The organism is Paraburkholderia sp. BL25I1N1 (genome assembly GCF_003002025.1).
Taxonomy (GTDB): Bacteria; Pseudomonadota; Gammaproteobacteria; order Burkholderiales; family Burkholderiaceae; genus Paraburkholderia.
Window position 1 is genome coordinate 55,261 of the sequence record NZ_PVZB01000019.1, and the last position, 111,556, is coordinate 166,816.

The 111,556-nt window shown below is 63.2% G+C and carries 113 protein-coding genes, 1 tRNA gene and 1 riboswitch (1 of these 115 cut by a window edge); of the genes, 66 read left to right on the forward strand and 48 right to left on the reverse strand.

The window, feature by feature from the left end; translation table 11 throughout:
* The 4 genes from pilQ to B0G73_RS26545 all read left to right on the forward strand — a co-directional run.
* Window positions 1-625, forward strand: partial view of a type IV pilus secretin PilQ gene (gene pilQ, locus B0G73_RS26530; protein ID WP_106284161.1) — the 3' end only. The gene continues 1,148 nt to the left of window position 1, outside the view; the window shows 625 of its 1,773 coding nt (coding positions 1,149-1,773); the start codon falls outside the window, past its left edge; its stop codon occupies window positions 623-625.
* A 193-nt stretch (window positions 626-818) separates the two neighbouring features.
* Window positions 819-1,370, forward strand: a complete 552-nt coding sequence (locus B0G73_RS26535) for a shikimate kinase (RefSeq protein WP_106284162.1) — start codon at window positions 819-821, stop codon at window positions 1,368-1,370.
* Window positions 1,370-2,455: a 3-dehydroquinate synthase gene (gene aroB / locus B0G73_RS26540; RefSeq protein WP_181196647.1), complete on the forward strand. Its 1,086-nt coding sequence runs from the start codon at window positions 1,370-1,372 to the stop codon at window positions 2,453-2,455. Before B0G73_RS26535 ends, aroB begins: the two co-directional genes overlap by 1 nt.
* Before the next feature lie 71 nt (window positions 2,456-2,526).
* A complete protein-coding gene (locus tag B0G73_RS26545; protein WP_106284163.1) occupies window positions 2,527-3,732 on the forward strand; it encodes a deoxyguanosinetriphosphate triphosphohydrolase in 1,206 nt (401 codons plus the stop codon).
* Window positions 3,733-3,900: 168 nt separating this feature from the next.
* Here B0G73_RS26545 and B0G73_RS26550 read toward each other — a convergent pair whose 3' ends face one another.
* Window positions 3,901-4,281 (reverse strand): YqjD family protein, encoded by a 381-nt coding sequence (locus B0G73_RS26550; protein WP_012434543.1) that lies wholly within the window; start codon window positions 4,279-4,281, stop codon window positions 3,901-3,903.
* Window positions 4,282-4,629: 348 nt separating this feature from the next.
* On the reverse strand, window positions 4,630-5,355 hold the full coding sequence (locus tag B0G73_RS26555; protein ID WP_106284164.1) for an OmpW family protein: 726 nt from the start codon (window positions 5,353-5,355) through the stop codon (window positions 4,630-4,632).
* A gap of 187 nt (window positions 5,356-5,542) precedes the next feature.
* Here B0G73_RS26555 and B0G73_RS26560 point away from each other — a divergent pair, with 187 nt between their 5' ends.
* The 3 genes from B0G73_RS26560 (at window position 5,543) to B0G73_RS26570 (ending at window position 12,839) form a co-directional block, all read left to right on the forward strand.
* A complete protein-coding gene (locus B0G73_RS26560) occupies window positions 5,543-6,250 on the forward strand; it encodes a transposase (protein ID WP_012434540.1) in 708 nt (235 codons plus the stop codon).
* A 294-nt stretch (window positions 6,251-6,544) separates the two neighbouring features.
* Window positions 6,545-11,248, forward strand: coding sequence for a glutamate synthase-related protein (locus B0G73_RS26565; protein ID WP_106284165.1), 4,704 nt, complete (start codon window positions 6,545-6,547; stop codon window positions 11,246-11,248).
* 121 nt (window positions 11,249-11,369) lie between these two features.
* Complete coding sequence (locus tag B0G73_RS26570; RefSeq protein WP_106284166.1) at window positions 11,370-12,839, forward strand: glutamate synthase subunit beta; 1,470 nt, start codon at window positions 11,370-11,372, stop codon at window positions 12,837-12,839.
* 165 nt (window positions 12,840-13,004) lie between these two features.
* Here the strand turns inward: B0G73_RS26570 and B0G73_RS26575 are convergent, their stop codons facing one another.
* Both B0G73_RS26575 and B0G73_RS26580 read right to left on the reverse strand, forming a co-directional pair.
* Complete coding sequence (locus B0G73_RS26575) at window positions 13,005-14,279, reverse strand: D-amino acid dehydrogenase (RefSeq protein WP_106284167.1); 1,275 nt, start codon at window positions 14,277-14,279, stop codon at window positions 13,005-13,007.
* 16 nt (window positions 14,280-14,295) lie between these two features.
* Window positions 14,296-15,555 carry an MFS transporter gene (locus tag B0G73_RS26580; RefSeq protein ID WP_106284168.1) on the reverse strand — a complete coding sequence of 420 codons (1,260 nt, stop codon included), beginning with the start codon at window positions 15,553-15,555 and terminating at the stop codon, window positions 14,296-14,298.
* Between the two features lie 336 nt (window positions 15,556-15,891).
* On the opposite strand from B0G73_RS26580, the gene B0G73_RS26585 reads away from it, so the two are divergent.
* Window positions 15,892-16,842: a tyrosine-protein phosphatase gene (locus B0G73_RS26585; RefSeq protein WP_106284169.1), complete on the forward strand. Its 951-nt coding sequence runs from the start codon at window positions 15,892-15,894 to the stop codon at window positions 16,840-16,842.
* A gap of 177 nt (window positions 16,843-17,019) precedes the next feature.
* On the opposite strand, the gene B0G73_RS26590 is transcribed toward B0G73_RS26585, so the two are convergent.
* Window positions 17,020-18,291, reverse strand: a complete 1,272-nt coding sequence (locus tag B0G73_RS26590; RefSeq protein ID WP_106284170.1) for an ATP-binding protein — start codon at window positions 18,289-18,291, stop codon at window positions 17,020-17,022.
* Window positions 18,288-19,028 (reverse strand): response regulator, encoded by a 741-nt coding sequence (locus B0G73_RS26595; protein ID WP_106284171.1) that lies wholly within the window; start codon window positions 19,026-19,028, stop codon window positions 18,288-18,290. The genes B0G73_RS26590 and B0G73_RS26595 overlap by 4 nt, the downstream gene beginning before the upstream one ends.
* A 647-nt stretch (window positions 19,029-19,675) precedes the next feature.
* Between B0G73_RS26595 and B0G73_RS40155 the strand changes: the two genes are divergently transcribed.
* From B0G73_RS40155 to B0G73_RS26615, 3 genes are read left to right on the forward strand one after another with little or no spacing between them, the layout of a single operon-like run.
* Window positions 19,676-19,843, forward strand: coding sequence for a DUF6726 family protein (locus B0G73_RS40155; RefSeq protein ID WP_308706150.1), 168 nt, complete (start codon window positions 19,676-19,678; stop codon window positions 19,841-19,843).
* A gap of 3 nt (window positions 19,844-19,846) precedes the next feature.
* On the forward strand, window positions 19,847-20,560 hold the full coding sequence (locus B0G73_RS26610; RefSeq protein ID WP_106284174.1) for a hypothetical protein: 714 nt from the start codon (window positions 19,847-19,849) through the stop codon (window positions 20,558-20,560).
* 50 nt (window positions 20,561-20,610) lie between these two features.
* Window positions 20,611-21,282, forward strand: a complete 672-nt coding sequence (locus B0G73_RS26615) for a flagellar basal body L-ring protein FlgH (protein WP_106284175.1) — start codon at window positions 20,611-20,613, stop codon at window positions 21,280-21,282.
* Window positions 21,283-21,355: 73 nt separating this feature from the next.
* Here the strand turns inward: B0G73_RS26615 and B0G73_RS26620 are convergent, their stop codons facing one another.
* The 5 genes from B0G73_RS26620 to B0G73_RS26640 form a co-directional block, all read right to left on the reverse strand.
* Entirely contained in the window at window positions 21,356-22,084 is a 729-nt protein-coding gene (locus B0G73_RS26620) for a response regulator (RefSeq protein ID WP_106284176.1), read from the reverse strand.
* 91 nt (window positions 22,085-22,175) lie between these two features.
* A complete protein-coding gene (locus tag B0G73_RS26625) occupies window positions 22,176-22,817 on the reverse strand; it encodes a hypothetical protein (RefSeq protein WP_106284177.1) in 642 nt (213 codons plus the stop codon).
* Window positions 22,818-22,895: 78 nt separating this feature from the next.
* The gene (locus tag B0G73_RS26630) at window positions 22,896-23,357 is read right to left on the reverse strand and encodes a hypothetical protein (protein WP_106284178.1); all 462 of its coding nucleotides are present in this window, start codon (window positions 23,355-23,357) and stop codon (window positions 22,896-22,898) included.
* Window positions 23,358-23,592: 235 nt separating this feature from the next.
* Window positions 23,593-24,402 (reverse strand): SDR family NAD(P)-dependent oxidoreductase, encoded by an 810-nt coding sequence (locus tag B0G73_RS26635; protein ID WP_106284179.1) that lies wholly within the window; start codon window positions 24,400-24,402, stop codon window positions 23,593-23,595.
* Window positions 24,399-26,150, reverse strand: a complete 1,752-nt coding sequence (locus B0G73_RS26640) for an ABC transporter ATP-binding protein/permease (protein WP_106284251.1) — start codon at window positions 26,148-26,150, stop codon at window positions 24,399-24,401. Before B0G73_RS26640 ends, B0G73_RS26635 begins: the two co-directional genes overlap by 4 nt.
* Before the next feature lie 392 nt (window positions 26,151-26,542).
* Window positions 26,543-26,666, forward strand: a riboswitch (TPP riboswitch).
* Between the two features lie 216 nt (window positions 26,667-26,882).
* Here B0G73_RS26640 and B0G73_RS26645 point away from each other — a divergent pair.
* From B0G73_RS26645 to tatC, 29 genes are all read left to right on the forward strand, one after another.
* Window positions 26,883-28,013: an FAD-dependent oxidoreductase gene (locus tag B0G73_RS26645; RefSeq protein ID WP_106284180.1), complete on the forward strand. Its 1,131-nt coding sequence runs from the start codon at window positions 26,883-26,885 to the stop codon at window positions 28,011-28,013.
* Between the two features lie 81 nt (window positions 28,014-28,094).
* Window positions 28,095-28,292: a sulfur carrier protein ThiS gene (gene thiS / locus B0G73_RS26650; RefSeq protein WP_106284181.1), complete on the forward strand. Its 198-nt coding sequence runs from the start codon at window positions 28,095-28,097 to the stop codon at window positions 28,290-28,292.
* Window positions 28,293-28,348: 56 nt separating this feature from the next.
* Window positions 28,349-29,164 carry a thiazole synthase gene (locus B0G73_RS26655; RefSeq protein ID WP_106284252.1) on the forward strand — a complete coding sequence of 272 codons (816 nt, stop codon included), beginning with the start codon at window positions 28,349-28,351 and terminating at the stop codon, window positions 29,162-29,164.
* Window positions 29,161-30,264, forward strand: a complete 1,104-nt coding sequence (gene thiE, locus B0G73_RS26660) for a thiamine phosphate synthase (protein ID WP_106284182.1) — start codon at window positions 29,161-29,163, stop codon at window positions 30,262-30,264. The genes B0G73_RS26655 and thiE overlap by 4 nt, the downstream gene beginning before the upstream one ends.
* Window positions 30,265-30,358: 94 nt before the next feature.
* Window positions 30,359-31,180: an ABC transporter ATP-binding protein gene (locus B0G73_RS26665; RefSeq protein WP_106284183.1), complete on the forward strand. Its 822-nt coding sequence runs from the start codon at window positions 30,359-30,361 to the stop codon at window positions 31,178-31,180.
* Entirely contained in the window at window positions 31,177-31,944 is a 768-nt protein-coding gene (gene mlaE, locus B0G73_RS26670; protein ID WP_106284184.1) for a lipid asymmetry maintenance ABC transporter permease subunit MlaE, read from the forward strand. The genes B0G73_RS26665 and mlaE overlap by 4 nt, the downstream gene beginning before the upstream one ends.
* A gap of 91 nt (window positions 31,945-32,035) precedes the next feature.
* Complete coding sequence (gene mlaD, locus B0G73_RS26675) at window positions 32,036-32,596, forward strand: outer membrane lipid asymmetry maintenance protein MlaD (protein WP_106284253.1); 561 nt, start codon at window positions 32,036-32,038, stop codon at window positions 32,594-32,596.
* A gap of 11 nt (window positions 32,597-32,607) precedes the next feature.
* Complete coding sequence (locus tag B0G73_RS26680) at window positions 32,608-33,642, forward strand: VacJ family lipoprotein (protein ID WP_106284185.1); 1,035 nt, start codon at window positions 32,608-32,610, stop codon at window positions 33,640-33,642.
* 115 nt (window positions 33,643-33,757) lie between these two features.
* A complete protein-coding gene (locus tag B0G73_RS26685; RefSeq protein WP_106284186.1) occupies window positions 33,758-34,390 on the forward strand; it encodes a phospholipid-binding protein MlaC in 633 nt (210 codons plus the stop codon).
* Window positions 34,387-34,680, forward strand: a complete 294-nt coding sequence (locus B0G73_RS26690) for a lipid asymmetry maintenance protein MlaB (RefSeq protein ID WP_106284187.1) — start codon at window positions 34,387-34,389, stop codon at window positions 34,678-34,680. The genes B0G73_RS26685 and B0G73_RS26690 overlap by 4 nt, the downstream gene beginning before the upstream one ends.
* 171 nt (window positions 34,681-34,851) lie before the next feature.
* Window positions 34,852-35,784: an ABC transporter ATP-binding protein gene (locus B0G73_RS26695; RefSeq protein ID WP_106284188.1), complete on the forward strand. Its 933-nt coding sequence runs from the start codon at window positions 34,852-34,854 to the stop codon at window positions 35,782-35,784.
* Window positions 35,781-36,536, forward strand: coding sequence for an ABC transporter permease (locus B0G73_RS26700; protein ID WP_106284189.1), 756 nt, complete (start codon window positions 35,781-35,783; stop codon window positions 36,534-36,536). The genes B0G73_RS26695 and B0G73_RS26700 overlap by 4 nt, the downstream gene beginning before the upstream one ends.
* Before the next feature lie 15 nt (window positions 36,537-36,551).
* The gene (locus B0G73_RS26705; RefSeq protein ID WP_006052280.1) at window positions 36,552-36,791 is read left to right on the forward strand and encodes a BolA family protein; all 240 of its coding nucleotides are present in this window, start codon (window positions 36,552-36,554) and stop codon (window positions 36,789-36,791) included.
* A 111-nt stretch (window positions 36,792-36,902) separates the two neighbouring features.
* The gene (gene murA, locus B0G73_RS26710) at window positions 36,903-38,165 is read left to right on the forward strand and encodes a UDP-N-acetylglucosamine 1-carboxyvinyltransferase (protein ID WP_106284190.1); all 1,263 of its coding nucleotides are present in this window, start codon (window positions 36,903-36,905) and stop codon (window positions 38,163-38,165) included.
* Window positions 38,162-38,860 (forward strand): ATP phosphoribosyltransferase, encoded by a 699-nt coding sequence (gene hisG / locus B0G73_RS26715; protein ID WP_106284191.1) that lies wholly within the window; start codon window positions 38,162-38,164, stop codon window positions 38,858-38,860. The genes murA and hisG overlap by 4 nt, the downstream gene beginning before the upstream one ends.
* A gap of 53 nt (window positions 38,861-38,913) precedes the next feature.
* Entirely contained in the window at window positions 38,914-40,236 is a 1,323-nt protein-coding gene (gene hisD, locus B0G73_RS26720) for a histidinol dehydrogenase (RefSeq protein WP_106284192.1), read from the forward strand.
* 167 nt (window positions 40,237-40,403) lie between these two features.
* Window positions 40,404-41,474 carry a histidinol-phosphate transaminase gene (gene hisC / locus B0G73_RS26725; protein WP_106284193.1) on the forward strand — a complete coding sequence of 357 codons (1,071 nt, stop codon included), beginning with the start codon at window positions 40,404-40,406 and terminating at the stop codon, window positions 41,472-41,474.
* A gap of 102 nt (window positions 41,475-41,576) precedes the next feature.
* On the forward strand, window positions 41,577-42,164 hold the full coding sequence (hisB, locus tag B0G73_RS26730) for an imidazoleglycerol-phosphate dehydratase HisB (RefSeq protein ID WP_064267519.1): 588 nt from the start codon (window positions 41,577-41,579) through the stop codon (window positions 42,162-42,164).
* Window positions 42,165-42,243: 79 nt separating this feature from the next.
* Window positions 42,244-42,864 carry a MarC family protein gene (locus tag B0G73_RS26735; RefSeq protein ID WP_106284194.1) on the forward strand — a complete coding sequence of 207 codons (621 nt, stop codon included), beginning with the start codon at window positions 42,244-42,246 and terminating at the stop codon, window positions 42,862-42,864.
* Window positions 42,861-43,502 (forward strand): imidazole glycerol phosphate synthase subunit HisH, encoded by a 642-nt coding sequence (hisH, locus tag B0G73_RS26740; RefSeq protein ID WP_106284195.1) that lies wholly within the window; start codon window positions 42,861-42,863, stop codon window positions 43,500-43,502. The genes B0G73_RS26735 and hisH overlap by 4 nt, the downstream gene beginning before the upstream one ends.
* A gap of 214 nt (window positions 43,503-43,716) precedes the next feature.
* Complete coding sequence (gene hisA, locus B0G73_RS26745; protein ID WP_106284196.1) at window positions 43,717-44,469, forward strand: 1-(5-phosphoribosyl)-5-[(5-phosphoribosylamino)methylideneamino]imidazole-4-carboxamide isomerase; 753 nt, start codon at window positions 43,717-43,719, stop codon at window positions 44,467-44,469.
* A 237-nt stretch (window positions 44,470-44,706) separates the two neighbouring features.
* The gene (hisF, locus tag B0G73_RS26750) at window positions 44,707-45,480 is read left to right on the forward strand and encodes an imidazole glycerol phosphate synthase subunit HisF (RefSeq protein WP_013589770.1); all 774 of its coding nucleotides are present in this window, start codon (window positions 44,707-44,709) and stop codon (window positions 45,478-45,480) included.
* A gap of 1 nt (window position 45,481) precedes the next feature.
* Window positions 45,482-45,892, forward strand: a complete 411-nt coding sequence (hisI, locus tag B0G73_RS26755) for a phosphoribosyl-AMP cyclohydrolase (protein WP_181196648.1) — start codon at window positions 45,482-45,484, stop codon at window positions 45,890-45,892.
* Window positions 45,889-46,284, forward strand: a complete 396-nt coding sequence (locus B0G73_RS26760; protein ID WP_106284197.1) for a phosphoribosyl-ATP diphosphatase — start codon at window positions 45,889-45,891, stop codon at window positions 46,282-46,284. Before hisI ends, B0G73_RS26760 begins: the two co-directional genes overlap by 4 nt.
* Before the next feature lie 93 nt (window positions 46,285-46,377).
* Window positions 46,378-46,773 carry a hypothetical protein gene (locus B0G73_RS26765; RefSeq protein ID WP_106284198.1) on the forward strand — a complete coding sequence of 132 codons (396 nt, stop codon included), beginning with the start codon at window positions 46,378-46,380 and terminating at the stop codon, window positions 46,771-46,773.
* Between the two features lie 81 nt (window positions 46,774-46,854).
* Window positions 46,855-47,220, forward strand: a complete 366-nt coding sequence (locus B0G73_RS26770) for a histidine triad nucleotide-binding protein (RefSeq protein ID WP_106284199.1) — start codon at window positions 46,855-46,857, stop codon at window positions 47,218-47,220.
* Between the two features lie 236 nt (window positions 47,221-47,456).
* Complete coding sequence (gene tatA, locus B0G73_RS26775) at window positions 47,457-47,696, forward strand: Sec-independent protein translocase subunit TatA (RefSeq protein WP_106284200.1); 240 nt, start codon at window positions 47,457-47,459, stop codon at window positions 47,694-47,696.
* A 39-nt stretch (window positions 47,697-47,735) separates the two neighbouring features.
* The gene (gene tatB / locus B0G73_RS26780; protein WP_106284201.1) at window positions 47,736-48,254 is read left to right on the forward strand and encodes a Sec-independent protein translocase protein TatB; all 519 of its coding nucleotides are present in this window, start codon (window positions 47,736-47,738) and stop codon (window positions 48,252-48,254) included.
* Between the two features lie 34 nt (window positions 48,255-48,288).
* On the forward strand, window positions 48,289-49,068 hold the full coding sequence (gene tatC / locus B0G73_RS26785) for a twin-arginine translocase subunit TatC (RefSeq protein WP_106284202.1): 780 nt from the start codon (window positions 48,289-48,291) through the stop codon (window positions 49,066-49,068).
* A 135-nt stretch (window positions 49,069-49,203) separates the two neighbouring features.
* Here tatC and B0G73_RS26790 read toward each other — a convergent pair whose 3' ends face one another.
* On the reverse strand, window positions 49,204-50,427 hold the full coding sequence (locus tag B0G73_RS26790) for a Do family serine endopeptidase (protein WP_106284203.1): 1,224 nt from the start codon (window positions 50,425-50,427) through the stop codon (window positions 49,204-49,206).
* A 19-nt stretch (window positions 50,428-50,446) separates the two neighbouring features.
* Between B0G73_RS26790 and B0G73_RS26795 the strand changes: the two genes are divergently transcribed.
* The 8 genes from B0G73_RS26795 to B0G73_RS26830 all read left to right on the forward strand — a co-directional run bounded on the left by B0G73_RS26795 (window position 50,447) and on the right by B0G73_RS26830 (window position 57,097).
* On the forward strand, window positions 50,447-51,193 hold the full coding sequence (locus B0G73_RS26795; RefSeq protein WP_106284204.1) for a Nif3-like dinuclear metal center hexameric protein: 747 nt from the start codon (window positions 50,447-50,449) through the stop codon (window positions 51,191-51,193).
* 230 nt (window positions 51,194-51,423) lie between these two features.
* Window positions 51,424-52,044 carry a ubiquinol-cytochrome c reductase iron-sulfur subunit gene (gene petA, locus B0G73_RS26800; RefSeq protein ID WP_106284205.1) on the forward strand — a complete coding sequence of 207 codons (621 nt, stop codon included), beginning with the start codon at window positions 51,424-51,426 and terminating at the stop codon, window positions 52,042-52,044.
* On the forward strand, window positions 52,044-53,423 hold the full coding sequence (locus B0G73_RS26805; RefSeq protein WP_106284206.1) for a cytochrome bc complex cytochrome b subunit: 1,380 nt from the start codon (window positions 52,044-52,046) through the stop codon (window positions 53,421-53,423). The genes petA and B0G73_RS26805 overlap by 1 nt, the downstream gene beginning before the upstream one ends.
* A gap of 21 nt (window positions 53,424-53,444) precedes the next feature.
* The gene (locus tag B0G73_RS26810; RefSeq protein WP_106284207.1) at window positions 53,445-54,200 is read left to right on the forward strand and encodes a cytochrome c1; all 756 of its coding nucleotides are present in this window, start codon (window positions 53,445-53,447) and stop codon (window positions 54,198-54,200) included.
* A gap of 95 nt (window positions 54,201-54,295) precedes the next feature.
* The gene (locus B0G73_RS26815; protein WP_006052302.1) at window positions 54,296-54,907 is read left to right on the forward strand and encodes a glutathione S-transferase N-terminal domain-containing protein; all 612 of its coding nucleotides are present in this window, start codon (window positions 54,296-54,298) and stop codon (window positions 54,905-54,907) included.
* 69 nt (window positions 54,908-54,976) lie between these two features.
* Window positions 54,977-55,486, forward strand: coding sequence for a ClpXP protease specificity-enhancing factor (locus tag B0G73_RS26820; RefSeq protein ID WP_106284208.1), 510 nt, complete (start codon window positions 54,977-54,979; stop codon window positions 55,484-55,486).
* A gap of 19 nt (window positions 55,487-55,505) precedes the next feature.
* Window positions 55,506-55,581, forward strand: a tRNA-Thr gene (locus tag B0G73_RS26825).
* A 391-nt stretch (window positions 55,582-55,972) separates the two neighbouring features.
* A complete protein-coding gene (locus B0G73_RS26830) occupies window positions 55,973-57,097 on the forward strand; it encodes a class I SAM-dependent methyltransferase (RefSeq protein WP_106284209.1) in 1,125 nt (374 codons plus the stop codon).
* Window positions 57,098-57,149: 52 nt separating this feature from the next.
* On the opposite strand, the gene B0G73_RS26835 is transcribed toward B0G73_RS26830, so the two are convergent.
* Window positions 57,150-58,415: a TIGR03862 family flavoprotein gene (locus B0G73_RS26835; protein ID WP_106284255.1), complete on the reverse strand. Its 1,266-nt coding sequence runs from the start codon at window positions 58,413-58,415 to the stop codon at window positions 57,150-57,152.
* A 382-nt stretch (window positions 58,416-58,797) separates the two neighbouring features.
* Between B0G73_RS26835 and B0G73_RS26840 the strand changes: the two genes are divergently transcribed.
* Window positions 58,798-59,007 carry a DUF1059 domain-containing protein gene (locus B0G73_RS26840; RefSeq protein WP_106284210.1) on the forward strand — a complete coding sequence of 70 codons (210 nt, stop codon included), beginning with the start codon at window positions 58,798-58,800 and terminating at the stop codon, window positions 59,005-59,007.
* 90 nt (window positions 59,008-59,097) lie between these two features.
* Here the strand turns inward: B0G73_RS26840 and B0G73_RS26845 are convergent, their stop codons facing one another.
* Window positions 59,098-59,418 (reverse strand): hypothetical protein, encoded by a 321-nt coding sequence (locus tag B0G73_RS26845; RefSeq protein ID WP_012434486.1) that lies wholly within the window; start codon window positions 59,416-59,418, stop codon window positions 59,098-59,100.
* Window positions 59,419-59,801: 383 nt separating this feature from the next.
* Here B0G73_RS26845 and B0G73_RS26850 point away from each other — a divergent pair, with 383 nt between their 5' ends.
* Window positions 59,802-60,638 carry an SAM-dependent methyltransferase gene (locus tag B0G73_RS26850; protein ID WP_106284211.1) on the forward strand — a complete coding sequence of 279 codons (837 nt, stop codon included), beginning with the start codon at window positions 59,802-59,804 and terminating at the stop codon, window positions 60,636-60,638.
* Between the two features lie 60 nt (window positions 60,639-60,698).
* Here B0G73_RS26850 and B0G73_RS26855 read toward each other — a convergent pair whose 3' ends face one another.
* Together B0G73_RS26855 and B0G73_RS26860 are read right to left on the reverse strand one after the other, a co-directional pair.
* Window positions 60,699-61,253: a DUF1415 domain-containing protein gene (locus B0G73_RS26855; RefSeq protein WP_106284212.1), complete on the reverse strand. Its 555-nt coding sequence runs from the start codon at window positions 61,251-61,253 to the stop codon at window positions 60,699-60,701.
* Window positions 61,254-61,347: 94 nt separating this feature from the next.
* The gene (locus B0G73_RS26860; protein ID WP_106284213.1) at window positions 61,348-62,016 is read right to left on the reverse strand and encodes a TetR/AcrR family transcriptional regulator; all 669 of its coding nucleotides are present in this window, start codon (window positions 62,014-62,016) and stop codon (window positions 61,348-61,350) included.
* Between the two features lie 155 nt (window positions 62,017-62,171).
* Here B0G73_RS26860 and B0G73_RS26865 point away from each other — a divergent pair, with 155 nt between their 5' ends.
* Entirely contained in the window at window positions 62,172-63,455 is a 1,284-nt protein-coding gene (locus B0G73_RS26865) for an MFS transporter (RefSeq protein ID WP_106284214.1), read from the forward strand.
* 226 nt (window positions 63,456-63,681) lie between these two features.
* Window positions 63,682-64,275 carry a nitroreductase family protein gene (locus B0G73_RS26870; protein WP_181196649.1) on the forward strand — a complete coding sequence of 198 codons (594 nt, stop codon included), beginning with the start codon at window positions 63,682-63,684 and terminating at the stop codon, window positions 64,273-64,275.
* Window positions 64,276-64,332: 57 nt separating this feature from the next.
* Here B0G73_RS26870 and B0G73_RS26875 read toward each other — a convergent pair whose 3' ends face one another.
* The gene (locus B0G73_RS26875; RefSeq protein WP_106284215.1) at window positions 64,333-65,808 is read right to left on the reverse strand and encodes an MFS transporter; all 1,476 of its coding nucleotides are present in this window, start codon (window positions 65,806-65,808) and stop codon (window positions 64,333-64,335) included.
* Window positions 65,809-65,997: 189 nt separating this feature from the next.
* Here B0G73_RS26875 and B0G73_RS26880 point away from each other — a divergent pair, with 189 nt between their 5' ends.
* Entirely contained in the window at window positions 65,998-67,248 is a 1,251-nt protein-coding gene (locus tag B0G73_RS26880) for an Hsp70 family protein (protein ID WP_106284216.1), read from the forward strand.
* A 111-nt stretch (window positions 67,249-67,359) separates the two neighbouring features.
* Here B0G73_RS26880 and B0G73_RS26885 read toward each other — a convergent pair whose 3' ends face one another.
* Window positions 67,360-67,563, reverse strand: coding sequence for a cold-shock protein (locus B0G73_RS26885; protein WP_007180251.1), 204 nt, complete (start codon window positions 67,561-67,563; stop codon window positions 67,360-67,362).
* Between the two features lie 482 nt (window positions 67,564-68,045).
* Between B0G73_RS26885 and B0G73_RS26890 the strand changes: the two genes are divergently transcribed.
* Window positions 68,046-69,641 carry an APC family permease gene (locus B0G73_RS26890; RefSeq protein ID WP_106284217.1) on the forward strand — a complete coding sequence of 532 codons (1,596 nt, stop codon included), beginning with the start codon at window positions 68,046-68,048 and terminating at the stop codon, window positions 69,639-69,641.
* A gap of 88 nt (window positions 69,642-69,729) precedes the next feature.
* Here the strand turns inward: B0G73_RS26890 and B0G73_RS26895 are convergent, their stop codons facing one another.
* From B0G73_RS26895 to B0G73_RS26925, 7 genes are all read right to left on the reverse strand, one after another.
* Entirely contained in the window at window positions 69,730-70,515 is a 786-nt protein-coding gene (locus B0G73_RS26895) for a class III extradiol ring-cleavage dioxygenase (RefSeq protein ID WP_106284218.1), read from the reverse strand.
* Between the two features lie 161 nt (window positions 70,516-70,676).
* Window positions 70,677-71,276 (reverse strand): UbiX family flavin prenyltransferase, encoded by a 600-nt coding sequence (locus tag B0G73_RS26900; RefSeq protein WP_106284219.1) that lies wholly within the window; start codon window positions 71,274-71,276, stop codon window positions 70,677-70,679.
* Between the two features lie 42 nt (window positions 71,277-71,318).
* Window positions 71,319-71,630 carry a Grx4 family monothiol glutaredoxin gene (gene grxD, locus B0G73_RS26905; RefSeq protein WP_012434475.1) on the reverse strand — a complete coding sequence of 104 codons (312 nt, stop codon included), beginning with the start codon at window positions 71,628-71,630 and terminating at the stop codon, window positions 71,319-71,321.
* 118 nt (window positions 71,631-71,748) lie between these two features.
* Entirely contained in the window at window positions 71,749-72,609 is an 861-nt protein-coding gene (gene prmC, locus B0G73_RS26910) for a peptide chain release factor N(5)-glutamine methyltransferase (protein WP_106284220.1), read from the reverse strand.
* 7 nt (window positions 72,610-72,616) lie between these two features.
* Complete coding sequence (gene prfA, locus B0G73_RS26915; RefSeq protein ID WP_106284221.1) at window positions 72,617-73,699, reverse strand: peptide chain release factor 1; 1,083 nt, start codon at window positions 73,697-73,699, stop codon at window positions 72,617-72,619.
* 124 nt (window positions 73,700-73,823) lie between these two features.
* Window positions 73,824-75,110: a glutamyl-tRNA reductase gene (gene hemA / locus B0G73_RS26920; protein ID WP_106284222.1), complete on the reverse strand. Its 1,287-nt coding sequence runs from the start codon at window positions 75,108-75,110 to the stop codon at window positions 73,824-73,826.
* 63 nt (window positions 75,111-75,173) lie between these two features.
* Window positions 75,174-75,884 (reverse strand): response regulator transcription factor, encoded by a 711-nt coding sequence (locus B0G73_RS26925; RefSeq protein WP_106284223.1) that lies wholly within the window; start codon window positions 75,882-75,884, stop codon window positions 75,174-75,176.
* 204 nt (window positions 75,885-76,088) lie between these two features.
* Here B0G73_RS26925 and B0G73_RS26930 point away from each other — a divergent pair, with 204 nt between their 5' ends.
* The 3 genes from B0G73_RS26930 to B0G73_RS26940 are packed head-to-tail and all read left to right on the forward strand — an operon-like array spanning window position 76,089 to window position 78,832.
* A complete protein-coding gene (locus B0G73_RS26930; RefSeq protein ID WP_106284224.1) occupies window positions 76,089-76,343 on the forward strand; it encodes a hypothetical protein in 255 nt (84 codons plus the stop codon).
* Window positions 76,344-76,362: 19 nt separating this feature from the next.
* Window positions 76,363-78,177 (forward strand): aminopeptidase P family protein, encoded by a 1,815-nt coding sequence (locus tag B0G73_RS26935; RefSeq protein ID WP_106284225.1) that lies wholly within the window; start codon window positions 76,363-76,365, stop codon window positions 78,175-78,177.
* A 31-nt stretch (window positions 78,178-78,208) separates the two neighbouring features.
* Window positions 78,209-78,832, forward strand: coding sequence for an HAD family hydrolase (locus B0G73_RS26940; protein WP_106284226.1), 624 nt, complete (start codon window positions 78,209-78,211; stop codon window positions 78,830-78,832).
* A 21-nt stretch (window positions 78,833-78,853) separates the two neighbouring features.
* On the opposite strand, the gene B0G73_RS26945 is transcribed toward B0G73_RS26940, so the two are convergent.
* The 7 genes from B0G73_RS26945 to ugpB form a co-directional block, all read right to left on the reverse strand.
* Window positions 78,854-79,975, reverse strand: a complete 1,122-nt coding sequence (locus B0G73_RS26945) for a DUF748 domain-containing protein (RefSeq protein ID WP_106284227.1) — start codon at window positions 79,973-79,975, stop codon at window positions 78,854-78,856.
* A gap of 307 nt (window positions 79,976-80,282) precedes the next feature.
* Window positions 80,283-81,947 (reverse strand): energy-dependent translational throttle protein EttA, encoded by a 1,665-nt coding sequence (gene ettA / locus B0G73_RS26950; RefSeq protein ID WP_012434465.1) that lies wholly within the window; start codon window positions 81,945-81,947, stop codon window positions 80,283-80,285.
* Between the two features lie 233 nt (window positions 81,948-82,180).
* On the reverse strand, window positions 82,181-82,480 hold the full coding sequence (locus B0G73_RS26955; RefSeq protein WP_106284228.1) for a DUF3761 domain-containing protein: 300 nt from the start codon (window positions 82,478-82,480) through the stop codon (window positions 82,181-82,183).
* Between the two features lie 49 nt (window positions 82,481-82,529).
* Window positions 82,530-83,618: a sn-glycerol-3-phosphate import ATP-binding protein UgpC gene (locus B0G73_RS26960; protein ID WP_106284229.1), complete on the reverse strand. Its 1,089-nt coding sequence runs from the start codon at window positions 83,616-83,618 to the stop codon at window positions 82,530-82,532.
* 81 nt (window positions 83,619-83,699) lie between these two features.
* Complete coding sequence (gene ugpE / locus B0G73_RS26965) at window positions 83,700-84,545, reverse strand: sn-glycerol-3-phosphate ABC transporter permease UgpE (protein ID WP_106284230.1); 846 nt, start codon at window positions 84,543-84,545, stop codon at window positions 83,700-83,702.
* On the reverse strand, window positions 84,542-85,426 hold the full coding sequence (gene ugpA, locus B0G73_RS26970) for a sn-glycerol-3-phosphate ABC transporter permease UgpA (protein ID WP_012434461.1): 885 nt from the start codon (window positions 85,424-85,426) through the stop codon (window positions 84,542-84,544). The genes ugpE and ugpA overlap by 4 nt, the downstream gene beginning before the upstream one ends.
* Window positions 85,427-85,497: 71 nt before the next feature.
* Window positions 85,498-86,823: a sn-glycerol-3-phosphate ABC transporter substrate-binding protein UgpB gene (gene ugpB, locus B0G73_RS26975; RefSeq protein ID WP_106284231.1), complete on the reverse strand. Its 1,326-nt coding sequence runs from the start codon at window positions 86,821-86,823 to the stop codon at window positions 85,498-85,500.
* A 305-nt stretch (window positions 86,824-87,128) separates the two neighbouring features.
* On the opposite strand from ugpB, the gene B0G73_RS26980 reads away from it, so the two are divergent.
* Window positions 87,129-88,106: a glycerophosphodiester phosphodiesterase family protein gene (locus B0G73_RS26980; RefSeq protein ID WP_106284232.1), complete on the forward strand. Its 978-nt coding sequence runs from the start codon at window positions 87,129-87,131 to the stop codon at window positions 88,104-88,106.
* A gap of 101 nt (window positions 88,107-88,207) precedes the next feature.
* On the opposite strand, the gene ychF is transcribed toward B0G73_RS26980, so the two are convergent.
* Window positions 88,208-89,302, reverse strand: a complete 1,095-nt coding sequence (gene ychF, locus B0G73_RS26985) for a redox-regulated ATPase YchF (RefSeq protein WP_012434458.1) — start codon at window positions 89,300-89,302, stop codon at window positions 88,208-88,210.
* 316 nt (window positions 89,303-89,618) lie between these two features.
* On the opposite strand from ychF, the gene B0G73_RS26990 reads away from it, so the two are divergent.
* The 5 genes from B0G73_RS26990 to B0G73_RS27010 all read left to right on the forward strand — a co-directional run bounded on the left by B0G73_RS26990 (window position 89,619) and on the right by B0G73_RS27010 (window position 94,742).
* Window positions 89,619-89,984: a hypothetical protein gene (locus B0G73_RS26990; protein WP_106284233.1), complete on the forward strand. Its 366-nt coding sequence runs from the start codon at window positions 89,619-89,621 to the stop codon at window positions 89,982-89,984.
* 90 nt (window positions 89,985-90,074) lie between these two features.
* Window positions 90,075-91,247 (forward strand): UbiH/UbiF family hydroxylase, encoded by a 1,173-nt coding sequence (locus B0G73_RS26995; protein WP_106284257.1) that lies wholly within the window; start codon window positions 90,075-90,077, stop codon window positions 91,245-91,247.
* Between the two features lie 132 nt (window positions 91,248-91,379).
* On the forward strand, window positions 91,380-92,105 hold the full coding sequence (locus B0G73_RS27000; protein WP_106284258.1) for a DsbC family protein: 726 nt from the start codon (window positions 91,380-91,382) through the stop codon (window positions 92,103-92,105).
* A 94-nt stretch (window positions 92,106-92,199) separates the two neighbouring features.
* The gene (locus tag B0G73_RS27005; RefSeq protein WP_106284234.1) at window positions 92,200-93,990 is read left to right on the forward strand and encodes a M61 family metallopeptidase; all 1,791 of its coding nucleotides are present in this window, start codon (window positions 92,200-92,202) and stop codon (window positions 93,988-93,990) included.
* Between the two features lie 155 nt (window positions 93,991-94,145).
* Window positions 94,146-94,742, forward strand: coding sequence for an FMN-dependent NADH-azoreductase (locus B0G73_RS27010; protein ID WP_106284235.1), 597 nt, complete (start codon window positions 94,146-94,148; stop codon window positions 94,740-94,742).
* 127 nt (window positions 94,743-94,869) lie between these two features.
* Here the strand turns inward: B0G73_RS27010 and B0G73_RS27015 are convergent, their stop codons facing one another.
* The 8 genes from B0G73_RS27015 to rpe all read right to left on the reverse strand — a co-directional run bounded on the left by B0G73_RS27015 (window position 94,870) and on the right by rpe (window position 102,244).
* Window positions 94,870-95,715 (reverse strand): uracil-DNA glycosylase, encoded by an 846-nt coding sequence (locus B0G73_RS27015; RefSeq protein WP_106284236.1) that lies wholly within the window; start codon window positions 95,713-95,715, stop codon window positions 94,870-94,872.
* Window positions 95,716-95,803: 88 nt separating this feature from the next.
* Window positions 95,804-96,430 (reverse strand): CYTH domain-containing protein, encoded by a 627-nt coding sequence (locus B0G73_RS27020; RefSeq protein ID WP_106284237.1) that lies wholly within the window; start codon window positions 96,428-96,430, stop codon window positions 95,804-95,806.
* Between the two features lie 46 nt (window positions 96,431-96,476).
* Window positions 96,477-97,262, reverse strand: a complete 786-nt coding sequence (trpC, locus tag B0G73_RS27025) for an indole-3-glycerol phosphate synthase TrpC (RefSeq protein WP_106284238.1) — start codon at window positions 97,260-97,262, stop codon at window positions 96,477-96,479.
* Between the two features lie 30 nt (window positions 97,263-97,292).
* Window positions 97,293-98,324, reverse strand: a complete 1,032-nt coding sequence (trpD, locus tag B0G73_RS27030; RefSeq protein ID WP_106284259.1) for an anthranilate phosphoribosyltransferase — start codon at window positions 98,322-98,324, stop codon at window positions 97,293-97,295.
* A gap of 17 nt (window positions 98,325-98,341) precedes the next feature.
* Window positions 98,342-98,944 carry an aminodeoxychorismate/anthranilate synthase component II gene (locus B0G73_RS27035; RefSeq protein ID WP_106284239.1) on the reverse strand — a complete coding sequence of 201 codons (603 nt, stop codon included), beginning with the start codon at window positions 98,942-98,944 and terminating at the stop codon, window positions 98,342-98,344.
* A gap of 13 nt (window positions 98,945-98,957) precedes the next feature.
* Complete coding sequence (gene trpE / locus B0G73_RS27040) at window positions 98,958-100,451, reverse strand: anthranilate synthase component I (protein ID WP_106284240.1); 1,494 nt, start codon at window positions 100,449-100,451, stop codon at window positions 98,958-98,960.
* A 366-nt stretch (window positions 100,452-100,817) separates the two neighbouring features.
* Window positions 100,818-101,534 (reverse strand): phosphoglycolate phosphatase, encoded by a 717-nt coding sequence (locus B0G73_RS27045; RefSeq protein WP_106284241.1) that lies wholly within the window; start codon window positions 101,532-101,534, stop codon window positions 100,818-100,820.
* 26 nt (window positions 101,535-101,560) lie between these two features.
* A complete protein-coding gene (rpe, locus tag B0G73_RS27050) occupies window positions 101,561-102,244 on the reverse strand; it encodes a ribulose-phosphate 3-epimerase (RefSeq protein ID WP_106284242.1) in 684 nt (227 codons plus the stop codon).
* A 279-nt stretch (window positions 102,245-102,523) separates the two neighbouring features.
* On the opposite strand from rpe, the gene apaG reads away from it, so the two are divergent.
* Window positions 102,524-102,898, forward strand: coding sequence for a Co2+/Mg2+ efflux protein ApaG (gene apaG, locus B0G73_RS27060; protein WP_012434444.1), 375 nt, complete (start codon window positions 102,524-102,526; stop codon window positions 102,896-102,898).
* Between the two features lie 57 nt (window positions 102,899-102,955).
* On the opposite strand, the gene B0G73_RS40645 is transcribed toward apaG, so the two are convergent.
* The gene (locus B0G73_RS40645; protein WP_181196650.1) at window positions 102,956-103,117 is read right to left on the reverse strand and encodes a hypothetical protein; all 162 of its coding nucleotides are present in this window, start codon (window positions 103,115-103,117) and stop codon (window positions 102,956-102,958) included.
* A 28-nt stretch (window positions 103,118-103,145) separates the two neighbouring features.
* On the opposite strand from B0G73_RS40645, the gene B0G73_RS27065 reads away from it, so the two are divergent.
* Entirely contained in the window at window positions 103,146-104,270 is a 1,125-nt protein-coding gene (locus B0G73_RS27065) for a murein transglycosylase A (protein WP_106284260.1), read from the forward strand.
* Between the two features lie 199 nt (window positions 104,271-104,469).
* Here B0G73_RS27065 and paaK read toward each other — a convergent pair whose 3' ends face one another.
* The 5 genes from paaK to paaN form a co-directional block, all read right to left on the reverse strand.
* A complete protein-coding gene (gene paaK / locus B0G73_RS27070) occupies window positions 104,470-105,774 on the reverse strand; it encodes a phenylacetate--CoA ligase PaaK (protein WP_106284244.1) in 1,305 nt (434 codons plus the stop codon).
* A 157-nt stretch (window positions 105,775-105,931) separates the two neighbouring features.
* Window positions 105,932-106,393 (reverse strand): hydroxyphenylacetyl-CoA thioesterase PaaI, encoded by a 462-nt coding sequence (paaI, locus tag B0G73_RS27075; protein WP_106284245.1) that lies wholly within the window; start codon window positions 106,391-106,393, stop codon window positions 105,932-105,934.
* A 2-nt stretch (window positions 106,394-106,395) separates the two neighbouring features.
* Window positions 106,396-107,187 carry a 2-(1,2-epoxy-1,2-dihydrophenyl)acetyl-CoA isomerase PaaG gene (paaG, locus tag B0G73_RS27080; protein ID WP_106284246.1) on the reverse strand — a complete coding sequence of 264 codons (792 nt, stop codon included), beginning with the start codon at window positions 107,185-107,187 and terminating at the stop codon, window positions 106,396-106,398.
* Between the two features lie 50 nt (window positions 107,188-107,237).
* Window positions 107,238-108,440, reverse strand: a complete 1,203-nt coding sequence (gene pcaF / locus B0G73_RS27085) for a 3-oxoadipyl-CoA thiolase (RefSeq protein WP_106284247.1) — start codon at window positions 108,438-108,440, stop codon at window positions 107,238-107,240.
* A gap of 126 nt (window positions 108,441-108,566) precedes the next feature.
* Window positions 108,567-110,267, reverse strand: coding sequence for a phenylacetic acid degradation protein PaaN (paaN, locus tag B0G73_RS27090; protein ID WP_106284248.1), 1,701 nt, complete (start codon window positions 110,265-110,267; stop codon window positions 108,567-108,569).
* A gap of 136 nt (window positions 110,268-110,403) precedes the next feature.
* On the opposite strand from paaN, the gene B0G73_RS27095 reads away from it, so the two are divergent.
* The gene (locus B0G73_RS27095) at window positions 110,404-111,180 is read left to right on the forward strand and encodes an enoyl-CoA hydratase (RefSeq protein WP_106284249.1); all 777 of its coding nucleotides are present in this window, start codon (window positions 110,404-110,406) and stop codon (window positions 111,178-111,180) included.
* A gap of 131 nt (window positions 111,181-111,311) precedes the next feature.
* On the opposite strand, the gene B0G73_RS40950 is transcribed toward B0G73_RS27095, so the two are convergent.
* Window positions 111,312-111,556, reverse strand: a 245-nt coding sequence (locus B0G73_RS40950; protein ID WP_219907293.1) for a hypothetical protein, incomplete at its 5' end; no start/stop codon positions are given.

The following is a 111,556-nucleotide window of genomic DNA, read 5'->3' on the forward strand; positions in this document are numbered from 1 at the left end:
GGCCACGAACGCCGAGGGCACCGCGAAAGGCTTGACCGACGCCGGCTATGATCTGTCGGCCCGCCCGATTTCCGGTTTCGACGTCGCAACCGCCGGCCTGACCTTGTTCGCCGCCGGCGCGACGCGGCTGCTGAACATCGAACTGAGCGCGCTTGAAGCGCAGGGGCGCGGCGAAATCGTCTCGAGCCCGCGCGTGGTCACCGCCGACCGGATGAAAGCGGTCGTCGAGCAGGGCACCGAGCTGCCGTATCAGGCGAAAGTGGGGCAGGGCGTGTCGGGCGTGCAGTTTCGCCGCGCCACGCTCAAACTGGAGGTCGAGCCGCAAATCATGCCGGACGGCCGGGTGGTGCTGGACCTCGACGTCGCCAAAGACAGCGTCGGCGAACAGACCGACGCCGGCCCCGCGATCAACACCAAGCACGTGCAAACGCGCGTCGAGGTCGAGGATGGTGGTACGGTGTCGATCGGCGGAATTTATGCGACCGACGACCGGGACGATGTGACGCGGGTCCCGGTCCTGGGCAAAATACCGGTTTTGGGCGCGCTTTTCCGCCATCGGGCTCATCGCGATCAGCGCAGCGAACTGGCAGTTTTCATCACGCCGCGCGTCGTTCAGACAAATTAGGGGCACGCTGTCGCCGCTTGCGAGAGAGCACCGGACCGCCGCGGCTTTTGCGCTGCGCAGGAGGCCCTATCAAGCGGCCTGGCGCGAAGCGACAGGGCTGAAGGCGCTCTCAAGCGGGGCGCAGGCTCGACAAGGCAGCCGCTTTGCCAGTAAGCTGCGGCACGAACCAAACCGGATTAGCCAGAGGACACCGTTGCAAGCGCGGGACGCACACGCCAATGTATTTTTTGTAGGGCTCATGGGGGCAGGGAAAACCACCGTGGGCCGGGCCATTGCGCGCCGTCTCGATCGCCCGTTCTTCGATTCCGACCATGAAATCGAGGCGCGCACGGGCGCGCGCATCCCGGTGATCTTCGAGCTGGAGGGCGAAGCGGGCTTCCGCGAGCGCGAAGCCAGCGTGATTTCCGACCTGACCGGGCGTGACAATATCGTCCTCGCCACCGGCGGCGGCGCGATACTGCGGCCGGAAAATCGCGAAGCCTTGCAGAATCGCGGCGTGGTGATCTATCTGCGCGCCAATCCGCACGACCTGTGGCTGCGCACCCGGCGCGACAAGAATCGCCCGCTGTTGCAGACCGAAGACCCCAAAGCCCGTCTCGAAGCACTCTACGAAGTGCGTGACCCGTTGTACCGGGAATGCGCGCATTTCGTGATCGAGACCGGCCGGCCTTCGGTCAACGGACTGGTCAACATGGTTCTGATGCAGCTCGAGATGGCCGGCGTCGCCAAACATCCTGCGTCATAATGGACCGTATGAATACCGTCAACGTCGAACTGGGCGAGCGCGCCTACCCCATCCATATCGGTGCCGACCTGATCGGCCAGACCGCGCTGTTCGCGCCGCATATCGCCGGCAGCTCGGTCACCATCGTCACCAATACCACCGTCGATCCGCTGTACGGCGACAAGCTGCGCGCCGCGCTGGCGCCGCTCGGCAAGCAGGTGTCCACGGTCGTCTTGCCGGACGGCGAAGCGTACAAGAACCTCGAAACGCTGAACCTGATTTTCGACGCGCTGCTCGGCGGCCGCGCCGATCGCAAGACCACGCTGATCGCGTTGGGCGGAGGCGTGATCGGCGACATGACGGGTTTTGCGGCCGCCTGCTATATGCGCGGCGTGCCGTTCATTCAGGTGCCGACCACCTTGCTGTCGCAGGTCGATTCGTCGGTGGGCGGCAAGACGGGTATCAATCACCCGCTTGGCAAGAATATGATCGGCGCGTTCTATCAGCCGCAGGCCGTGATCGCCGACATCGGCGTGCTGCGCACGCTGCCGCCGCGTGAACTGGCGGCGGGCATTGCCGAAGTGATCAAGACCGGCGCCATCGCCGACGCGGGTTTCTTTCGCTGGATCGAAGCCAATATCGAGGCACTGAATCGCTGCGAATCCGAGGCACTGGCCGAGGCGGTCAAGCGGTCATGTGAAATCAAGGCGTCGGTGGTCGCACAGGACGAGCGCGAAGGCGGACTGCGCGCCATCCTCAATTTCGGCCACACGTTCGGCCATGCGATCGAAGCCGGCCTCGGCTACGGCGAATGGCTGCATGGTGAAGCAGTGGGCTGCGGGATGGTGATGGCGGCGGATCTGTCCGTGCGTCTCGGCTATCTCGACGAGGCCGCCCGCAAGCGACTGGTGGACGTGATCGTCGCCGCGCATTTGCCGACCCGGGCACCCGCGCTCGGCGAGTCGCGTTATGTCGAACTCATGCGGGTCGACAAGAAGGCGGAAGCCGGCGCGATCAAATTCATTCTGCTGAAGCGTTTCGGTGAGACGCTGATCACCCAGGCGCCCGACGCCGAGGTGCACGCCACGCTGGCCGCCGCCGTCTGAGTCTCGCGGGGCATCCAGCAACGCAGCACGCACTCGCGTCACGAGGCGCCGCCCATGTTTCGGAGAACCCGGTGACTGACAGGCGCAGCGACGATGTAAAGCATGAACCGGCGGCAGGCACGGCGGCGATCAGCGTGCCTTCGCAGGAAGCACTCGAAGCGCACCTCGCGCCGTACGCGGCGCGTTCCGCGCAATCGCGCGGCCGCCGCTATCCGGAAGCCGCCCCCAGCGCGCGCACCGAATTCCAGCGCGACCGTGACCGCATTGTCCATTCGACGGCATTCCGCCGGCTCGAGTACAAAACTCAGGTGTTCGTGAATCACGAGGGCGACCTGTTTCGTACGCGTCTGACTCACAGCCTGGAAGTCGCGCAGATCGCGCGCTCGGTCGCACGCAATCTGCGGGTGAACGAAGATCTCGTCGAAGCCATCTCCCTCGCCCATGACTTGGGTCATACACCGTTCGGCCATGCCGGACAGGACGCGCTCAACGAATGCATGCGCGAGCACGGTGGCTTCGAGCACAATCTGCAGAGCCTCGCGGTCGTCGACGATCTGGAGGAGCACTACGGCGCGTTCAACGGCCTGAACCTCTGTTTCGAAACGCGTGAGGGAATTCTGAAGCACTGCTCACGTGAGAATGCGCGGCGGCTCGGCGCATTGGGCGAGCGCTTTCTGGAAGGCCGGCAACCGTCCATCGAGGCGCAGATCGCGAACGTTGCCGACGAGATCGCCTACAACAACCACGACGTCGACGACGGCTTGCGCTCGGGCTTGCTCACCGTCGAGCAACTCGCCGAAGTGGAGTTGTGGCAGGTGCACTACGAGGCGGCGCGTAGCGACTTTCCGCAGATCGAAGGGCGGCGTCTCATTCATGAAACAGTGCGCCGCATCATCAATACGCTGATTGTCGATCTGATCGATACGACCAGGTCGAACCTAAACAGGCACGCGCCCGCGTCGCTTGAGGCGGTGCGCTTATCGCCCGCTCTCGTCGCGCATAGTGACGAGATTGCCACGCAGGCTGCGGCGCTCAAGCGCTTCCTGTTCAAAAACCTGTATCGCCATTACCGCGTGATGCGCATGGCCAACAAGGCGCGCCGCGTCGTCGCCGGTTTGTTCGACGCGTTCACGGACGACCCGCGACTGCTGCCGCCAAGCTACCAGTCGACCGACGCGACGCAGCAACCGCGTCTGATCGCCCACTACATCGCGGGTATGACGGATCGGTACGCGGTCAAGGAATATCAGCGGTTGTTCGTGATCGACGACAACTGAGCAGCGCGGCGCGAACTAGCGCCGGCCGCGACGACTTGCGAGCCGGCGCTAGTGCAATGCACTGGTTCAGATCACTTGCAGGAGGCCACCGCCCAACCGGCGGCGGCAGCCTCGCGCGGTAAGCCGGCCACCGCCCGACTGGCGGCAGCAGCCCCGCGCCGTAGCGCCTTAACGCAGCCGCGACGCGAACAACGCGCCCGCGATCAGCGCAACGCCCCCGACGATCGCAATCGTCTGCCACGGATTCTCATGCACGTAATCGTCGGCGTCTGCCACCGCCACTTGGGCGCGTTCGCGTACGGCGTCGCGCGTATCGTTCAGGCGGGCGCGTGCGACGTCGAGTTGTTTGCGAAGTTTGCCGCGCAACGCTACCGCGTCGGCCTGCGTGCCGTCCGCCAGCGTGGATTCGAGTTCCGACATTAGCGTGCGCAGTTCGCCTGCGATATCTTCGGCCGCGTGGCGGCTATGGCGAGCGATACGCCGCGCACGGCGGCTGGTGCTGGTCCAGGATTCGCCGAGGGCGTCTCGCGTATTCGGAAGTGCAGTCATGGTCGCTCCGTCGATGAGGTGAAAAAGGACCCGCGCGTTGTCACGAAGACGCAGTTTCACGTCGGGACGCGGGAAACACCATGCGAACGCAACTTCGGTGCCAAACCCCGCAGGCCCTAGCCACCGTGGTCCGAACGCAGATTCGTCGGCAGGTATTGCACTGGCCGGCGCGATTCCGGGTCAAATTTACAAACGCCGACAGCGGGTCGGCGCGCGGCTTCCATGAGCGCCCAACCGGCCTCCATGATGCGCGCGCAAATGAAAACGCCGTCATTGGATGTATGACGGCGTTGTCCAAGCCACGAAAATTCGACTACCCTACCTCAACGGCCCTAATTTTTTGAAGCGTTAGAAACGGTAACCGATGTTGACGTAGGAAACGATCGGGTTCAGTTTGATCTTGGTTTGCGACTGCACGTTCAGTGTGCCGACCGGCGTGTTCGCCGCGGTGTTCAGCTTGGCGGTCGTGCTGAGCGGCAGGTACGAGATCGAGACACCCGCGAACCAGTGCTGGTTGAACGCATAAGTGAAGCCGGCATTAAACACCGGCTCCCACGAACTATCCGTAGTGACGGTGGTCGGACCATGCAGAACGTTTGCCTCGAACGCGCTGTTGGTGATCTTTTCGTCGGTGAACCAGATGCGGCTCACACCAACGCCGAGATACGGGCGGAACGTGGCGGTCGGGGCATTGAAGTAGTACTTGAACAGCAGAGTCGGGCTCCACTGTTTTGCCTGGCCCAGCTTGCCGAACTGGGCGAGACTGCCCGAACCTTCCAGGTCGAACGAAGGCGGCACGCCAATGGCGAACTCGGCTGCGATGTGATCGGTAACGAAGTAGCCGGCAGTGAAACCGATGGTGTCGGCTGAGCCGAGTGTTGCACCGGTGTTGGCTTCGGTGATGTTGGTCGGGCTGCCGCCGATGCTCGTCACTTTCAACGGTTGGCTGCTCGATTGAGGCGCTAGATGGAACCAGCCCGATGTGACGTAAAAGCTACCGGCCGATTGCGCATGCGCTGCCGTTGTCATGCAGGCTAGCGCCGCGATCCCCGTTACGGCCTGTTTTAATTTCATATGTGCTCCTCCAAAAAAGGCCCGCTCATTATGACTACAACGTTTGAAACAAACCATACGCGGCGGTTAGAGCTTTCTCCCTAAGCACCGCGTGGTATCTGGCTCTGCCGCATGGCGCCGAAGCTTGAGCGCATGCGGTTCTTCGGACCTTCGGGTATGTACCAACGCGACTATCGGATACTCCAGCATGGCACGGCTTGCACGTCTCTATGTCCCTGACCAGCCGCAGCACGTCATCCTCCGCGGGCTCGATCAGCAGCCCGCTTTCGTCGACGACCAGGACTACGAGCTTTTCATCGATTGTTTGAAAGCGGCTTCGCGCGATCATCACCTGTCCATCCACGCGTATGCGCTGATGCCGGGCGCGGTGCAACTGCTCGTCACGCCGACCGAGGAGTCCAGCCTGCCGAAGGCGATGCAGGCGGTCGGGCGCCGTTACGTGGCGCACTTTAACAGGCGCTACGCGCGCCGTGGCACATTGTGGGAAGGGCGCTACAGAGCCACGGTGATCGAAGGCGAGCGCTACTTTCTGCTGGCGAGCCGCGTCGTCGAAATGTGTCCGGTGCGCGCGGGACTCGTGAGCGCGCCGGAAGACTACCGTTGGTCGAGCTACCGCCATCACATCGGCTTGACGCTCGACAGCCTGATTACCGACCATCCGCTGTACTGGTCGCTGGGCAATACGCCGTTCGAACGCCAGCGTGCGTACCGCGAACTGTGCGAGCAGCCGCTCGACGAACGCGAGGCCAGCCAGCTTCAGCAGGCAACGCTAAAGGGCTGGGTTTTGGGCAGCGAGACGTACCGCGAGTGGGCGGCGCGGGCCGCCAATCGGCGCGTATCGCCGTTGCCACGCGGGCGGCCGCGCAAGGTGCGCGAGACGCCGCAGCAGCAATAAAGCGTGTTGGATCAATGGGCTGCAGCAAAACGGCATCTTTGCATGCCGTTTTCTTTTGCCCCAATTTGATGTGGAACCAATAAAATTTCACCGCAATGCACCAACTTGATAATTGGGGTTCAATGACAACGTTTTATTTGCTATTCCATTGATTCGTCGCGTATATTCCGAATTCCGGTGCTTTTTGACGCGCGTAGCATCGAGCGTTGAGCGCGCCGTCGCGGTTGTGAATCGCACTGCGGCAATAGAAAAACGGTTTAACGGCCTGTCCGGCCCCTCACAGACGGTGTCCCCATGAACGACCACCAGCAACCGACTCACCCGGTTCCCGCCGCGCAAGGTCTGTACGACCCGCAAAACGAGCACGACGCCTGCGGCGTCGGCTTCGTCGCTCACATCAAGGGCAAGAAAAGCCACGAGATCATCGAGCAGGGCCTGAAGATTCTCGAGAACCTCGACCACCGGGGCGCCGTCGGCGCCGATCCGCTGATGGGCGACGGCGCGGGCATCCTGATCCAGATTCCGGACGGCTTTTATCGCGAGGAAATGGCCAAGCAGGGCGTGGTGCTGCCGCCGCACGGGGAATACGGCGTGGGCATGGTCTTCCTGCCGAAGGAACACGCGTCGCGTCTGGCCTGTGAACAGGAACTGGAACGCACGGTGAAGGCCGAAGGCCAGGTCGTGCTGGGCTGGCGCGACGTGCCGGTCGACCACACCATGCCGATTTCGCCCACCGTGAAGGCGAGCGAGCCGCTGATCCGCCAGATCTTCATCGGCCGCGGCAAGGACATCATGGTGACGGACGCACTCGAGCGGAAGCTGTACATCATCCGCAAGACCGCGAGCCACCGCATCCAGGCGCTCAAGCTCAAGCACGGCAAGGAATACTTCGTGCCGTCGTGCTCGGCGCGCACGGTCGTCTACAAGGGCCTGCTGCTGGCCGGCCAGGTCGGTGTGTATTACCGCGACCTGCAGGACGAGCGCACGGTGTCGGCGCTGGCGCTGGTGCACCAACGCTTCTCGACCAACACGTTCCCGGCGTGGGAACTGGCTCACCCGTACCGCATGATCGCCCACAACGGCGAAATCAACACGGTCAAGGGCAACGTCAACTGGCTGAACGCCCGCACCGGCGCGATCGCGTCGCACGTGCTCGGCGACGATCTGCCGAAGCTCTGGCCGCTGATCTATCCGGGCCAATCGGACACCGCCTCGTTCGACAACTGTCTCGAACTGCTGGTTATGGCCGGCTACCCGCTCGTCCACGCCATGATGATGATGATCCCGGAAGCCTGGGAACAGCACACGCTGATGGACGACAACCGCCGCGCGTTCTACGAATACCACGCCGCGATGATGGAGCCGTGGGACGGCCCCGCCGCGATCGCCTTCACCGACGGCCGTCAGATCGGCGCGACGCTCGACCGTAACGGCCTGCGCCCGGCGCGCTACATCGTCACGGACGACGATCTCGTCATCATGGCGTCGGAAGCGGGCACGCTGCCTATCCCCGAGTCGAAAATTGTCAAGAAGTGGCGTCTGCAGCCGGGCAAGATGTTCCTGATCGACATGGAACACGGCCGCATCATCGACGACAAGGAACTGAAGGACAACCTCGCGAACGCCAAGCCGTACAAGAGCTGGATCGACGCCGTGCGCATCAAGCTCGACGAGATCGAGGCGAAGGCCGAAGACGTCGCCACGGAACGCCGCGAAGCCGCTGCCTTGCTGGATCGCCAGCAGGCGTTCGGCTACACGCAGGAAGACCTCAAGTTCCTGATGGCGCCAATGGCGCAAGCCGGCGAAGAAGCCGTCGGCTCGATGGGCAACGACTCGCCGCTCGCGGTCATGTCCAACAAGAACAAGACGCTGTATCACTACTTCAAGCAGCTGTTCGCGCAAGTGACGAACCCGCCGATCGACCCGATCCGTGAAAACATGGTGATGTCGCTGGTGTCGTTCGTCGGTCCGAAGCCGAACCTGCTGGACACGAACAACATCAACCCGCCGATGCGTCTCGAAGTGTCGCAGCCGGTGCTCGATTTCAAGGACATCGCGAAGATCCGCGCGATCGATCAGTACACGGGCGGGAAGTTCAGCTCGTATGAACTGAACATCTGCTATCCGGTGGCGTGGGGCAAGGAAGGCATCGAAGCGCGCCTCGCCTCGCTGTGCGCGGAAGCCGTGGATGCGGTCAAGTCCGGCTACAACATGCTGATCGTGTCGGACCGCAAGACCGACCGCGACAACGTCGCGATCCCGGCGCTGCTGGCCACCGCCGCGATCCATACGCACCTCGTCCAGCACGGTCTGCGCACGAGCGCGGGCCTGGTCGTGGAAACCGGCTCGGCGCGTGAAACGCACCACTTCGCGTTGCTCGCGGGCTACGGCGCGGAAGCCGTGCACCCGTACCTGGCCATGGAAACGCTGAGCCAGCTCGCGGCCGGCCTGAAGGGCGACCTGTCGGCGGAGAAGGCGGTCTACAACTTCACCAAGGCAGTCGGCAAGGGCCTGATGAAGGTCATGTCGAAGATGGGCATTTCGACCTACATGTCCTACACCGGCGCGCAAATTTTCGAAGCGGTCGGTCTGGCTGAAGACCTGGTGGTGAAGTACTTCAAGGGCACGTCGTCGAAGGTGGGCGGTATCGGCCTGTTCGACGTCGCGGAAGAAGCGATCCGCCTGCATCGCGACGCGTTCGGCGACAACCCGGTCCTCGCGAACATGCTCGACGCGGGCGGCGAATACGCGTACCGCGTGCGCGGCGAAGAACACATGTGGACGCCGGATGCGATCGCCAAGCTGCAGCACTCGGCGCGCAGCAACTCGTATCAGACGTACAAGGAATACGCCCATCTGATCAACGATCAGACCAAGCGCCACATGACGTTCCGCGGCCTGTTCGAATTCAAGTTCGATCCGACCAAGGCCATCCCGCTCGACGAAGTCGAATCGGCGAAGGAAATCGTCAAGCGGTTCGCGACCGGCGCGATGTCGCTGGGCTCGATCTCGACTGAAGCACATGCCACGCTGGCGGTCGCGATGAACCGCATCGGCGGCAAGTCGAACACGGGCGAAGGCGGCGAGGACGTGAACCGTTATCGCAACGAACTGCGCGGCATTCCGATCAAGAACGGCGACACCATGAAGTCGGTGATCGGCGACGAAGTGATCGTCGACATTCCGCTAAAGGAAGGCGACTCGCTGCGCTCGAAGATCAAGCAGGTGGCGTCGGGCCGTTTCGGCGTGACCGCGGAATACCTCGCGTCCGCTGATCAGATCCAGATCAAGATGGCGCAAGGCGCGAAGCCGGGCGAAGGCGGCCAGTTGCCGGGCCACAAGGTGTCGGACTACATCGGCAAGCTGCGTTACTCGGTGCCGGGCGTCGGACTGATTTCGCCGCCGCCGCACCACGACATCTACTCGATCGAAGATCTGGCGCAGTTGATTCACGATCTGAAGAACGCCAACTCGGCGGCCAGCATCTCGGTGAAGCTGGTGTCGGAATCGGGCGTGGGTACGGTTGCCGCCGGTGTCGCCAAGGCCAAGGCCGATCACGTCGTGATCGCCGGCCATGACGGCGGCACGGGCGCGTCGCCGCTGTCGTCGGTGAAGCATGCCGGCACGCCGTGGGAACTGGGTCTTGCCGAAACGCAGCAAACGCTGGTGCTGAACCAGTTGCGCGGCCGTATCCGCGTGCAGGCCGACGGTCAGATGAAGACCGGCCGCGACGTCGTGATCGGCGCGCTGCTCGGCGCGGACGAGTTCGGTTTCGCGACGGCGCCGCTCGTCGTCGAAGGCTGCATCATGATGCGCAAGTGCCATCTGAACACTTGCCCGGTCGGCGTTGCGACGCAAGATCCGGTGCTGCGTGCGAAGTTCCAGGGCCAACCGGAACACGTCGTGAACTTCTTCTTCTTCGTTGCGGAAGAAGCGCGCGAAATCATGGCGCAACTGGGCATCCGCAAGTTCGACGATCTGATCGGCCACGCCGAACTGCTCGACATGAAGAAGGGCATCGAGCACTGGAAGGCCAAGGGTCTGGACTTCTCGCGCGTGTTCTATCTGCCGCAAGTGTCGGCTGAAGTCGCGCGCAAGCATGTCGACATGCAGGACCACGGTCTGGACAAGGCACTCGACCACACGCTGATCGAGAAGGCGAAGGCGGCGATCGAGAAGGGCGAGCACGTCTCGTTCATCCAGCCGGTGCGTAACGTGAACCGTACCGTCGGCGCGATGCTGTCCGGCACGATCGCGAAGAAGTATGGTCACGACGGCTTGCCCGACGATTCCATTCACATCCAGTTGAAGGGCACGGCGGGCCAGAGTTTTGGCGCGTTCCTCGCCAAGGGCATCACGCTGGATCTCGTCGGCGACGGTAACGACTACGTCGGCAAGGGCTTGTCGGGCGGCCGCATCATTATCCGACCGACCAACGACTTCCGCGGCAAGTCGGAAGAGAACATCATCTGCGGCAACACGGTGATGTATGGCGCGATCGAAGGTGAAGCGTTCTTCCGCGGCGTGGCCGGCGAGCGCTTCTGCGTGCGTAACTCGGGCGCGACAGCGGTTGTCGAAGGCACGGGCGACCACGGTTGCGAATACATGACGGGCGGCACGGTGGTCGTGCTCGGCGAAACGGGCCGTAACTTCGCCGCGGGCATGTCGGGCGGCATCGCCTACGTGTACGACCCGGACAACTCGTTCGCGGGCAAGTGCAACAAGTCGATGGTCGCGCTCGATCCGGTTCTGCAAACGGCCGAACAGGAACGCACGGTCGACAAGGGCCTGTGGCACGCCGGCGCAACCGACGAAGCGCTGCTTAAGGGACTCATCGAGCGTCACTTCCAGTTCACGGGTTCGCCGCGCGCCAAGGCGCTGCTCGAAAACTGGGACGCGTCGCGCCGTCAATTCGTGAAGGTGTTCCCGACCGAATACAAGCGTGCGCTGGGCGAAATGGCCGCGAAGAAGGCGAACAAGGAAGTGCTCGCCGCCTGATTCGCAACTGGCCTCAAGCCAAAGACGTCACATACAAGCCGTACCCGCCGCGCCCCGCCGTTCAACGGTGCACGCGGCGGGTGTAGATCACCCCACCTGATTAGATAGAGAAGAGAACCACATGGGCAAGGCAACCGGTTTTCTCGAGTTCGAACGCCGCCACGAGGCGTACGAAGCTCCGCTCACGCGTGTGAAGCACTACAAGGAATTCGTCGCCGCGCTGACCGACGACGAAGCGAAGATTCAAGGCGCACGTTGCATGGACTGCGGCATTCCGTTCTGCAACAACGGCTGCCCGGTGAACAACATCATCCCGGACTTCAACGACCTGGTGTTCCATCAGGATTGGAAGAACGCGATCGAAGTGCTGCACTCGACGAACAATTTCCCCGAGTTCACGGGCCGCATCTGCCCGGCGCCGTGCGAAGCGGCCTGCACGCTCGGCATCAATGACGACCCGGTCGGCATCAAGTCGATCGAGCACGCGATCATCGACAAAGCCTGGGCCGAAGGCTGGGTTGCGCCGCAGCCGCCGAAGCACAAGACCGGCAAGAAGGTCGCCGTGGTCGGTTCCGGCCCCGCTGGTTTGGCCGTCGCGCAGCAACTCGCGCGCGCGGGGCACGATGTCACCGTGTTCGAAAAGAACGATCGCATTGGTGGTTTGCTGCGTTATGGCATTCCCGACTTCAAGCTGGAAAAGTGGCTGATCGATCGCCGCATGCGTCAGATGGAAGCCGAAGGCGTGACGTTCCGCGCGGGCGTGTTCATCGGCAAGGCGGATTCACTGCCGGCGCATATCGGCAACACGGCGAAGGAAACTGTGTCGCCGGAGCAGTTGAAGGAAGAGTTCGACGCCGTGGTGATCGCGGGCGGTTCGGAAACGCCGCGCGATCTGCCGGTGCCGGGCCGCGAGCTGGAAGGCATCCACTACGCGATGGAATTCCTGCCGCAACAGAACAAGGTCAATGCCGGCGACAAGGTCGCGAACCAGTTGCTCGCGAAGGGCAAGCATGTGGTCGTGATCGGCGGCGGCGATACGGGTTCGGACTGCGTGGGCACGTCGAATCGCCATGGCGCGAAGAGCGTCACGCAATTCGAATTGCTGCCGCAGCCGCCGGAAGAAGAAAACAAGCCGCTCGTGTGGCCGTACTGGCCGATCAAGCTGCGCACGTCGTCGTCGCATGACGAAGGCTGCTCGCGTGATTGGGCAGTCGCGACCAAGCGCCTCGAAGGCAAGAACGGCAAGGTCGAGAAGCTGATCGCGGCGCGCGTCGAATGGAAGGACGGCAAGATGCAGGAAGTGCCGGGCTCCGAATTCGAAATGAAGGCCGATCTGGTGCTGCTCGCCATGGGCTTCACGCAGCCGGTGTCGCCGGTGCTCGAAGCGTTCGGCGTCGACAAGGATAATCGCGGCAACGTGCGTGCTTCGACCGAAGGCGAGAAGGCGTATTACACGTCGGTGGACAAGGTGTTCACCGCCGGCGATATGCGCCGCGGTCAGTCGCTGGTGGTGTGGGCGATTCGTGAAGGCCGTCAGTGCGCGCGTTCGGTCGACGCGTTCCTGATGGGGCATTCGGAACTGCCGCGCTAAACGTCTCCTGTCCGGTTTTCGTGCTGAGGCATGAGAGCCGGCAACTGCTTGCAGGAAGAGGTGGAGACGACAATGTGCCGCGTGAGCGGCGCATCAAGCGGTGAAAAAACAAAGCCGGGCACCTGAGAGGGTGACCCGGCTTTTTAACTTCAGCGTGCAGCGGCGCTATGTGCGTGGTTTACCGTACCGCCCCAACGTCAGCCCATCAAGATCGATCTCCGGCTTGCGGTGTGTGATCAGATCCGCGACCACACGTCCCGAACCCATCGACATCGCCCAACCCGTCGAGCCGTGACCGAGGTTCAACCACAGTTTCTCCACGCCGGACGGACCGAGCAGCGGCGCGCCGTCGGGTGTCATGGGACGGCGGCCGACCCAAAAATGCGCGGAAGTCGGATTGGCCGCGTGCGGGAACCAGTCGCTTAGCACTTTCATAAGCGTTTGCAAGGCCTGTTCGCGCAAGGTGGTCTGCCGATTACCGAGTTCCGCAGTGCCGGCTACCCGCAGGTTGTTGCCAAAACGCGTGATTGCCGTCTTCAGCGATTCGTCCATCAACGCGCCGCGCGGGGCTTTTTCTTCGTCGGTGACGGGCAGCGTCGCGGAATAGCCTTTTACCGGATAAAGCGGCACCTTCACGCCGAGCCGCGCGAGCAACCCCGCACTGTCGACGCCCAGCGCCACCACCACGGCATCCGCGTACAGCATCTCCGCGCCGCGCTCGCTCTCGATACGCACTGCGCGCAACGCCCCGCCTTGCAGATCGAGCGACGTCACCCGCGTGTCCAAACGGAAGCGCACGTCATTGCGTTCACAAATGGCGCGCAGTTCGCGCGTGAAGCGGGCGCAATCGCCGGCTTCGTCGTCGGGCAGATAGAGCCCCGAGAGCGGCGCCTGACGCGCCCAACTCAAACCCGGCTCGATTTCCACACACTGCGCCGCGCTCACTTCCCGATGCGCGATACCCGCGTCGCGCAACACGGCGAGCGCCGGCTGCGCGAGTTCGACGTCGTACTCGCTGCGGAACAACTGCAGATAGCCTTGGCTGCGGGCGTAGTCGAACGGATAGCAAGCGCGGAATTCGTGCAGACAGTCGCGGCTGTAGTAAGCAATGCGCTGCATACGCTGCTTGTTGACGCGAAACCGTTCGAGATCGCATTCATGCAGCCAGCGCGCGATCCAACGCCATTGAGCTGGATCGAAGGTCGGGCGGAAGATCAGCGGCGAGGCCGGCTTGAACAGATATTTGAGGATCTTCGCCGGCATGCCGGGCGCGGCCCAGGGTGTTACGTAGCCTGGCGCGATCACGCCCGCGTTGCCGAAGCTGGTAGAGAGCGCGACGTCCGGTTCGCGCTCGATCACGGTGACTTCGCAGCCCTGCTGGCGGAGGTAAAAAGCGGTGGCGACGCCGATCACGCCGCCGCCCAGAACAATCGTTTTCATGTGTGTGACTGCGGGTTCAGGCGGCAGGCTGGGTCGCGCCGAGCACCTTGCCCTTGGTTTCGGGCAGACACAACGCGGCGACGATCACAAGCAGATAGCCCGAGCCGGCCACGATGCCCATCGCTTTCACCAGCGTCATGGTTTGCGACAGTGTGCCGACCAGAATCGGAAAGAACGAGCCGAGTCCACGCCCGAGGTTGTAGCAGAATCCTTGTCCCGAACCGCGTATTGCATTCGGATAAAGCTCGGACAGGTAAGCGCCCACGCCCGCGAAAATCCCTTGCACCACGATGCCGAGCGGAAAACCGAGCGCGAGCATCATGCCGTCGGTGATCGGCAGCATGGTGTAGAACATGCCGAGCACGAACGAGCCGATCGCGAACAGCACGAACGACGCGCGCCGGCCGATCTTGTCGCACAGAATCGCGCCGACGATATACCCCGTGAATGAACCGACGATCAGCACGATCAGATAGCCGCTCGTGTTGAACACAGACAGATGCCGCACGGTCTTCAGATAGGTCGGCAACCACGTGGTGATCGCGTAATAGCCGCCGAGCATGCCGGTGCACAGCACGCTGCCGAGCAAGGTGGTTTTGAGGTGAGCGCCCGAGAAGATCTGCAGGAAATGTGACGTATCGAAACCGCTCTCACGAGCCCGGCGCGTTTCGAGAAAGATCTCCGGATCGCTCACATTGCGACGAATGTAGATGATCCATGCAGCGGGCAGCAGGCCGATCCAGAAGCAGGCGCGCCATGCGTACTGCTCAGGCAGCAACGCAAAGAAAGCCCAGTAAATGATCGCCGCAGCCGCCCAGCCGAACGACCAGCTGCTTTGCACGGTGCCGACCGCTTTCGCGCGATGCTGAGGCGAACGAATGGTCTCGGCCATCATGATCGTCACGACCGACCATTCACCGCCGAAGCCGATGCCTTGCAGCGTGCGCGTGGTGAGCAACTGCCAGAACGAGTGCGTGAAGCCGGACAGAAAGGTGAACAGCGCGAAGGTGGCGATGGTCCACTGCAGCACGCGGATGCGGCCGTAGCGGTCGGCGAGAATGCCGGCGAGCCAGCCGCCCACCGCCGACGAGATCAGCGAACTGGTGGCGATCATGCCGGCTTCGCTCTTTGTCATGCCCCACGTCGCGATCAGCGTCGGAATGAGGAAGGAGTAAATCATGAAGTCGAAGGCGTCGACCGCGTAGCCTCCGAAGCCGGCGTATAGCGTGCGGCGTTCGCGCTGGGTCAGTTCGGTGAACCATTGGAGAGAGGGCATGTTTTGTTGTGGTCTCCAGGGCTTGTTGGCCTGCCATCGGCGTGAATGTGGGGTGTTTGTATTCTACGGGGATGGGGCGTTGTGCGGCCAGTTGTGGTCAAAAATGGCAGGTAACGGTAAGAAACCGATAAGAGATGAAAAGCCGGAGAAATCTGCGCGAGGGAAAGGCAATGTCGCGGCCTGGCTGACGATCGCGCTGTTCGGCGCGATGCGCGCGGGCCGCTTTTTCCTTACCAACTACTACCGTGTAACCCAAACGATATCGAGCATGGTTAAACTGCGCTCGCAGCGCCGATGCTGCGACTTATCCACTCACGCCCGCGCCAGCCACGCCGAATGCCCGCTCCCGCAAAAACCTGCTCGCCATTCCGACGCTCCGCGAGCACTTTTCCGCGGACGAGCCAACTGTCGGACGAGGCGCCGCCGGCCTCGCGCCGGACTTTCCTGAAGCGCTCAGCCAGCGTGCTGCTGATCTCCGGCATGGGCAGCTCGCTGCTGTCCGCGTGCGGCGGCGGCAACCTCGACGCTGATCAGCCCGCCACGCCGCGCCTTGCGTCGGTCGACAACTTCCGCGATCTGGCGGGCGCGGCCGCTGGGTATCCGACCGTCGACGGCAAACAGCTGCGCCGGGGCGCGTTCTACCGCGCGAACGCATTGACGCTCGACACCACCGACCAGGCCACCATCGACCGGCTCGGCATCGCCTCAGTCTACGATCTGCGCACGCCCGGTGAAATTGCGCGCATCGCCGATATCCTGCCGAGCGGCGCGACCACCCAGACGCTCAACGTGCTCGGCATCACTGACTTCGTCACGCCGAACGTCGAGACGGCGGGCGCCGCCGTCGCGTTCATGGAATCGCAGGCGCGCGGCTACGTCACCGGCGCCGCCCAGCGCGCCGCATACGGGGCGCTGCTGACCAGTCTCGCCGACGGGCCAGGCGCGCAACTCTTTCATTCCAACGCGGGCAAGGACCGCGCCGGCTGGGTCGCGGCGCTCCTGCTCAGCATTGCGAACGTTCCGCTCGACGTCATCGTGCAGGACTATCTGCTGAGCAACGCCTATCTGGCGCCGTCGATCGAAACGCAAACCGGCAGGTTGCGCGCGCAGGACGGCGACGCCATCGCTGCGGCTGAAGCGCCGCTGATGAATGTCCAGGAAAATTATCTGCAGGCCGGATTCGACCAGGTGCAGGCGATTTACGGCACGATGGTGAGCTATCTGACGCAAGGTCTCGGCGTCTCGCAGACGACCATCGATACCTTGCACAGTCGCCTGGTGGTTTGAGGCGCCACAGCCGCAAACTAGGCGTTCGACACGCAAAAAGCCGGCCAAAAAAAAGTCCGCCCTAAATGACGGGGCGGACAGAGAAGGGCGGCATCGAGGTTGCCGGAAGCGACTATAAAGCCCCCGCGCCTGCGATGGTTCATCCAGTAAGGGCGCGTAAGCGTCGCCCAACTTCTCTCAGGTCAACGCCGGCACCGCCGGCAATTCGATCCGCACTTCCAGACCGCCCTGCGCGTGATTACGCACGTGACAGCGTCCGCCGCGATCGTGCGCGAGCCGTGCGACGATCGCGAGGCCGAGGCCGCAATGGCCCTCGCCGCCACGCGCCGCGTCGAGCCGGACAAACGGCTTCATGGCTGCGGCGATGCGGTCGTCGGGAATGCCGGCGCCGTGGTCGCGCACGCTGATTACCCAATGGCCGTCGGTGCGGGCGGTGGCGATATCCACCGGCGGCGCGCCGTGTTCGAGCGCGTTGTCGACGAGGTTCGTGACCAGCCGGTCGAGCAGCGTGCGCGGCAGCCTGAACGCCGAGCCGGCGCGCAGATCGAGAGTGAAGAGCGGTGCTTCGGTGCTGTCGCTGGCGGAGAACTGTTCCTGCAGGAAGTCGTCTACTTCGACCGGCGGCCCGGCGTCGGCGGACTGTCCCGCGAATTCGAGAAACTGCTGAACGATGTTGGTGAGCGAGTCGACGTCGCGGATCAGACCGGCGCGCTCGTTCTCCGCCACCAATACGCTCGCGCGCAGCTTCAGGCGCGTGAGCGGCGCCTTCAGATCGTGCGCGACGCCGGCCAGCATCACCGCCTGGTCGTCGCCCGCTTCATTCAGGCGCCGCATCATGTCGTTGAACGAACCGATCAGATCGCGCAACTCGCGCGGGCCTTGCACCGTCACCGGTTCCGGACGGCCGCCCGAGCCGAACGCACGCGCGGCATCGGCGACGCGCGAAAGCGGCCGCTGCATCTGCCAGACCGCCAGCAGCGAGAGGATCAGCGCGGCGAGCAGCATCGAGATCGACTCGATCAGAAAGCGCGGGCGCGGCGGCACATCGACCGGCACCACGACCCAGTTCGGCTTGCCGGGAAACAGCACCCATAACTGCGGCGGGCGCAGGTCGTCGACGGCGATCTGCGTGCCGGGCGGCAGATTCTCGCGCAAGTGCCGGCTCAGGTCTTCGAGCGGACGCTGCGTGGGCGTGTGTAGATGCACGCTCGCCGGCATGTTCCAGGTGGGTACGAGATGGACGCGCATGGCGGGCGCGAGCGCGGCGCCTTTCATCGGCTCGCCGTTGACGGCTTGCAGCACCAGCAGGATGCCGCGCGCGAAGCCGTCGATTTCGTGGCGCGGCGGCTGCATCACCACGAGCACGAACCAGCCGGCCTGAATCGCGAACAACACGGCCGCCGAGAGTAACGCCATTCTGCCGAACAGCGTGTTCAGCGGGTTTTTCATGCGCTTGAGGCGGCCTCGTCGGCGAAGGGCGTGCCGTCGGCGTCGGGCACGAAGACGTAGCCTTTGCCGCGCACCGTCTGCACGTAGCAGGGGTTCGACGGGTCGTCTTCGATCACGCGGCGCAGGCGCCAGATCGGGACGTCGAGGCTGCGGTCGCGGAAGGCGAGGTTGTCGCGATGCACGAGATCGTGAATCAGCACGCGCGACAGCACCTTGTACGGATTGTTGACGAAGATCTTCAGGAGCGCGAACTCACTGTCGCGCAGCGCCAGCTTCGAGTTGTCGCGGCACAGCGAACGGGTGGCGAAGTCGAGCTCGAACGGGCCGAAGCGATACGGCTTGCGGGCTTCCGGCGCACTCGTGGTGGACGGCCCGCGCCGGCGCAAAACCGTGTGGATGCGGGCGAGCAATTCGCGTGGATCGAACGGCTTGGTCAGGTAGTCGTCCGCGCCGAGCGAGAGCCCGACAATGCGGTCGGCCACCGTGCCGCGCGCCGTCACGAAGATCACCGGAATGTCGTCGCCGGCGGCGCGCAGCGCGGTGAGCGCGCGCAAGCCGTCGGTGTTCGGCATCATGATGTCGAGCACGACGACGGACGGCCGTTCGCGTTCGAGCCGGCGCTGGAGATGTGTGCCGTCGTGGAGCACGGACGCGTCGAAGCCGTTCGACTGCAGAAACTTGCAAAGCAGATCGCGTACGACCGGATCGTCGTCGACGATAAGGACCTGTGGATTCATGCTGAAATTTTAAGCTGACGCGCGCGGCGCGCGGCCGACTGTTTTCTTACCAACGCTTACGGCAGGCCGCGCCGCTTCGGCCGGCTCGCTTGTCAGGCCCGCTTGTCAGGCCCGCTACGCAAGGCTCGTGGGATATTTCAGCCGCCTCATATTGGGCAGCGCACGCGGCGGCGCCGAATTCGTTTCGCATCGCCAACATTCCTCGCAGGAAAGAATTTGCACGTATCTGGAACCGGTCGAAACAGGTCGGAACGGGTCGTAAGAACCGCCGGAAAGCGCGCTTTGCTTCGTGCATCGGCATGGCGCGGCCGCGAGATGATTCGTCGGCAGCACGTTGCGCCGCATGCTGAATCAGCCTAACGCCTTGGGCCCACGGGAGGCGGCGTGAAATCGAAACCTAGCGCCACGCGAGGCTCATCATGACCGTTCCCAGCAATCTCTCTTCAACCCGCTTTTCTTCTCTAGCGCCGACGCCGCCGGCCGAAAGACCCGCCGCCGCCAACAACCCGGGCGCCGCCACGCCGACGCGAGAGTCTGGCGCTCAGACACCGCCGTCGCTGCCCACCGGGCTGGTCGGGCACCACGTCAATACGACCGCCTGACGTACCGAGGCCCACGTGTCGACTCCGAGAATTCTTCACCGCTTGATGCGTGTCGTTGCGTGGTTGACGCTCGGCGCGGCGCTGCTGCCACTGGGTGGCTGCGCCGTCGCCGCGCTGCCGTGCCGGCTGACTTCGGCCACGCTGAAAATCATCCCGGTCGTGGGCCATGCCGCGGCCTCGCCGTTCGACATGTGTTCATCCGCCATCGACTGAATCATGACACTGAAACGGATTGCCTGGGTGCTGGCGTTGCTGGGCGGCGTGCTGTCATCGAGCGCGCAAGCGCGGCCGCCTGCGCGCGACGCAAGTGCTGCGGGCGCCGCATCGAAAGAGCCTTCCGCCGATGCGCGGCGCCGCTCGCAAGACGCGCCATTCGCGTTCCGTGGCATCGCGCTCGGCATCACGCTCGACGAATTCCGCGCGGGCTCGAGCGTGCGGGCGACGCCGCTCGGCAGCGTGCCGGTCTGCGAGACGGACGTGCAAGCGGGCGCGCTCGGCATGCGGCTCAAGTCGCACGACAGTCTGACGGTGGCCTGCCGCTGGGCGCATCGCGCGGACAACGGCTGGGCGGTGTCGCAAGCGGTGGTCGACGGCGCGCCGGCGCTGGAGCACGTGCTGCGCTTCGCGCGCGTGGACGGCCAAAGCGCGCTGCATCTGTACGAGATTTCTTTCGTGATCGACGAGATCACAGCCGAAGATTTGCGCGACGCACTCGCGGACCGCTACGGGCCGCCGCGTCTCGCGACGCCGAACGTGTCGGCGACGGGCGCGATGCCCATGTACGTGTGGGAAAACGCGGTGAGTTCGATCACGTTGTGCTTTCTGCCGGGCACGCGCAACGGCACGCTCACCTATCTGCTGAGGGGCTCGGATGCGTGGGTGAAGTCGGTCGTGCGGCAATGGCAGGCAAGCGGCGCGGAGGCCGGTTGATGAGCACCGATGAGTGCGGCCGCGAGGCCCGTTTTCAACAAGGAGCATGCATGACTGCGCTACGTCTGGCTGTCGCGCTAGGTGCGGCGGCTTGCCTTGCGGCTTGCGCGAGCCACCAGCAAAGCTCGATCGTCGATACGCCGATGGCGCCGCCGCTCGCCTCGGCGCCGCTGAACGTCAATACGCAAGGCGCGATCTATCAGGCGGGCACGCCGCTGCTGCTATACGAAACACCGCGCGCCCAGCATATCGGCGACGTGCTCACCATCCGCCTTGCGGAATCGTACAGCGGCAACAACAGCGCGACCGCTGCGGCGAGCCGCTCGAGCAGCATCACCGCCGACGCCGCCGATCATTCCACCAACGCCGCCGCGCGGCTCGCGCGACTGTTCAACATCGGCTCGGCGAGCACCGAATACAAAGGGCAGGGCAGTCTCACCGACGTCAGCGGCATGAACGGCACGCTCGCTGTCACCGTGATCGGCACCATGTCTACCGGCAATCTCGTAGTGTCGGGCGAGAAGGTGATCGCAATGAGCGGCAACCGCGACCGGTTGCGCCTGTCGGGCATCGTCAATCCTAAGGATATCGAAGCGGGCAATTACGTGGCGTCGAGCAAGGTGGCGAACGCGCGCATCGAACAGGCCGGCGTGGGCATGGTATCCGACGCCACGACGATGGGCTGGCTGCAGAGAATGTTCATGAGCGTGCTGACGTTCTGAGCCGTCGGCGCGCTACAGGTCCGAGACGCAAGCGACGCATAAAGTGGACAGTCCATCGCACTTCACGCACCCGTCAGGCGCTGCGTTCAGCCGCGCCCATTTCACCGTCCGGCACGAACACATAGCCGCGTCCCCACACGGTTTGCACATAGCGCGGCTCGGAAGGGTCCACTTCGATCAGCCGGCGCAAACGCCAGATCGACACGTCCAGGCTGCGATTGCGATGCACCTCGCTATTGCCGTGCAGTTTCTCCAGCAACTGCGCGCGCGTCAGCACGGTCATCGCGTGGCTGACGAATACCTTCAGCATGGCGAATTCACTCGAACGCAGCGTGATGCGCTCGCCGTCCCGGCGTAATTCGCGTGCCGGGAAATTCACTTCGAAACGGCCGAAGCGGTACGGCGCGCGCTGCTCCGGCGCGCTCGGCGCAATCGTCCCGCGACGGCGCAGCACGGTGCGAATCCGCGCGACCAGTTCGCTCGGTTCGAAGGGCTTGCCGAGATAGTCGTCCGCGCCGAGTTCGAGGCCGATCACGCGATCGATCGGATCGGAGCGCGCGGTCAGCAGAATCACGGGGATGTCGTCGCCGGCCACGCGCAAGGCGCGCAGCGCGCTGATGCCGTCGAGCTCCGGCATCATGATGTCGAGCACGATCAAGGCGGGCCGTTCGTCCTGCAAACGACGCTGCAGCGCCAGGCCGTTCTGGAGCGTGTCGACTTTGAAGCCGCGCCCTTGCAGATAGCCGCTGACGAGCTCACGTACGACGGGGTCGTCGTCGACGACGAGAATGGATTGGTTCATTCAGGTCATCTTAGAGAAGCACGCGCGCGGAGCAAAGCGCGTAACGCTTTCGAATCCTTTCCCGTGTAAGAGATGGCAAGACCCCGCGTGGCTAGTTCGCCTGCGAGGTCTGGATGGTCTGCAGCGGCTGCCGCGCGAAGTCGGTTCGATCGACCACCATTCGCTCGATCAGCCCGTTGAGCTTGGTCGACGCCGAAGAGAAGCGATCGGTGTTCAGGCCGCCGGTCTGATAGCGGGCGGTGACGAGAATGCGGCCGTTCTGGATCAGCGTCAGGTCGATGATCGACAGATACTGGATCGTCTCGTCGCTGAACGAGCGGCGACCATAATCGATTGCGGCGTTATAGACGAGGCGCGCCTCGCAGCCGGCGGGCGAGGTGCCCGGATTGTAGACGTCCGAACGAATGCCGCGCCGGTCGAGTGCGAGTTGCAACGCCGGCACGAAATCGCCCACCGACACGTTCTGATTGACTTCGATGCAGACGTTGCTGACCTCGGCCGGCCTGCCGTTGACGAAGGTCGGCGACGAATAGTTCGCCGCGATCGCGTAGCCCGCCTGAATGACGGAGCCGGTGGCGTCGGCGGCCTGGATCAATGTCCAGGCGCAGCCGTTCAGGCCGACCGCCAGCGTGGCGGATACGGTGAGCCACGCGCAGGGACGCCGCAACGTGACCCACGCGGCCCGTGGGGCTCGCGTGAAAGCATAAGCGCGCATGCTCGGCACGAAGGTCATGAGGCGGCGCCAGGTGGCGGTTGGTGGAGGCGGTGAGTCACGGCGAATCACCTCGGGTAACTGCAATCAGGATCACGCTCAGCGCGTGACGCGCAGACGCAGTTCGTTTTGCCCCTGCACATTCGCCGTGACGCTGACGCGACGCTCGGCGGTGGTGACGATGAAATGCTGGCGCGTCGGCGTGTTGACGTCATGCACGACGTTCGGGAAGCAGGCAGCGATATCGGCGCCGAATTCCTCGAGCGGATCGGTGACGACGCCGTCGGCTTGCCAGTGCGCGCGCCAGTGGCAATCGTAGGCGTGCGTGTTGGCGCGGCAGTCGTCGGCGCTTGACGTGCCCGGCAATTGCGCGGCGGCCTGGGTTTGCAACTGCCGGAAATCAGCGGCGTCGACGATATGTTTGAGCGCGGGGCAAACGTCGGCCGGCTCGTTGGCCAGATTGGCTTGGGCTGCGTGCGCAACGCTCGTGACGAGCAGCGCGGCGCCGAGAGCTAGCGCCAGGCGCTGGGTCAAAGGATGGGAGCGGCGATCGAATGACATGGACGGAGACTCCAGTAGCGATGAATGACGTGGGGCAGGACCGGGTACGGCCCGCACGGCTATCGTCGCCGCTGGGAGGCGTTTCCAAAGCGCGGAACAGCCAAGGCGCTTCGCAAATGCTTTCGAACTCTTCTCGCGTGTTTCGGGATGTTGCGGTGTATTGCGCTGGGAGCAAACGAATGCGGGAGCGGCCGCTGCGATCCGGTGTGGCTGAGTGAGGCAGTTCGCCTGTCACTCAACCAAGCGTGAGACCACCGTCCACATGAATCACCTGGCCGGTGATATGACGCGCTTCATCGGAGAGTAGAAACGCGATCAGCGCAGCGACATCCGCGGGTTCGGCGACATGCCCGAGCGGCGTCGCCTGCGCGGCGCGAGTCCATACCGATGCATTATCGGCACTCGGCCCGCGATCTTTACGGGTATAGCCGGGCGCCACGCAATTGACCGTCACGCCATGCGGTGCAAGCTCGGCGGCCGCGGTTTTCGCCAGCGATTCGAGCGCCGCCTTCGCAGCAGCCGTCGCGGCAAACGGCGTATCCGAGCGATAGCGATGCGCGACGAACGAACTGAGCGCGACCACGCGGCCGCGCTTAGAGGTTTCCAGCGCGGGCGTCGCTCGTTTGACGAGCGACGCGAACGCCGCCGGCATCGCCGCGAAGGCTGCGCTTAGCGCGTCGGGATCGAGCGCATTCAGCGTTTGGCGCTGCGCGTGTCCTGCGTTGGCGACCAGTTGATCGAGTGCGCCGAAGCTCGCCAGCGTTTGATGAATCACATGTTCCGCAGCGCCGCGTTCGGCAAGATCGCCGAACACCGTCGCGCAGCGCGCACCGTTCGCGCTGCAGTCGGCGGCGACTTGCGCGAGCCGTTCACGCGCTTCCTGATCCGCGCCGCGTGCGTGCAACATCAAGGCCGAGCGTGGCGCGGCGATGCGTCTGGCCAATGCCGCGCCGATGCCGGAGCCCGCGCCGGTGATCAGCACGACGCGCTCGAATCCTGCGCTGCCCGCGTCGTTCAGGTCGCTCACGCGGCTCACGGTGGTCATGCCGCGACCGCTTCGCCCGAACGCTCGACGTCGAGCGTCTCGTCATGGAACGCGGCCAGCGACTCGCGATGCGCGACGCTGACAATCGCCGCCTTCGGCAGCCGCTCTGTGAACAGGCGATACAGACGCGCTTCGTTCTCCGCGTCGAGCGCGCTGGTGGCTTCGTCGAGGAACAGATAGTCCGGCTTGTGCAGCAGCACGCGAGCGGCGGCGAGGCGCTGTTGCTCGCCCGGCGACAGAATCCGGGTCCAGTGTCCCGTTTCCTGCAAACGGTCCGCGTATTCCGACAGATGGCAGACGACGAGCGCTTCGCGGCATTCGTCGTCCGTGTAGGTGTCGGCGGCGGACGGATAGGCGAGCGCCGCTTTGAGCGTGCCGATCGGCATGTAGCTGACCTGCGGAATGAACATCATGCGCGCGTTGACCGGGGCGTCGATCGAACCATCACCGAACGGCCACAAGCCGGCGAGCGCGCGCATCAGCGTGCTCTTGCCCGAGCCCGACGGGCCGCGCACCAGCCAGCGCGAGCCCGGCTGAATCGCGACATCGCGAATGCGCGACAACGGATTGCCGTTGGGCAGGGCGAGCTTGAGGCCGTCGGTGGAGAGCTTGTCTTCGTCGACGAAATGCAGATTGATGCCGCCATGCGCGGTAGCCGGAGAGACCGATTCCTTCAAACGCGGCGCGTGCACGACGCGCTTGAATTCACGCAACCGGTTCACGGTAGCGCGCCATTCGACCAAAGTGCCGTAACTGTTGATGAACCACGAAAACGAATCGCTGACGGTGCCGAAGGCGCTGGAGATCTGCATCAGCACGCCGAATGTGAAGGCGCCGGCGAAGTAGCGCGGCGCGGCGACCACCAGCGGAAAGATGATCGCGATCTGGCCGTAGAAGCTCAGCACGAAGGTGAGCCGCTTGGTGTACTTCATCACCTGCCACCAGTTGTCGCGGATACGGCCGAACAGCGAATGCGCGTTCTTCTTCTCGGTCTCCATGCCGTTATAGAAGGCGATCTGTTCGGCGTTTTCACGCAGACGGATCAGGCCGAAACGGAAATCCGCCTCGACTTTCTGCGCCTGATAGTTGATCGGCACGAGCGGATGGCCGACCTTCTGGATGATCAGCGAACCGACCACGGCGTAGAGCGCAGCGGCCCACACCATGTAGCCGGGAATCTCGATCGGCATGCCGCCGAGCGAGATGGTCAGCGCGCCGGCCAGCGACCACAGGATCGTGATGAACGACACCAGCGTGACGACGGTGGACAGCAGGTCGAGCGTCAGCGAGAGCGTGCTGGTGGCGAACGACTGGAGGTCGTCGCTGATCCGCTGGTCGGGGTTGTCGGCGAGGCGGTCGCGCTCGATCCGGTAGAAGGCGCTGTCGTTCAGCCACTCGTTCAGGTAGCGCGTGGTCAGCCATTGGCGCCAGCGAAAGCCGAGCATCTGGCGCAGGTAACGGCCGTACACCGCGAGAATGATGAAGCCGAACGCGAGCCCCGAGAACACCATCAGCAGGTGCGGGAAGTCGTGCACGTTCTTGGTTTGCAGCGCGTTGTAGAAGTCGGCGCTCCAGCGGTTCAGCCGTACGTTGATCCACACCACGAGCAGATTCATCACGATGATCGCGATGAGCAGGCCCCAGGCCGTTTTTCGTTCTTCGGAAACCCAGTAGGGTTTGATCAGGCTCCAGGCGGAGACTTTTTCGTCCGGCGGCAGCACGGGGCTGGCAGAGGTATTCGGTGTCATGAGCATCCTGAAGTAGTGCTGGCCCATCGGGGTGGCCCATTGGGGCTGACCCCGTTCGGGCAGCTCGTCTGCGGGCTGCCCTGCGGCGGGTTTGCGGTACATGCCCGGGCGTCGTGCTCGACGAACGCACGCCTGAGTGAGCGTCAGATTCTGGCGTGAAGCCCTTAAGCGAAAATTAATTTGCGCCGCGAGGCCCCGCGCCGCTGCAGTTGCGAACACGGCGGGACGGCGTGCAGCCCGCGCCGCGTCCGTGCGGCGTCCTGTGCTGGCATTGTGCCAGAGCGCCGCCTTCGGCCGCATTGATAACGTGAAAGATGGTGTCGGATCAAATCGCGTGCGACGCGGCCAGCCGCTGGTTTGCGGGCGCCGCGCCTTTTATGGTCTAATGACCTTCGACGAAACAGGGGTGCTTCGCGCACAGGCGGCATGATTTTCATGGCGCGGCGGCGAGGCTGAGAGACACCCTTTGCACCCGATCCGGGTAATACCGGCGCGGGAAGTTTCCGGAAGCAGCCAGTCTTCCATTCCCCGCCGGGCAGCGTCCGTCATTGGATCGCGCATCGCCCGGCCGGCCTCACCCGCCGGTTTCGTCCTGGGTACGAGCGTTTTGTTGCCGTACGGAAAGGACTCGATGACCGCCTATTCTTCAGATATGTGTTTTGCCCTTCGTCACGCCGCCGTCGGCGCGCCGTGCTTCAGCTTTGCTTGCCGTCCTGAAACGGAGTGTGCGCGATGACGCGTTCTGCACAACCCGATTTCGCCGTCCTCGGCGGTGGCCTGTGCGGGCGGCTGGTGGCGTGGCGGCTTGCCGGTCAGGGGCATCGCGTGGCGCTCTATGAACGTGGCGATGCCGCCGGCACGCAATCGGCCGCGTGGGTCGCCGCGGCGATGCTGGCACCGCTCGCGGAAGCGGCCAGTGCCGAACTGCTGATCACGCGTCTCGGCGCGAGTTCGCTCGATACCTGGCCGCAAGTGCTGGCCGAACTTCCTGAGCCGGTGTTCTTTCAGCGCAATGGCACGCTGGTCGTCTGGCATCACGCCGACCGCACCGAAGCGCCGCTATTCGAACGCCGGGTGCGCTCGAACGCTCCGGATGAATTGCTGGACGGCGGCTTCGTCACCCTGGCGGGCGCGCAGCTCGGCGCCGCCGAGCCTGCTTTGGCGGGCCGTTTCAACCAGGGCTGGCTGCTGCCGCGTGAAGGCCAACTGGACAACCGTCAGGTGCTGACCGCGCTGGCCGCGGGCCTCGCGCAACGCGGCGTCGACACGCACTGGAATACGCCGGTCGACCAGCGTGCGCTGCCGCCCGCGCGTATCACAATCGATTGCCGCGGCCTCGGCGCGAAGTCCGTGCTGCCTACGCTGCGCGGCATTCGTGGCGAAGTCGCGCGCGTGCATGCGCCCGGTATCAAGCTGACGCGGCCGGTGCGGCTGCTCCATCCACGCTATCCGCTCTACATCGCGCCGAAGCAGGACGATCTCTACGTGATCGGCGCCACCGAAGTCGAAGGCGAGGACATGTCGCCGGTCAGCGTGCGCTCCGCGCTCGAACTGCTGAGCGCGGCGTTTTCCGTGCATCCCGGCTTCGGCGAAGCACGCATCCTCGAACTGAATTCGCAGTGCCGCCCAACTCTGCCGGACCACCGTCCGGCCTTGCTGTGGGACGGCGCGCAGACACTGCGCGTGAACGGCCTGTACCGGCACGGCTACATGATCGTGCCCGAAGTCGCCGACGAAGCCGTGCGCTTCGCCGCGGCGCTGCTCGACGGCCGCATCGGCGACGCCGATGCCTTCGCCGACTGGCAGCGCGACGCGCGCTGGAGCGAGCTTTTTCAACTGGACTCCGCGCGGGAGCCGGCATGAGCGTTGCGCGACCCGTCATGACTCAGACGAGCGCTGCACGCCACGCCGCTTTCGCCATCGACTGAAACGTATTCGAACACCATGGACATTCATATCAATCAGAAGCCGTTGTCGCTGCCCGAGGGCGCGACTGTCGCGGACGCGCTGACCGCGTTCGGCGCGCGTCCGCCGTTTGCGGTCGCCTTGAACGGCGACTTCGTGGCGCGCACCCAGCACGCGGCGCGCGCGCTGCAGGCGGGCGACAGGCTCGATGTCGTGCAACCCGTGGCTGGCGGCTGAACGACTGCCCTGCATTGCCTGAAACGCCGGATTGCCGGAGACAAAAGATTATGCAAATGACTTCCCCAAAAACTGCCGACGCGCTCACGCTCTACGGCCAGACTTTCGCGAGCCGCGTGCTGCTCGGCACCTCGCGCTATCCGTCGCTGCAATCGCTGTCCGATTCGATCGACGCCGCGCGGCCCGGCATGGTGACCGTCGCGCTGCGCCGGCAAATGAACGAAGGCGGCGCGGAAGCCGGCTTCTTCGACCTGCTCAAGCGCCACGGCGTACCGCTACTGCCGAACACGGCCGGCTGCCTGACCGTCGGCGAGGCGGTGACGACCGCGCATATGGCGCGCGAAATCTTCGAAACCGAGTGGATCAAGCTTGAACTGATCGGCGACGACTACACGCTGCAGCCCGACCCGGTCGGCCTGATCGAAGCGGCCGCGCAATTGGTCAAGGACGGCTTCAAGGTGCTGCCGTATTGCACCGAAGACCTCGTGATCGGCCGCCGTCTGCTGGACGCCGGCTGTGAAGCGCTGATGCCGTGGGGCGCGCCGATCGGCACCGGCAAGGGCGTGATCAATCCGTATGGCCTGCGCGTGTTGCGCGAGCGTCTGCCGGACGTGCCGCTGATCGTCGACGCCGGTCTCGGCGTGCCGTCGCACGCGGCGCAGGTGATGGAATGGGGCTTCGACGGCGTGTTGCTGAACACCGCGGTTTCGCAGGCCACTCATCCCGACGCGATGGCGCGCGCTTTCGCGCTGGGCGTCGAAGCGGGGCGCCAGGCTTTTCTGGCGGGGCCGATGGCCGAGCGCGAAAGCGCGCACGCGAGCACGCCGGTGGTCGGCATGCCGTTCTGGCATCAAGACGGGAGCGCCGCATGACGCAGACGTTGACATTGAAAGACCGCGACCTGTTCTGGCCGCCCGCCGACGAACTCACCGAAGCCGCCGAGCGCATCCGCGCCCGGCTGGGCGACTGGCCGCCGACGCATGCGCCGTGGCGCATCTGCCTGACCGCGCCGGACGAGCCGAACGGCGGCGATCTGATCGTGATCGCCGACGCGCAGCAGCATGGCGAGCAGATGGCGCGCTGGCTGGTGCGGGGCGCTGGCGTGATTGAGGCCGCCGAGGACAAGGCCACGCTGCATCTGGGCGGCGAAAAATACCGCCTCGAAGGTCATCTGGCGGAAGACTGGATTGCCGCGCTGGCGGCGTTCCTCGACTGCGGCTTCGATCCGCATGACGCGCTGGTGCTGGCGCTGGCCTGGCGCGACGGCGACGAAACCCGTGCCGACGACGCCTTTCCCGCCGATCTCAGCCATTTTCCGCGTCTCGCCGGCTTGCCTGACGCCCCTGCGCAGGCGTTCCCGCGCTGCCCGGACCGATTGGGCCTGTATCCGGTGCTGCCGACGGCGGAATGGGTCGAACGGGTGGTCGGCTTCGGCGTGAAGACCGTACAGTTGCGACGCAAATCAGCCGAACCTGCCGATGAGCTGAAGCGTGAAATTGCCCGCTGCGTGGCCGTCGGCCGTCAGCACGACGCTCAGGTGTTTATCAACGACCACTGGCAGGCCGCACTCGACGCCGGCGCCTACGGCGTCCACCTCGGCCAGGAAGACGTGCACACGGCAGACCTCGCGGCGCTTGCAGCGGGAGGCATCCGCTTGGGCCTGTCGACCCACGGTTTCTACGAGATTCTGAAGGCGCTGCATTTCCGGCCAAGCTACATCGCACTGGGCGCGGTGTTTCCGACCACCACCAAAGTCATGCCGACCGCGCCGCAGGGCCTCAGGCGTCTGGCCCGCTACGTGCGCCTGCTCGACGGCGTCGTGCCGATGGTGGCAATCGGCGGAATTGACCTGCAGGTCCTGCCTGACGTGCTGGCGACGGGTGTCGGCTGCGCGGCCGTGGTGCGGGCGGTGACGGAAGCGGCGGATCCGGCCGCCGCAGTTTCTGCACTGCAGCAAGGGTTTACGCGATAATCGTCATGATTGGTTAAGGGACAGGGCACTCTCACGGCAACTTTTGCACGGTGGCCCTATAATTCGCCTTCCGTGTAAAAGGACTGTCCGTTTCGTGTCTTCCTCCCCCGAGACCTTACTCGAGCTGCGCGACGTCGACTTTGGTTACGGCGACCGGCTCGTTCTGTCGAACCTGAACCTGCGCTTCAAGCGCGGCCAGGTGGTCGCGGTCATGGGCGGGTCGGGTTGCGGCAAGACCACCGTGCTGCGTCTGATCGGCGGCCTGGTGCGCGCGCAGCGCGGCCAGATCCTGTTCCAGGGCCAGGACATCGGCCGGCAGACGCGCGAGGGCCTTTACGCTCTGCGCCGCAAGATGGGCATGCTGTTCCAGTTCGGCGCGCTGTTCACCGACATGTCCGTGTTCGAAAACGTCGCCTTCGCGCTGCGTGAACACACTGACCTTCCTGAAGAACTGATCCGCGACCTCGTGCTGATGAAGCTCAACGCGGTCGGTCTGCGCGGCGCGCGCGACCTGGCGCCGTCGGAGATTTCGGGCGGCATGGCGCGGCGCGTGGCGCTGGCGCGCGCCATCGCGCTCGATCCCGAACTGATGATGTACGACGAGCCATTCGCCGGTCTCGATCCGATTTCGCTCGGCATCACCGCGAACCTGATTCGCGCGCTCAATCAGGCGCTCGGCGCCACCTCGATTCTCGTCACGCACGACGTGCCCGAATCGTTCGCGATCGCCGATTACGTCTACTTTCTTGCCAACGGCGGGGTTCACGCCGAAGGCACGCCCGCCGAATTGCGCGCGTCGACCGATCCCACCGTGCGTCAGTTCATCGACGGCGCGCCCGACGGCCCCTTCAAATTTCACTATCCCAGCAAGACGCCGCTCGCGGCGGACTTCGGCATCGGCGGAGGTCAGTCATGATCAGTGCGATCGGCCGCTCGGTGATCGACGGACTGGGCACAGCCGGCTACGCCACGCGTTTTTTCTTCCGGCTGCTGCTCGAGTTTTTTCCGTTGCTGCGCCGTCCGCGTCTTGTCACGAAGCAGATCCACTTCGTAGGTAATTATTCGCTGGTGATCATTGCGGTGTCAGGTCTGTTCGTCGGCTTCGTGCTCGGCTTGCAGGGCTACTACACGCTGAACCGCTACGGTTCCGAGCAGGCGCTCGGCCTGCTGGTCGCGCTGTCGCTCGTGCGCGAACTCGGCCCGGTGGTCACGGCGCTGCTGTTCGCCGGGCGCGCCGGCACGTCGCTCACAGCCGAGATCGGCTTGATGAAGGCGGGCGAGCAACTGACCGCGATGGAAATGATGGCCGTCGACCCGGTCAAGGTGGTGGTCGCGCCGCGTCTGTGGGCCGGCATCATCTCGATGCCGATCCTCGCCGCGATCTTCAGCGCGGTCGGCGTATTCGGTGGTTATGTGGTGGGCGTGCTGCTGATCGGCGTCGATGCTGGCGCGTTCTGGTCGCAGATGCAAGGCGGCGTCGATGTCTGGCGCGACGTCGGCGCAGGCGTTATCAAGAGCGTGGTGTTCGGCCTCGCGGTGACGTTCGTTGCGCTGTTTCAAGGCTACGAAGCCAAGCCGACGCCGGAAGGCGTGTCGCGCGCCACGACCAAGACGGTCGTGTACGCGTCGCTTGCGGTGCTCGGCCTCGATTTTCTGCTGACCGCACTGATGTTCAGCTAAGACTGCGCTGCACGTTTTCCGCCGGCGGCGAGTCACAGGACGCGCGCGGCGGGGAGTATCTGCGGCGTGGCGGATTCACTTTGGGATGACGATGAAAAAGACTGCTGCTCTCGACTTCTGGGTCGGCCTGTTCGTGGTGCTGGGTTTCGTGGCGTTGCTGTTTCTCGCGCTGAAGGCCGGCAACATGAGCTCGTTGTCGTTCCAGGCAACCTATCCGGTCAAGCTCAAGTTCGACAATATTGGCGGACTGAAGGCGCGCGCGCCCGTGAAGAGCGCGGGTGTGACGGTTGGCCGGGTCGCTTCGATCGGCTTCGACAGTAACGCGTATCAGGCGCTCGTCACGATCGACCTCGACAGGCAATACCAGTTTCCGAAAGACACCTCGGCGAAGATCCTGACGTCGGGGCTGCTCGGCGAGCAATACATCGGGCTCGAACCCGGCGGCGACAGCGAAATGCTCAAGGCGGGCGACACCATCTCCATGACGCAATCGGCGATCGTACTGGAAAACCTCATCGGCCAGTTTCTGTATAGCAAAGCGGCCGACTCGGGTGCGTCCAAGCCTGGCGCGGCGGCGGGTACTCCCGCGACGGCGCCTGCCGCAGCGCCTGCGGCGTCGAGCCTGCCCGCCTCCGGCGCGGCCGCTCAATAAGGAGAACAAGAATGCAGACCACACGCATCAGCGGCGCGCGCGCCTTCCAGGCTGGCAAGCTGGCGGTAGCCGCAGCGCTGCTCGCCGGCTGTACGACTGTCCAGACGCCGACCAAGGGCGACCCGCTCGAAGGTTTGAACCGCACGATCTTCACCGTCAACGACAAGCTCGATCAATACGCGCTCAAGCCGGTCGCGAAGGGCTACGTGTTCATCACGCCGCAGCCGGTGCGCGACAGCGTGACGAACTTCTTTTCGAACATCGGCGACGTCTACATTGCGGCGAACAACCTGCTGCAGTTGAAGATCACCGACGGTGTCGAAGACATCATGCGGATCGTGATCAACACGGTGTTCGGCGTTGGCGGTTTGTTCGACGTGGCAACGCTCGCCAAGCTGCCCAAGCACGACAACGACCTTGGCCTCACGCTTGGCCACTACGGCGTGCCGGCGGGTCCATACCTCGTATTGCCGCTGTTCGGGCCGAGCACTGTGCGCGACGCGGTCGGCTCGATCGGCAATTACTATGTGAATCCGCTCAGCTACATTCATCCGGATGGTCTGAGCTGGGCGCTGTACGGGCTGAACGTCGTCAACACGCGCGCGAATCTGCTGAACGCGAGCGATGTGCTGGAAGGCGCCGCGCTCGACAAATATTCGTTCGTGCGTAACGCGTATTTGCAACGCCGTCAGTACCTGCTGTCGGACGGCAAGCAGGCGCAGGGCCTGCCGAACTACGGCGACGAAGCGCCGCTGCCGAAGTACGACGATGTCGACAGCGGCGCGGCCGGTGCGCCGGCAGGCGCCGTGACCGGCACGGCGGGCGCGCAGGGTGCTGCGGCGGCGAAGGGGGCGCCGGCTTCGGGTGCGACCGCGGCAACGCCACCGCAAGCGGCGTCCGGCACGGCAGCCGCGCCGGAGGCCGCATCGGGCAGCTCCGAATCGCCGCCACTGGACCTGAACGGGGGCCCTGAAACGACGCAGATCCCGGCCGGCCAGCTGGTGCCGCCGTCGCGTTTCAACTTCCCGTCATTCAAATTGCGTTGATCGTGCTGCCGTAACAGATCGATACGACTCTCGCAGTTTGCGCATGGATTGCTGCTGAACTCGCGTGTTAATGTCGGCTCCAACGGTTGCACTATTTTTTAAGGCAAGGCTCCAAATGAAAAAATTCTTCCTGATTCCGCTGTTCGCCGCGTTGTTCTCGTTTGCCAGTGCCGGCGCATCGGCACAGACGGTCGACACCAATTCACCCGACGGCATGATCAAGACCGTCACCCAGCAGGTGATCGACGCCATTCGCGCAGACAAGTCGATCCAGCAGGGCGACATCTCGCACATCACGAAGCTGGTCAACGAGAAGATTCTGCCGTACACGGATTTCCGCCGCACCACGCAACTGGCGATGGGCCGCAACTGGCGCACCGCGTCGCCGGAGCAGCAAGACGCGGTGGTCGAACAGTTCAAGATGCTGCTGATCCGTACGTACTCGGGCGCGCTGGCTCAGGTGCGCGATCAGCAGATCCAGTACAAGCCGTTCCGCATGAACCCGGACGACACCGACACGGTGGTGCGCTCGGTGGTGATGAACAACGGCTCGCCGATCGAACTCGACTACCGGCTGTACAAAACGCCCCAAGGCTGGCGCGTGTATGACATCAACGTGCTCGGCGCATGGCTGATCCAGGCGTATCAGCAGCAGTTCAACGAGCAGATCCAGCAGAAGGGCGTGGACGGACTGATCCAGTTCCTCACGCAGCGCAACCAGCAACTCGCCGCGGGCAAGCAGTCGTGAGCGAAGTGCTGAGCCCTGTCGCCAGCCGCTTCGAGAGCGGTGCGACACTAACCCACGCGAGCGCGAATGCCGCGCTCGCGGCGGGTTTGCAGCGTATTGCGGCGGGCGCCAACGGTGTGGACTGCGCGCCGCTCGCGCAGTTCGATTCGTCCGCGCTGGCCGTCCTCCTCGCATGGCAGCGTGCCGCCCAGGCACGCGGCGCCACGTTTGAGATCGTCAATCTGCCGGCTGGTCTCGCCAGTCTCGCGCAAGCCTACGGCGTCGATACCCTCATCGGCGCGCGACATTGACGCTCTAACGCGTCATCTCCGAACACCTCCTACTGAGATAGGGCCGCGGATTTTTGCCCTATAATCAAACGTTTTTTGGGGCACCTAACCGGCCCCAATTCCGTTCCTTCCAAGCATTTGCGCGCCCCCTCGGGGCTCCTTTAGGCGCCGCGACGCACGCGGCCCACAGTCATGTCAGCCATAGAAATTCGTAACGTCAAGAAGCGCTACAAGGATTTGCAGGCGCTCAAGGGCGTCAGCCTCACAGTTGAAGAAGGCGAGTTCTTCGGACTGCTCGGTCCGAACGGCGCGGGCAAGACGACGCTCATCAGCATCCTCGCCGGGCTCGCGCGCGCCGATGAAGGCAGCATCGCGGTGCGTGGCCACGACGTCGTCGGCGATTTTCGCGACGCGCGCCGCGCGCTCGGCGTGGTGCCCCAGGAACTGGTGTTCGATCCGTTCTTCACGGTCCGCGAAACCTTGCGCATCCAGTCGGGCTACTACGGTCTGCGCAACAACGACGCGTGGATCGACGAGATCATGGCCAATCTCGACCTCACCGACAAAGCCGACGCCAACATGCGCGCGCTGTCAGGCGGCATGAAGCGCCGCGTGCTGGTCGCGCAGGCGCTGGTGCACCGGCCGCCGGTGATCGTGCTCGACGAGCCGACCGCGGGCGTCGACGTGGAATTGCGGCAAACGCTGTGGAAGTTCATTTCGCGCCTGAACCGCGAAGGCCACACCATCGTGCTGACCACGCACTACCTTGAAGAAGCCGAATCGCTGTGCGACCGCATCGCCATGTTGCGGCGCGGCGAGGTCGTGGCGCTCGAACGCACCAGCACGCTGCTGCAACGCTTTGCCGGCATGCAACTGTTCCTGCGGTTCACGCAAGGCGTCTTGCCGGTCGATCTGCGTCCGCTCGAAGTGGACAGCGGCACGGGCAACGGCAATGGCCGTCAGCATCTGCTGCGTCTGGCGAGCTATGACGACGTCGAAAGAATTCTCGCGCAGTGCCGCGCGGCGGGCTGCGCATTCGAAGAAATCGAGGTCCGCAAAGCCGATCTCGAAGATGTGTTCGTTCAGGTGATGAACGGTCCGGAAGTGATCGAGGGGCTTGCATGAGCGGTTTCCGTACGCTGTTTTACAAAGAGCTCCTGCGTTTCTGGAAGGTGGCGTTCCAGACCGTGCTGGCCCCGGTCATCACCGCGCTGCTGTATCTGACGATTTTCGGCCACGCTTTGCGCGGTCACGTGGAGGTTTATACGGGCGTCGAATACACGAGTTTCCTGATCCCAGGTCTCGTGATGATGAGCGTGTTGCAGAATGCGTTTGCCAATAGCTCGTCGTCGCTGATCCAGTCGAAAATCACGGGCAACCTGGTGTTCGTGCTGCTGCCGCCGCTGTCGCACTACGAGATGTTCGGCGCCTATGTGCTGGCGGCCGTGGCGCGCGGGTTGGCAGTCGGCTTCGGCGTATTCATCGTGACGATCTGGTTCGTGCCGGTCAGTTTCACCGCGCCGCTCTACATCATTCTGTTCGCGATTTTCGGCGCGGCGATTCTCGGCACGCTCGGTTTGATCGCCGGCATCTGGGCCGACAAATTCGATCAGCTCGCGGCGTTTCAAAATTTTCTGATCATGCCGCTCACGTTCCTCTCGGGCGTGTTCTACTCCACGCACACGCTGCCGCCGGTGTGGCGCGAAGTGTCGCGGCTGAATCCCTTTTTCTACATGATCGACGGCTTTCGCTACGGTTTCTTCGGGATGTCGGATATCAATCCGCTCGCGAGCCTCGCGATCGTTGCCGGTTTCTTTGTGGTGCTGGCCGTGGTGGCGATGCGCATGCTCGCTTCCGGCTACAAACTGCGCCACTGATCAGGAGCTTCTCTTATGTTGCCGACTCCCGAACAGGTCAAGCAATACATCGCGGCTGGGCTCGCCTGCCAGCATCTCGAAGTCGAAGGCGACGGCCAGCATTTCTTTGCGACCATCGTTTCGCCGAGCTTCGAAGGCAAGCGTCTGATCCAGCGACATCAACTCGTGTATGCGGCGCTCGGCGACCGCATGCGCGAAGAAATCCACGCGCTCAGCATGAAGACGCTGACGCCCGCCGAATGGCAGAACGCGTAATCTGGAAATTTAGTGCGAATTACTCAAGAAGGGCGTGACGCCGGTAGCGGCGCGCCGAACACAGTCAAAGCAGCCCCGGCCGAAGTCCGGGTCAATCAGGAACTGACAGGCATGGATAAACTCGTCATTGAAGGTGGCTACCCGCTGTCGGGTGAAGTCGTCGTCTCGGGTGCGAAGAATGCGGCGTTGCCGATTCTGTGCGCGAGTCTGCTCAGCGCGGAGCCGGTGCATCTGGACAACGTGCCCGACCTGCAGGACGTGCGCACAATGCTCAAACTGCTCGGTCAGATGGGCGTGCAGATCGAAAGCGGCAACGGGCGCGTGTCGCTGAACGCGGCGAAGGTGGATAACCTCGTCGCGCCGTACGAAATGGTCAAGACCATGCGTGCGTCGATCCTCGTGCTCGGCCCGCTGGTCGCGCGCTTCGGTCACGCGCGTGTTTCGCTGCCGGGCGGCTGCGCGATCGGCGCGCGTCCGGTGGATCAGCACATCAAGGGCCTGCAGGCCATGGGCGCCGAGATCACGATCGAGCACGGCTTCATCGAAGCGCGCGCGAAGCGTCTGAAGGGCGCGCGTATCGTTACCGACATGATCACCGTGACCGGCACCGAAAACCTGCTGATGGCAGCCGTGCTGGCCGAAGGTGAAACCGTCATCGAGAACGCGGCGCGTGAGCCGGAAGTCGGAGACCTTGCGCATCTGCTGGTCGCGATGGGCGCGAAGATCGAAGGCATCGGCACGGATCGCCTTGTCATTCAGGGCGTCGACAAGCTGCACGGCGCCAAGCACACGGTGATTCCGGATCGGATCGAAGCCGGCACATTCCTGTGCGCGGTGGCGGCGGCCGGTGGCGACGTCACGCTGCGCAAAGTGCGTCCGCTGATTCTCGAAGCGGTGACCGAAAAGCTGCGCGAAGCCGGCGTCACGGTCGAAGAGGGCGACGACTGGATGCGCGTGCGCATGGATAAGCGCCCGAGCGCGGTCACCTTCCGCACCTCCGAATACCCCGCGTTCCCGACCGACATGCAGGCGCAGTTCATGGCGCTGAACACGATCGCGACGGGCACCTCGCAGGTTGTCGAGACGATCTTCGAAAACCGCTTCATGCACGTGCAGGAACTGAACCGCCTGGGCGCCAATATCACGATCGACGGCAACACCGCGCTCGTGACCGGCGTCGAACAGCTGTCCGGCGCGAAAGTGATGGCGACCGATCTGCGCGCGTCGGCGAGTCTCGTGATCGCGGCGTTGCGTGCCGACGGCGAAACGCTGATCGACCGGATCTATCACCTCGACCGCGGTTACGACCGCATGGAAACCAAGCTCACCGCCCTCGGTGCGAAGGTGCGCCGGGTTTCGGGTAGCCAGGCATGAGCGCCGTGCCGCAAACTTCGTCGTCGCCGGCGGTGAGCGCGCCGCTCACGCTGGCGCTGTCGAAAGGGCGTATCTTCGAGGAAACGTTGCCGCTGCTCGCCGCAGCCGGCATCGAAGTGGCCGAAGACCCGGAGACCTCGCGCAAGCTGATCCTGCCGACCACCGACGCGAACCTGCGCGTGATCATCGTGCGCGCCACCGACGTGCCGACCTATGTCGAATACGGCGCGGCCGACTTCGGCGTGGCCGGCAAAGACGTGCTGCTCGAACACGGCGGCAGCGGCCTGTATCAGCCGGTCGACCTGGATATTGCGCGTTGCCGCATGTCGGTCGCGGTCGCCGCGGGTTTCGATTACGCGAGCGCGGTGCGCCAGGGCGCCCGCTTGCGCGTGGCGACCAAGTACGTTGAAACCGCGCGTGAGCATTTTGCCGCCAAGGGCGTGCACGTCGATCTGATCAAGCTGTACGGTTCCATGGAACTGGCGCCGCTGGTCGGTCTCGCCGATGCGATCGTCGACCTGGTGAGCTCGGGCAACACCTTGCGCGCCAACAATCTGGTCGAGGTGGAGGAGATCATGCAGATTTCGTCGCGCCTCGTGGTGAACCAGGCGGCGCTGAAGCTCAAGCGCGCCGCGTTGCGGCCGATCCTCGACGCGTTCGAACGCGCGTCGAAGGCCGGCGCCACGACGGCCTGATAGCGTCAGTGTGACCACGTTCTAAAGCGCGCCTTACCGAAACGGATACCCGTATGTCTATCAAGATTCGCAAGCTCGATTCCGCCGCTCCCGACTTCCAGAAGTCGCTGCACGCGGTGCTCGCATTCGAGGCGAGCGAAGACGAAGCAATCGAGCGCTCGGTCGCGCAGATTCTGAACGACGTGAAGGCGCGCGGCGACGCCGCGGTGCTCGAATACACGCAACGCTTCGACCGTGTCGAGGCAAAGAGCGTCGACGCGCTCGAACTGCCGATGGCGGAGCTGGAAGCGGCGCTCGAAAGCCTCGAGCCGAAGCGCCGCGCGGCGCTCGAAGCGGCGGCGGCGCGCGTGCGCGGTTACCACGAGAAGCAGAAGATCGAATGCGGCAGCCATAGCTGGCAGTACACGGAAGCCGACGGCACCGTGCTCGGCCAGAAGGTCACGCCGCTGGATCGCGCGGGCATTTATGTGCCGGGCGGCAAGGCGGCCTATCCGTCGTCGGTGCTGATGAATGCGATTCCGGCGCGAGTGGCCGGTGTGCGCGAAATCGTCATGGTCGTGCCCACGCCGGACGGTGTGAAGAATCCGCTGGTGCTCGCGGCCGCGCTGCTGGGCGGCGTGGACCGCGTGTTCACGATCGGTGGCGCGCAGGCGGTCGGCGCGCTGGCATACGGCACGGCAACCATTCCCGCGGTCGACAAGATCTGCGGCCCCGGCAATGCGTATGTCGCGTCGGCCAAGCGCCGCGTGTTCGGCACAGTCGGCATCGACATGATCGCCGGGCCGTCGGAAATCCTCGTGCTGTGCGACGGCACCACAGACCCGCGCTGGGTCGCGATGGACCTGTTCTCGCAAGCCGAGCACGACGAGCTCGCGCAGTCCATCCTGCTGTGCCCGGACGACGCGTTCATCGGCCGCGTGAAAGACGCGATCGACGAACTGTTGCCTACCATGCCGCGCCGCGATGTGATCCAGGCATCGCTCGAAGGCCGTGGCGCGCTGATCAAGGTGCGCGACATGGAGCAAGCCTGCGCGATCGCCAACGACATCGCCCCGGAACACCTCGAAATCTCCGCGCTGGAGCCGCATCAGTGGGGCCAGCTGATCCGCCATGCCGGCGCGATCTTCCTCGGCCGCTACACCAGCGAAAGCCTCGGCGACTACTGCGCGGGGCCGAATCACGTTTTGCCTACGTCTCGTACCGCACGGTTCTCGTCTCCCTTGGGCGTCTATGATTTCTTCAAGCGTTCGAGCGTGATCGAGGTCAGCGCGGACGGCGCGCAGACGCTCGGCGAGATCGCCGCCGAGCTCGCTTACGGCGAAGGCCTGCAGGCGCATGCCCGTAGCGCCGAATACCGGATGCGGCAAAACAGCTGAACGCGCTTGATCCGGCGCTGAAGGCGCGGACGTCGAACCGGCCCGCGAACAGCGGCGACGGATTGCGCGTGGTTCATCGTTTAATAAAGACAATACAGACAACCTGGGGCGGCCCGCATGCCGCCAACGCCGGGCCGGCGTTCCCTTGCGACCGGCTTTACCGACCTATGACGACACCTCAAGACATCATCCGCCGCGACGTGCTCGCGATGACGAGCTATCCCGTTCCGGACGCCACGGGCTATATCAAGCTCGACGCGATGGAAAATCCCTTCACGCTGCCGCCCGTGCTGGCCGCGCATCTGGGCGAGCATCTGGCCGGCGTTGCGCTGAATCGCTATCCGGCGCCGCGTCCGGACGCGCTGATCGAGAAGATCAAGCGGGTGATGGGCGTGCCCGCCGGCTGCGACGTGCTGCTCGGCAACGGCTCGGATGAAATCATCAGCATGGTGTCGATCGCGTGTGCACAGCCGGGCGCCAAAGTGCTCGCGCCGGTGCCGGGTTTCGTCATGTATCAGATGTCGGCGAAGCTGGCGAATCTCGAGTTCATCGGCGTGCCGCTGAAAGGGGATTTCACGCTCGACACCGAAGCGATGCTGGCCGCGATCGCCGAACACCAGCCGGCGATCATCTATCTTGCCTACCCGAACAACCCGACCGGCACGCTGTACGACGACGCCGACATGGAGCGCATCATCGCGGCGGCCAACAAGAGCCTGGTGGTGATCGACGAGGCTTATCAGCCGTTCGCGCAACAAAGCTGGCTGCCGCGCGCCGACGCGTTCGATAACGTCGTCGTGATGCGCACGGTGTCCAAGCTCGGCCTTGCCGGCATCCGTCTCGGCTATCTGGCGGGCAAACCCGGCTGGCTGACCGAATTCGACAAAGTGCGGCCGCCGTACAACACCAACGTGCTCACCCAAGCCGCCGCCGATTTCCTGCTCGACCATGTCGACGTGCTCGACTCGCAAGCGGCGCAATTGCGCGAACAGCGCGCGAAACTCGCGCACGCGGTGTCCCAATTACCGGGCGCCGAAGTGTTCCCGAGCGCCGGCAACTTCCTGCTGGTGCGCGTGCCCGACGCATCGGTTCTGTTCGAAACGCTACTCACGGCGCGGGTTCTGATCAAAAACGTGAGTAAAATGCATCCATTGCTGGCTAATTGCGTGCGGTTGACCGTCGGTTCGGCGGAAGAAAACGCGCAATTGCTCGCCGGACTGAAACTCGTGCTGAACTGAACGGCCGCGCTGGCGCTTTTCCATATGGTGGGAAGGCGCGCGTGGCCCGCCGTTTTTTCACCCCACTACCTATCGCTTTCTAGCTAGATTCGAGGAATTACCATGCGCCTTGCGGAAGTCGTTCGCAACACCAGCGAAACGCAGATCCGTGTGAAGATCAATCTGGACGGCACCGGTCAGCAAAAGCTGGCCACCGGCGTGCCGTTTCTGGACCACATGCTCGACCAGATCGCGCGGCATGGATTGTTCGACCTCGAAATCGAAGCGCATGGCGACCTGCATATCGACGACCACCACACGGTCGAAGACACCGGTATCACGCTCGGCCAGGCCGTCGCGAAAGCGATCGGCGACCGCAAGGGCATTCGCCGTTACGGTCATTCCTACGTGCCGCTCGACGAGGCGCTGTCGCGCGTCGTGATTGATTTCTCGGGCCGTCCGGGTCTCGAATTCCATGTGCCGTTCACGCGTGCGCGCATCGGCACGTTCGACGTCGATCTGTCCATCGAGTTTTTCCGCGGTTTCGTGAATCACGCCGGCGTCACTTTGCATATCGACAACCTGCGCGGCCTGAACGCCCACCATCAGATGGAAACGGTGTTCAAGGCGTTCGGGCGTGCGTTGCGCATGGCCACCGAACTGGACGAACGCGCGGCGGGGCAGATTCCGTCGACCAAGGGCAGCCTCTAAGCCCTCAATAGCCGGTTCATAGGCCAACTCAATTACCAGGACCGGGACCCGCGTCGAGTGCGCGCGCTCCCGGTGTGCGATGGACATTCTGAAGTCGTTTATTTCGCTGCTGGCGTTGATCAACCCGGTCGGCGCCATCCCGTTCTTCATGAGCCTGACGGCGAATCAGAGCGACGCCGAGCGGCGTAGAACCATTCGCATCGCGGCGATCTCGGTGTTCTGCGTGATCGCGATCACCACGCTGCTCGGGCAGCAGATCATCAGCTTCTTCGGCATTTCGGTCGGCTCGCTCGAAGTGGGCGGCGGCATCATCATGCTACTGATGGCGATCAACATGCTGAACGCACAGATCGGCAACAGTCGTTCGACGCCGGAAGAGCGTCATGAAGCGGAGCAGAAGGACAATATCGCGGTCGTGCCGCTGGCGATTCCTTTGCTCACCGGTCCGGGCGCGATCAGCACTACGATCATCTATGCGGCCGGCTCGGCGCATTGGTACGACCGGATCAGCCTCGTCGCGATCGGCGCGGTGTTGGCGGCGGTCTGCTTTTTTTCGCTGCGGCTCGCCGAACCGATTGCCCGCTGGGTCGGTCGCACGGGTATCAACATCGGCACGCGGCTCATGGGTTTGATGTTATCGGCGCTGGCGGTGGAATTCATCGTCGATGGACTGAAGGCATTGCTGCCTAACTTGAAATGAAAACTTCGATAGCGATTGTGGATTACGGAATGGGCAACCTGCGTTCGGTCGCCCAGGCACTGCGCAAAGCCGCGCCGGAAGCGGACGTGGCGATCGTCGACCGGCCGGAAGCGATTCGTGCGGCCGACCGCGTGGTGCTGCCCGGCCAGGGCGCGATGCCCGACTGCATGCGCAGTCTGGCTGAGTCCGGCCTGCAGGAAGCGGTGATCGAGGCGTCGCGCAGCAAGCCGCTGATGGGCGTATGCGTCGGCGAGCAGATGCTGTTCGACTGGAGCGCGGAGGGCAGCACGCCAGGTCTCGGCCTGTTGCCCGGCAAAGTGCTGCGCTTTGACCTGGAAGGCCAGTTGCAGGACGACGGTTCGCGCTTCAAGGTCCCGCAAATGGGCTGGAACCGCGTGCGCCAGGCGCAGCCACATCCGCTGTGGGACGGCGTCGCTGACAACGCGTTCTTCTACTTCGTGCACAGTTATTACGTGGCGCCGGACAACGCCGCCCATACCTCGGGCGAAACAGTGTACGGTGTGCCCTTTACCTCGGCGGTGGCGCGGGATAACATCTTCGCGACCCAATTCCACCCGGAAAAGAGCGCCGAAGCGGGGCTGCGCGTGTATCGCAACTTCGTGCACTGGAACCCGTGAGCGCCTTTCTTCATCCTGTTGCCGTGCGTCGCTCCGCCACAAGCGGACCGTATGTCGCGCGCCGCAATCGCAACATCATGCTTTCGCTGCCTCACGACGCCACGCAAGGGCGTCGAAAGAGTTGTACTAAACTAGCGAAACGGCGTCCCGGCGGGCTGGACTACCAGCCGCTGCCGCCGACCTTCAACCCCTTCCCAGACAACACCCGATTGCTATGCTGCTGATTCCCGCCATCGACCTGAAAGACGGTCAGTGTGTACGCCTCAAACAGGGCGATATGGACCAGGCGACGATATTTTCCGAGGAACCGGCGGCCATGGCCCGACACTGGGTCGAGCGCGGTGCCCGGCGTCTCCACCTCGTCGACCTGAATGGCGCGTTTGCCGGCAAGCCGAAGAATGAAGACGCGATTCGCGCGATCATCGAGGAAGTGGGCGGCGAGATTCCCGTGCAACTGGGCGGCGGCATTCGCGACCTGAACACGATCGAGCGCTATCTGGACGACGGTTTGTCGTACGTGATCATCGGCACGGCGGCGGTGAAGAACCCCGGCTTTCTGCAGGATGCCTGCACGGCGTTCGGCGGCCATATCATCGTCGGACTGGATGCGAAAGACGGCAAAGTCGCGACCGATGGCTGGAGCAAGCTGACCGGCCACGAAGTGGCCGATCTCGCGCGCAAGTTCGAGGACTACGGCTGCGAGTCGATCATCTACACCGACATCGGCCGTGACGGCATGCTTCAGGGCATCAACATCGAAGCGACGGTGCGCCTCGCGCGCGCGGTCAAGATTCCGGTGATCGCGAGCGGCGGCTTGTCGAACCTAACCGACATCGAATCGCTGTGCGAAGTCGAAGACGAAGGCATCGAAGGCGTGATCTGCGGCCGGGCGATTTACTCGGGCGATCTCGACTTCGCGGCAGCGCAAACCCTCGCGGACCGGCTGCGCGAGTCGGACGACGCCTAAGCTTGCTGGGGCGAGCCTTCAGGCTCGCCGCCCGCGTTTCGCGTTTCCGGCCGGCGCCGCGGTGAACGAATCGCCGGCAGCCGAAACGGACGCGGTAATGCACCGGCAGAGTGCCTCAGGCCGTCCGCGTGCGACTCACCGGCGGCGCAGCGCGACTGCGCCGCGCCGACCTTGCGCCGCTCGTTGAAGTTCCAAAGCGAGCGGCCTCATCAGCGGTATTGGCAGAATTGCAAGATCATGGCTCTAGCTAAACGCATCATTCCCTGTCTCGACGTCACGGCTGGCCGCGTGGTCAAGGGCGTCAACTTCGTCGAACTGCGCGATGCGGGCGACCCGGTTGAAATCGCCCGCCGCTATGACGATCAGGGCGCCGACGAACTCACCTTCCTCGACATCACCGCGACCTCGGATCAGCGCGATCTGATCCTGCCGATCATTGAGGCCGTCGCCTCGCAAGTGTTCATTCCGCTAACGGTCGGCGGCGGCGTGCGCGCCGTCGAAGACGTGCGGCGCCTGCTGAACGCGGGTGCGGACAAGATCAGCATGAACTCGTCGGCGGTGGCGAATCCGCAACTCGTGAAAGACGCGACGGACAAATACGGCTCGCAGTGCATCGTCGTCGCAATCGACGCGAAGCGCGTCTCCGCGGACGGCGAGCCGCCGCGCTGGGAAGTCTTCACGCACGGCGGGCGCAAGGCCACCGGCCTTGAAGCCGTCGAATGGGCGCGCAAGATGGCCGAACTCGGCGCGGGCGAAATCCTGCTTACCAGCATGGATCGCGACGGCACCAAGAGCGGCTTCGACCTCGCGCTCACGCGCGCAGTGTCGGACGCCGTGCCGATTCCGGTCATCGCTTCGGGCGGCGTGGGCAACCTGCAACATCTGGCCGACGGCATCAAAAGCGGCCACGCAGACGCGGTGCTCGCCGCGAGCATTTTCCACTACGGCGAACACACCGTGGGCGAGGCCAAGCGCTTCATGGCCGATCAGGGCATTTCGGTGAGGTTGTGACGTGGTGAATCCCTCGGCAGTCAATTGGCTCGACAAGGTCAAGTGGGACGTGAACGGCCTCGTGCCCGTGATCGCGCAGGAAGCGTCGACGAACGACGTGCTCATGTTCGCGTGGATGAACCGCGAAGCCCTGGCGAAGACCATCGAAACTCATCGCGCGGTGTATTTCTCGCGTTCGCGCCAACGCCTGTGGTTCAAGGGCGAAGAGTCCGGCCACGTGCAGCATGTGCACGAAGTGCGGCTCGATTGCGACGAAGACGTCGTGCTGCTGAAAGTGGAGCAGGTATCGGGCATTGCCTGCCACACCGGCCGCCACTCGTGCTTTTTCCAGAAATTCGAAGGCTCTGTGGATGACGGCGACTGGGTCGCCGTGGATCCCGTGCTGAAAGACCCCGAACACATCTACAAATGACGCAATCCACGCAATCCACGTCGTCCAATTCCACGTCAACGACTGACACGCTGATGCGCCTCGCGGCGATCATCGACGGCCGCAAAGGCGGCGATCCGGACGTCTCATACGTGTCGCGCCTGTTCCACAAGGGCGACGACGCGGTGCTGAAGAAGATCGGCGAAGAAGCCACCGAAGTCGTGTTGGCCGCCAAGGACGCACGCCACGGCGGCGCGCCGAAGGCGCTCGTCGGCGAAGTCGCGGACCTGTGGTTTCACTGCCTCGTGATGCTGTCGCACTTCGATCTGAGCCCGGCGGACGTGCTCGCCGAACTGGAGCGCCGCGAAGGCATGTCGGGTATCGAGGAAAAGGCGCTGCGCAAGAGCCGCGACCGCGAGCAGAACGGCGACTGATCGCAGTGGGTCCGCGCTTGCGTGTTGAAGTGGAGCGCACCAGCGCCCATATTGCAGGAACGCATCGGATCGCATCCTTGGAAGGACGCAAGCATGGAACAGTCGCACGAGAGGTATCCGCCGCCGGCCTATCGCAATGCTCTCGAGCCTGAGCGCGAGCGCAGCCTGCGTACGCTCACCCACGTGCTGTACGCGCTGTATGCGGTCCACTGGCTGACAGGCGGCCTGACGATCCTGATCGCGATCATCATCAACTACGTGAAGCGGCCCGACGTGGTGGGCACGCCGTACGAGGCCCATTTTGAGTGGCAGATCCGCTCCTTCTGGATGGCTTTGCTAGGCTATGCGATCGGCGGCGTGCTGCTGTTCGTGGTGATCGGCATTCCGGTTCTGTGGGCCGTGAGCATCTGGATGTTGTACCGTATTATCAAGGGCTGGCTGTATCTGTACGATAACAAGCCGCTCGCGAATCCGCGGGGCTGGTTCTAGGTTTCGTCCGATGGTTGCCGGGCCTGACATGAATCGCGCCGCGTCGGCTTCGCGCTTCAGCCATACTGTGTCAGGAATACGATGAGCCACGACCCGAACTGCCTTTTCTGCAAGATTGCCGCCGGCGAGATCCCGTCGACCAAGGTCCACGAAGACGACGAGTTCGTCGCCTTCCGCGACATTCGTCCGGCCGCGGATACGCATGTGCTGGTGATTCCGCGCAAGCACATCGCCACCCTATCGAGCTGCACCGAGAGCGATGCACCGCTGCTTGGTAGAATGCTGGTCTTGGCGGCGCGTTTGGCCGATCAACTGGGCGTGGCGTACACCGGCGGCGAAACGGGTTTTCGCACGGTAATCAATACCGGTCCGGGCGGCGGCCAAGAGGTGTATCACCTGCACGCGCACATTCTCGCGGGACCGCGCCCCTGGCAGCGCATGGGCTGACCCGGCAGTGCGGGGTGTGTAGCGAGTTTTGGTCGCGGACAATAGCGCGGCCGTTGTTTTTGCCACATTGTAACGACGCCGACGCGATCGTCTGGTCACAATGACATTCCGTGTCGCGGGTTGCAGCCGAAAAGGTCGCGGTAACGTATAGATGAAGCGTACGCGCTTCGATTCATGCCGCAAGGCGCCCGAGTTTCGCCGCATCCGGTGCGGTATCGGGGTTAAGGAGAGTAGTCATGGGTTCGTTGAGTATTTGGCATTGGCTGATCGTGTTGTTGATCGTAGCGCTCGTGTTCGGCACGAAGAAGCTGCGCAATATCGGCACTGATCTGGGTGGCGCGGTGAAGGGCTTCAAGGAAGGCATCAAGGAAGGCGAAACGCCGGCAGCCGAAGCGCAGCAGCGCGAACTGCCGCGCAACGGCGCCGTGGACGTGGAAGCAAAGGAAAAGACGCCGCGTTCCGGCGATTACCGCTAAGCCGCGGCTCAACCGCGTTACTGACGGACATTCCACTTCATGCTGGACCTCGGTCTAACCAAGATGGCGCTGATCGGCGTCGTCGCGCTGGTCGTACTCGGGCCTGAGCGCCTGCCACGCGTCGCCCGCACGGCCGGGGCGTTGTTCGGCCGCGCGCAGCGGTATATCAACGACGTGAAGGCCGAAGTCACGCGCGAAATCGAACTCGACGAATTGCGCCGGATGAAAAGCGAGTTCGAGGCCGCCGCGACCAACGTCCAGACCTCCGTTCAGGACAACCTGCGCAAGCACGAGTCCGAAATGAACGACGCGTGGAACAGCGGCTCGTCGGTGTCGCCGAGCATTGCCGGTGGCGCCCTAGAAGATGCCGGCAATACGTCGTGGTCGGGCAGCACGCCCGCTGCGGCGGCCAAACGCAAGAACTGGCGCGTCAAGCAGACGGCCATGCCCACCTGGTACAAGCGCGCGACCACGCGCCGCACGCGTGTACAGTCGGGTGCGGCGCGCGTGGCGCGGCATACACCGGCCAGCATGCGTCGTCCGACGCGGTTCTTCTGATGATCAGAACGACAATCTCTAACCGAGGGCCGGCGTGAGCGACCCCCAGCAAACCCAGGACGAAGGCACTGAAGAGACCTTCATTTCCCACCTCGTTGAATTGCGCGACCGCATCATTCGCGCCGGCCTTGCCGTCGTCGTGGTGTTCGTCGGACTCGTATACTGGGCGCCGGATATCTTCCGGTTGCTGGCGCGGCCTTTGATGCAGAACTTGCCGAAGGACGGCAAGATGATCGTCACCGACGTCACCGGCTCGTTTTTCGTGCCGATGAAGGTGACCATGCTGGTGGCCTTCGTGATCGCGCTGCCGATCGTGCTCTATCAGATCTGGGCCTTCGTCGCGCCAGGTCTTTATCAGCACGAGAAAAAACTGGTCGGGCCGCTGGTGGGCAGCAGCTACACGCTGTTCCTGTGCGGCATGGCGTTCGCGTACTTCGTGGTGTTCCCGACCATTTTCCGCGTGATGGCGCACTACAACGCGCCGCTGGGCGCGGAAATGACCACGGACATCGACAATTACCTGAGCTTCGTGTTGACCATGTTCATTGCGTTCGGCGTGACGTTCGAAGTGCCGATCGTCGTGGTGCTGCTGGTGCGCATGAACGTGGTGACGCTCAAGAAGCTCAAGGAGATTCGACCGTATGTGATCGTCGGCGCGTTCGTGATTTCGGCCGTGGTCACGCCGCCGGACGTGTTCTCGCAACTGATTCTGGCGATTCCGCTGATCGTGCTGTACGAGGCGGGGATCATCGCGGCGCGGTTGATCGTCGGCAAGCAGCCGGTGGTGATCGAGGACGCGAGCGCATCGGAATGATGGTTTAGCGCTTCGGCGAACGCACGCAAACAAGAAGGGCAGTCCGTAATGGACTGCCCTTCTTGTTTGGCACGTGGCGCATGGCTTGTGCTTGCTTATTGCGGGACGTTGGATTCGATTTGCCTTCCGCTATGGTCAGCCACCGTCGTCGTCCTGATCGCCGCTGCCACCGCCATTGTCCTCAGCCGGCTGCTTCGGCGGAGGCGGGCGTTTGCCGATGGTGACCTCCAGATCCATCTCATGGCTCTTGCGCACGAGATGCACCTTCGCCGCCGTGCCCGGCTTGATCTGCGCGATCACGTTCAGAAGACGCGTGGTGTCGGTAATCTCCTGACCGTTCACGCTCATGAGAATGTCGCCGGGCTTGATGCCCGCACGGTCCGCGGGGCCGTTCTTCAGCACGCCAGCGACAATCGCGCCCGACTTCTGCTCCAGCCCGAACGACTCGGCGATCTCCGGCGTGACGTCCTGCGGTTCGACGCCGATCCAGCCGCGCGTGACCGAACCCGTGGTGATGATGCTCTCGAGCACGCTCCTCGCCGTCGAGACGGGAATCGCAAAGCCAATCCCGAGCGAGCCGCCCGAGCGGGAATAGATCGCGGTGTTGATGCCGAGCAGATTGCCGTTCACGTCGACGAGCGCGCCGCCCGAGTTGCCCGGATTGATTGCCGCGTCGGTCTGAATGAAGTTTTCGAACGTGTTGATGCCAAGGTGATTGCGTCCGAGCGCGCTGACAATGCCCATGGTCACCGTCTGGCCGACGCCGAACGGATTGCCGATGGCGAGCACCACGTCGCCCACGCGCGTCTGGTCCATGCGGCCGAGCGTGATGGTGGGCAGGTTGGTCATGTTGACCTTGAGCACGGCCAGATCCGTTTCCGGATCGACGCCGATCACCTTCGCATTCGTGGTGCGGCCGTCGGCCAGCGCGATTTCGATCTGATCGGCGCCGTCCACGACGTGCTGGTTCGTTAGAATGTAACCTTCCGAACTCACTATCACGCCGGAGCCCAGATTGGATGCGGGTTGTTCCTGCTGCTTGCGGTTCTTGTCGCCGAAGAAGTAGCGGAACAGCGGATCTTTCGCGCGCGGGTCGGGCGGCAGTGAGCCATCCTTGCTGGAAAACACATTGACGACCGCGGGCATGGCCTTTTGCGCGGCGTCCGCGTACGACGCCTGAGCTGGGCCGCTGCCGATGCCTGGCGCTACTTCCCGCAGCGCGACGATCGGTTCGGCGAGTTGCTTGCCGAATTGCCCTTGACGCTGCAGCCACTGCGGTTTGAGGGTCGCAATGATGAACATGAGCGCCAACAGCACGGTCACCGCTTGGGCAAAGAACAGCCAAAAGCGTCTAAGCATCTGAAGACTAGAGGTTTATATGGATCGGATCGAACTTGAATTGTACTTGAACAATCTCCTTGAAACCGCGCGCTTCAAGGACTATTGCCCTAATGGATTGCAGGTCGAAGGGCGTCGCAAGATCAATAAGCTCGCGACCGGCGTGACCGCTTCGGCGGCCTTTCTGGAGGCCGCGCTCGATTGGGGCGCGGACGCCGTGCTGGTTCATCACGGCTACTTCTGGCGCAACGAAGCGCCGCAGATCACCGGCCGCAAACACGCGCGGCTCAAGCTGCTGATCGCCAACGACCTGAACCTGTTCGCCTATCACCTGCCGCTCGACGACCATCCCGAGTTCGGCAACAACGCGCAGATCGGCCAGAAGATGGGCTGGATCAGCGACGCGCGCTTCGGCGAGAACGACCTCGGCTGGCTCGCCACGTTTCCCATGCCGATCACGCTCGCGCACTTCACCGCGCAAGTCGAGCAGACGCTCGGCCGCACGCCGCTCGTATTCGGCGACGCGGACCGCGAACTGCGCCGCGTGGGCTGGTGCACGGGCGCCGCGCAAGGCATGTTCGACGCGGCCATCAACGCGGGCGCCGACGTTTATCTGACCGGCGAAGTGTCGGAATCGGTGATGCACACGTCGGCGGAAAGCGGCGTCGCGTTTCTCGCGGCGGGCCACCATGCCACCGAGCGCTTCGGCGTGCAGGCGGTGGGCAAGCATCTGTCCGAGCAGTTCGATATCGAGCATCTGTTTATCGATATCCCTAATCCGGTTTGAATCGCCGAGTTACGTAAAACGCATTAGGGAAGAAAAAGGCACGAATAACGCAGAGGGCACTTAAAAGGAGGTGCGAAAAAGTTTGCGATCCGTACGGAGTAACCCTGATTTATCAAAGGCTTCGCACGGTTTTTGGCAATCGGGCCTTGTAAATGGCGACTCCATTCGCGCAAACTAGCGGCGGTAGAAGAGACGTGAAGGAAAAATCCAACTCAGAAGTGGGGCGTGTGATGCGAGACAAGGAAGATGAACGCGTCGACGGCAGCCGCCGTACCTGGCTGATAGCGACGACCGTAGCAGGTGGCATAGGAGGCGTTGCCACTGTCGTACCCTTTGTTAGTTCGTTTGCACCATCTGAAAAGGCCAAGGCAGCAGGTGCCCCGGTCGAAGTCGATATCAGTGATCTCAAGCCCGGCGACATGAAGACCGTTGCCTGGCGTGGTAAGCCCGTGTGGATCATCAACCGCACCGACCGTATGCTCGCCGATGTCCAGAAAGCCGATAACGAAGTAGCGGATCCCCACACCAAGAATCCTTTTTCGATGCCGTTGCCGGAGTACTGCAACAACGAGTTCCGTTCACGCACCGACCACAAAAACCTTTTCGTCGCCGTCGCCGTGTGCACCCATCTGGGCTGTACGCCAACGCCGCGCTTCCAGGAGGGCGCGCAGCCCAATCTTCCAGACGACTGGCCAGGCGGCTTCCTGTGCCCTTGCCATGGCTCGACCTATGACATGGCCGGCCGCGTCTTCAAGAACAAACCTGCGCCGCAGAACCTCGACATTCCGCCTTACATGTTCACCTCGGCCACCGGCCTCGTGATCGGCAAGGACGAGAAAGGAGACGCGTAATGGCGATCGAACACGAAGTAGAGACGACCGGGCTGGTCGGCTGGATCGACCGGCGCTTTCCGCTGACTTCCACCTGGAAGAAGCACGTTTCCGAGTACTACGCGCCGAAGAACTTCAACTTCTGGTACTTCTTCGGTTCGCTTGCCCTGCTGGTGCTGGTCAACCAGATCGTCACCGGCATCTTCCTCACCATGAACTACAAGCCCGACGCAACGCTCGCGTTCGCGTCGGTCGAGTACATCATGCGCGAGGTGCCGTGGGGCTGGCTGATTCGCTATATGCACTCCACGGGCGCGTCGATGTTTTTCGTCGTCGTCTACCTGCATATGTTCCGTGGGCTGATGTACGGGTCGTACCGCAAGCCGCGCGAACTGGTGTGGATTTTCGGCTGCGCGATTTTCCTGTGCCTGATGGCTGAGGCGTTTTTTGGCTATCTGCTGCCGTGGGGCCAGATGTCGTTCTGGGGCGCGCAGGTGATCGTCAACCTGTTCTCGGCGATTCCGTTCATCGGGCCGGATCTGTCGCTGTGGATTCGCGGCGACTATGTGGTTTCGGACGTCACGCTGAACCGCTTCTTCGCGTTCCACGTGATCGCGATTCCGCTGGTGCTGATCGGTCTGGTGGTCGCCCACCTGGTCGCGCTGCACGAAGTGGGATCGAACAACCCGGACGGCATCGAAATCAAGGCGAAGAAGGACCCGGACGGCATTCCGCTCGACGGCATTCCGTTCCACCCGTACTACTCGGTGCACGATTTCATGGGTGTCACGGTGTTCCTGATCATCTTCGCGGCGATCATTTTCTTCGCGCCGGAGATGGGCGGCTACTTCCTCGAAGCGAACAACTTCGTGCCGGCCAACCCGCTGCAAACACCGCCTGAAATCGCTCCGGTGTGGTACTTCACGGCTTTCTACGCGATGCTGCGCGCCACGACCGATCCGTTCAAGATCGTGCTGATGGTGATAATCGGGTTGCTCGGCGTGCTCGCGCTGGTGCGCGCGCGCGGCAAGTGGAAGCTCGGCCTGCCGGTGCTCGCTGTGCTGGTGATCCTGGCCATGGCGCTGACCGAATCGAAGTTCTGGGGTGTGGTGGTGATGGGCGGCGCGGTGGTGTCGCTGTTCTTCCTGCCTTGGCTCGACCGCTCGCCGGTCAAGTCGATTCGCTACCGGCCGTTTTTTCACAAGGTGTTCTACGGGATCTTCGTGCTCGTGTTCCTGACGCTGGCTTTCCTCGGCACCAAGCCACCGTCGCCGGCCGCCACGTTGATCGCGCAGGTCTGTGCGCTGATCTACTTCGCGTTTTTCCTCGGTATGCCGTTCTGGACGCGGCTTGGCACGTTCAAGCAGCCGCCCGAGCGGGTGCGGTTCAAGCCTCACTAATCGCGAGCCAGGAGAACACGAATGAAAAAACTGCTTACGAAGTGCGCGCTGATCGGCGCGACACTGCTCGCGGTGCTGGCCACCCCGGCGTACGCGGACGAGAATTTCCCTCTCGACCGCGCGCCGGATAACGCGGAAAATTTCGCGTCCTTGCAGCACGGCGCGCGATTGTTTGTAAACTACTGCCTGAATTGCCACAGCGCGAACCTGATGCGCTACAACCGCCTGACCGACATCGGCATTACGCCGAACGAAATTCAGGCGAACCTGCTGTTCACCACGGATAAAGTCGGCAACACGATGACCGTGGCGATGCGGCCGGCCGACGCGCAAGCGTGGTTCGGCGCGAGTCCGCCCGATTTGTCGGTGGAAGCGCGGGCGCGCGGCAAGGACTGGCTGTACACGTATTTGCGCACTTTTTATCGCGACAATACGCGGCCGACCGGCTGGAACAATCTGGTGTATGAAAACGTGAGCATGCCTCACGTGCTGTGGCAGCTTCAGGGCGAACGTACCGCGAAGTTCGGGGATGAAACCGACGAAAAAACTGGCGAGACGGTACACAAATTTGTCGGCTTCCAGCAGGTCACTCCGGGGACGATGTCGCCGGTAGATTATGATTCTGCTGTGGCCGACCTCGTGTCGTACCTGTCATGGATGTCCGAACCGACCCAGAAAACCCGCAAACAGCTTGGCGTGTGGGTGCTGTTGTTCCTCGGTATCCTGAGCTTTTTCGCCTGGCGATTGAACGCCGCGTACTGGAAACATATCAAATAATCACGCCGTCACCCGGCGTGGGGCCGGCGCCAGGAAAAACCTGTTGGACGGTTTTTCCGCGCGCTGGCCTTTCAGCTTTTTGAGGAAACGTAAACATGATGGTTCTGTATTCCGGCACAACTTGCCCGTTCTCCCAGCGCTGCCGGCTGGTGTTGTTCGAAAAGGGCATGGACTTCGAGATCCGCGACGTCGACCTGTTTAACAAGCCGGAAGACATCGCCGTGATGAATCCGTATGGTCAGGTGCCGATTCTCGTCGAACGGGACCTGATTCTGTACGAATCGAACATCATCAACGAGTATATCGACGAGCGCTTCCCGCACCCGCAACTGATGCCGGCCGATCCGGTTCAGCGCGCGCGTGCCCGCCTGTTCCTGCTGAACTTCGAGAAAGAGCTGTTCGTGCACGTCGGCACGCTCGAAAACGAAAAGGGCAAGGCTGCGGAGAAGAATCACGAGAAAGCCCGTCTCGCGATCCGCGATCGTCTGACGCAACTCGCGCCGATCTTCCTGAAGAACAAGTACATGCTCGGCGAAGAGTTCTCGATGCTCGACGTCGCGATCGCGCCGTTGCTGTGGCGTCTGGATCATTACGGCATCGAACTGTCGAAGAACGCCGCACCGCTCATGAAATACGCCGAGCGCATTTTCAGCCGCCCGGCTTATATCGAAGCGCTGACGCCTTCGGAAAAGGTGATGCGTCGTTGAGCTTGGCTTTTGGACGAGGGCGCCGCGCGGTCGAGTGGGCGCGGGCCCGCGTCCGTTAGAGGACTGTAGATGCAAGAGATTTCCACCAAGCCCTACCTGCTGCGCGCACTCTACGAGTGGTGCACGGATAACGGCTATACGCCGCACATCGCGGTCCGGGTCGACAATCAGACGCGCGTGCCGCGTCAGTTCGTGCGCGATAACGAAATCGTGTTGAACATCAGCTTCGAGGCGACCAGCCAGCTGCAGATGGGCAACGAGTGGATCGAGTTCAGCGCGCGTTTCTCCGGCAAGTCGCACAAGATCGAGGTGCCGATCACCAACATTCTTGCGATCTATGCGCGCGAGAACGGCCAGGGCATGGCATTCCCGGTCGAGTCGGCAGGCGGTGAAGCGCAGGATTCGGGCGCGGACGCGGAAGTGGCGGACGAGACCGAAGCGCCCGCGCCGCGAGCAGTCGAAACGGCGCCCGCTACGGGTGCCGCCACCGCCAAAGCGGATAGCGAGGCGACCGGACCGCAGCCCGACGACGATGGCTCAAAAGGCGGCGGAAGGGCTCGCCTCAAGATCGTAAAATGAAGTAGAATCACGGCCTCATGCCGGCTTAGCTCATCAGGTAGAGCGCTTGACTTGTAATCATGAGGTGGCGGGTTCGAGTCCTGCAGCCGGCACCAGTTGTACTAAACGGGGTTTCTGTTCAATCAGAAACCCCGTTTTTTCTTGGTGCGCGCTTATCCACGAAGTCACCGTGTCCGAGCCGCTGCGCGGCGCGTCCGTCTGAAAAAGGACTGGTTTCATGAAATATCGGTGAGCCGCAAATCGGTCCAAAATCACCATATCTCTTTCACCTTGTCGATTGTGGACTGTAAAGTCTACGATTTGTCGGCAAGGCCGGCAGATAACGCGCCTTACCCGTCCGACCAGCGAATAGCGCACCGCGGACCCGGACGACAGAGGTACTATTCGGGCGTCAGTCGGCAACGCTTCCAATTACTCCGGCGGGCACCGCCCCCGATGACGCGTCTCCTCAGCGCGTCGCTCCCGCAACACCGATCCCACCTCACCATGACCAGCCCTGCAACCATCACCTGGCCCGAAGCCGACGGCCCCCGCACCGCGCGTTGGCGCTCCGAAGCAGCCGTGCCGCCGCCCAGGCGCGTCATCGTTGCGGACGACCGCACCACCGCCGATTCCGCGTACCGACTCGCGTGCGAAGGGACCGCGCTCCTGTGGAACGGCGACTTCCAGAACGCTCGCCAGCTGCTGCAAGCGGTGACGCGCCGACTGGAGCGTAAGCCGCGCAAGCAGGGCGAAACGCCGCTCGACGCATTCAATCTGCATCGCCAAGCGCAGTCGCAGCGCGCGCGTACGCTCGGCATGATTCTGATTCCGCTCGACGCCACGTACACCATTCCGCTGCGCCGCGCGCCCGATGTCCAGCAAGCTTGCGTCGAAACCTACGGACCGTCGAACGACGAACCGTCCGTCGTGTCGCTGCGTGAACTGCTCGGCATGATCGGCGCGCACGAGTGGCGCAAGAAGGGCGTCGAGATTCCCGCGCTGGGCGACCGGATTCATCCGCATTACGGCGTGTTCTCGCCGGTGCGCGGCGAATATGTGGATCTCGTCGCGCGCACGCCGCTGCCTTCGTTGAACAAGGCGTTCGATATCGGCACGGGCACGGGCGTGTTGTCGGCGCTGCTCGCTAAACGCGGCGTGAAGAAAATCATCGCTACCGATCAGGATCCGCGTGCGCTCGCTTGCGCGCGCGAAAACCTCACGCGTCTCGGTTACGACCAGCAGGTCGACGTCGTGCAGGCCGATCTGTTTCCCGAAGGGCGCGCGCCGCTCGTGGTGTGCAATCCGCCGTGGGTGCCGGCGAGACCCGCTTCGCCGATCGAGTACGCGATCTACGATCCGGAAAGCCGCATGCTGCTCGGCTTCCTTAACGGCTTGGCGGAGCATCTGTCGCCGGGTGGGGAAGGCTGGCTGATCATGTCGGATTTCGCCGAGCATCTCGGTTTGCGCACGCGCGACTGGTTGCTGGCGGCCATCGACAAGGCGGGTTTGAGCGTGGTGGGCCGCGAGGACATTCGTCCGCGTCACCCCAAGTCGACCGATGAAACCGATGCGCTGCACACGGCGCGCATGGCCGAAGTGACGTCGCTGTGGCGTCTGAAGGCGCGCTAAGCGGTGAGACGCATTGCGGCTCGCTCACCGAGAAGAGCGGCAATGCGGCGCGTCAGGTCGATGCGCGGTCGACATACGCCGCCGCCCCGCGCCCTGCCGCGAGGCCGCTGGCAAAGCAGGCGGTGAGCAGGTAGCCGCCCGTCGGCGCTTCCCAGTCGAGCATTTCGCCCGCGCAGAAGACGCCGGGCAGGCGCTCGATCATCAGATGTTCGTTGAGCGCCTCGAAGGGAATGCCGCCGGCGGTGCTGATTGCTTCCGCGATCGGACGGGCGCGCGTGAGCCGCACGGGCAGCGCCTTGATGGCGTGCGCGAGACCGTTGGCGTCCGCGAAAGCTTCTTTCGACAGAATCTCATGCAACAGAGCCAGTTTTACCCCACCAATCCCGATCCGACCGTGCAAGTGACTCGACATCGAACGTGAGCCGCGCGGCCGCGTGACTTCGGCGACGACTCGCTCCAAAGCCAGGCCTGGCGCCAGATCGAGCATGATCGTGACGTCGCCGTCAGCCAGAATCCGCTCCCGAATCTGGCTCGACAAGGCATAGATCAGACTGCCTTCGAGGCCCGTTTCGGTCAAAAGTATTTCACCTTGTCGATGGTGGACTTTATTGTCTACATCGGTGAGCGTGATGGCCACGGGCTTGACCGGTTGCCCCGCGAAACGCTCGCGCAGATAGGGGCTCCAGTCGGCGTCGAAGCCGCAGTTCGCTGGCAGTAGGGGCGTGACGGGCACATCGCGCGAGGCCATCAGCGGGACCCACGCGGCGTCCGAGCCGAGACGCGGCCAGCTTGCGCCGCCGAGCGCAAACACCACGGCGTCGAAGGTGACGGCTTGCTCGCCGTCCGGCGTGGCGAAACGGAGCATATGCGTGGCGTCGTCGCTGGCTTCGGCGTCCCAGCCGCACCATTTGTGGCGCATGTGAAAACGCACGCCCGCTTCGCGCAGTCGATGCAGCCACGCCCGCAGCATCGGTGCGGCTTTCATGTCGGCCGGAAAAACGCGCCCCGAACTGCCGACGAAGGTCTCCACGCCCAACTCGTGCAGCCACGCGCGCAAAGCGTCGGGATCGAAGGCCCGCACGAGCGGCGCGATCTGCTCGCGGCGCGCGCCGTAGCGGCCGAGAAACGGCTCGAGCGGCTCCGAATGCGTGATGTTCATGCCGCCTTTGCCCGCCATCAGAAATTTGCGGCCGACCGACGGCATGGCGTCATGGACGTCGACCTGCACGCCTTGCTGCGCGAGCGCCTCGGCGGCCATCAAGCCGGCGGGGCCGCCGCCGATCACGGCGACGCGGGCGGAATGGAATGAGGATGACATGCGGGCCTGCGGAAGAGCGGAAGTGGCGGCGCGCACACGGTTCGGATGATCCGGCGGCGCGAAGGCCGCTATTTTCACACCGTGGACAGCGCAGGGCAAACGTGCGAGCGGATCGGCAGGCCGAAATAGGCTGGGTTCAGGCGGTCCTGCATCCGGCCGGTTTGCTTCGGTGCCTTTGTTATCGAGCGGCGCGACCTATACTTTTCAGACACCTTCCATCGGACGCCGCACGCGTCTTCCTCGCGTCAGACCAACTCGCCACCTTCCCCGCCACCCGGCGCTATCCGCGCAATCGGAGCCGCTGTGTCACGGCCGGCGATCTGGTCCGCGCGTCTGCTGCCTGCGTGGATGTCTGAACGTCATCTGAATCAAGGAGACTGCCATGTCCCGCAAATACATCGATTGCCGCGAGTTTCCGAGCGAAACGAACTGCACCGTCGCCCTGTCTGCCGACAGCGAGAGCGAATTGCTCGACGCCGCCGTGCAGCACGCGGTCACGGTGCACAAACATACGGATTCGCCGGAATTGCGCTCGCAACTCAAGACGCTCTTTCACGACGGCACGCCGCCGGTCGAAGCACCGCGCGCGTGAGCTGCTGTCTTTTAGGGCGCTACAGAACGAGCGACCCGCGCGAACGGCACCTTGCCGCCCGCGCGGGTCGCAGCATCGTCGAACCAGGTCCTAGCCGGGGTACGCCTCGTCCACCTTCAACCCGGCGAGCTTGAAGATCACCCGCAGCGTTTGCGGCTTGATATCGCGCCGCGAAGCCAGCGTAGTCATGACGAAGTCGAGCACTTTGGCGTACTTGAGCATGGTCAGACAGGTTTCCATGTCCACGCTGCCGTCGCGCATGACTTCGGCCAGACGGAGCATCTCCGTCGAGATGTCACGCGCCATTTCCAGTTCGAGTTGCTGCTTCTCGGACCACGCCGGGGTGGCGATCAGTTTCGCCAGCATTTCCTGAAATTTCTGTTCGACGTTTCCGTTGGGTACCGTATCCATTGCCGCCTCTTCTATTTTCCGAGCACGCGTCCGCTTGAAGTCTCGGCGCGCTGCTGGTTACGTAACGTTCGGCCCGTGTTCCGGGACCGTCCTCCCCACATGCATTCGGTTCGCGTGGTGAAAGCCACGGCCGCAGCCCGTTGTTATAGGCGGCACAGCCGGCACCATCGTGCCTAGCCGTTACGCAAGCTGCTTTTGTACCTTTCCGAAACCTTCCACGCGGCGCTTTTCGTGCAGGAAGTGTTCCAGGTTTGTGCTCTTTCTGGCATGGTTTGGCGGCTCCTTCGGTCAGCAAGCCGCACTTTGGGTAAACTGGCAGCAACTTTTCCCTTTTTCCGTCGCCTGTCGCACGTTCACGCTGCAATTATTGGCGATTTCCCTCGATGTCCACCAAAACGCACGAAATCCGCCCCAACCAATCCGTCGAATTGCTGAAGGAGCTGCATATCCTCACGCGCGACGGCAAGATGAACCAGGACAGCCGCCGCAAGCTGAAACAGGTCTATCACCTGTTCCAGTTCATCGAGCCGCTGCTCAAAGACCTCAAGAACGAGCAAGGCGCCGTGACCCTCGTCGACCACGGCGCGGGCAAGTCCTATCTAGGTTTTATCCTGTATGACCTTTTCTTCAAGGAATTTCAGGGCGATGCGGGCGGTGCGTCACACATATATGGTATTGAGACGCGCGAGGAGCTTGTCGCGAAGTCGGAGGAACTGGCGCAACGGCTGGGATTCACCGGCATGTCGTTTCTGAATCTGTCGGTGGCGGACTCGATTACGTCGGACCGCTTGCCGGCCCGGATCGACATCGTGACCGCGCTGCACGCCTGCAACACCGCAACCGACGACGCGCTGCGCTTCGCGCTCGAAAAGAAGGCGAAGTACATCGTGGTCGTGCCGTGCTGTCAGGCCGAGGTGGCGGGGGTATTGCGGCAGAACAAGGGCAAATCGCTCGGCAACGCCCTCACGGAAATCTGGCGGCATCCGTTGCACACGCGGGAGTTCGGGAGCCAGATCACGAACGTGCTGCGGTGTTTGCAGCTTGAAGCGCACGGCTATCAGGTCAGCGTGACCGAACTGGTGGGCTGGGAGCATTCCATGAAGAATGAACTCATCATCGCCCAGTACAAGGATTTGCCGAGGCGCCGGCCGGCGGAGCGCTTGAACGAGGTGATGGAAACGCTCGGGATCGAGGAGTTGAAGGAACGGTTTTTTGTTTGAGCCTGATGGGGCGGCGGCGCGCGGTCGCTTTTGCGGGCCGTTGCGCGTAGTAGCGCTTCATCAACGCTTCATCAACGCATTCCAGCCCGCCAGCCCGATTCGCCGGAGCGTTTCCTGATTCCGCTCGTAAATCTCTTCAGCGTCGGGAAAAGCCTGAACCGCGCGCTCGATGCTGTCCTCGCGCAGTAAATGCAAAATCGGATACGGCGCGCGATTCGTGTAGTTCTCGATATCGTCGGGCTCGCTGCCTTCGAACTGATAAAAGGGATGGAAGCTCGCGATCTGAACGACGCCTTCAAGCCGAAGCTGCTTGAGCATGCGTTCGGCGAAAAACAGGCAATCGTTGTAGTCGAGAAAATCGCTGAGCGCTTGCGGCACGATTAACAGCGTCGTATCCACGGCATCCGGGTCGGCGGCGACGAGCGTCTGAAGCTCCGTTTCCAGATCGGTCAGCACGCCTTCCATGTCCACGGCATCGCTGACGGCATAGCGAATCTGTCCCTTCACATGGACTGCCTTCGCGAACGGGCAGAGATTGAGGCCGATCACAGCCTCGGTCAGCCAGTGACGAGTAGCGGCAACAACGGCATCGTGGGATTCGGCGGACAGCGACATGGCAGGCGGCGCGGGAGATAAAGCGCCATTTTAACGGGCGGATCGGCGTCGATTCGCGTCTCGCTCAAACAGAACGTCAAGGCTGAAAATTCGGTTAGCTGCCGCTGCCGCTGCCGCTGCCGCTGCCGCTGCTGCAGCTGCCGCACGCCGCGGCGATCAACTGTGCGGCGACTTTCGGCGCGGCCAGAATGGGCCCGCATCCGGGCCCATAGGTCTGGCTGGCCGCATACACGCCTTCGATCATCAAACCGAGCGCGTTGGCGAGCGCTACCGGATCATCGGCGCCGGCCGCCGTGGTCAGTTCCGTGAGCCGCGCCATCAAGCGAGCCTTGTTGCGAAACACGAATTGCCGCGCCGGATGCGCCGCCTCCGGAAACTCCACCGACACGTTCACGAATGGACAGCCGCGATAATCGTCGACAGACGCGCGCACCGCGAGGTCGTCGAAATATTGCTGTAGCTGCCTTGCCGGTTCGCCCGGATGCTTGGCGAAGCTTCGCTCCACATAGCTGAAGAACTGCTCGTCCTTGCGCTCCAGGTAAGCCATGACCAGGTCGTCTTTCGACGAAAACTGCCGGTACAAGCTCATCTTGTTCACGCCCGCGCGCTCGACCACCGCGTCCACACCGACGGCTCGCACGCCCTCGCGATAGAACAGCTCGTCCGCGGCACGCAGCAAGTGCTGCTGCGCCTGCGGGCCGGCGGTCTGCGCGCCGCGCGTGCGGCGCGCGACGGCCGGCTTTGGGGTTTGACTGTCGGACATGGATGACCACCTGAACTCAATTAACGCCTTGACATGTTACCGAGCAGTAACTAAGATCGCAACATCTATTGTGACTGATCTGTCACAAGTCCTTTACCGAACACGTAACAATCTAAGCGGCGTCGCCTGCGGAGCAGGTGTCGATTGGAGAATCCATGAACTGGGCAGCAAGACTGATTGGCGGACGTTTCCACTACGGCTGGTTGACCGTCGCGGTGGTTTTTCTGGTGCTGCTGGCGGCGGCCGGCACGCGCGCCACGCCGAGCGTGATGATGCTGCCGCTCGAGCATCAATTCGGCTGGAGTCGCGCAACGATTTCTCTCGCGATCTCCGTGAACATCGCGCTGTACGGTCTGATGGGACCGTTCGCGGCGGCGGCGATGCAACGTTTCGGTGTGCGTCCCACGCTGCTGGCCGCGCTGGGGACGATGGCGGCGGGCGTCGCGCTGTCGTCGCTGATGACGCACCCGTGGCAAATGGTCCTGATCTGGGGCGTGATGGTCGGTGGCTCGACGGGTGTCGCGGCGCTGTCGCTCTCGGCGACGGTGGTGACGCGCTGGTTCACCACGCGGCGCGGCCTCGTCATGGGCATTCTCACGGCAAGTTCGGCGACCGGCCAACTCGTGTTCCTGCCGATGCTCGCCGCCATCGCCGAGCACCACGGCTGGCGGCAAGTGGTGTGGGTCGTCGCCATTGCGGCCGCGGTCGTGATTCCGCTGGTGGCGTTTCTGTTGCCCGAGCGCCCGGCCGACATGAAGCTGCGCCCGTACGGCGAACCGCACGATTCGCCCATCAACAGCACCGTCACCAAGCAGAATCCGCTGGCGATCGCCTTCGGCACACTCGCCATGGCCAGCAAGACGCGCGACTTCTGGTTGCTGTTCTTCAGCTTCTTTATCTGCGGCGCAAGCACCAACGGCTATGTCGGCACGCATCTAATCGCGATGTGCGGCGACTACGGCATGACGGAAGTGCAGGGCGCTTCCCTGCTTGCCGCGATGGGCATCTTCGATCTGTTCGGCACGACCCTCTCGGGCTGGTTGTCCGACCGCTTCAATAGCCGCGTGCTGCTGTTCTGGTACTACGGCCTGCGCGGTTTGTCGTTGATGTATCTGCCGCACGCGTTCGGCATCGACTTCTTCGGGTTGCCGCTGTTCGCCGTGTTCTACGGCCTCGACTGGATCGCGACCGTGCCGCCGACCGTGCGTCTGGCCACCGACGTCTACGGCAAGGAATCGGCGCCGGTGGTGTTCGGCTGGGTCGTTGCCGGGCATCAACTCGGCGCGGCGTTCGCGGCGCTCGGCGCGGGTATGCTGCGCGCGAGCCTCGGTACGTACACGGTGGCGTCGATGATTTCCGGCGGCTTGTGCCTCGTGGCGGCGGTGATCGTATTGCGGATCAACCGGCCCGCCAAAGTGCCGGAACCGCAGGTGGCGTAGAGCCGCACGCAATCGACCTGCACGATGCCGGCAAATGCACCGGTTTGAAATCGCGCGCGGCTGTTCGGGCATCGCGACAACGACGGCCCCGCAAGGGGCCGTTTTGCTATCGCAGCCGGCGCGAAACAAACTGCTCGCTTGTTGGCGCACGCGTGCCAAGCCCGGTTATGCTATGTGGCCCCCGGGCAGTTGCCCGTCGATCATGAATTTCGACCGAGAGAAGCGCATGACCAACAAACCCGCCCCTACCGCAATTGCCATTCACGAGCTGATTGCAGGCCGCTGGAGCCCGCGCGCGTATTCGAGCGAGCCGGTGAGCCGCGAGCATCTGCACTCCGTGCTCGAAGCGGCACGCTGGGCGCCGTCTTCGTATAACGCGCAGCCGTGGCGTTTTCTCGTATTCGACCGCAGCGTCGATGAAGTCTCGTTCAAGCAGGCCTTCGCCACGCTGGTGCCGTTCAACCAGGGCTGGAATGCGCCCGCGCCGGTGCTGATCGCGGTGACTACGCACACCTTGACCAACAAGGGCGAGGTGAATCGCTGCGCACCGTACGATGCGGGCGCCGCGGCGATGGCGCTGGTCTTGCAGGCGCATGCGCTCGGCCTGGCCGCGCACCAGATGAGCGGGTTCGACCCGAACGCGTTCCGCGCCGCATTCAAGCTGCCGAACGACGTCGAAGTGATCGCGATGATTTCGCTCGGTCATTACGGCGACGTGGACAAACTGGATCCGGTTTTGCGCGAGCGCGAAAAGTCGGTGCGTCAGCGTCTGCCGCTGGCGGAAATTGCTTATGGCGGCGGCTGGAAGAAAGCGTTCTGAGCGGTTTTCAGCCTATCTATTGAGTAACGCGAACGCGCGGCGCTGACCGCGCGTTTTTTATTCGGCGTCATCCGCGACGCTCGACAGCGGCGTCGCCACGCTCTCCAGCGACTTGCGCTCCGCATCCACGCCCCAGATCGCCGCGATTACCGCCGCCGCCAGCATCAGACCTGCGCCGACCAGATAGCCGTAAAACACTTCGCTGCGCTGATGCGTGTCGATCAGCCGGCCAAAAAACGCCGGCCCCGCGATGCCGCCGAGCGCCGTGCCGAACGCGTAGAAAACCGCAATGGCCAGCGCGCGAATTTCCAGTGGAAACGATTCGCTGACTGTCAGGTAAGCCGAACTCGCGGCCGCCGACGCGAAGAAGAAAATCACCATCCACGCGATCGTCTGCATCGCGACGGTGAGCATCTGCTGCTCGAACAGGTAGCCGCTCAGCGTCAGCAGGATGCCGGAGATCGCGTAAGTCGCCGTGATCATTTTGCGCCGCCCGATCACGTCGAAGAGCCGCCCGAGCAGCAGCGGTCCGAGGAAATTGCCGAGCGCAAAGGGCATTAGATACCAGCCGATGCGCTCGCCCGGCACGTGGTAGAAATCGGTGAGCACGAGTGCGTAGGTGAAAAAGATCGCGTTGTAACAAAACGCCTGCGCGGTCATCAGCGACAGACCGACCAGCGCGCGCCGTCGGTGCACGTTAAAGAGCGTATGAAATACCTCGTGCAGCGGCGTGTGTCCGCGAGCGCGTAAGCGCAGGCGCGTGAGGTCGTTGTCGGAGAGCGCGTGGCCTTCGTTGCGAAAGCGCGTTTCGATGCCTTCGACAATCGCGCGCGCGTCGCGCTCGTCGCCGTGCGTAAGGAGCCAACGCGGGCTTTCGGGCACCCAGATACGCATGGGCAAAATCCCCAGCGCCAGCACCGCGCCGATAAAGAAACAGGCGCGCCAGCCCCAGTCGGGCGGCAGCAGATGCGGATCGAGCAGCACCAGCGAGCCGGCCGCGCCGAGGCCCGCGCCGACCCAGAACGTGCCGTTGATGCCCAGATCGGTCCAGCCGCGCACACGGGCTGGCGTGAATTCCTGGATCGTCGAATTGATCGCCGTGTATTCGCCGCCGATCCCGGCGCCGGTCAGGAAGCGAAACAGCAGAAAACTCGCCAGATTCCACGACAGCGCGGTTGCCGCCGTCGCTGCCAGATACAGGGCGAGCGTGATGAAAAACAGCTTGCGGCGTCCGAGCCGGTCGGTGAGCCAACCGAATCCCAACGCGCCGAGCACCGCCCCGGCGATGTAGGCGCTACCGGCCAGTCCGACGTCGGCGTTGGTAAAGTGCAACGATGGACTAAACTTCAACGCACTTGCGACCGCGCCCGCCAGCGTGACTTCCAGACCGTCGAGCAGCCACGTCACGCCAAGCGCCGCCACGATCAGCGAGTGAAACCGGCCCCACGGCAGACGGTCGAGCCGCGAGGGCAGATCCGTGTCGACGACCGTGGCGTTTTTTTCGTGGACAGCGGCAGTAGGCGGCGCGCTCATTGCTTGAAGTCTCCTCAATTCCGAAAATTGGCGGCATATCCTGTCAAAATGAGCAATATTCGTTCCGTCGAACTGCGTTTTTGCGTTCTCGCGAGCGTGCCTGAAACGTCAGTTGATGCTGATTGGGCTTTCGTGTTACAAAGCCGCTCCCCCTTCTGTCCGCGCCAGCCGTGAGCGGCGATTCCTGCCATGAACTATTGCGCGATTGACTTCGGTACTTCCAATTCGGCTGTGGCCGTTCCTGTCGACGGCGCGCTCAAGCTCGCGCCGGTCGAAGGCGCCTACACGACGCTGCCCACCTCGGTCTTTTTCAATACCGACGAAAACACCCGCGAATTCGGGCGGGCGGCGCTCGCAGCCTATATCGACGGCTTCGACGGCCGTCTGATGCGTTCAATGAAGAGCATTCTCGGCTCGCCGCTCGCCGAGAACTCCACCGATCTCGGCGACGGCTCGGCGATCAAGTACACGGACGTGATCGCGATTTTCGTCGAGCATCTCAAGCGCTCGGCGGAAAAAAGCGCCGGTGGTCCGATCCATCGCGCCGTGCTGGGCCGCCCGGTGTTTTTCGTCGACGACGACCCGCGTGCCGATCAGATGGCGCAGCAGCAGCTCGAAGCCGCCGCGCGCTCAGTCGGCCTGCGGGAAATTCACTTTCAGTATGAGCCGATAGCGGCCGCGTTCGACTACGAATCGCATCTGACGGAAGAAGGGCTCGTGCTGGTGGCCGATATCGGCGGCGGCACCTCGGACTTTTCGCTGGTGCGGGTCGGGCCTGAGCGGATGAAGCGCGTCGAACGCAAGGACGACGTGCTGGCCCACCACGGCGTGCACGTCGCCGGCACGGATTTCGACCGTCGCGTGGAACTGGCGACGATCCTGCGGGAAATGGGATATCAGACGCTCGACCCGGAAGGCCGTGAGATTCCGAACCGGGTTTATTTCGATCTGGCGACCTGGCATCTGATCAACACCGTCTACGCCCCGAAGCGCGTCAACGAACTCGCGCTAATGCGGCACCTGTTTACCGAGGTCAAGCATCACGACCGCCTGATGCGCGTCGTGGAACGCCGCCTGGGTCATGCGCTGGCCGCTCACGCGGAAGAGGCGAAGATCGGCGTGGCGGCGGGCGGAGAGACCGTGATCGACCTCGATGAAGTGGAAGACGACCTGCGTCTGGCGTTCGACGAAGCGCAACTCATCAAGGCCGGCCAGGAAGAAACGCTGCGCATCGTGCAGGCGGCACGCGACACGGTGCAGGCGGCCGGCGTGGCGACACGCGATGTCAATGCGATTTACTTTACGGGCGGTTCGACCGGATTGGCATTTCTATCGGGCGCATTGGCGGCGGCATTTCCCGATGCTAAAGCGGTATTCGGCGACCGGCTCGCGAGTGTCGCGACTGGACTCGGCATTCACGCACGGCGTGTATTCGGATAAACAGAATCATCAATCGCATACTGCGAAGATAATCACCGTTCGCAATAGCGGCGGATATAAAAAAACCCCGCCGAGGCGGGGTTTTTTTGCGTCCAGAAGGAAGCGTGTTGCTTACACCGGCTTGATGTTAGCAGCTTGCTTGCCCTTCGGGCCCGTCTTCACTTCAAACGTAACCTTTTGGTTTTCTTGCAGCGTCTTGAAGCCTTCCGTGCGGATTTCCGAGAAATGCGCGAACAGATCTTCGCCACCGCCGTCCGGCGTGATGAAGCCAAAGCCCTTTGCGTCATTGAACCACTTGACGGTACCGGTTTCCATATTACTTGTTCCTAAAGATGGTAAATAAGGCCGAAGCCCAGAGAGTGCATGAAAATCAAGGAAGGGGGTAATGGGACCAACCGGAGTACCGTTGATGGGCGAACTACGAAAGACCAATTCACTCGCCGCTTGAAATCCTGCCCCGACTTTATACGGCGATTTTGAGAGAAGGTCAACAGTCTCCCCACAACTTTACGAACTTTCGCTAGCTTGGCGTAAAAGTTGCTTACAAAACTTGCTATTCGTCTGAATTTTTTGCTAGGGACAACCCTTAGTTTCGGTGCGGGGGCTGGGTGCAACCGTTAAACTACGCGCCTCGCGTCGGTTGCACCTGTTTGGGATGGCCGTCGCGTAGGCATGATTGTCGCCCATTTCCAGCGCCTCCAAGGCGATGTGACGCGGTGCCGACATGGTTCTGCTGCAAATTTGCATGGAGCGGAGTTGGTGCTGAAGCGCTCACTCCGGCCGACACAGGAGAAGACGTGAAAAGTTCTATACAACGGAACATCGGGCCGTTCGCGCTGATGCTGACGGGCTTAGGTTCCATCATCGGATCGGGCTGGCTTTTCGGCGCGTGGAAGGCTGCAAAAATTGCCGGTCCCGCTGCCGTTTGTGCATGGGTGATCGGCGCGGTCGTGATTCTTGCGATCGCATTGACGTACGCGGAACTCGGCGCGATGTTCCCCGAGTCCGGCGGCATGGTGCGTTATGCGCGCTACTCACACGGTGCGCTGGTGGGTTTCATCAGCGCATGGGCCAACTGGATTGCCATTGTCTCGGTGATTCCGATCGAGGCCGAAGCGTCCATTCAATATATGAGCACGTGGCCCTATCCGTGGGCGCATGCGCTATTCGTGGATGGGTCATTAACCACTAACGGTTTATTACTGTCCGCGGCGCTCGTGATCATTTACTTCATGCTGAACTACTGGGGCGTGAAACTGTTTGCGCGCGCCAATTCGGCGATCACGATCTTCAAGTTCCTGATTCCCGGCGCGACGATCCTCGGCTTGATGTTCGCGGGCTTCCACAAGGAAAACTTCGGCGAAGCGAGCACCTTCGCGCCGTACGGCTGGTCGGCGGTGCTGACGGCGGTATCGACGAGCGGCATCGTGTTCGCGTTCAACGGCTTCCAGAGCCCGATCAATCTCGCCGGTGAAGCGCGCAATCCGGCGAAGAGCGTGCCGTTCGCGGTGATCGGTTCGATCCTGCTCGCGCTGGTGATCTACGTGCTGCTGCAGATCGCGTATATCGGCGCGGTGAACCCGAGCGACGTGATGAAGGGCTGGGGCCACTTCAACTTCGCTTCGCCGTTCGCGGAACTCGCGATCGCGCTGAACCTGAACTGGCTGGCGATCCTGCTGTACGTCGACGCATTCGTGAGCCCGAGCGGCACCGGCACGACCTATATGGCGACCACCAGCCGCATGATCTACGCGATGGAGCGCAACAACACGATGCCCAAGATGTTCGGCAACGTGCATCCGTTCTACGGCGTGCCGCGTCAGGCGATGTGGTTCAACCTGCTGGTGTCGTTCATTTTCCTGTTCTTCTTCCGCGGCTGGAGTTCGCTCGCGGCGGTGATTTCGGTCGCGACCGTGATCTCGTACCTGACCGGCCCGATCAGCCTGATGGCGCTGCGCCGCGCGGCGACCGACCTCGAACGTCCGCTGCATATTCCCGGCATGAAGATCATTGCGCCGTTCGCGTTCGTCTGCGCGTCGCTGATCCTGTACTGGGCGAAGTGGCCACTGACGGGCGAAATCATTCTGCTGATGGTCGTCGCGCTGCCGGTGTACTTCTTTTTCCAGGCGAAGTCGGGTTTCGCTGGCTGGGGCCGTGATCTGAAGGCGGCGTGGTGGCTGGTCGCCTATCTGCCGGTGATGGCGATTCTGTCGCTGATCGGCAGCAAGCAGTTCGGCGGTCACGATCTGATCCCTTATGGCTGGGACATGTTAGTGGTTGCTGCGTTTTCGCTCGCGTTCTACTACTGGGGCGTGACGAGCGGTTATCGCTCGGAATATCTGGACGAGCGCAGCGAGCATGACGAAGTGCTCGAAGGCATCGGCGCTCATTAAGGTGTTGCGCTGAAGTCTGTGGAAAAAAACCCTCGCCGGAGTTGCTCAGGCGGGGGTTTTTCTTTTCCAAGGTGCCTATGACGTTGCGTCAGGCTGTGCCGAATACGTAGTTCGTCATGGCGAGCGAGCGCTGATAGGTTCCGAGCGACTGGACAGCCAGCGAATAATCGTCGTCCGCTGCGCCCAATGCGGCGAATACCGGCAGCAGATGCTCGTCGGTGGGATGCATCAGCACCGCATGTGGCGCTTGCCGGCGATAGTCGAGCAGCGCGTCGATATCGTGCGCGGCGAGCTTTTCCTCGAACCAGTCGGTGAATTCGGCGACCCGTGGATCGGCGTCCTCAGGGCGCGCGGAGAAGTCGGCGGCGCGCAGATTGTGCGTGATCTGGCCGGAGCCGATCACCATCACGCCATCGTCTTTCAGCGACCGCAGCGCCCGGCCGACGCGAAAGTGGTGCGCCGCGTCCATGTGCGGCTGGATCGACAACTGGGTGACGGGTATATCGGCCTCCGGAAACATGAGCAGCATCGGGACCCACGCACCGTGATCGAGTCCGTGCGGCTGGGCGCCCGCGAGGATGCCGCTCTCGCCGAGCAACACGGCGGCGCGGCGCGCCACATCGGGCGCACCCGGCGCCGGATACTGAATTTCGTACAACTGACGCGGAAAGCCGTAGAAGTCGTGGATCGTTTCCGGCGCTGCGGACGTGCTGGCCACCGGTTGCGCCGTGCCCCAATGGGCCGACAGCATCAGCACGGCTTTCGGACGCGGCAACTGGGCGCTCAGCGTACCGAATTCGGCGGACGGCAGCGACGGGTCGATCGGCAGCGTGGGCGCGCCGTGGGACAGAAAAAGCGAGGGTAAGCGGTTCATGGCAGCAACGCGGCCGCGAGAGCGCGGCGCAAAGATTGGGTTGCTACCAATATAGGGGTCTACCGCGATTTGATAAACGGGCTAAAACAGAATTGATTGTGTCGCAGATGTTGTGAATCCGTGCGTATGCACGGACATCATCGCCCGGCGGAGGTGACGCGTTATTCCTGCGTGCCGCGCAGCCCAGCCCACGCCGGCGACAAAGCCGGTCCGAGCGCAAACAGATCCAGCACGCGCGCCACGGTGTGATCGACCATTTCGTCGATGGAAGCGGGTTGGTTGTAGAAGGCAGGCAAGGGCGGGAAAATCACGCCGCCCATTTCAGTGACGGCCGTCATGTTGCGCAAATGCGCTAGATTGAACGGCGTTTCGCGCACGAGCAGCACGAGGCGGCGGCGCTCCTTGAGCGTGACGTCGGCGGCGCGCGTGATCAGGTTGTCCGAGAAACCGTGCGCGACGCTGGCGAGCGTCTTCATGGAACAGGGGGCGACGATCATGCCGTCGGTGGCAAACGAGCCGGACGCGATGCTCGCACCGACGTCGCGCACCGAATGGACGACGTCCGCGAGCGGATGCACGTCTTCTTTGCTCAACTGCAGTTCGTGCTGGATATTGAGCCAGCCCGCGCTCGAAATCAGCAGATGGCTCTCGACGCCGCCCAGCCGGCGCAGCGTTTCGAGTATCCGGATGCCGTAGATGGCACCCGTCGCGCCGGTGATCGCGACGATCAGCCGGCGTGGCGCCGCGGCGTGTGTATCCATGGCTCGCAGCGCCTAGGAGAGAAGCGTGTGAACCGGGGCCGCTTAGGCCGCGGCGAACAGCTGCTGCAGTTCGCCCGATTCGTACATTTCCATCATGATGTCCGAGCCGCCGACGAATTCGCCCTTCACGTAGAGCTGCGGAATGGTCGGCCAGTTCGAGAACTGCTTGATGCCCTGGCGGACTTCGTCGTCTTCGAGCACGTTGACGGTCTTGATCTCACCGACGCCGCATGCCTTCAGAATCTGAATAGCGCGGCCCGAAAAGCCGCACATCGGGAACTGAGCGGTGCCTTTCATGAAGAGGACGACATTGTTCTCGTCGACGATTTGCTTGATGCGTTGTTGCGTATCCATGACTGACCTTGCGGTTCCGTGATGTGTAGGGAATAGGCTGAAATGATAGCGGATTTCGATACAGCCGGCCGAGCGCCGCTTTGTCCGTGCAGCGTTTGTGGATATTTGCCGATTCGCGTCAGCCGTCCAGACGCCCGCCACTGATCCGCTCGATGCCCGCCAGGTCGCGCTCCGAGCGCACTTGCACGAAACCTTGTGCCGCCAGCAGCGCGCGCACGGCTTCGGCCTGATCGTAGCCGTGCTCGATCCACAATACGCCGTCGGCGGCAAGCCGGGCGGGCGCGCCAGCGATGATGACGCGGATCGCGCTGAGCCCGTCGGCTTCGTCGGTGAGCGCGCCGCGCGGTTCGAAGCGCAGATCGCCTTCGTCCAGATGCGGGTCGCCGCTCGCGATATACGGCGGATTGCTGACGATCGCGTCAAAGCGCAACGAGGCGTCCAGCGAGTCGTACCAGTCGCTTTGCGTCAACACCACGGCGCCGCCGGGGCGTTGCGCGTCGAGCAGGCGGGCGGCGTTGCGCGTGGCGACCGCCAGTGCTTCGGCGGAACGGTCGAGCGCCCACACTTGCGCGTCGGGCCGCATCGACGCAATCGCGACGGCAATGGCGCCGGTGCCCGTGCCGAGATCCAGCACGCGCGGCCGCACGCGGTTTTCCAGCGCCGTCAGCGCCGTCTCGACCAGCAATTCGGTTTCAGGGCGCGGAATCAGCACGTGCGGCGTGACTTCGAAATCCAGCCCATAAAATTCGCGCGCGCCGACCAGTTGCGCCACGGGCTCGCCGGCTATGCGCCGCGCTTCGAGCATCTGGTAACGCTCGACGAACTGCGTGTCGAGCGCTTCGTCGCTGCGTGTAATCAGCTGCGTGGGCCGCCAGCCGAGCACGTGCGTGAGCAGGATGCGCGCTTCGAGCGGCGGCAGCGTCGAGGCGCGCAGTAGCGCGGCAGGTGTGGCGGACGTGGCAGGTTTGGCCGAACTCATGCGCGCTTCAGTCCGCGTCGCCCAGCGAGGCCAGCAATTCCGCCTGGTGCTCGCTGACGAGCGCCGCGATCAGTTCGTCGAGATCGCCATCCATAATCGCGTCGAGGCGGTAAAGCGTCAGGTTGATACGATGATCCGTCAGTCGCCCTTGCGGGAAGTTGTACGTGCGAATCCGCTCCGAGCGGTCGCCCGAGCCGATCAGGCTCTTGCGCGTGGCGGCTTCCTTCGCCTGCTGCTCGTGCGATTGCTTGTCCTTGATGCGCGCGGCCAGCACCTTCAGCGCGCGATCCTTGTTCTTGTGCTGCGAGCGGTCGTCCTGACATTCGACGACGATCCCCGTCGGCAAATGCGTGACGCGCACTGCGGAATCGGTCTTGTTGATGTGCTGCCCGCCCGCGCCGGACGCGCGGAACGTGTCGATCCGCAAATCAGCCGGATTGATCTCGACTTCGCCGATTTCGTCCGCTTCCGGCATGACTGCGACCGTGCACGCCGACGTGTGAATGCGTCCTTGCGTTTCGGTCGCCGGCACACGTTGCACTCGGTGGCCGCCGGACTCGAACTTGAGCTTCGAATAAGCGGCTTCGCCCGCGATGCGCACGATCACTTCCTTGTAGCCGCCCAGGTCCGATTCGCTCGCCGACATCATTTCCGCTTGCCAGCGGTTGCGTTCGGCAAAGCGCAGGTACATGCGCAGCAGGTCGCCTGCGAACAGCGCGGATTCGTCGCCGCCCGTGCCGGCGCGGATTTCGAGGAAGATGTTGCGGTCGTCGTTCGGATCTTTCGGCAGCAGCATTTTCTGCAACTCGGCGCCCAGCTTTTCCATGCGCTCGCGGGCGGCGCGAATTTCGTCTTCAGCGAAGTCGCGCATCGACGCATCCGCCAGCAATTCCTGCGCGGTGGTTGCGTCGTTCATGGCCTGACGCCACAGCGCGTAGTGGTCCACCACCGGTCCGAGCTCGGCGTGTTCCCGCGTGAGCTTGCGGTATTGGTCGAGATTCGAGGTGATGTCCTCGCGGCTCAACAGATCGTTCAGTTCGGCCAGCCGGGTAGTGAGCTGGTCGAGCTTGCGTTGCATGCTCGTTTTCATCGGACGGGGTATCGGAGCGGGCTCCGGCAAAGACGACGACTAGGGGAATGGGCGGATGCCCTGGTCTGAAGCACGTCGCGGGCCACTTGCGGGTAGCCCGGTCAGCGCGGCGGTGGCTGCGCCGCTAACGCTCCGTGGAACCGGAGTGTTTGTAGAAACCGCTCATGAGTTCGATGAGCGTGTCGCGGTTCTCGCTGCTCGCGCGATTGAGCGCGTGCGTGGGACCGTGGATCAGTTTATTGGTGAGCGATTGCGACAGCGCTTCGAGCACGGCGGCCGGATCTTCGCCGCGCGCGAGCATTTTCTGCGCGCGTTCGACTTCGGCGCGGCGCAGCACGTCGGCCTGCGTGTGCATATGGCGGATTACCGGCACGATACTGCGTGCGTCCAGCCATTGCATGAAATTCTGCACGCGCGTTTCGATGATCGCTTCGGCTTGTGCCACCGCGGCTTGCCGCGACGCATTGCCTTCGCGGACGATCGCGCCGAGGTCGTCGACGGTATAGAGGAACACGTCTTCGAGCTTGCCGACTTCGGGTTCGATATCGCGCGGAACGGCCAGATCGACCATGAAAATCGGCCGGTGACGACGCGCTTTCACTGCCCGCTCGACCGCGCCCAAGCCGATGATCGGCAAGGTGGACGCCGTGCACGACACGATGATGTCGAACTCATGCATGCGCGAAGGCAGTTCCGACAGCGGAATGGCCCGGCCGTTGAAGCGCTCGGCGAGACGCGTGCCGCGCTCGGCCGTGCGATTCGCAACGACGAGTTCACGCGGTTGCTGCGCCGCGAAGTGCGTGGCGCACAGCTCGATCATTTCGCCCGCGCCAATGAACAGCACGCGCTGGTTCGAGACCTTGTCGAAAATCCGCTGGGCGAGGCGCACCGCGGCGGCCGCCATGGAAACCGACTGCGCGCCGATTTCGGTCGTGCTACGCACTTCCTTCGCCACGGCGAAGGTGCGCTGGAACAACTGGTTCAGATAGGTGCCGAGCGCGCCCGCTTCGGACGCGGTACGCACCGCGTCCTTCATTTGTCCGACGATTTGCGTCTCACCCAGCACCATCGAATCCAGCCCGGAAGCGACGCGAAACGCGTGGCGCACGGCTTCCGACTGGGGCAGCGCATAGACGTGCGGCGCGAGCTGCTCGATGGGCAGGTTGTGGTACTTGGAAAGCCACTGGATCGCGGCTTCGCGCGCCGCCTGGTCGTCGGTCGCGCAGTAAAGTTCGGTGCGATTGCAGGTGGAGAGAATGGCCGCTTCAGGCGCCGTGCGGGCCGACGGGCCGAGCCAGATGCTCTTGAAGGTGTCCAGAGCAGGCTTGATCTGTTCGAGCGGAAACGCCACGCGTTCGCGCAAGGCGACAGGCGCAGTGTGGTGGTTGATTCCGATCGTTAGAAGCTGCATTTGGGGGAGCTATGGTTTAGCCCAATATTATAGCGTTTCCACGATTTCCACATTGCGCGCGGCTTATTCCGCGTTTACAACCGCCTCCAGCGGGATCGCGTCGAGTTGATAGCCGAAACCGTAAAGCGGCGTCAGGCAATAGCCGTGTTCCGGATGAAGCTGCAATTTATTGCGCACGCGGGACGCGTGCGTGTCCACGGTGCGCGACCTTACGTCGCGTCGGCGCGTCCAGACGTTTTCAAGAATATGCGCTCGCGACACCGGCCGCGAGAGATTGCTGAACAACAGCAGCGCAAGGCGGAATTCCTTCGGCGTCAGCAAAACTGTTTGCTTCCGGAACGTGACGGCAAATTGCGCCGCATCGAACGCATATTCGCCGATGATGTCGCGCCGCCGGTTGGGCGGGCGCCGCAAGCCGGCGCGGCGCAGCAGCGCGTCCACGCGGGCCAGCATCTCGGGGCCGCGGACCGGTTTGGTCAGGCAGTCGTCGGCGCCGGCGTGCAGCGCGGCGACAATCTGGCTTTCGCGCGGCGCCGACATCAGCACGATCACCGGCAACCCCGGCAGGATGGCGCGGGCTCGCGGAATGACATCTTCGGCGGAATGGTCGCCGGCCCAGCTTTCGGTGATGAGAAGGTCGAAGAATTCTTCGTTCGCGTGCTTGAGAAACGGCACGCTCGCGATGAAGTGCTGACACAGATGACCGCCGGCGAAGACCAACCGGCCGACCAGTTCAGCATGCCGCAAGTCCGGCTCGATAAGGGCAATTCGCATGACGCGCTTTCAGCGTGGCAATGACCGGGGACCAGGCTTTTCCGTAAGGCTGACAGCTTGCCTAACATCACCCCGACCCCTAAACTCAACCGCTATGCGGAAAGCGCCGTGCTGAACTTCTATAGTTAATGAGACAAAAATGCTAGCTGTGTTGGCCCCTTGCGCCCATGAGACGAATCCGAAACTGCGCGAGGCCAGCCGTTAATGGGGTGGCCCGGCCTTGTAGTGTTGGGGGCGGCGATTGGCCTCGCGGGCTGGTGGTTGCATCCGCTGCGACGCGCGAGCCGCGCCCGGTGGTGGGTGGCGCTGCTGGCCGGCGTACTGGGCGCGGCCGTCGCGCACATGGCCGGCAACGTGATTGGTCTCTTCCATGACGGCGATACGCTCGAATGGCCGGTATGCACCGGCGTCGCGTTGATCGCCGTTGCCGTGACGGTCGGCTTGCTTTCCCGTCGATGAATATTTGCAGGTGACTCCGATGAATGCCCGACTCCCCGAAACTTCCTCCATTCCCGAACGGCTTGCCACCTTGCGCAACGCAATGGCGCGCGAAGGCGTCGCCGCCTATCTGGTGCCGTCCGCCGACCCGCATCTGTCCGAGTATCTGCCTGGGCGCTGGCAAGGCCGGCAGTGGCTGTCCGGTTTCACCGGCTCGGCCGGCACACTGGTCGTGACCGCGGACTTCGCCGGCGTCTGGACAGATAGCCGCTATTGGGAACAGGCCAATGCGCAACTGGCCGGCACCGGCGTTCAGCTCATGAAAATGACCGGCGGCCAGCAGACCGTGCCGCATTTCGAATGGCTCGCTCAGAACGTGCCGGCTGGCGCCACGGTCGGCGTGGATGGCGCCGTGCTCGGCGTAGCGGCGGCGCGTGCCTTGAGCCAGGCTCTCAACGCCCGCGGCGTGCAGTTGCGCACCGACGTCGATCTGTTCGACGCGATCTGGCCGCAGCGTCCGTCGCTGCCGGCGGCCGCCGTGTTCGAGCACGCCGCGCCGCATGCGAGCGTCGCACGGTCGGACAAGCTCGCGCAGATTCGCCGCGCGATGGCAGACAAAGGCGCGCAATGGCACTTCATCTCCACGCTCGACGATCTCGCGTGGCTGCTGAATCTGCGCGGCGCCGACGTCAGCTACAACCCCGTGTTCGTGGCGCATGCGCTGATCGGTGTCGACCACGCGTCGCTGTTCGTCGCAGATGGCAAGGTGCCGCAGGCGCTAGCCGATGCGCTCGCGAAAGACAACATCAGCGTCGAGCCGTATGCGAAGGCGGCGGACGCACTGGCCGCGCTGCCCGCCGGCAGCACGCTGCTGATCGACCCGCGCCGCATCACGTTCGGCTCGCTGCAATCGGTGCCGTCGACGGTCACGGTGGTCGAGGCCGTCAACCCGTCCACCTTCTTCAAATCGCGCAAGACGGAGGCGGAAGCCGAGCATGTGCGCGAGACAATGGAACAGGACGGCGCGGCGCTGGCGGAATTTTTCGCGTGGTTCGAAGGCGCGCTGGGCAACGAAACGATCACCGAACTCACCATCGACGAACGTTTGACAGCGGCTCGCGCGCGCCGTCCGGGCTTCGTGTCGCTGAGCTTTGCGACGATCGCCGGCTTCAATGCGAACGGCGCGATGCCGCACTACCGCGCCACCGAGGAATCGCATTCGGTGATCGAAGGCGACGGCCTGTTGCTGATCGATTCGGGCGCGCAGTATCTGAGCGGCACGACCGACATTACGCGCGTGGTGCCGATCGGCACCCCTAGCGATGCGCAGCGGCGCGATTTCACGATCGTACTGAAGGGCACCATGGCGCTTTCGCGCGCGCAGTTCCCGCGCGGCATCCGTTCGCCGATGCTCGACGCGATCGCCCGCGCGCCGATCTGGGAAGCCGGCGCCGATTATGGCCACGGCACCGGTCACGGCGTGGGCTACTTCCTGAACGTGCACGAAGGTCCGCAGGTGATCTCGCACTACGCCCCGGCCGAACCGTGGACGGCGATGGAAGAGGGCATGATCACCTCGGTCGAGCCGGGCATTTACCGTCCGGGCAAATGGGGCGTGCGAATCGAGAATCTGGTGCTGAACGTGCCGGCCGGTGAAACCGAGTTCGGCGATTTCCTCAAGTTCGAGACCTTGACGCTGTGCCCGATCGATACGCGCTGCCTCGACCTGTCGCTGCTGCGCGAGGATGAACGCGCGTGGCTGAACGCGTATCACGAGACGGTGCGCACGCGGCTGTCGCCGCACGTGTCGGGCGACGCCAAGGCGTGGCTGGAGCTGCGCACGCAACCCATCTGATCGCAATCGGAAACGAGCTTACGGAGCGTGCATGGCCATCAAGGCAGTGGTGTTCGATTTCGGCGGCGTGCTGATCGACTGGAGTCCCGAGTATCTGTATCGGGAACTGATCCCGGACGAAACCGAGCGGCGCTGGTTTCTGACCCACGTCTGTTCGATGGACTGGGTGATCCGTCAGGACGGCGGCCAGCCGATCGTCGAGGCCACCGCCGAACTGGTGGCGAAGTTTCCCGATCACGAAGCGCTGATCCGCGCGTTCTACGCGCGCTGGCACGAGATGGTGGCCGGAGTGCTGGAAGAGGGCGTCGCAATCATGGAAAAGCTCGAAGCGGCCGAAGTGCCGCTCTTCGGACTGACCAACTGGTCGGCGGAAACCTTCCCGTATGCGTGGGAGCATTACCCGGTGCTGCGGCGCTTTCGCGACATTGTCGTGTCGGGGCGAGTGAAGATGGTGAAGCCCGATCCGGCCATTTTCGCGGCCATGCGCGAGCGGATCGAGGCGCAATTGCCCGGCATCAAGCCGGCCGAACTCGTCTTCATCGACGACAACCTGAAGAACGCTGAGGCCGCGACGGCGCTCGGCTGGCATGGCGTGCATCACACCAGCGCCGCGCGAACCGAAGCGAAACTGCGTGAGCTTGGCTTGCCGGTTTAAGGCTGAGGCGTCTGCCCCGGCCTACTGGCCGAGCAGATTTTTCAACGCGTTACCCAAGCCTTTCACGGTTTCGCCTGCGCCCTTTGCCACGTCTTCGACGCTCACACCGAGCGCCTTGGCAAAGCCGTTACCGATGCGCTTTATCAGCCCTTCCTGCACCGAGAATTTCGGGTCGCGCAAATTCCCATCCAGCACGAAATGCAGCGTGATGTCGCCGTTGTGCGACTTGAGCGCGGCGACCGCGGCCTTGGTCGGAATCGACATGAACGTGTCGAGCGGATTGCCGCTGTCGGCGAGTTGCAGATTGTGGATGGTGAGCGTGCCGGGTGCGTGCAACTGATAGTTGCTCACCGTCGAGTCCACCGTCAGATCGACCGTGCCGCCCGCCACTTGCGCCTTGGCGCCGGCCTTCTTGATGAGATACGGGTCGAGCATCACGATATCGACGCCGCGCAGCTTGCTCGTAGTCTGCGAATCCTTGCTGGCAACCTTGATCCAGCCGCCGAACGACACCGTGCCCGTATGCTGCGGGCCCTTGATGGAGCCCGTGACATTGACATGGGTCGGGTCAGTGAGCGCGGGCAGGCGCAGATTATCGACGGTCGCGTTGGCATCGCTGACCGTCACCTTGAAGGGCGGCGGCCCAACCGTCATGTCGTAGAAGTGGAAGTTGCCCCGTTCGAAGCTGATGTGGTCGATCTGCTTTTCGCGTGGAATGGACGCCGCCGTGCCGCTGCCTTCGGTGTCGGATCGATTCACCGTTTCTCGTAGATTCGGCATCAGGCGAATCGCGCCGTCCTTCGTGCGCAGCACGGCGATGTCGAAGCCGCGTACCACCACGCTGCGAATATGCATGCGCCGCGCGATCAGATCGCGAATGTCGGGTGTGAGGGTGACTTCGTCCGCCCGGAGCGGATCGCCGGCCGGCCAGCCGGGCGGCGCTTTGAGAAGAACGTTGGTGAGATGAACCGAAGTGAGGCCGACCTCGATAGTTTCGGCGCTGCCCAAGGGACCGAGCGCCGCGATCACACGCTCCTTGACCTCGCGTTGCGCGAACTGCAAAGCGCCGACCACGACGACGATCAGCACCAGCAGCACGCCGCCCGCGGCGACGGCCCAGCGCTTGCCCTTCGACATCGCCATGCTTGCCTCCTCGTCACCGCCTGTCGCGCGGTGTGGCAGTGATCGGTCTGCGCGCACGCCGGGCGGCGCGCGCTCTTGGATGTGTCTGTCCAAGGCGGAACGCGCGACACGAATTCCGCCGCGATGACGTGTATCACGCCATCGCGAGCAATGCGTGTGCCCTGCCGCTCGTACGGGTGACGCCCAGGCGTGTTTGCGCCGCGAGGCAGGTTGCGCCGCGAAGTGACGCTGTTCGAGCGCCTGAGAAACGGCCATCGAAGCGGCGCACGCGTCAATCAATCCGACGCGCAGGCCGCCCGATCCGGGCTTATCGCGCGATCGGCTTGTAACGCAGACGCTTCGGACGCGCAGCTTCTTCACCCAGACGCGCGCGCTTGTCCGCTTCGTATTCCTGGTAGTTGCCGTCGAAGAACGTGATTTGCGAATCGCCTTCGAACGCCAGGATGTGCGTGGCGATCCGGTCGAGGAACCAGCGATCGTGCGAGATCACCAGCACCGAGCCGGCGAACTCGAGCAAGGCGTCTTCGAGCGCGCGCAGCGTTTCGACGTCGAGGTCGTTCGACGGTTCGTCCAGCAGCAGGACGTTGCCGCCCGCGATCAGCGTTTTCGCCAGATGCAGCCGGCCGCGCTCACCGCCCGACAGGTTACCGACGATCTTTTGCTGATCGCCACCCTTGAAGTTGAAGCGGCCGATGTACGCACGCGACGGCGTTTCGTACTTGCCAACCGTCAGCACGTCGGCGCCGCCGGAAATTTCCTCGAACACGGTCTTCGAGCCGTCGAGCGCGTCGCGGCTTTGATCCACGTACGCGAGCTTGACGGTCGGGCCTTGCACGATCTCGCCCGAGTCCGGCTGTTCGCGGCCGGTCAACATGCGGAACAGCGTCGACTTACCGGCGCCGTTCGGCCCGATGATGCCGACGATCGCGCCCGCCGGAATCTTGAAGCTGACGTCGTCGAGCAGCAGACGATCGCCATACGACTTGCTGACATTCTTGAACTCGATCACTTCATTGCCCAGGCGATCGCCGACCGGGATGAAGATTTCCGAGGTTTCGTTGCGCTTCTGGTAGTCCTGGCTATTCAGTTCCTCGAAGCGCGCAATACGCGCCTTCGACTTCGCCTGACGGCCCTTCGGGTTCTGGCGCACCCACTCCAGTTCCTTCTTGATCGCCTTCTGACGCGCCGACTCCGACGATTCTTCCTGCTTCAGGCGTTCTTCCTTCTGGTCGAGCCAGCTGCTGTAGTTGCCCTTCCACGGAATGCCGTGGCCGCGGTCGAGTTCGAGAATCCACTCGGCGGCGTTGTCCAGGAAGTAGCGATCATGAGTCACGGCGACCACGGTGCCCGGGAAGCGCGTGAGGAACTGCTCGAGCCAGTCGACCGATTCCGCGTCGAGGTGGTTGGTCGGTTCGTCGAGCAGCAGCATGTCGGGCTTTTCGAGCAACAGCTTGCACAGCGCAACGCGGCGCTTTTCGCCGCCCGACAGATGTTCGATTTTCGCGTCCCAGGCCGGCAGGCGCAGCGCGTCGGCGGCGATTTCGATCTGCTGCTCGGCGCTGCCGTCGGTGGTGGCGAGGATCGCTTCGTACTTCGCCTGTTCGGCGGCGAGCGCGTCGAAGTCGGCGTCCGGTTCGGCGTAGGCCGCGTAGATTTCGTCCAGTTTCTTTTGCGCGCCGAAGACATCGCCGAGACCTTCCTCGACCGCTTCACGCACCGTCTTGTTCGGATCGAGCTGCGGTTCCTGCGGCAGATAGCCGATGTTCAGGTTCGGCATCGGCGTGGCTTCGCCTTCGATGTCTTTGTCCACACCGGCCATGATGCGGATCAGCGTCGACTTGCCCGAGCCGTTCAGGCCGAGCAGGCCGATCTTCGCGCCGGGGAAAAACGACAGCGAGATGTCTTTAAGGATTTGACGCTTGGGCGGCACGATCTTGCCGACCCGGTTCATGGTGAAGACGTATTGGGCCATTTGCTTGCAATAGACGTTGACGACGCCGGCCGCATTGGGGCGGGCGGTCGTGGGTGGATGGGTAATCGGTGTTATGGCCGGGCGGAGCGCCCGGCGCCGGCCGGCGCGGCATGTAGCGCGGCGTCGAACTTCGCGACGCCCCGCGCGCGGGCGGGTGGTTCAGGTGGCATTGTACTTCGGCGCAAGCGCGCGGCGGCAGCGGCTGGCCATTCGGCCAGGGGCCGCTCGGATGCTCACAACCAATCCGCCACGCCGCCATGGCGCGAACAGGTGCCGGTGCGATGCCGGCTGAAGCTGTAGGTGGAATCGCGGCAGCGCGCGGTTGCGCCTTCAGGCGCCTTGCCGGATAACGAGCGGGCCGGCGCGTGCACCGTGCTGCCGTCGCGATTGGTGTAGGTGTTGTGGTTGCTAAGGTCTGCTTCGTCGGGCGTGGTGCCCGGCGCTACGTAAGCGAACGCGGACGATGCGCTGAACAGCAGCGCCGCGGCAACCGCCGCGTACGAGCGCAGGCTTTTGTGGATCGTGCATGTCATTGTCTTTCTTGCGCTTGTTGTTCTGAGTTCCAACGCGCTTTGCCGCGCTTCAATTCGCGCGCCGTCCGCTCGCCGGATCGAAGAAATGCAGATGCCGCGCGGGCAGCGCCACCTGCAGCGCGTCACCCGCCGCGGGCCGATGCGCGTGCGGCAGGCGCACCGTGACGTCGTGCTTGCCCCAGCGGCCGTGCGCGAGGTTGTCCGCGCCGAGCAACTCGCAGGAGTCGACGATGAGCGTTCCGTGAGGCGCGTCCGCCTGGCCGGGGCTCATGTGCTCCGGACGAATGCCGAGCGTCCATTCGCGTCCTTTGGCAACTTCCTGGCCGATCGACGCGACGTCGGTCAGCGGCAGCTTCGGACCATTGCCCGCCACTTCGAAATACGCACCGTCGTCCGATACGCGGCCTTCCAGCAAATTCATCCCCGGCGAGCCGATGAAGCTCGCGACGAACACCGTCGCAGGCCGTTCATACACCTCGGTCGGCGCGCCGATCTGCTCGGCATGGCCCTTGTTCATCACGATCACACGCTGCGCCAATGTCATCGCTTCGATCTGATCGTGCGTCACGTACAGACTCGTCGTGGCGAGCCGCGCATGCAGGCGCTGGATTTCGAGCCGCATCTGCACGCGCAGGCGCGCGTCGAGATTCGACAGCGGTTCGTCGAACAAAAACACGGCCGGCTCGCGCACGATTGCGCGACCCATCGCGACGCGTTGCCGCTGGCCGCCGGACAACTCGCGCGGCTTGCGTTGCAACAGCGCTTCGAGTTCGAGAATCTGCGCGGCGGCGTCCACGCGCTTCGCAATCTGCGCGCGGTCCACGCCCGCGATCTTCAGCGCGTAGCCCATGTTTTCGGCGACGCTCATATGCGGATACAGCGCGTAGTTCTGGAACACCATCGCGATGTTGCGATCCTTCGGCTCCAGTTGATTGACTACTCTGCCGGCGATCGAAATGCTGCCCTCGGAGATGCGTTCGAGTCCCGCCACCATCCGCAGCAAGGTCGATTTGCCGCAACCCGACGGGCCGACCATCACGACGAACTCGCCGTCGGCGACGTCCACGTCGATACCGTGCAGCACGAACTGTTTGCCGTCGTAGGTTTTTTTAACGCCTTGCAGGGTCAGTGCAGCCATGCCGTTTTAGCCTTTCGTTGCGTGCCGCGGATCGCGGTTTTATCTATTCCAGTGCGTCAAGAATGCTCGTTGAAGAGCCGCCTACTTTTCCGCGTCCACGAGTCCGCGCACGAACCAGCGTTGCATCGTCAGCACGACTGCGAGCGGCGGCAGCATCGCGAGCAGCGTCGCGGTCATCACGAGATGCCATTCGGTCGCCGTGTCACCCGACGCGATCATGCTTTTGATGCCGACCACCGCCGTGGTCAGCGATTGCTGGCTCGTGATCAGGATCGGCCACAAGTATTGATTCCAGCCGTAAATGAACGTGATCACGAACAGAGCCGCCATGTTCGTTTTCGACAGCGGCAAGACGACGTCCCAGAAGAACCGCATAGCGCCCGCGCCGTCGATGCGCGCCGCTTCCATCAATTCGTCCGGCAGCGTCATGAAGAACTGGCGGAACAGGAATGTCGCGGTGGCCGAGGCGATCAGCGGCAACGTCAAACCGCTATACGTATTGCTCAGATGCATCGACGACACGACTTGCACGGTCGGGAAGATCCGCACTTCCACCGGCAGCATCAGCGTGATGAAGATCAGCCAGAATGCGAGGTTGCGCAACGGAAAACGGAAGAACACGATCGCGTATGCGGAGATCATGGAGACCGCGATCTTGCCGATCGAAATCACCAGCGCCATCACGAGGCTGTTGAACAGCATGCGGCCGAACGGCGCCGCCGCGTTGCCGCTGCCTTGCGACCAGACGGTCACGATGTTTTCGAACAGATGCGTGCTCGGCACCAGCGAGAGCGGCACGCTGAACACTTCGTGCTCGCTCATGGTCGCGGCGCAGAACGCGACGTACACCGGAAACACCACCAGCACGACGCCGAGAATCAACACCGCGTGGCAAAAGAGGTCGAAACCACGGCGGTTCTCGATCATGAGTATTGAACCCTGCGTTCGATGAAGCGGAATTGCACGACCGTCAACGCAACGACGATCACCATCAGGATCACCGACTGCGCGCCGGAACTGCCGATGTCGAGCCCCTGGAAGCCTTCGGCGAAGATCTTGTAGATCAGCGTGCGGGTTGCCTGCGCGGGGCCGCCGCCGGTGGCCGCATCGATTACAGGGAAAGTGTCGAAGAAGGCGTACGTGATGTTGATCACCAGCAGGAAGAAACTGGTCGGCGACAGGAGCGGCAGTGCGATGCCGAAAAAGCGCCGCACCGGACCGGCGCCGTCGATCGCCGCTGCTTCGATAAGCGAGCGCGGAATCGCCTGCAAGCCCGCGTAGAAGAACAGAAAGTTATAGCTGACCTGTTTCCAGACGGACGCGAGCACCACAAGGAACATCGCCTGACCCGCGTTCAGCGCGTGATTCCACACGATGCCGTATTTGGCCAGCGCATAGGTGACGAGGCCGATGCTCGGGTTGAACAGGAACGACCACAACACCGCTGCGATCGCGGGCGCGACGGCGTACGGCCAGATCAGCAGCGTCTGATAGGTCTTGGCGCCGCGCGTCACGCGATCCGCGCAGACCGCGAGCAGCAGCGAGATCACGAGTCCCGACACGGTGACCAGCGCGCAGAAGATCAGCGTCGTATAAAACGACGACAGGTAGAGCGGATCGGCGAAGAGCTGCTTGAAATTGGCGAGCCCGACAAACTCGCTCGACGTGCCGAACGCATCCTGGCTTTGCGTGGATTGCCAGAGCGCCTCACCGGCCGGCCACAGAAAAAACAGCAACGTGATCGCCAGTTGCGGCGCGACGAGCAGGTAGGGCAGCAGGCTGGTGCCGAAGCTGGAGCGCTTTTCCATCGATGATTCCCAAGGTTCTGCTGCAAGCACGGGTTTCGGCGCGGGCGCACCGAAACCCCGCCGCCGACCGCTTAGTTGCCGGCTTTTTCGAAGCGGCGCAGCAGTTCGTCGCCGCGCGACACAGCGGCGTCGAGCGCCTGTTGCGGCGTCTTCTTCTGTGCCCAGACCTGCTCGAGTTCTTCGTCGATGACCGTGCGGATCTGCGGCATGTTGCCCAGACGCAAGCCCTTGGTGTAAGGCAGAGGCGGCTTGTTGAGCATCTGCTTGATGGCGGTGTCGCTGCCCGGATTCTTCTCGTAGAAGCCTTGCTGCTGCGTCAGTTGATACGCCGCCGTGGTGACCGGCAGATAGCCGGTGTCCTGATGCCACTTGGCCGCAACCGGCGCCGACGACAGATAGGAGAGAAATTTCGCCACGCCCTTATACACGGCAGGATCCTTGCCCGACAGCACCCACAGGCTCGCTCCGCCGATGATCGCGTTCTGCGGCGCGCCCTTCACGCTCGCGTCGTACGGCATCATGCCGGTGCCGAAGTTGAACTTCGCGTACTTCTTGATCGTGGCGAGCGACCCCGACGAGTTGGTGATGATCCCGCAGTCGCCGCTATAGAACTTCGATACCGGTTCGTCCTTGCGGCCGACGTAGGTGAACGTGCCGTCCTTCTGCATGTTCTGCAGGAACTGGATATGCGCGACCTGCAGCGGCTTGTTGAATTCCAGTTGCGCGTCCGGGCCGTCGAAGCCATTGTTCTTCGACGCGAACGGCGCGCCGTGCCACGCGCTGTAGTTCTCGAGTTGAATCCAGCTTTGCCAGCCCGACGAATAACCGCACGCCATGCCCGACGCCTTCAGCTTTTGCGCGTCGGCCTGCAGTTCGGCCCAGGTTTTCGGCGGCTGGTTCGGGTCGAGGCCGGCTTTCTTGAAGGCGTCCTTGTTGTAGTACAGCACCGGCGTGGAGCTGTTGAACGGCATCGAGATCAGCTCGCCGGTTTTGGCGTCGCTGTAATAGCTGGCGATGGTCGGCACGAAGGCCTTTTCATCGAGCGGCACGCCGGCTTGCTTGAACACTTCCGAGACGGGGATCACCGCCTTCTTCGCCTGCATCATGGTGGCGGTGCCGACTTCGTAGACCTGCAGAATGGCCGGCGCATTGCCGCTGCGATACGCGGCGATGCCGGCGGCGAGCGTCTGATCGTAGGTGCCCTTGAAGACCGGCACGATCTTGTAGTCGCTTTGCGATGCGTTGAACGCGTTGGCGATGTCGTTCAGCCGTTCGCCCAATGCGGCTTCCATGCCGTGCCAGAACTGAATTTCAGTCGCGGCATGGGCCGCCTGGCTAAGGCCGGCGCTCAATACGGCGGCAAGGGAAAGCGAACGGATTAGCGGCTTCAAACTCATCGATTTGTCTCCAGTCGGAACGGGCGCGAACGCGAATCGCGCGATTCTATTTGTGTTCGATGACAGTCCGGCGACGGTTGCCGGGCGGCGTGCGCCATTTTTTGACGGGTGTCGAATGCCGCAATTTAACATCGGTGTCATAAAACGGAAACAGCCGCCGTCTGAAGGCGAAGTTTGCGCGAAGGCAAAGCCGGAGGTGCCGGCTGGACGCGGCCGTTTGCGAGAGGGCATGATGGACGCGGGTTTGAGTCGCGCGTGGCGATTCGTGTGCGTTACATCACGGTGTCCATTAATCAGGATTGCAGATGCTGGGTTCCTCAGTGCGGTCGGCGACAGGTGGCTGGATGATGGCCCTCGCTTTGGCGGGGTGTGCGTTCACGCCGGTGACTAACAACGATGCCGTCGAGCAGGTGAACTCCTTGCCGGCGATCATCGCGCATCGCGGCGGCACGGGCGACGCGCCAGAGAACACACTCGAAGCTATCCGCCTGTCGGTCGAGCATCACGCCGACGCCATGTGGCTCACCGTGCAGTTGAGCAAGGACGGCGTGCCGGTTTTGTATCGGCCGGCGGACCTGGCGGCATTGACCGACGCGAAAGGTCCAGTGGCCGCCTACACCGCGGCCGAACTCGCTCGCGTCAATGCCGGTTGGAGCTTTCGGCGCAGCGAGGCCTATCCGTACCGCGATCATCCTGTGGGAATTCCGACGTTGCGCGAGGCGCTGCATGCCATGCCTGCGACCATGCCGGTCGTCCTCGATATGAAAGCGCTGCCCGCCGGGCCGCAGACGCAAGCCGTCGTGCGTGTGCTCGATGAAGAAAACGCGTGGCAGCGTGTGTCGATCTATTCGACCGAAGCGGATTATCAACGGAGCTTTGCCGCGTATCCGCAAGCGAAGCTGTTCGAATCGCGCGATGCGACGCGTGGGCGGCTTGTGCGGGTCTTGCTGAATCAGGGCTGCGTGGACGCGCCGGCCGAACACGCCATGACCGCGTTCGAGTTGCATCGCGCGCTGACGGTGGTGGAGAAGTTCACCCTGGGGGAGGGGCGCTCGGACGTGCGGGCTACGCTGTGGACGCCTGCAACTGTCGCTTGTTTCCGGCAGAAGCCGGACGTGCGGATCGTCGCGATTGCGGTGAACGAGGCGGACGATTACCGTATGGCGGCGTGCCTCGGCATCGATGCGGTGCTCGCGGATTCACCGGAGAAAATGGCGGCCCTTAGGGAGGGTATTGCGTTGCCGTTGCGTTGTGCGCGTTCCAAGGCAAGTAGTGAGCGATAAAAAAGCCCGCTTCGATGAACGGGCTCTCTTGAAGTCACTTGCTGCGGGTGGCGGCGCTCAGGTTTGCACCCGTCGCAGCACGCCGAAGCTGAAGGCGAAGGTTAGACGTTAAACAGGAAGTTCATCACGTCGCCATCATGCACGACGTATTCCTTGCCTTCCGCGCGCATCTTGCCCGCTTCCTTCGCGCCTTGCTCACCCTTATAGGTGATGTAGTCGTTGTACGCGATAGTCTGCGCGCGAATGAAGCCGCGTTCGAAGTCCGTGTGAATCGCGCCCGCAGCCTGCGGCGCGGTATCGCCGATATGGATCGTCCATGCGCGCACTTCCTTCACGCCGGCCGTGAAGTAGGTTTGCAGACCCAGCAACTTGAAGCCGGCGCGGATCACGCGGTTCAGGCCCGGCTCTTCCATGCCCATGTCGGCGAGGAACACTTCCATGTCGGCTTCGTCGAGGTCGGCGATTTCCGCTTCGATCGCGGCGCACACGGCCACGACCGGTGCATTTTCCGCCGCCGCGTGCTTCGCGACTGCGTCCAGATGCGGATTGTTCTCGAAGCCGTCTTCCTTCACGTTGGCCACGTACATGGTCGGCTTGGCGGTGATCAGGCAGAACGGCTTGAGCGTGGCCTTTTCTTCGTCGGACAAGTCGAGCGCCCGGACCGGCTTGGCCTGGTCGAGCTGCGCGCGCACCTTCTCCAGCACGGCCGCGTTCTTGATGGCTTCCTTGTCGTTACCCGACTTGGCCGCCTTCGAATAGCGCGCCAGCGCCTTTTCGACGGTCGCGAGGTCGGCCAGCGCCAGTTCGGTGTTGATCACTTCGATATCCGACAGCGGATCGATCTTGTTCGCGACGTGAATCACGTTCTCGTCTTCGAAGCAGCGCACCACGTGCGTAATCGCATCGGTTTCGCGGATATTGGCGAGAAACTGGTTGCCCAGACCTTCGCCCTTGCTCGCGCCGGCCACCAGACCGGCGATGTCGACGAATTCCACCACGGCCGGCAGGATGCGCTCCGGCTTGACGATTTCAGCGAGCGCCTTCAGCCGCGCGTCCGGCACCTCGACGATGCCGACGTTCGGCTCGATCGTGCAGAACGGATAGTTTTCCGCGGCGATGCCCGCCTTGGTCAGCGCGTTGAACAGGGTGGACTTGCCGACGTTAGGCAGGCCGACGATGCCGCATTTGAGGCTCATGGAAATCCTTCAGTGAATCAGTAAGTTGCGTGATGCGCTCGACGCTGTGTGCAGGATTCGAGAAGCCTTCGCGGGTGGCGTGGCGGACCAGTGCAGCGGAGCGGGACAAGACACCGGATCGGGGCGTTGCTCGACGACCGGGTGCGAGTTTTCACGGAAAGCGCAATTGTAACCCGTTCGGATCGGCACACCGACGCGGCTGCGGGAAAGCGGTGCTCGCCGCTCGGTCCGCCGTTGCAAGGTTAAGGTAAGGTTTTCTCGGACGCACTGTAGAATCGCCAGTTCAGGGCCGCTAGAGCCCGAATCCGAGGAAAAAATGAGAACAATACGGTGGGTCTTCACGGGTGTGGCTGTCGTCGCGGTGGGCAGCGCGGTTGCGTCATGGGTGTCGCCGAACTTCGACGACGCCCAGGCGAACTCCGACCGGCAAACGGTCAACTGTCTCTCAAGCCACTTAACGCTCGACGATAAAAAACAGATCGCGCAGTTCGCCGATGCCAACGACTTCGATTCACTCTGGCGCGTGTACGACCGCATCTTCCCGGACTGCGCCGTGCGCGGCGATCAGCGGGAGCGCAAGGGCGACCTCGAGGCGAGCGCGTGGCGCCTGCTGTCTTCCGACCGCGCATTCACGCGGCTGCGCGAAGCCAACGCGGCATTGGCGGCGGCCGGTCACCAGTGAGCCGCGGCGCGGTTGTTCGGGCGCAAAGGCGTGCGCGAAAGCCGTCTGCATCGATCCGTCCCCGGCAACCCCCGCGGCTATAATGCGCGGATGAACGCACACCACCAGACCTTTGATGCCGCCGTGATCGGCGGCGGGCTCGTCGGCAAGACCGCGGCGCTGGCGCTGACGCAAGGCGGACTGCGCGTGGCGCTGCTCGCGCAACCGTGCGCGGCGCTGCCCGCCGGCGCAGCCTTCGACTCGCGGGTCTACGCGCTGTCGTCGAGTTCCCAGGCTTTGCTGGAGCGGTTGCGGGTGTGGCAGGCGCTCGATCTGGCGCGGCTTGGCCCGGTGTACGACATGCGCGTTTACGGCGACGCGCACGCCGAACTGCATTTCTCCGCGTTCCAGGCTTCGGTGCCGCAACTGGCGTGGATCGTCGAATCGTCGGTGATCGAACGTGCGCTGGATGCGGCGCTGCGCTTCCAGCCGAGTCTCACCTGGATCGACACGCGCGCTCAGGCGCTCGACTTCACCGCGGACAGCGCCAGCGTCGGCCTCGCCAACGGCAATGTGCTCGACGCCGATCTGGTGGTCGGCGCGGACGGCGCACATTCGTGGGTGCGCGCGCAAATCGGCTCGAAAATGGACCGGCGCGACTACAAGCAAACCGGCGTGGTCGCCAATTTCAAGGCGGAAAAACCGCACAGCGAAACCGCGTATCAATGGTTCAAGGACGGCGAGATCATCGCGCTGCTGCCCATGCCGGACGGTCACGTCTCGCTGGTCTGGTCGGCGCGTACGGAGCACGCCCAGCAGCTGGTCGCGCTCGATCCGGCGCAACTCGCCGCTGAAGTGGAACGCGTGACCGGCGGCCAGTTCGGCGCGCTCGATTGCGTGACGCCGGCGCAAGGCTTCCCGCTCGCGCTGCAAACGGTCGACCGGCTGGTGGCGCCGCGCGTCGCGCTGGTCGGCGATGCCGCGCATCTGATTCATCCGCTGGCCGGGCAGGGCATGAACCTCGGCTTGCGCGACGTCGCTGCGCTCGCCGATACCGTCGCCGGCAAGGAGTCGTTCCGCGATCTCGGCGACATGGTGCTGCTGCGCCGCTACGAACGCTCGCGCCGCGAGGACATCCGCGCGCTAATGATCGCCACCGACGGCCTGCAAAAACTCTTCTCCGTCCCCGGTCCGTTTGCCAAGGTGTTGCGTAACACCGGCATGGCGTTTGTCGGCGCGCAGCCGTTCATCAAACGCTGGCTGGTATCGGCTGCGCTGGGTTGAAGCATCCGGCCGGGCATGCCGCGGCCGGCGAGACAGGTATCATGAACGGGTGGACGCCGTTCCGGTCAGACCGGGAGCGTCAGGAAACGAGCACTGCCCGCGCATTGCGCGCGATTGAACCAGGAATTCAGCATGAAAAAAACTTTCCGCATGGCAGCCGCCGTGCTCGCCATCGCTGCCGTCACCATCGGCTGCTCCGCTCAGGCCGACCAGACCACGGACAAGCTCAAAGCCACGCTGCAAACGCGTCTCGCCGACGTGTCAATCAAGAGCGTGACGAAGTCGCCGATTGCCGGTCTGTACGAAGTGAACCTCGGCACGCAGATCGTCTATAGCGACGCGAACGGCGATTACCTGCTGCTCGGCGATATGGTCGACGCCAAGACCCGCAAGAATCTGACCGAAGCGCGCCTCGCCGAAACCAACCGCATCGACTTCGCGAGCTTGCCGTTCGGCAACGCGGTGAAGGTCGTGAAGGGCAACGGCTCGCGCAAGATCGCCGTGTTCTCCGATCCGAATTGTCCGTACTGCAAGCAGCTCGAAACGTCGCTCAAGTCGATCGACAATGTGACGGTCTACACTTTCCTGTACCCGGTGTTGTCGCCAGATTCGACGGCGAAGTCGAAGTCGATCTGGTGCTCGACGGATCGCGCGAAAGCCTGGGAGTCGTGGATGCAGGATCACCAGGCGCCCACCGCCGCCGGCACCTGCGACACCGCCGCGATCGACAAGAACCTGGCGCTCGGCCACGCCATGAATGTCGACGGCACGCCCACGGTGTTCCTCGCCGACGGCCGCCGTCTGCCGGGCGCCGTGCCGGCAGACCGGCTGGATAAAGAAATGTCCGCGGTGCACTGAGCACGCGTAAAACATCAAGCAAAGGAGGCGCGTCGTGCGCCTCCTTTCACATCAAGCCCGAACATCCCCGCCTGAGCTCTCCTAATTGCCGCCGATGAAGCCGATCCGCTACACCATCGTTCCCAAGCAACCCGCCGCCCACCTGTTCGAAGTCACCGTGACCGTCGCCGATCCCGATCCGGCCGGCCAGCGTTTCATGCTGCCGGTGTGGATTCCGGGCAGCTACATGGTGCGCGAGTTCGCGCGCAACATCGTCACGCTGCGCGCTTTCAACGACGCCGGCCGCAAGGTGCGCGTCGAAAAGACCGACAAGCACACGTGGCAAGCCGCGCCGGTCAAGGGCGCGCTGACGCTGCGCTACGAGGTCTATGCGTGGGATCTGTCGGTGCGCGCGGCACATCTCGACGATACGACGGGCTTTTTCAACGGCACGAGCGTGTTTCTCTCGCCGCTCGGTCACGAAGAGGCGCAGTGCGTGGTCGATATTCAGAAGCCCGAGGGCGCGGCGTATCGCAACTGGCGTGTCGCGACCGCGCTGCCGGAAGCGCGCGGCACGAAACGGTATGGCTTTGGCGAGTATCGCGCGCAGAACTACGACGAACTGATCGATCATCCGGTCACGCTCGGTGAATTCGCACTGGCGACGTTCAAGGCGCATGGCGTGCCGCATGACATCGTGATCGCCGGGCGCGTGATCGGGCTCGACATGGCGCGTCTGTCCGCCGACCTGAAGCGCATTTGCGAAGCGCAGATCGCGTTGTTCGAGCCGAAGTCGAAGAAAGCGCCGGTGGAGCGCTACGTGTTCATGACCCAGGCCGTCACCGATGGTTATGGCGGCCTTGAACACCGCGCTTCGACCGCGCTGATCTGCAATCGCGGCGATTTGCCGGTGGAAGGCCGCGAGGCGCTCACCGAAGGCTATCGAACCTATCTCGGCTTGTGCAGCCACGAGTATTTCCACACCTGGAACGTGAAGCGCATCAAGCCGGCTGTGTTCGCGCCGTACGATCTCAGCGTCGAAAACTACACGTCGCTGCTGTGGCTGTTCGAGGGCTTCACCTCTTACTACGACGACCTGATCCTCGTGCGCAGCGGCCTCATCTCGCAGGACGACTATTTCGGCATGCTCGGCAAGGTGATCGGCGGCGTGCAGCGCGGCAGTGGGCGTCTCAAGCAGACCGTCGCGGAAAGCTCATTCGACGCGTGGGTCAAGTACTACCGGCAGGACGAGAACGCGCCGAACGCGATCGTCAGCTATTACACCAAGGGCTCGCTCGTCGCGCTCGCGTTCGATCTGACGATCCGCGCGCAGACCAACAACCGCAAATCGCTCGACGACGTGATGCGTTTGCTGTGGCAGCACTTCGGCCGTGATTTTTATCGCGGCAAACCGGTTGGCGTCGACGAAGGCGAGATCGAGGCGCTTTTCGCCGAAGCAACCGGCGCGAAACTGGCCGAGTTGTTCGCCGAAGCCGTGCACGGCACGCGCGATCTGCCCCTCGACACGCTGCTCGCGCCGTTCGGCGTCGACATCGCGCCCGAATTGGACAAAAACGGCAAGCCGACGCTCGGCGCGCGCGTGCGCGGCGGCGCCGATTGCACGCTGGCGGCGGTTCACGACGGCAGCGCCGCGCAAAAAGCCGGACTTTCAGCGGGCGACGTGGTGATCGCGCTCGACGGCCTGCGCGTGACCGGCTCGAATCTTGATGGGCTGCTCGCGCGCTACCAGCCGGGCGCGAAAGTCGAGGTTCACGCGTTCCGCCGCGACGAGTTGCGCACCACGCAAGTCAAGCTGGACGGGCCTGAAGTGGCACGCTACAAGCTCACCGCCAGCGACAAGCGGCCCGCCGCGCGTAAGGCACGCGAGCGCTGGCTGGCCAGCTGATCGTCGTCCGGGCCGTCGCCAATGGACGGCCTGATCAGGCGGATTGTTCTACCAGTGCAACAATCCGTCGCCGCCGGACGGCTTGTTCCAGGTTCGGCAAAAAACCACAATGGCTCCATTCGCGCAACACTGCGCGCCCCCAACTGGAGTCAACCATGACCACGATCCTGCAAATCAACTCGGCAGCCCGTTCGCAAGGCGCAAACTCGACGCTGCTCGTCAACGAACTGACCGCCAAGCTGCAACAATCGAATCCGGGCGCGCAAGTCGTCGTCCGCAATCTGCAAGCTGAGCCGCTGCCCCACCTGGACGACGCCGTCCTTGGCGCCTTCTTCACGCCGGCCGAGCAACGCACGGCTGAGCAAGCCGCGATCGCTGCGCGCAGCGACGCGCTGATCGCCGAACTGCAAGCCGCCGACATCGTTGTGATCGGCGCGCCGATGTACAACTTCGGCATCTCGTCGCAACTGAAGACGTACTTCGACTTCATCGCACGAGCAGGCATCACGTTCGCGTACACGGCGAATGGTCCCGAAGGTCTCGTGAAGGGCAAGAAGGTCTACGTCGTGTCGGCACGCGGCGGCAAATATCTGGGCACGCCGAACGACAGCCAGACGCCGTACCTGAAGAGCTTCCTCGGCTTCCTCGGCATGACCGACGTGAACTTCATCTACGCCGAAGGCCTGAACATGGGCCCGGACGCTGCGGGTGCTGCGTTGGCTTCGGCGCGTGAAGCGATTGCTGCTGCGTAAGGTTGGCTGCGCCGCTTCGATGCGGTGAACAGACTGCCGGAAAAAAACGCCACGGATCTTTAGGTCCGTGGCGTTTTTGCTTTGAGGCACGGCGGCGGTGTCACGCTCGCTGGCTATTGCCGGCGGTTTACGCCAGCATTTGCGCTTCGTCGGGCAGGCGCCAATCGATCGGTTCACGACCGTGCTGCGCGAGATAGTCGTTGGCCTTCGCAAAATGCCCGCAGCCGAGAAAACCGCGATGCGCCGACAGCGGCGACGGATGCGGTGCTTCCAGCACGCAATGCGATTTCCCGCCGAGCAGCGCGCGCTTGGCTTGCGCATGCGCGCCCCATAGCATGAACACCAAGCCGTCATGGCGCATCGCCAGTTCATGGATCAGCGTGTCGGTGCATTTTTCCCAGCCGCGTTTCGCGTGGCTGGCGGCTGAGTCACGCTCGACGGTCAGCACGGTGTTCAGCAGCAGCACGCCTTGCTTCGCCCATGTGTCGAGACAGCCGTGACGCGGCGTCTCGTGGCCGAGGCTTGCGGCCATCTCCTTGAAAATATTGCGCAGCGACGGCGGCGTGCGCACGTTCGGCGCCACGGAGAACGCGAGTCCGTGCGCTTGCGGTGTGCCGCGGTCTTCGCCGTGGTACGGGTCCTGGCCGAGGATGACGACTTTGACGTCGTCGGGACTGGTCAGGCGCAGCGCGCGGAACACGTCGGCGGGATAGACGGTTTTGCCGGCGGCGCGTTCACCATCGACGAAACGGCAGAGCGGCGCATAGGCGTCGCTTTCGATGAACCGTTTGAGATGCGCGCGCCATGCGGGCGGCAGGGCGTCGAATTGCGCTTCAAGCGTCGGCGGTGGCGCGCTTGCGCCGGATTGCTGCGACTGAGTGCTCGTCATGGCAGCCTTGGCGGGTGCGGAGGTGGCGTCGCCGAACAGCGAGGCTTGCGACGGATTGGAGCGGGTGCGGGAAGCAGAGGTCATGGCGGGGAAGTGTCGCAGCAAACGCGGTGTTGCTCAAGGTGGGGCGGCGCGGCTTGTCGCGTTGCCGGGTAGCTTTCCTTGCCGCGCCTCAGCCAGCCCGCAACTTATAACCGCGCTGCGCCTTGCTGATATTGTCGGGCGCGAGGCCGGCTATCTGTTTGCCGAGTTCCGCTGCAAGCGTGTGAAGCGCGGCTTCGTCACCGGACTTCAGTTCGAGTTCGACTTCCGAGATCGGCGCGCGGCGCGTTTCTGCGTCGACTTTGGCGAACACGTCGCCCTGATCGATCGCCGCTTCGATGTCCGAGCCGTCCACTTCGACACGCCACAGCGTCCGGGTGAAATTCGTGCGGAACAGTTCGGTCAGTTCAGGCGCGGCCTGACGCAAAGCGTCTGCGGCGGACGGCTCGTCGCACTCGCGCAGCAGCGCGTCGATCTCCAGTTTTTCGCCCGCCACCGGCATTTCCCATTCGTGCCGGTTATGCAAACCATCTTTGGCGTCGCCAACTGTCTTGAAGGTTTGCAGCCAGCCGTCCGGCGTCTGCCGCAAACGCAAGGCGCTTTTCGAACTCGCGAGCGTCAGTTGCGGTGTGTCGAAGTAAATATTCACCAGCTTGACCGGACGTCCCGCCGCGCCCGCGCGCGTGGCGAACCACTGCGCCGCCGCTTGCACCTGGGCGGGCGGCAGCGCCAGTTTGATTTCGCGTTCCATGCCCATGATCTGCTCCGCTACGTACGCCGCGTGCCGTATGCCGACAGCGCGCTCAGAAAAACATCCGGGCAAGCTCCACACCCGGCTCGTCCGCGCGCATGAACGCCTCGCCGACGAGGAACGTATGCACGTCCATTGCACGCAGGCGCTCCACATCGGCGCGCGACAGAATGCCCGACTCCGTGACGACAATGCGGTCGTCCGGAATCGCTTCGAGCATGCCGATGGTAGTTTCGATCGAGGTCTCGAAGGTGCGCAGATTGCGGTTGTTGATGCCGATCAGCGGCGTTTTCAGCGTGAGCGATTCCATCAGCTCGTCTTGATCGTGCACTTCGACCAGCACGGCGAGACCGAGCGAATGCGCGAGCGCTTCGAGGTCCTGCATCTGCGAAGTTTCGAGTGCGGCGGCGATCAGCAGGATCGCGTCGGCGCCCATCGCGCGCGCTTCGACGATCTGGTACGGATCGACGATGAAGTCCTTGCGCAGCACCGGCAAATTGCAGGCCGCGCGCGCTTGCTCCAAATACGCGACGCTGCCTTGAAAGAACTGCACGTCGGTGAGCACGGACAGGCAGGCTGCGCCGTGCTTTTCATACGAGCGCGCGATCTCGGCCGGCACGAAGTGCTCGCGCAACACGCCTTTCGACGGGCTCGCTTTCTTGACTTCGGAGATCACGGCGGCGAGGCCTGCCGTGTGTTTCGCGCGCAATGCGCCGACGAAGTCGCGAATGTCGCGCGACGACGCTTCGAGGCGCAGCTCTTCGAGCGGCGCGCTCTGTTCGGCCGCGCGGACTTCTTCGCGTTTGACCGCGATGATACGGTCGAGGATGTCGCTCATAAGTGTCTCGCTACGTTGATTGCTACTTGATCACTGCTTGAATTGCTGGGTGAAGCGAACCAGTTCGTCGACCTTGGCTCGCGCCTTGCCGCTCGCGATCGCTTCGCGCGCCAACTGAATGCCGTCCGCAATCGACGAAGCCACGTTCGCCGAATACAGGGCCGTGCCCGCGTTCAGTGTGACGATTTCGCGAGCCACGCCCGGCTTGTTGTCGAGCGCGTCGAGCAGCATTGCTTTCGATTCGGTGGCGTCGGCCACTTTAAGCGTGCGATTCGACACCATCTGCATGCCGAAGTCTTCCGGATGGATCTCGTACTCGTAAATCTGGCCGTCGCGCAACTCACCGACTTGCGTCGCCGCGCCGAGCGAGACTTCGTCCATGCCGTCCATACCGTACACCACCAGCACGTGCTTCGCGCCAAGACGCTGCATCACGCGCACCTGAATGCCGACGAGATCGCCGTGGAACACGCCCATCAACTGATTGGGTGCGCCGGCCGGATTGGTCAGCGGCCCGAGAATGTTGAAGATGGTCCGCACGCCGAGTTCGCGGCGCACCGGCGCGATATTCTTCATGGCCGGATGATGGTTCGGCGCGAACATGAAGCCCATGCCGGTTTCCGCAATCGACGCCGCCACCTGTTCCGGCTGCAGATCGATATTCACGCCGAGCGCTTCGAGGACGTCCGCGCTGCCCGACTTGCTCGATACGCCGCGGCCGCCGTGCTTCGCGACCTTGGCGCCGGCCGCTGCCGACACGAACATGGTTGCCGTGGAAATGTTGAAGGTATGCGAACCGTCGCCGCCGGTGCCGACGATATCGACGAAGTTCGAGTTGTCCTGCACCTCGACATGCCGGGCAAATTCACGCATCACCGTGGCGGCGGCGGTGATTTCGCCGATGGTCTCTTTTTTGACGCGCAAGCCGGTGATGATCGCGGCCGCCATGACGGGCGAAAGTTCGCCGCGCATGATGAGCCGCATCAAGTGCAGCATTTCGTCGTGGAAAATCTCGCGGTGCTCGATGGTCCGTTGCAGCGCTTCCTGGGGCGTAATCGTCATGATGTCGTCTCTTTTCATCAAGCGTTGCGATCGGACGTTGGCGCACCGGCGAGCTTCGACTGCTTGACGAAGTTTTCGAGCAGCGCGTGGCCGTGTTCGGACAGGATCGATTCAGGGTGGAACTGCACGCCTTCGACGGCCAGTTCCTTGTGCCGCACGCCCATGATCTCGCCGTCTTCGGTCCATGCGGACACTTCAAGGCAGTCGGGCAGCGATTCGCGTTCGATCGCGAGCGAGTGATAGCGGGTCACGACGAAATGCTTCGGCAGGTCGGCGAACACGCCTTTGCAGTCGGTTTCGATCGTGCTGACCTTGCCGTGCATGATGGTTTGCGCGCGCACCACGCGTCCGCCGAAGGCCTCGCCGATTGCCTGATGGCCGAGACAGACGCCGAGAATCGGCGTCTTGCCGCTGAATTTGCGCAGCACGTCGAGCGTGATGCCGGCGTGTTGCGGATTGCTCGGCCCGGGCGACAGGCAGATGCGCTCCGGGTTGAGCTTCGCGATTTCGTCCAGCGTGATTTCGTCGTTCCGATAGGTGCGCACGTCTTCGCCGAGTTCGCCGAAGTACTGCACCAGGTTGTAGGTGAACGAGTCGTAGTTGTCGATCATGAGCAGCATGGTGTGTCTCCGGTCAGAAGTCGCTATCGAGGCCGTCTTGCACTTGTTCCGCGGCGCGCAGCACGGCGCGCGCCTTGTTCTCGGTCTCTTGCCATTCGGATTCCGGCACTGAATCCGCGACTACACCCGCTGCCGCCTGCACATACAGATTGCCGTTCGCGATCACGCCGGTGCGGATCGTGATGGCCAGATCCATTTCACCCGTGAACGACAGATAGCCGACCGCACCACCATACAGGCCGCGCTTCACCGGCTCCAGTTCGTCGATCAGCTCCATCGCGCGGACTTTCGGCGCGCCTGACAGCGTGCCGGCCGGGAAGGTGGCGCGCAGCACGTCGAAATTCGTCGTGCCGGGTTTCAGCTTGCCTTCGACCGAACTCACGATGTGCTGCACGTGCGAGTACTTTTCGATCACCATTTTGTCGGTGACAACCACCGAGCCGATCTGCGCGATGCGGCCCACGTCGTTACGCGCGAGGTCGATCAGCATGACGTGTTCGGCGATTTCCTTCGGGTCGTTCAGCAGCTCGGTGGCGAGTTCCGCGTCGCGTTCCGGCGTATTGCCGCGTGGCCGCGTACCGGCGAGCGGCCGGATCGTGACGATGCGATCCTCGCCACGCTTTTCCTGGCGCACCAGGATTTCCGGCGATGCACCGACTACGTGGAAGTCGCCGAAGTTGTAGAAATACATATACGGCGACGGATTCAGCGAGCGCAGCGCGCGATACAGCGAAAGCGGATTGTCGCGGTACGGCTTGATCAGGCGCTGGCCGACCTGCACCTGCATCAGCTCGCCGGCGGCGATATATTCCTTCGCCTTGCGCACGGCCGTCAGGTAATCGTCTTTGGCGAACTCGCGGTAGGTTTCGGTGCGCACGCTCGCCGACGTGACCGGCGGTTGCACGGTCGTGCGCAAACGCTGGCGCAGTTCGCGCAGACGTTGCTTCGCTTTTGTGTAGGCCTCGGGCTGCGTCGGGTCGGCGTAGACCACGAGGTAGAGCTTGCCCGCGAGGTTGTCGATCACCGCGACTTCTTCAGTCAGGAGCAACTGGATGTCGGGCAGATTCAGATCGTCTTTCGGCGCCGTGTGCGCAAGCTTCTTCTCGATGTAGCGCACTGCGTCGTAGCCGAAATAACCGGCCAGACCGCCCGCGAAGCGCGGCAGGCCGGGGCGCTGCGCCACTTTGAAGCGGCCCTGGAATTGCTGGATGAATTCGAGTGGATCGCCCTCATGCGTTTCGACGACCTTGCCGTCGCGCACTACTTCGGACACGCCGTTGCGGGTGCGCAGCAGCGTGCGCGCCGGCAGGCCGATGAACGAATAGCGGCCGAACCGTTCGCCGCCCACCACCGATTCCAGCAGGAACGAGTTCGCGCCGTTGCGCTCGCTCTGCGCGAGTTTCAGGTACAGCGAGAGCGGCGTTTCGAGGTCGGCGAGTGCTTCGGCGATCAGCGGAATGCGGTTGAAACCCTCATTGGCGAGGGACTGGAATTCGAGTTCGGTCATGTTCCGATCCTGTACGGTGGTCCGGCGGCGTGCGTCGGACAAAGCGGGTCATTGCGCGGCCGGTCAGGCGTTCGTTCGACGTGTCGACACGATGATACCGACCGGCGCGAGTCTCCCATCGACGCGTGCAAGGGGTTTCAGCGCACAACTGTACTCTGCGGGTACACGCAGGCCGAATCAACCGATGCAGCGAAACAAGATGATGGAAAAAACGCGTGAGCGCAGCGAAGTAAAAAACGGTTGCCGAAGACGAACTTCAGCGTACCTCAGGCGAGGTTAGCGCGACCAGCGACGCCAGGGCCAGGCTCCCCGGTCGATGCTAATCAGACTCCGTTTTTTATTCAGAAACATGAGGATGAAGGACTTTTAAGTCGTGGAATGGTGCGCTGCGATCGCCCTGGCGGCGTCGAGCAGCGAGCCAACTATACCATCGGATTTTATTGTTTGTATAGCTTGGCCATGGTTGTAGCCGTAGGGCACCGTGAGCGTCGCCATGCCGGCCGCGCGGCCCGCCAGCGCATCGTTTTCCGAATCGCCGATGGCAACCGTGGCCCGCGGTTCGACGCCCAACTGCGCGGCCGCGGTGAGCATGGGCAGCGGATCCGGCTTCTTTTTCGCCAGGCTGTCGCCGCCGAGCACGACGCCGAAATACTGGGCGAGCCCATACTGCTGCAGCAATTCCACCGCGAACCGATGCGGCTTGTTGGTCACGCAGGCGAGCTTGAGGCCGGCGTCGCGCATGGCGATCAATCCGGCTTCGACATCGGCATAGAGCCGCGTGTGCGTGCCGTTGATCTTCGCGTACTCCTCCTGATAGATCGCGAGCGCTTCGTCGAAGCGGTCTTGCGCGTGCTCCGTTTCGAAGCGCGGCGCCAGCACGCTGCGGATCAGATGCTCCGAACCCTTGCCGACATAACCGACCACTTCCTCGCGCGACGTTTCTTCCGCGTCGAGTTGCGCGAGCATGCCGTTCAGGCCGGCGGTGAAATCGTCAGCGGTATCGATCATCGTGCCGTCGAGGTCGATGATCGCCGCTTGCAGGCGTGGGCCGGTGAAAGTCGGGGCGGGGAACGGAGTGGTCATGTTGCGTGCCGGTTATGCGTCGGTGCTCAGTGCTGGATGTTGGCGAGTGCCGCGCGCATCTTCTCGATCACGACCTTGTGGTCGGGCTGGCCGAAGATCGCCGAACCGGCCACGAAGGTGTCCGCGCCGGCCGCCGCGATTTCGGCAATGTTGTCGACCTTCACGCCGCCGTCCACTTCCAGATGAATCTCGCGGCCGGTGCGCTCCTTGTAGGCATTGATCCGCTGGCGTGCTTCGCGCAGCTTGTTGAGCGCCTCCGGAATGAACGACTGGCCGCCGAAACCCGGATTCACCGACATGATCAGCACGAGATCGACCTTGTCCATCACGTGATCCAGATAATTCAACGACGTGGCTGGATTAAAGACCAGGCCGGCCTTGCAGCCGTGGTCGCGGATCAGCGACAGCGTGCGGTCGATATGGTCCGAGCCTTCCGGGTGAAAGCTGATGAGATTCGCGCCGGCCTTCGCGAAGTCCGGCACGATGCGGTCGACCGGGCGCACCATCAGATGCACGTCGATCGGCACGTCCACATGCGGGCGGATCGCCTCGCAGACGAGCGGGCCGATGGTCAGGTTCGGCACGTAATGGTTGTCCATCACGTCGAAGTGAATCCAGTCGGCGCCGGCGGCGACAACGTTGCGGACTTCTTCGCCGAGGCGGGCGAAGTCGGCTGACAGAATGCTTGGAGCGATGCGGAATTGCGTCATGGCGGCGGCGGAGGCAAGCGGGAAAGCGCCATTTTACCGTTTTGCGCGCGGGCGTTCCGGTTCGTGGACGCTTTCGGGCGTGAACCTTCGTTCAAGCGGCGAATGTGACAAAACGTCCTACTGGCCCTTGGCCAAAGGGATTTGTCCGGTTGCGGGCGTGCCGCGCATCAAGCAGAATGCCAAAACCATCAGCGCCGCCTCGCCAGTGCGCCCGCAAACCATTGGCGTTCGGGCTTTCCCGCGATTTTTCACACCCCGTTTCAGCAGACCGGAATCAGGATGAGCCAGTACGAATTCAGCGTCTCGGCGCAGGTGCAGTATCTGCCCGAAGAGTCGGACCCGGAGCGCCGCCAGTATGCATTCGCCTACACGCTGACCATCCGCAACACCGGCCAGGTGCCCGCGCAATTGATCGCGCGTCATTGGGTGATCACGGACAGCGACAAGAGCGTGCAGGAGGTGAAGGGCTTGGGTGTGGTCGGACATCAGCCGTTGCTCAAACCGGGCGAGCATTTCGAATACACGAGTTGGGCGGTGATCGCCACGCCGGTCGGCACCATGCGCGGAGAGTACTTCTGCGTGGCCGAGGACGGTGAGCGTTTCGACGCGCCGGTGCCGGAGTTCATTCTGCGCATGCCGCGTACGTTGCATTGAACCGAGGGCCCGGCCCGCGGTCTTTAAGAAGCTCAATGCGCGGTTAGACGCGCGGCTTCAGTGCGTTTTTTGCTGCTTTTGCTGTTCACTCGCGTTGGCGCGCGCCGCTTTCTTCTTGCCGGACGACGTCCACACAACGATAAAGACGAGCAGGAAGAGCGCGAGGAGCGATTCCAGCGCGAAGATGAGCATTGGGTATTCGTCGAACAGATCAGACATGGCGGTTTCCATCAAGAACGAACATTGTATGCGTTTTGTCCGCACGGCCGGAGCATGGCTCGGCGCGCTTTCGGTTGCGGTGATGCTAGCGTCCTGCGGCGGCGGCGGCGCGGTCCGGCCCTCGGTTTCGCCACCCACGGGGGCGGCGATCATACCTGGGCAGATTGCCGCGGCGCGGCTGACCGCCGTTGCCTGGCAGCAGGTGCCGGGTTGGCAGGACGACTCGTTGATCGGGGCGACGGCCGCGTTGCGGCAAAACTGCGTGAGGCTCGCGCGTCAACCGAACTGGGCCCGCGCCTGTGCCGCGGCCTCGCAAATCGACGACCTCGACGTCACCAGTGCGCGGGCTTTTTTTGAAGCCTATTTCACGCCCTTCCAGTTAGCGAATACCGACGGCACGCTCGACGGCTTGGTTACCGGTTACTACGAGCCCTTGTTGCGTGGTTCGCGCACACGCCACGGCGTGTATCAGACTGCGCTGTACCGCTGGCCTTCCGGTTATCGCGCGGGCGCGCCGCTGCCGGCGCGTGCGCAACTCGAGCGCGCGGGTGTGCTCAACGGTAACGAACTCGTATGGGTCGATGATCCGATCGAAGCGTTCTTCCTGCAGGTGCAGGGTTCCGGGCGCATTGTGATGGAAGACGGCAGCGTGATGCGGCTCGGCTTTGGCGGGACTAACAACCAGCCGTACAAGTCGATCGGACGCTGGCTGCTGGACCGCGGCGAACTCACGCCCGCGCAGGCGACCATGCAGGGCATCAAGGCGTGGGCGCGCGCGAACCCGACGCGCGTCGATGCGTTGCTCGATACGAATCCGCGCTTCGTGTTTTTCCGCGAGATGCCGTCCGGCGAGAGCGTGCCGAGCGGTGGCGCGGATGGTCCGATCGGCGCACTGGGTGTGCCGCTCACGCCGGAGAGGTCGATCGCGGTTGATCCGACTTCGATTCCGCTCGGTACGCCCGTGTTCTTACAGACAACGCGTCCGTTGACGAATTCGCCGATGAACCGCCTCGTGTTCGCGCAAGACACGGGTTCCGCGATCAAGGGCGGCGTGCGGGCCGATTACTTCTGGGGCCTCGGCGACGACGCCGGCGATCTGGCCGGGAAGATGAAGCAGGGCGGCCGCATGTGGTTGTTGCTGCCGAATTCTTGAGGGTTTCGGCGGTGGACGTTGCCGTTCAACGCCGCCGCTGTTTCCGGTCGATGTGATCGGTAAGCGGCGCGGCGAGGCCGCGCTGCTTATTTGATTTGCCGTACTTTGTTTTGGGTGTGGCCGTTCAATTCGATCGTGCGCGCAGGCGGATGCGACGCATGCAACGTGCTGCATCATGCGTCGATCAAAGTGGCTTTCGTTACAGCCCCGACTTGCGCTTGTCCACCACGCGCCGCGCCTTGCCTACCGAACGCTCGATCCCATTCACAGCCAGCACATTCACCACCGCGCTCACGCCGATCAGCGCCTTGATGTCATAGGCTAGTGCCTCCTTGGCCGTGCTCAGCGCTGCTGTGTCAGGCGCTGATTCCGGGCAAGGTTCGACGTTCAACGTCAACACGTCGAGCGGGCCTTCTTTGGTCAGCACGATCTGATAGTGCGGCGCGAGCGCGCGTTGCTTGAGCAGCAGTTCTTCGATCTGCGTCGGGAACACGTTCACGCCGCGCACGATCATCATGTCGTCCGAGCGGCCGGTGATCTTTTCCATCCGCCGCATGGTGCGCGCGCTGCCCGGCAGGAGGCGCGTGAGGTCGCGCGTGCGGTAACGCACGATCGGCAGCGCCTCTTTAGTCAGCGACGTGAACACCAGTTCGCCCAGTTCGCCGTCCGGCAGCACCTCGCCGGTTTCGGGGTCGATGATCTCGGGATAGAAGTGGTCTTCCCAGATGGTCGGGCCGTCTTTCGTTTCCACGCACTCCGACGCCACGCCTGGACCCATCACTTCAGACAGACCGTAGATGTCGACAGCGTCGATGCCCATGCGCTTTTCGATCGCCCGACGCATGTCGTTGGTCCACGGTTCCGCGCCGAAGATGCCGAGGCGCAACGAACAATTGGCCGGGTCGATGCCCTGACGCTCGAGTTCGTCTGCAATAGAGAGCATGTAGCTCGGCGTGACCATGATGATGTCCGGCCGGAAATCCTGGATCAGTTGCACCTGCTTTTCAGTCTGCCCGCCACCGAACGGGATCACGGTGAGTCCCGCGCGCTCGGCGCCGTAGTGCGCGCCGAGGCCGCCCGTGAAGAGGCCGTAGCCGTAGCTGATATGGACCTTGTCGCCGCGCTTTGCGCCGCCGGCGCGGATCGAACGCGCGACGAGATTCGCCCACGTGTCGATATCGCGCGCGGTGTAACCCACCACGGTCGGCTTACCTGTCGTGCCCGACGACGCGTGGATCCGTGAAATCTGTTCCTGCGGCACGGCGAACATCCCGAACGGGTAGCTGTCGCGCAGATCCTTCTTGGTGGTGAAGGGGAAACGCGCCAGGTCCGCGAGGGTTTTCACTTCACTCGGGTGAACGCCGGCTTCATCGAATTTGTGCCGATAAACCGGCGAGTTTTCATAAGCGTGGTTCAACGACCATTTAAGCCGTTCGAGTTGAAGCGCGGCAAGTTCGTCGCGGCTGGCGGTCTCGATAGGATCGAGCGGAAGGGCGGTGGTCATTGAATGTCTCCTTGCTGCCTCAATGCTTGGGTCTGATGTACGTTCGCTTGCGCGCAAAAACCGGGGGCTGAGTGCTATTTAGCGGTTTGACGGTTTGGTGGCGAAGTGCGGCCACCAAACCGCGAATCTCTCTTGAGCTGCCGCGGGGCGGCGGTTATCAATCGCCTGTGGGAATCAGATTGCCTTTGATTTGTGCGGATTTGCCGCGGAACATCGCCACGGTTTCTTCGGCGCGGTTCGTCACGCGAATGTCGTAGATGCCGGTTCGGCCGCTCAAGGTTTGCTCGACGGCTTCCGCCGTCAACACGTCGCCGCCTTTTACAGGCCGCAGAAACTCGATCGAGCAGCCGGCTGCAACCGTGTTGATGTTGTACGTGTTGCAGGCGAACGCGAACGTCGAATCCGCGAGCGTGAAAATCAGCCCGCCATGGCAGATCTGATGACCGTTCAGAAAGTCGTCGCGTACGGCCATGCGCAGGCGCGCGTATCCGGGGCGTACCTCGACGATTTCGAGGCCGAGCGCGCGGCTGCACGCGTCGTTCTCGTACATCGCGGCAGCAGTGGCGCGGGCGAGTTCGTCGGGCGTCATCTGATCGGGATGATTGGCTTGCGTGGACATGTTCAACGGCCCTCAAAGCGCGGTGCGCGCTTTTCAACGAAGGCTTGCACGCCTTCCGCGTAGTCGTCGGAAGCTCCCAGTTCGCGTTGCAGATCGCGTTCCAGATCGAGTTGCTGGTCGAGCGTTTGCGTCGCGCCCGCACGCATGGCCTGCTTGATAGCGGCGATGGCGCGCGTGGGTTGCTGCGCGAGTTGAGACGCGAGTTTCCCCGCGGTGGCGGCGAGCTCCGAGTCGTCGACTGCTTGCCAGATCAAGCCCCAGCTTTCGGCTTTTTCCGCGCTGAGTTTGTCACCGGTGATGGCGAGTCCCAACGCGCGAGCCATGCCGACACGCTGCGGCAGGAACCATGTACCACCCGAGTCCGGCACAAGGCCGATTTTCACGAACGCCTGAATGAAGCTGGCCGAGCGAGCCGCGAGCACGAGGTCGCACGCGAGCGCGAGATTGGCGCCTGCGCCGGCGGCCGTTCCGTTCACCGCGGCGATGATGGGCAGCGGCAATGCTTGCAGGCGGCGGATCAACGGGTTGAAATGTTGCTCGATCAGTTCACCCAGATCGGTCATGGCGCCTGGAGTGAAATCGAGGTCGGCGAGGTCCTGGCCGGCGCAAAAGCCGCGGCCCGCTCCGGTGAGCACGAGCGCGCGCGCGCCTGAAGTTTCGACCTCGTCGAGCGCGGCGCTCAGCTCCTGATGCATCGCGCGCGTGAAGCTGTTGAGCTTGTCCGGCCGGTTCAGCGTGATGGTTGCGACATGGCTCGATGAGTCGATGTCCAGGCGAATCGCTTCATATGACATTGGGTGTCTCCTCAAAGTCTCTTCGACCGATGGGCGCTGCGGCGCTGATATCAGAGCCGCTCGATGACCAGTGCAATGCCCTGGCCCACGCCAATGCACATCGTGCAAAGCGCAAAGCGGCCATTGGTCCGCTCCAGCTGGTACAGCGCGGTTGTGATCAGACGCGCGCCCGAAGCGCCCAACGGATGGCCGAGTGCGATGGCTCCGCCGTTCGGGTTGACGCGCGGGTCGTCGTCGCGCAGACCGAGCGTACGCAGAACAGCGAGACCTTGCGAGGCGAAGGCTTCGTTCAACTCGATCACATCGAGTTGTTCGAGCGTCATGCCGAGCTGCTTCAACAGTTTTTGCGTGGCCGGCGCCGGACCGATTCCCATGATGCGCGGCTCGACGCCCGCCGTTGCCATGCCCACCACGCGGGCGCGGCGGCGCAGTCCGTATTGATCGGCGGCCTGCTGGTTAGCCAGCAACAACGCGCACGCGCCGTCGTTCACGCCCGACGCGTTGCCTGCCGTCACACTGCCGTCCGGGCGAACCACGCCCTTGAGCTTGCCCAAACTTTCGAGCGAGGTTTCGCGCGGGTGCTCATCGAGCAGCACGCGTATAGGATCGCCCTTCTTTTGCGCGATTTCGACGCCGACAATTTCCTGAGCTAACGTGCCGTCCCTCTGGGCATGCGCGGCCTTTTGCTGGCTCGCCAGGGCAAATGCGTCCTGATCCGCGCGGCTCACGCTGAATTCGACTGCAACGTTTTCCGCGGTCTCAGGCATCGAATCGACGCCGTACTGACGTTTCATCAACGGATTGATGAAGCGCCAGCCGATGGTCGTGTCGTAAATGTCAGCCTGGCGCGTGAAGGCGCTGGTCGCCTTGCCCATGACGAATGGCGCACGCGTCATGCTTTCGACGCCGCCGGCGATCATCAGACGCGCTTCGCCCGCCTTGATAGCGCGCGCAGCGGTGCCGACCGCGTCCATACCCGAGCCGCACAGGCGATTGATGGTTGCGCCGGGCGCCTGGGTGGGTAAGCCGGCTAGTAACGCCGACATGCGGGCGACATTGCGATTATCTTCGCCGGCCTGGTTCGCGCAGCCATAAATGACATCGTCCACAGCGCGCCAGTCGACGCCTGGATTGCGTTCCATCAACGCCTTGATCGGCACCGCGCCGAGGTCGTCGGCGCGGACATCCTTGAGTGCGCCGCCGTAGCGGCCAATTGGAGTGCGAATCGCATCGCAGATGAAGGCGTCGTTCATATGGATTCCTGCTGGAACGGATCGGCGTGAGGTGCCGATCCAATGCCTCATGTTAGTTGGGGTGCACGGCCCGGTCCATTCGGCCAAACGGCATAGGACGAAAGCCGTGCTTTTGTCTTATGCCATTCAGCCAGCTACCGCCGGCGCCGCTTTGGGTTCAACATGAACGCGGCTTTGAACTACGCGGAAGCGATTCGCGACAAAGGCGGCGTCAGCCAGCGCGGCATTGGCTGCCGGGTTCGCGCCTGTGCCGTGGAAGTCCGAGAACGCTGCCGACTGATTGACGAACACGCCGCCGGTCAGATTGATCGACAAGGCCACGCCGCCGCGGATCGATGCTTCGTGCGCATCTTCAAGCACCGCTTCGTCCGTGCTGTAAACCGACAGCGTCAGCGCGCCGTGTTCCGCGGCGATTGCGCCGGCGAGTTCGAGCGACTGCGCAGTGGAGTCCGTCGCGATCACGAACGAGATCGGGCCGAACCATTCTTTGGTGAACTGCGCCTGGTCGGTGGCGGCATCCAGTTGGAGCACGAGCGGCGTGCGCACGCGGGCGCCGGCGAAAGCGGGATGTTCGAACGACAGGCTCTCGACGAGAACGCGGCCGAGCTTTGCGGCTTCGTCGATGCGTTGAATCACGCCTTCGTTCTGAATCGCGCCGAGCAGTTCGACAGCGCGGGCCGGGTCGGCGACGAGTTTTTGCACCGCGCCCGCAATGGCTTGGGCAACTTCGTCAAAACCGAGCGTGCCTTCCGAAGTGCGGATGCCGCCGCGCGGCACGTAGATATTTTGCGGCGCGGTACACATCTGGCCCGAGTACAGCGTGAGCGAGAAGGCGATGTTGCGGGCCGCGGCCTTGATGTCGTCGACCGAGTCGATCACGATCTGATTCACGCCGGCTTTTTCGGTGTAGACCTGGGCCTGGTGCGCATTGCGCTCGAGCCACGTGCCATTTTGCGTGCTGCCCGTGAAGTCGATGAGTTTGATTTCCGGGCGCAGGGCCAGGTCCTGGACGAGTGCGCCGTCGTTCGGCTCGGTGGCCAGCAAGGTGACGACGTTCGGATCGAATCCCGCTTCGCGCAAAACGTCACGCGCGATTCGCACGGTCAGCGCCAGCGGCAGAATTGCGCCCGGATGCGGCTTGACAATGACTGTGTTGCCTGTGGCCAGATCGGCGAAGAGGCCCGGATAGCCGTTCCACGTCGGAAAGGTGCAGCAGCCGAGCACGAGGCCGGTGCCGCGCGGCACGACGGTGTAACGCTTGTGCATGGCGAGCGGCGGATTCTTGCCTTGCGGCTTTTCCCAATGGGCGTCGCCGGGAATGCGGCGCAACTGGTCCCACGCATACACGACGGCTTCCAGCGCGCGGTCTTGTGCGTGCGGGCCGCCGGCCTGGAAGGCCATCATGAATGCCTGGCCGGTCGTGTGCATGACGCTGTAGCCAATTTCGAAGCTGGCGCGATTCACGCGGGCAAGGATTTCGAGGCAGACCCCGATCCATGCCTGCGGGCCTGCTGCGCGCCACTCGCGTTGGGCAGCGGCGGCAGCCGCGATCAATGTGGCAGGGTCGGCCTTCGGGTAGCGCACGCCGAGCGGGAATCCGAACGGTGAGACTTCGGCGCCGACGGTTTCACCCGTCGAGGGTTGGTCCAGCTGGAACGTCGCGTTGAGATGCGCTTTGAATGCGGCTTCGCCGTCCGCATTAGCTGTTTCCCCGTACACTTTCGGACTGGGCATTTCGACGAACGGGCTCCAGTAGCCGCGCGTTTCAACCGCGGTGAGTGCCTTTTGCAGCGTGTCTTCGTGCTTGGTGAATAGCGGATGTGTCATGGCAGAGGGCTTGGCTGTACGTTGGGAAAAGCCTGTCGAATAATTGACCGACCGGTTGGTTGGCGAATGGTAGCATTATTAAGATGACCGCGCGAAGCGTTTTCGCGCGCAATTTTTCTAACCTTAGGAGGCGGCAATGGCTTACGAGAACATTCTGGTTGAGACGCGGGGACGGGTCGGCTTGGTCACGTTGAATCGCCCGAAGGCGTTGAACGCTTTGAATGACGCATTGATGGACGAACTGGGGGCGGCGTTGCGCGAGTTCGATGCCGACGACGCGATTGGCGCGATCGTGGTGACGGGCAGCGAAAAGGCGTTCGCGGCTGGTGCCGACATCGGCATGATGTCCACCTATACCTATATGGATGTCTACAAGGGTGACTACATCACCCGCAACTGGGAGACCGTTCGCTCCATTCGTAAGCCGATTATTGCGGCGGTGGCTGGCTTTGCGCTCGGTGGCGGCTGCGAGTTGGCGATGATGTGCGACATCATTTTCGCCGCCGACACGGCAAAGTTCGGTCAGCCGGAAATCAAGCTTGGCATCATGCCTGGCGCCGGCGGTACGCAGCGCCTGCCGCGCGCGGTTTCCAAAGCGAAGGCGATGGACCTCTGCCTGACCGCGCGATTCATGGATGCCGCCGAAGCCGAGCGCGCAGGATTGGTGTCGCGTGTGATCCCAGCTGCGTCCTTGGTTGATGAGGCAGTGGCTGCGGCTACGACGATCGCCGAATTCCCGTTGCCGGCCGTGATGATGGTGAAAGAATCGGTCAACCGCGCCTATGAAACGACACTTGCAGAAGGCGTGCATTTCGAGCGCCGCCTGTTCCATTCCCTCTTCGCCACCGAAGATCAGAAGGAGGGCATGGCCGCGTTTGTCGAGAAGCGCAAACCGGTTTTCAAGCATCGTTAATACGCTTGTCAAAATAACGCTTGCAAGGCGGGTTCGGGCTCGCTAGAATCTCGCTCTTTCGTGCTTCGGACAACGGGGCACGGGAGGCGGGAGAGCCAGCAGTGGCAAGGCTTTCAGCGAAGCGGGCAGGTTCAGGAAGTTGAAAAAAACCTGTTGACGGCGTAGCGGAAGTTCTTCATAATCTCGCTTCTCTGCTGCTGATGCAGCGACGCAGAACGAAGCGGTGCCGGGTGGTTGTGATGTTGACGACCTGCGGTGCGGGTTCGGTGGTGAATGCGTACTCGATCTTTAAAAATTAACAGCCGATAAGTGTGGGCGCTTGATGCGCGACGCGCCGGCGGGCCCTTCGGGATCTGCCGGAACAAGCGAAAGTATC

Coding starts and splice junctions, on each gene's coding strand:
- aroB (WP_181196647.1), top strand. CDS start 1,370: ATGGACCGTATGAATACCGTCAACGTCGAACTGGGCGAGCGCGCCTAC.
- B0G73_RS26550 (WP_012434543.1), bottom strand. CDS start 4,281: ATGACTGCACTTCCGAATACGCGAGACGCCCTCGGCGAATCCTGGACC.
- B0G73_RS26555 (WP_106284164.1), bottom strand. CDS start 5,355: ATGAAATTAAAACAGGCCGTAACGGGGATCGCGGCGCTAGCCTGCATG.
- B0G73_RS26560 (WP_012434540.1), top strand. CDS start 5,543: ATGGCACGGCTTGCACGTCTCTATGTCCCTGACCAGCCGCAGCACGTC.
- B0G73_RS26565 (WP_106284165.1), top strand. CDS start 6,545: ATGAACGACCACCAGCAACCGACTCACCCGGTTCCCGCCGCGCAAGGT.
- B0G73_RS26570 (WP_106284166.1), top strand. CDS start 11,370: ATGGGCAAGGCAACCGGTTTTCTCGAGTTCGAACGCCGCCACGAGGCG.
- B0G73_RS26575 (WP_106284167.1), bottom strand. CDS start 14,279: ATGAAAACGATTGTTCTGGGCGGCGGCGTGATCGGCGTCGCCACCGCT.
- B0G73_RS26580 (WP_106284168.1), bottom strand. CDS start 15,555: ATGCCCTCTCTCCAATGGTTCACCGAACTGACCCAGCGCGAACGCCGC.
- B0G73_RS26585 (WP_106284169.1), top strand. CDS start 15,892: ATGCCCGCTCCCGCAAAAACCTGCTCGCCATTCCGACGCTCCGCGAGC.
- B0G73_RS26590 (WP_106284170.1), bottom strand. CDS start 18,291: ATGAAAAACCCGCTGAACACGCTGTTCGGCAGAATGGCGTTACTCTCG.
- B0G73_RS26595 (WP_106284171.1), bottom strand. CDS start 19,028: ATGAATCCACAGGTCCTTATCGTCGACGACGATCCGGTCGTACGCGAT.
- B0G73_RS40155 (WP_308706150.1), top strand. CDS start 19,676: ATGCGTGTCGTTGCGTGGTTGACGCTCGGCGCGGCGCTGCTGCCACTG.
- B0G73_RS26610 (WP_106284174.1), top strand. CDS start 19,847: ATGACACTGAAACGGATTGCCTGGGTGCTGGCGTTGCTGGGCGGCGTG.
- B0G73_RS26615 (WP_106284175.1), top strand. CDS start 20,611: ATGACTGCGCTACGTCTGGCTGTCGCGCTAGGTGCGGCGGCTTGCCTT.
- B0G73_RS26620 (WP_106284176.1), bottom strand. CDS start 22,084: ATGAACCAATCCATTCTCGTCGTCGACGACGACCCCGTCGTACGTGAG.
- B0G73_RS26625 (WP_106284177.1), bottom strand. CDS start 22,817: ATGACCTTCGTGCCGAGCATGCGCGCTTATGCTTTCACGCGAGCCCCA.
- B0G73_RS26630 (WP_106284178.1), bottom strand. CDS start 23,357: ATGTCATTCGATCGCCGCTCCCATCCTTTGACCCAGCGCCTGGCGCTA.
- B0G73_RS26635 (WP_106284179.1), bottom strand. CDS start 24,402: ATGACCACCGTGAGCCGCGTGAGCGACCTGAACGACGCGGGCAGCGCA.
- B0G73_RS26640 (WP_106284251.1), bottom strand. CDS start 26,150: ATGACACCGAATACCTCTGCCAGCCCCGTGCTGCCGCCGGACGAAAAA.
- B0G73_RS26645 (WP_106284180.1), top strand. CDS start 26,883: ATGACGCGTTCTGCACAACCCGATTTCGCCGTCCTCGGCGGTGGCCTG.
- thiS (WP_106284181.1), top strand. CDS start 28,095: ATGGACATTCATATCAATCAGAAGCCGTTGTCGCTGCCCGAGGGCGCG.
- B0G73_RS26655 (WP_106284252.1), top strand. CDS start 28,349: ATGACTTCCCCAAAAACTGCCGACGCGCTCACGCTCTACGGCCAGACT.
- thiE (WP_106284182.1), top strand. CDS start 29,161: ATGACGCAGACGTTGACATTGAAAGACCGCGACCTGTTCTGGCCGCCC.
- mlaE (WP_106284184.1), top strand. CDS start 31,177: ATGATCAGTGCGATCGGCCGCTCGGTGATCGACGGACTGGGCACAGCC.
- mlaD (WP_106284253.1), top strand. CDS start 32,036: ATGAAAAAGACTGCTGCTCTCGACTTCTGGGTCGGCCTGTTCGTGGTG.
- B0G73_RS26680 (WP_106284185.1), top strand. CDS start 32,608: ATGCAGACCACACGCATCAGCGGCGCGCGCGCCTTCCAGGCTGGCAAG.
- B0G73_RS26685 (WP_106284186.1), top strand. CDS start 33,758: ATGAAAAAATTCTTCCTGATTCCGCTGTTCGCCGCGTTGTTCTCGTTT.
- B0G73_RS26695 (WP_106284188.1), top strand. CDS start 34,852: ATGTCAGCCATAGAAATTCGTAACGTCAAGAAGCGCTACAAGGATTTG.
- B0G73_RS26700 (WP_106284189.1), top strand. CDS start 35,781: ATGAGCGGTTTCCGTACGCTGTTTTACAAAGAGCTCCTGCGTTTCTGG.
- B0G73_RS26705 (WP_006052280.1), top strand. CDS start 36,552: ATGTTGCCGACTCCCGAACAGGTCAAGCAATACATCGCGGCTGGGCTC.
- murA (WP_106284190.1), top strand. CDS start 36,903: ATGGATAAACTCGTCATTGAAGGTGGCTACCCGCTGTCGGGTGAAGTC.
- hisG (WP_106284191.1), top strand. CDS start 38,162: ATGAGCGCCGTGCCGCAAACTTCGTCGTCGCCGGCGGTGAGCGCGCCG.
- hisD (WP_106284192.1), top strand. CDS start 38,914: ATGTCTATCAAGATTCGCAAGCTCGATTCCGCCGCTCCCGACTTCCAG.
- hisC (WP_106284193.1), top strand. CDS start 40,404: ATGACGACACCTCAAGACATCATCCGCCGCGACGTGCTCGCGATGACG.
- hisB (WP_064267519.1), top strand. CDS start 41,577: ATGCGCCTTGCGGAAGTCGTTCGCAACACCAGCGAAACGCAGATCCGT.
- B0G73_RS26735 (WP_106284194.1), top strand. CDS start 42,244: ATGGACATTCTGAAGTCGTTTATTTCGCTGCTGGCGTTGATCAACCCG.
- hisH (WP_106284195.1), top strand. CDS start 42,861: ATGAAAACTTCGATAGCGATTGTGGATTACGGAATGGGCAACCTGCGT.
- hisA (WP_106284196.1), top strand. CDS start 43,717: ATGCTGCTGATTCCCGCCATCGACCTGAAAGACGGTCAGTGTGTACGC.
- hisF (WP_013589770.1), top strand. CDS start 44,707: ATGGCTCTAGCTAAACGCATCATTCCCTGTCTCGACGTCACGGCTGGC.
- B0G73_RS26760 (WP_106284197.1), top strand. CDS start 45,889: ATGACGCAATCCACGCAATCCACGTCGTCCAATTCCACGTCAACGACT.
- B0G73_RS26765 (WP_106284198.1), top strand. CDS start 46,378: ATGGAACAGTCGCACGAGAGGTATCCGCCGCCGGCCTATCGCAATGCT.
- B0G73_RS26770 (WP_106284199.1), top strand. CDS start 46,855: ATGAGCCACGACCCGAACTGCCTTTTCTGCAAGATTGCCGCCGGCGAG.
- tatA (WP_106284200.1), top strand. CDS start 47,457: ATGGGTTCGTTGAGTATTTGGCATTGGCTGATCGTGTTGTTGATCGTA.
- tatB (WP_106284201.1), top strand. CDS start 47,736: ATGCTGGACCTCGGTCTAACCAAGATGGCGCTGATCGGCGTCGTCGCG.
- B0G73_RS26790 (WP_106284203.1), bottom strand. CDS start 50,427: ATGCTTAGACGCTTTTGGCTGTTCTTTGCCCAAGCGGTGACCGTGCTG.
- B0G73_RS26795 (WP_106284204.1), top strand. CDS start 50,447: ATGGATCGGATCGAACTTGAATTGTACTTGAACAATCTCCTTGAAACC.
- petA (WP_106284205.1), top strand. CDS start 51,424: ATGCGAGACAAGGAAGATGAACGCGTCGACGGCAGCCGCCGTACCTGG.
- B0G73_RS26805 (WP_106284206.1), top strand. CDS start 52,044: ATGGCGATCGAACACGAAGTAGAGACGACCGGGCTGGTCGGCTGGATC.
- B0G73_RS26810 (WP_106284207.1), top strand. CDS start 53,445: ATGAAAAAACTGCTTACGAAGTGCGCGCTGATCGGCGCGACACTGCTC.
- B0G73_RS26815 (WP_006052302.1), top strand. CDS start 54,296: ATGATGGTTCTGTATTCCGGCACAACTTGCCCGTTCTCCCAGCGCTGC.
- B0G73_RS26820 (WP_106284208.1), top strand. CDS start 54,977: ATGCAAGAGATTTCCACCAAGCCCTACCTGCTGCGCGCACTCTACGAG.
- B0G73_RS26830 (WP_106284209.1), top strand. CDS start 55,973: ATGACCAGCCCTGCAACCATCACCTGGCCCGAAGCCGACGGCCCCCGC.
- B0G73_RS26835 (WP_106284255.1), bottom strand. CDS start 58,415: ATGTCATCCTCATTCCATTCCGCCCGCGTCGCCGTGATCGGCGGCGGC.
- B0G73_RS26840 (WP_106284210.1), top strand. CDS start 58,798: ATGTCCCGCAAATACATCGATTGCCGCGAGTTTCCGAGCGAAACGAAC.
- B0G73_RS26845 (WP_012434486.1), bottom strand. CDS start 59,418: ATGGATACGGTACCCAACGGAAACGTCGAACAGAAATTTCAGGAAATG.
- B0G73_RS26850 (WP_106284211.1), top strand. CDS start 59,802: ATGTCCACCAAAACGCACGAAATCCGCCCCAACCAATCCGTCGAATTG.
- B0G73_RS26855 (WP_106284212.1), bottom strand. CDS start 61,253: ATGTCGCTGTCCGCCGAATCCCACGATGCCGTTGTTGCCGCTACTCGT.
- B0G73_RS26860 (WP_106284213.1), bottom strand. CDS start 62,016: ATGTCCGACAGTCAAACCCCAAAGCCGGCCGTCGCGCGCCGCACGCGC.
- B0G73_RS26865 (WP_106284214.1), top strand. CDS start 62,172: ATGAACTGGGCAGCAAGACTGATTGGCGGACGTTTCCACTACGGCTGG.
- B0G73_RS26870 (WP_181196649.1), top strand. CDS start 63,682: ATGACCAACAAACCCGCCCCTACCGCAATTGCCATTCACGAGCTGATT.
- B0G73_RS26875 (WP_106284215.1), bottom strand. CDS start 65,808: ATGAGCGCGCCGCCTACTGCCGCTGTCCACGAAAAAAACGCCACGGTC.
- B0G73_RS26880 (WP_106284216.1), top strand. CDS start 65,998: ATGAACTATTGCGCGATTGACTTCGGTACTTCCAATTCGGCTGTGGCC.
- B0G73_RS26885 (WP_007180251.1), bottom strand. CDS start 67,563: ATGGAAACCGGTACCGTCAAGTGGTTCAATGACGCAAAGGGCTTTGGC.
- B0G73_RS26895 (WP_106284218.1), bottom strand. CDS start 70,515: ATGAACCGCTTACCCTCGCTTTTTCTGTCCCACGGCGCGCCCACGCTG.
- B0G73_RS26900 (WP_106284219.1), bottom strand. CDS start 71,276: ATGGATACACACGCCGCGGCGCCACGCCGGCTGATCGTCGCGATCACC.
- grxD (WP_012434475.1), bottom strand. CDS start 71,630: ATGGATACGCAACAACGCATCAAGCAAATCGTCGACGAGAACAATGTC.
- prmC (WP_106284220.1), bottom strand. CDS start 72,609: ATGAGTTCGGCCAAACCTGCCACGTCCGCCACACCTGCCGCGCTACTG.
- prfA (WP_106284221.1), bottom strand. CDS start 73,699: ATGAAAACGAGCATGCAACGCAAGCTCGACCAGCTCACTACCCGGCTG.
- hemA (WP_106284222.1), bottom strand. CDS start 75,110: ATGCAGCTTCTAACGATCGGAATCAACCACCACACTGCGCCTGTCGCC.
- B0G73_RS26925 (WP_106284223.1), bottom strand. CDS start 75,884: ATGCGAATTGCCCTTATCGAGCCGGACTTGCGGCATGCTGAACTGGTC.
- B0G73_RS26930 (WP_106284224.1), top strand. CDS start 76,089: ATGGGGTGGCCCGGCCTTGTAGTGTTGGGGGCGGCGATTGGCCTCGCG.
- B0G73_RS26935 (WP_106284225.1), top strand. CDS start 76,363: ATGAATGCCCGACTCCCCGAAACTTCCTCCATTCCCGAACGGCTTGCC.
- B0G73_RS26940 (WP_106284226.1), top strand. CDS start 78,209: ATGGCCATCAAGGCAGTGGTGTTCGATTTCGGCGGCGTGCTGATCGAC.
- B0G73_RS26945 (WP_106284227.1), bottom strand. CDS start 79,975: ATGGCGATGTCGAAGGGCAAGCGCTGGGCCGTCGCCGCGGGCGGCGTG.
- ettA (WP_012434465.1), bottom strand. CDS start 81,947: ATGGCCCAATACGTCTTCACCATGAACCGGGTCGGCAAGATCGTGCCG.
- B0G73_RS26955 (WP_106284228.1), bottom strand. CDS start 82,480: ATGACATGCACGATCCACAAAAGCCTGCGCTCGTACGCGGCGGTTGCC.
- B0G73_RS26960 (WP_106284229.1), bottom strand. CDS start 83,618: ATGGCTGCACTGACCCTGCAAGGCGTTAAAAAAACCTACGACGGCAAA.
- ugpE (WP_106284230.1), bottom strand. CDS start 84,545: ATGATCGAGAACCGCCGTGGTTTCGACCTCTTTTGCCACGCGGTGTTG.
- ugpA (WP_012434461.1), bottom strand. CDS start 85,426: ATGGAAAAGCGCTCCAGCTTCGGCACCAGCCTGCTGCCCTACCTGCTC.
- ugpB (WP_106284231.1), bottom strand. CDS start 86,823: ATGAGTTTGAAGCCGCTAATCCGTTCGCTTTCCCTTGCCGCCGTATTG.
- B0G73_RS26980 (WP_106284232.1), top strand. CDS start 87,129: ATGCTGGGTTCCTCAGTGCGGTCGGCGACAGGTGGCTGGATGATGGCC.
- ychF (WP_012434458.1), bottom strand. CDS start 89,302: ATGAGCCTCAAATGCGGCATCGTCGGCCTGCCTAACGTCGGCAAGTCC.
- B0G73_RS26990 (WP_106284233.1), top strand. CDS start 89,619: ATGAGAACAATACGGTGGGTCTTCACGGGTGTGGCTGTCGTCGCGGTG.
- B0G73_RS26995 (WP_106284257.1), top strand. CDS start 90,075: ATGAACGCACACCACCAGACCTTTGATGCCGCCGTGATCGGCGGCGGG.
- B0G73_RS27000 (WP_106284258.1), top strand. CDS start 91,380: ATGAAAAAAACTTTCCGCATGGCAGCCGCCGTGCTCGCCATCGCTGCC.
- B0G73_RS27005 (WP_106284234.1), top strand. CDS start 92,200: ATGAAGCCGATCCGCTACACCATCGTTCCCAAGCAACCCGCCGCCCAC.
- B0G73_RS27010 (WP_106284235.1), top strand. CDS start 94,146: ATGACCACGATCCTGCAAATCAACTCGGCAGCCCGTTCGCAAGGCGCA.
- B0G73_RS27015 (WP_106284236.1), bottom strand. CDS start 95,715: ATGACCTCTGCTTCCCGCACCCGCTCCAATCCGTCGCAAGCCTCGCTG.
- B0G73_RS27020 (WP_106284237.1), bottom strand. CDS start 96,430: ATGGGCATGGAACGCGAAATCAAACTGGCGCTGCCGCCCGCCCAGGTG.
- trpC (WP_106284238.1), bottom strand. CDS start 97,262: ATGAGCGACATCCTCGACCGTATCATCGCGGTCAAACGCGAAGAAGTC.
- trpD (WP_106284259.1), bottom strand. CDS start 98,324: ATGACGATTACGCCCCAGGAAGCGCTGCAACGGACCATCGAGCACCGC.
- B0G73_RS27035 (WP_106284239.1), bottom strand. CDS start 98,944: ATGCTGCTCATGATCGACAACTACGACTCGTTCACCTACAACCTGGTG.
- trpE (WP_106284240.1), bottom strand. CDS start 100,451: ATGACCGAACTCGAATTCCAGTCCCTCGCCAATGAGGGTTTCAACCGC.
- B0G73_RS27045 (WP_106284241.1), bottom strand. CDS start 101,534: ATGACCACTCCGTTCCCCGCCCCGACTTTCACCGGCCCACGCCTGCAA.
- rpe (WP_106284242.1), bottom strand. CDS start 102,244: ATGACGCAATTCCGCATCGCTCCAAGCATTCTGTCAGCCGACTTCGCC.
- apaG (WP_012434444.1), top strand. CDS start 102,524: ATGAGCCAGTACGAATTCAGCGTCTCGGCGCAGGTGCAGTATCTGCCC.
- B0G73_RS40645 (WP_181196650.1), bottom strand. CDS start 103,117: ATGTCTGATCTGTTCGACGAATACCCAATGCTCATCTTCGCGCTGGAA.
- B0G73_RS27065 (WP_106284260.1), top strand. CDS start 103,146: ATGCGTTTTGTCCGCACGGCCGGAGCATGGCTCGGCGCGCTTTCGGTT.
- paaK (WP_106284244.1), bottom strand. CDS start 105,774: ATGACCACCGCCCTTCCGCTCGATCCTATCGAGACCGCCAGCCGCGAC.
- paaI (WP_106284245.1), bottom strand. CDS start 106,393: ATGTCCACGCAAGCCAATCATCCCGATCAGATGACGCCCGACGAACTC.
- paaG (WP_106284246.1), bottom strand. CDS start 107,187: ATGTCATATGAAGCGATTCGCCTGGACATCGACTCATCGAGCCATGTC.
- pcaF (WP_106284247.1), bottom strand. CDS start 108,440: ATGAACGACGCCTTCATCTGCGATGCGATTCGCACTCCAATTGGCCGC.
- paaN (WP_106284248.1), bottom strand. CDS start 110,267: ATGACACATCCGCTATTCACCAAGCACGAAGACACGCTGCAAAAGGCA.
- B0G73_RS27095 (WP_106284249.1), top strand. CDS start 110,404: ATGGCTTACGAGAACATTCTGGTTGAGACGCGGGGACGGGTCGGCTTG.